The organism is Limibacillus sp. MBR-115, from assembly GCF_040549425.1.
Classification (GTDB): Bacteria; Pseudomonadota; Alphaproteobacteria; order Kiloniellales; family CECT-8803; genus Limibacillus; species Limibacillus halophilus.
Genome location: NZ_JBEPTJ010000006.1, coordinates 111,101 through 213,992 on the forward strand (window position 1 = coordinate 111,101; position 102,892 = coordinate 213,992).

Annotated in this window: 89 protein-coding genes, 1 tRNA gene and 2 pseudogenes (1 of these 92 only partly in view); 46 read left to right on the forward strand and 46 right to left on the reverse strand. The window is 58.2% G+C overall.

From position 1 onward, the window contains the following. The 4 genes in view from ABIE63_RS13265 to ABIE63_RS13280 are tightly spaced (at most 28 nt apart) and all read left to right on the forward strand, a layout consistent with a single transcriptional unit that may run on beyond the window. Positions 1–374, forward strand: the 3' portion of a protein-coding gene (locus tag ABIE63_RS13265) for a DUF3987 domain-containing protein (protein WP_354504981.1). It extends 1,138 nt beyond the left edge of the window; only the last 374 of its 1,512 coding nucleotides appear in the window; the start codon falls outside the window, past its left edge; the stop codon is at positions 372–374. Beyond that, a complete protein-coding gene (locus ABIE63_RS13270; RefSeq protein WP_354504982.1) occupies positions 374–859 on the forward strand; it encodes a hypothetical protein in 486 nt (161 codons plus the stop codon). The genes ABIE63_RS13265 and ABIE63_RS13270 overlap by 1 nt, the downstream gene beginning before the upstream one ends. Positions 860–887: 28 nt before the next feature. Then, positions 888–1,331, forward strand: a complete 444-nt coding sequence (locus ABIE63_RS13275) for a hypothetical protein (RefSeq protein ID WP_354504983.1) — start codon at positions 888–890, stop codon at positions 1,329–1,331. Continuing rightward, positions 1,318–1,716, forward strand: a complete 399-nt coding sequence (locus ABIE63_RS13280; RefSeq protein ID WP_354504984.1) for a hypothetical protein — start codon at positions 1,318–1,320, stop codon at positions 1,714–1,716. Before ABIE63_RS13275 ends, ABIE63_RS13280 begins: the two co-directional genes overlap by 14 nt. 110 nt (positions 1,717–1,826) lie before the next feature. Here the strand turns inward: ABIE63_RS13280 and ABIE63_RS13285 are convergent, their stop codons facing one another. From ABIE63_RS13285 to ABIE63_RS13300, 4 genes are all read right to left on the reverse strand, one after another. Further along, entirely contained in the window at positions 1,827–2,525 is a 699-nt protein-coding gene (locus ABIE63_RS13285; protein ID WP_354504985.1) for a hypothetical protein, read from the reverse strand. A 47-nt stretch (positions 2,526–2,572) separates the two neighbouring features. Continuing rightward, entirely contained in the window at positions 2,573–3,028 is a 456-nt protein-coding gene (locus ABIE63_RS13290) for a hypothetical protein (protein ID WP_354504986.1), read from the reverse strand. A gap of 78 nt (positions 3,029–3,106) precedes the next feature. Continuing rightward, positions 3,107–3,391: a hypothetical protein gene (locus ABIE63_RS13295; RefSeq protein ID WP_354504987.1), complete on the reverse strand. Its 285-nt coding sequence runs from the start codon at positions 3,389–3,391 to the stop codon at positions 3,107–3,109. A 119-nt stretch (positions 3,392–3,510) separates the two neighbouring features. Then, positions 3,511–3,699: a hypothetical protein gene (locus ABIE63_RS13300; RefSeq protein ID WP_354504988.1), complete on the reverse strand. Its 189-nt coding sequence runs from the start codon at positions 3,697–3,699 to the stop codon at positions 3,511–3,513. A 98-nt stretch (positions 3,700–3,797) separates the two neighbouring features. On the opposite strand from ABIE63_RS13300, the gene ABIE63_RS13305 reads away from it, so the two are divergent. Further along, complete coding sequence (locus ABIE63_RS13305; RefSeq protein WP_354504989.1) at positions 3,798–4,025, forward strand: helix-turn-helix transcriptional regulator; 228 nt, start codon at positions 3,798–3,800, stop codon at positions 4,023–4,025. 5 nt (positions 4,026–4,030) lie between these two features. Continuing rightward, on the forward strand, positions 4,031–4,396 hold the full coding sequence (locus tag ABIE63_RS13310) for a hypothetical protein (protein WP_354504990.1): 366 nt from the start codon (positions 4,031–4,033) through the stop codon (positions 4,394–4,396). Between the two features lie 35 nt (positions 4,397–4,431). On the opposite strand, the gene ABIE63_RS13315 is transcribed toward ABIE63_RS13310, so the two are convergent. Continuing rightward, positions 4,432–6,393, reverse strand: coding sequence for an EAL domain-containing protein (locus ABIE63_RS13315; protein ID WP_354504991.1), 1,962 nt, complete (start codon positions 6,391–6,393; stop codon positions 4,432–4,434). A gap of 290 nt (positions 6,394–6,683) precedes the next feature. On the opposite strand from ABIE63_RS13315, the gene ABIE63_RS13320 reads away from it, so the two are divergent. Together ABIE63_RS13320 and ABIE63_RS13325 are read left to right on the forward strand one after the other, a co-directional pair. Further along, positions 6,684–7,970 (forward strand): hypothetical protein, encoded by a 1,287-nt coding sequence (locus ABIE63_RS13320; protein ID WP_354504992.1) that lies wholly within the window; start codon positions 6,684–6,686, stop codon positions 7,968–7,970. After that, the gene (locus ABIE63_RS13325; RefSeq protein ID WP_354504993.1) at positions 7,970–9,907 is read left to right on the forward strand and encodes a hypothetical protein; all 1,938 of its coding nucleotides are present in this window, start codon (positions 7,970–7,972) and stop codon (positions 9,905–9,907) included. The genes ABIE63_RS13320 and ABIE63_RS13325 overlap by 1 nt, the downstream gene beginning before the upstream one ends. A gap of 660 nt (positions 9,908–10,567) precedes the next feature. On the opposite strand, the gene ABIE63_RS13330 is transcribed toward ABIE63_RS13325, so the two are convergent. The 3 genes from ABIE63_RS13330 to ABIE63_RS13340 all read right to left on the reverse strand — a co-directional run bounded on the left by ABIE63_RS13330 (position 10,568) and on the right by ABIE63_RS13340 (position 12,486). After that, complete coding sequence (locus ABIE63_RS13330) at positions 10,568–10,879, reverse strand: hypothetical protein (protein ID WP_354504994.1); 312 nt, start codon at positions 10,877–10,879, stop codon at positions 10,568–10,570. A gap of 111 nt (positions 10,880–10,990) precedes the next feature. Further along, entirely contained in the window at positions 10,991–11,197 is a 207-nt protein-coding gene (locus ABIE63_RS13335) for a hypothetical protein (RefSeq protein ID WP_354504995.1), read from the reverse strand. A gap of 302 nt (positions 11,198–11,499) precedes the next feature. After that, positions 11,500–12,486, reverse strand: coding sequence for an ornithine cyclodeaminase family protein (locus ABIE63_RS13340; protein WP_354504996.1), 987 nt, complete (start codon positions 12,484–12,486; stop codon positions 11,500–11,502). A 515-nt stretch (positions 12,487–13,001) separates the two neighbouring features. Between ABIE63_RS13340 and ABIE63_RS13345 the strand changes: the two genes are divergently transcribed. The 3 genes from ABIE63_RS13345 to ABIE63_RS13355 are packed head-to-tail and all read left to right on the forward strand — an operon-like array spanning position 13,002 to position 16,211. Next, entirely contained in the window at positions 13,002–13,925 is a 924-nt protein-coding gene (locus ABIE63_RS13345; RefSeq protein WP_354504997.1) for a diguanylate cyclase, read from the forward strand. Next, complete coding sequence (locus tag ABIE63_RS13350) at positions 13,922–15,784, forward strand: ATP-binding protein (protein ID WP_354504998.1); 1,863 nt, start codon at positions 13,922–13,924, stop codon at positions 15,782–15,784. The genes ABIE63_RS13345 and ABIE63_RS13350 overlap by 4 nt, the downstream gene beginning before the upstream one ends. Then, a complete protein-coding gene (locus ABIE63_RS13355) occupies positions 15,777–16,211 on the forward strand; it encodes a response regulator (protein WP_354504999.1) in 435 nt (144 codons plus the stop codon). The genes ABIE63_RS13350 and ABIE63_RS13355 overlap by 8 nt, the downstream gene beginning before the upstream one ends. A 7-nt stretch (positions 16,212–16,218) precedes the next feature. Here the strand turns inward: ABIE63_RS13355 and ABIE63_RS13360 are convergent, their stop codons facing one another. Together ABIE63_RS13360 and ABIE63_RS13365 are read right to left on the reverse strand one after the other, a co-directional pair. Further along, entirely contained in the window at positions 16,219–17,784 is a 1,566-nt protein-coding gene (locus ABIE63_RS13360; protein WP_354505000.1) for a phospholipid carrier-dependent glycosyltransferase, read from the reverse strand. After that, on the reverse strand, positions 17,781–18,872 hold the full coding sequence (locus tag ABIE63_RS13365) for a lysylphosphatidylglycerol synthase transmembrane domain-containing protein (RefSeq protein WP_354505001.1): 1,092 nt from the start codon (positions 18,870–18,872) through the stop codon (positions 17,781–17,783). The genes ABIE63_RS13360 and ABIE63_RS13365 overlap by 4 nt, the downstream gene beginning before the upstream one ends. Positions 18,873–19,054: 182 nt before the next feature. On the opposite strand from ABIE63_RS13365, the gene ABIE63_RS13370 reads away from it, so the two are divergent. Beyond that, positions 19,055–20,665 carry a bifunctional glycosyltransferase/class I SAM-dependent methyltransferase gene (locus ABIE63_RS13370; RefSeq protein ID WP_354505002.1) on the forward strand — a complete coding sequence of 537 codons (1,611 nt, stop codon included), beginning with the start codon at positions 19,055–19,057 and terminating at the stop codon, positions 20,663–20,665. An 18-nt stretch (positions 20,666–20,683) separates the two neighbouring features. On the opposite strand, the gene ABIE63_RS13375 is transcribed toward ABIE63_RS13370, so the two are convergent. The 3 genes and pseudogenes from ABIE63_RS13375 to ABIE63_RS13385 form a co-directional block, all read right to left on the reverse strand. Continuing rightward, complete coding sequence (locus ABIE63_RS13375) at positions 20,684–21,520, reverse strand: PKD domain-containing protein (RefSeq protein WP_354505060.1); 837 nt, start codon at positions 21,518–21,520, stop codon at positions 20,684–20,686. Between the two features lie 66 nt (positions 21,521–21,586). Continuing rightward, positions 21,587–22,126 (reverse strand): annotated as a pseudogene (locus ABIE63_RS13380) (cadherin-like domain-containing protein); the annotation flags it as partial. A gap of 12 nt (positions 22,127–22,138) precedes the next feature. Then, positions 22,139–24,463 (reverse strand): Ig-like domain-containing protein, encoded by a 2,325-nt coding sequence (locus ABIE63_RS13385; protein WP_354505003.1) that lies wholly within the window; start codon positions 24,461–24,463, stop codon positions 22,139–22,141. Between the two features lie 206 nt (positions 24,464–24,669). Here ABIE63_RS13385 and ABIE63_RS13390 point away from each other — a divergent pair, with 206 nt between their 5' ends. From ABIE63_RS13390 to ABIE63_RS13405, 4 genes are all read left to right on the forward strand, one after another. Then, on the forward strand, positions 24,670–25,428 hold the full coding sequence (locus ABIE63_RS13390; protein ID WP_354505004.1) for a potassium channel family protein: 759 nt from the start codon (positions 24,670–24,672) through the stop codon (positions 25,426–25,428). Between the two features lie 340 nt (positions 25,429–25,768). Next, positions 25,769–25,894: a hypothetical protein gene (locus tag ABIE63_RS13395; protein WP_281369966.1), complete on the forward strand. Its 126-nt coding sequence runs from the start codon at positions 25,769–25,771 to the stop codon at positions 25,892–25,894. 238 nt (positions 25,895–26,132) lie between these two features. Beyond that, complete coding sequence (locus tag ABIE63_RS13400) at positions 26,133–26,546, forward strand: universal stress protein (protein WP_354505005.1); 414 nt, start codon at positions 26,133–26,135, stop codon at positions 26,544–26,546. A 57-nt stretch (positions 26,547–26,603) separates the two neighbouring features. After that, on the forward strand, positions 26,604–28,217 hold the full coding sequence (locus tag ABIE63_RS13405) for a BCCT family transporter (RefSeq protein WP_183417694.1): 1,614 nt from the start codon (positions 26,604–26,606) through the stop codon (positions 28,215–28,217). Between the two features lie 99 nt (positions 28,218–28,316). Here ABIE63_RS13405 and ABIE63_RS13410 read toward each other — a convergent pair whose 3' ends face one another. After that, entirely contained in the window at positions 28,317–29,216 is a 900-nt protein-coding gene (locus ABIE63_RS13410; protein WP_354505006.1) for a branched-chain amino acid aminotransferase, read from the reverse strand. Between the two features lie 186 nt (positions 29,217–29,402). Between ABIE63_RS13410 and ABIE63_RS13415 the strand changes: the two genes are divergently transcribed. The 3 genes from ABIE63_RS13415 to ABIE63_RS13425 all read left to right on the forward strand — a co-directional run bounded on the left by ABIE63_RS13415 (position 29,403) and on the right by ABIE63_RS13425 (position 32,164). Further along, entirely contained in the window at positions 29,403–29,879 is a 477-nt protein-coding gene (locus ABIE63_RS13415) for a MarR family transcriptional regulator (protein WP_354505007.1), read from the forward strand. 77 nt (positions 29,880–29,956) lie between these two features. Next, positions 29,957–30,646: a response regulator gene (locus tag ABIE63_RS13420; protein ID WP_354505061.1), complete on the forward strand. Its 690-nt coding sequence runs from the start codon at positions 29,957–29,959 to the stop codon at positions 30,644–30,646. A 75-nt stretch (positions 30,647–30,721) separates the two neighbouring features. Beyond that, the gene (locus ABIE63_RS13425; RefSeq protein WP_354505008.1) at positions 30,722–32,164 is read left to right on the forward strand and encodes an ATP-binding protein; all 1,443 of its coding nucleotides are present in this window, start codon (positions 30,722–30,724) and stop codon (positions 32,162–32,164) included. Between the two features lie 16 nt (positions 32,165–32,180). Here the strand turns inward: ABIE63_RS13425 and ABIE63_RS13430 are convergent, their stop codons facing one another. The 5 genes from ABIE63_RS13430 to ABIE63_RS13450 form a co-directional block, all read right to left on the reverse strand. Further along, complete coding sequence (locus ABIE63_RS13430) at positions 32,181–33,530, reverse strand: hypothetical protein (RefSeq protein ID WP_354505009.1); 1,350 nt, start codon at positions 33,528–33,530, stop codon at positions 32,181–32,183. Positions 33,531–33,558: 28 nt separating this feature from the next. After that, positions 33,559–34,188: a DUF3105 domain-containing protein gene (locus ABIE63_RS13435; RefSeq protein ID WP_354505010.1), complete on the reverse strand. Its 630-nt coding sequence runs from the start codon at positions 34,186–34,188 to the stop codon at positions 33,559–33,561. Between the two features lie 114 nt (positions 34,189–34,302). Continuing rightward, on the reverse strand, positions 34,303–36,474 hold the full coding sequence (uvrB, locus tag ABIE63_RS13440) for an excinuclease ABC subunit UvrB (protein ID WP_354505062.1): 2,172 nt from the start codon (positions 36,472–36,474) through the stop codon (positions 34,303–34,305). Positions 36,475–36,521: 47 nt separating this feature from the next. Next, on the reverse strand, positions 36,522–37,118 hold the full coding sequence (locus ABIE63_RS13445) for a class GN sortase (RefSeq protein WP_354505011.1): 597 nt from the start codon (positions 37,116–37,118) through the stop codon (positions 36,522–36,524). Beyond that, complete coding sequence (locus ABIE63_RS13450) at positions 37,108–39,408, reverse strand: marine proteobacterial sortase target protein (protein ID WP_354505012.1); 2,301 nt, start codon at positions 39,406–39,408, stop codon at positions 37,108–37,110. The genes ABIE63_RS13445 and ABIE63_RS13450 overlap by 11 nt, the downstream gene beginning before the upstream one ends. 264 nt (positions 39,409–39,672) lie before the next feature. On the opposite strand from ABIE63_RS13450, the gene ABIE63_RS13455 reads away from it, so the two are divergent. From ABIE63_RS13455 to ABIE63_RS13490, 8 genes and pseudogenes are all read left to right on the forward strand, one after another. Then, positions 39,673–40,878 (forward strand): aspartate transaminase, encoded by a 1,206-nt coding sequence (locus ABIE63_RS13455; RefSeq protein WP_354505013.1) that lies wholly within the window; start codon positions 39,673–39,675, stop codon positions 40,876–40,878. Between the two features lie 18 nt (positions 40,879–40,896). Then, the gene (locus ABIE63_RS13460) at positions 40,897–41,826 is read left to right on the forward strand and encodes a 2-dehydropantoate 2-reductase (protein WP_354505014.1); all 930 of its coding nucleotides are present in this window, start codon (positions 40,897–40,899) and stop codon (positions 41,824–41,826) included. 69 nt (positions 41,827–41,895) lie between these two features. Beyond that, positions 41,896–43,287, forward strand: a complete 1,392-nt coding sequence (locus ABIE63_RS13465; protein WP_183417685.1) for an AarF/ABC1/UbiB kinase family protein — start codon at positions 41,896–41,898, stop codon at positions 43,285–43,287. A 66-nt stretch (positions 43,288–43,353) separates the two neighbouring features. Then, a complete protein-coding gene (locus tag ABIE63_RS13470) occupies positions 43,354–44,082 on the forward strand; it encodes a TerC family protein (RefSeq protein WP_354505015.1) in 729 nt (242 codons plus the stop codon). After that, entirely contained in the window at positions 44,082–45,095 is a 1,014-nt protein-coding gene (locus ABIE63_RS13475) for a zinc transporter ZntB (RefSeq protein ID WP_354505016.1), read from the forward strand. The genes ABIE63_RS13470 and ABIE63_RS13475 overlap by 1 nt, the downstream gene beginning before the upstream one ends. A gap of 119 nt (positions 45,096–45,214) precedes the next feature. After that, positions 45,215–46,354 (forward strand): annotated as a pseudogene (locus tag ABIE63_RS13480) (Re/Si-specific NAD(P)(+) transhydrogenase subunit alpha); the annotation flags it as partial. A gap of 165 nt (positions 46,355–46,519) precedes the next feature. After that, on the forward strand, positions 46,520–46,939 hold the full coding sequence (locus ABIE63_RS13485; protein WP_183417681.1) for an NAD(P) transhydrogenase subunit alpha: 420 nt from the start codon (positions 46,520–46,522) through the stop codon (positions 46,937–46,939). Positions 46,940–46,950: 11 nt separating this feature from the next. Beyond that, complete coding sequence (locus ABIE63_RS13490; RefSeq protein ID WP_354505017.1) at positions 46,951–48,351, forward strand: NAD(P)(+) transhydrogenase (Re/Si-specific) subunit beta; 1,401 nt, start codon at positions 46,951–46,953, stop codon at positions 48,349–48,351. Positions 48,352–48,470: 119 nt separating this feature from the next. Here ABIE63_RS13490 and rpsU read toward each other — a convergent pair whose 3' ends face one another. Then, entirely contained in the window at positions 48,471–48,674 is a 204-nt protein-coding gene (gene rpsU / locus ABIE63_RS13495; protein WP_183417753.1) for a 30S ribosomal protein S21, read from the reverse strand. A gap of 257 nt (positions 48,675–48,931) precedes the next feature. Between rpsU and ABIE63_RS13500 the strand changes: the two genes are divergently transcribed. Continuing rightward, the gene (locus ABIE63_RS13500) at positions 48,932–49,630 is read left to right on the forward strand and encodes a COQ9 family protein (RefSeq protein WP_354505018.1); all 699 of its coding nucleotides are present in this window, start codon (positions 48,932–48,934) and stop codon (positions 49,628–49,630) included. A gap of 34 nt (positions 49,631–49,664) precedes the next feature. Here the strand turns inward: ABIE63_RS13500 and ABIE63_RS13505 are convergent, their stop codons facing one another. The 3 genes from ABIE63_RS13505 to ABIE63_RS13515 all read right to left on the reverse strand — a co-directional run bounded on the left by ABIE63_RS13505 (position 49,665) and on the right by ABIE63_RS13515 (position 51,595). Continuing rightward, on the reverse strand, positions 49,665–50,762 hold the full coding sequence (locus tag ABIE63_RS13505; protein WP_183417678.1) for a 5-(carboxyamino)imidazole ribonucleotide synthase: 1,098 nt from the start codon (positions 50,760–50,762) through the stop codon (positions 49,665–49,667). A gap of 31 nt (positions 50,763–50,793) precedes the next feature. Next, the gene (purE, locus tag ABIE63_RS13510) at positions 50,794–51,294 is read right to left on the reverse strand and encodes a 5-(carboxyamino)imidazole ribonucleotide mutase (protein ID WP_354505019.1); all 501 of its coding nucleotides are present in this window, start codon (positions 51,292–51,294) and stop codon (positions 50,794–50,796) included. Between the two features lie 91 nt (positions 51,295–51,385). Further along, positions 51,386–51,595 (reverse strand): YdcH family protein, encoded by a 210-nt coding sequence (locus tag ABIE63_RS13515; RefSeq protein ID WP_183417676.1) that lies wholly within the window; start codon positions 51,593–51,595, stop codon positions 51,386–51,388. Positions 51,596–51,668: 73 nt separating this feature from the next. Between ABIE63_RS13515 and ABIE63_RS13520 the strand changes: the two genes are divergently transcribed. Beyond that, complete coding sequence (locus tag ABIE63_RS13520; protein WP_354505020.1) at positions 51,669–52,145, forward strand: TIGR02444 family protein; 477 nt, start codon at positions 51,669–51,671, stop codon at positions 52,143–52,145. Between the two features lie 29 nt (positions 52,146–52,174). On the opposite strand, the gene ABIE63_RS13525 is transcribed toward ABIE63_RS13520, so the two are convergent. Then, positions 52,175–52,768, reverse strand: coding sequence for a UbiX family flavin prenyltransferase (locus tag ABIE63_RS13525; RefSeq protein ID WP_183417674.1), 594 nt, complete (start codon positions 52,766–52,768; stop codon positions 52,175–52,177). 107 nt (positions 52,769–52,875) lie between these two features. Between ABIE63_RS13525 and ABIE63_RS13530 the strand changes: the two genes are divergently transcribed. Then, positions 52,876–53,040 carry a DUF465 domain-containing protein gene (locus ABIE63_RS13530; protein ID WP_354505021.1) on the forward strand — a complete coding sequence of 55 codons (165 nt, stop codon included), beginning with the start codon at positions 52,876–52,878 and terminating at the stop codon, positions 53,038–53,040. 120 nt (positions 53,041–53,160) lie between these two features. Here ABIE63_RS13530 and ABIE63_RS13535 read toward each other — a convergent pair whose 3' ends face one another. Next, a complete protein-coding gene (locus ABIE63_RS13535; RefSeq protein WP_354505022.1) occupies positions 53,161–53,937 on the reverse strand; it encodes an SDR family NAD(P)-dependent oxidoreductase in 777 nt (258 codons plus the stop codon). 103 nt (positions 53,938–54,040) lie between these two features. Further along, positions 54,041–55,936 (reverse strand): propionyl-CoA synthetase, encoded by a 1,896-nt coding sequence (locus ABIE63_RS13540; protein WP_354505023.1) that lies wholly within the window; start codon positions 55,934–55,936, stop codon positions 54,041–54,043. 164 nt (positions 55,937–56,100) lie between these two features. Here ABIE63_RS13540 and ABIE63_RS13545 point away from each other — a divergent pair, with 164 nt between their 5' ends. After that, positions 56,101–57,726, forward strand: coding sequence for an acyl-CoA synthetase (locus ABIE63_RS13545; RefSeq protein ID WP_354505024.1), 1,626 nt, complete (start codon positions 56,101–56,103; stop codon positions 57,724–57,726). A 76-nt stretch (positions 57,727–57,802) separates the two neighbouring features. Next, a complete protein-coding gene (locus ABIE63_RS13550) occupies positions 57,803–59,749 on the forward strand; it encodes an acyltransferase family protein (RefSeq protein ID WP_354505025.1) in 1,947 nt (648 codons plus the stop codon). Positions 59,750–59,758: 9 nt separating this feature from the next. On the opposite strand, the gene trxB is transcribed toward ABIE63_RS13550, so the two are convergent. From trxB to ABIE63_RS13570, 4 genes are all read right to left on the reverse strand, one after another. Beyond that, a complete protein-coding gene (gene trxB / locus ABIE63_RS13555; protein WP_183417668.1) occupies positions 59,759–60,733 on the reverse strand; it encodes a thioredoxin-disulfide reductase in 975 nt (324 codons plus the stop codon). Between the two features lie 110 nt (positions 60,734–60,843). Then, the gene (locus tag ABIE63_RS13560; RefSeq protein WP_354505026.1) at positions 60,844–62,793 is read right to left on the reverse strand and encodes a hypothetical protein; all 1,950 of its coding nucleotides are present in this window, start codon (positions 62,791–62,793) and stop codon (positions 60,844–60,846) included. A gap of 73 nt (positions 62,794–62,866) precedes the next feature. Continuing rightward, complete coding sequence (locus ABIE63_RS13565; protein ID WP_354505027.1) at positions 62,867–63,493, reverse strand: 2OG-Fe(II) oxygenase; 627 nt, start codon at positions 63,491–63,493, stop codon at positions 62,867–62,869. Between the two features lie 161 nt (positions 63,494–63,654). Next, on the reverse strand, positions 63,655–64,656 hold the full coding sequence (locus tag ABIE63_RS13570) for a mitochondrial fission ELM1 family protein (protein ID WP_354505028.1): 1,002 nt from the start codon (positions 64,654–64,656) through the stop codon (positions 63,655–63,657). Between the two features lie 133 nt (positions 64,657–64,789). Here ABIE63_RS13570 and ABIE63_RS13575 point away from each other — a divergent pair, with 133 nt between their 5' ends. Next, on the forward strand, positions 64,790–65,275 hold the full coding sequence (locus tag ABIE63_RS13575; protein WP_183417664.1) for an Lrp/AsnC family transcriptional regulator: 486 nt from the start codon (positions 64,790–64,792) through the stop codon (positions 65,273–65,275). Positions 65,276–65,361: 86 nt separating this feature from the next. On the opposite strand, the gene greA is transcribed toward ABIE63_RS13575, so the two are convergent. Beyond that, positions 65,362–65,838, reverse strand: a complete 477-nt coding sequence (gene greA / locus ABIE63_RS13580; RefSeq protein ID WP_221205934.1) for a transcription elongation factor GreA — start codon at positions 65,836–65,838, stop codon at positions 65,362–65,364. Between the two features lie 110 nt (positions 65,839–65,948). Continuing rightward, entirely contained in the window at positions 65,949–69,209 is a 3,261-nt protein-coding gene (gene carB, locus ABIE63_RS13585) for a carbamoyl-phosphate synthase large subunit (protein WP_354505029.1), read from the reverse strand. A 303-nt stretch (positions 69,210–69,512) separates the two neighbouring features. On the opposite strand from carB, the gene ABIE63_RS13590 reads away from it, so the two are divergent. Genes ABIE63_RS13590 through ABIE63_RS13600 form a run of 3 tightly spaced genes read left to right on the forward strand, consistent with a single transcriptional unit; the run spans position 69,513 to position 71,217 of the window. Beyond that, on the forward strand, positions 69,513–70,004 hold the full coding sequence (locus ABIE63_RS13590) for a hypothetical protein (protein ID WP_354505030.1): 492 nt from the start codon (positions 69,513–69,515) through the stop codon (positions 70,002–70,004). Between the two features lie 5 nt (positions 70,005–70,009). Further along, positions 70,010–70,564, forward strand: coding sequence for a hypothetical protein (locus ABIE63_RS13595; protein ID WP_354505031.1), 555 nt, complete (start codon positions 70,010–70,012; stop codon positions 70,562–70,564). Beyond that, positions 70,561–71,217 carry an SCO family protein gene (locus ABIE63_RS13600; protein ID WP_354505032.1) on the forward strand — a complete coding sequence of 219 codons (657 nt, stop codon included), beginning with the start codon at positions 70,561–70,563 and terminating at the stop codon, positions 71,215–71,217. The genes ABIE63_RS13595 and ABIE63_RS13600 overlap by 4 nt, the downstream gene beginning before the upstream one ends. Positions 71,218–71,224: 7 nt before the next feature. Here ABIE63_RS13600 and carA read toward each other — a convergent pair whose 3' ends face one another. Then, positions 71,225–72,406, reverse strand: a complete 1,182-nt coding sequence (carA, locus tag ABIE63_RS13605; RefSeq protein WP_354505063.1) for a glutamine-hydrolyzing carbamoyl-phosphate synthase small subunit — start codon at positions 72,404–72,406, stop codon at positions 71,225–71,227. Between the two features lie 337 nt (positions 72,407–72,743). Between carA and ABIE63_RS13610 the strand changes: the two genes are divergently transcribed. The 5 genes from ABIE63_RS13610 (at position 72,744) to ABIE63_RS13630 (ending at position 78,499) form a co-directional block, all read left to right on the forward strand. Next, the gene (locus ABIE63_RS13610) at positions 72,744–73,199 is read left to right on the forward strand and encodes a GatB/YqeY domain-containing protein (protein ID WP_354505033.1); all 456 of its coding nucleotides are present in this window, start codon (positions 72,744–72,746) and stop codon (positions 73,197–73,199) included. Positions 73,200–73,434: 235 nt separating this feature from the next. Next, positions 73,435–75,309, forward strand: a complete 1,875-nt coding sequence (dnaG, locus tag ABIE63_RS13615) for a DNA primase (RefSeq protein ID WP_354505034.1) — start codon at positions 73,435–73,437, stop codon at positions 75,307–75,309. A gap of 82 nt (positions 75,310–75,391) precedes the next feature. Further along, entirely contained in the window at positions 75,392–77,458 is a 2,067-nt protein-coding gene (gene rpoD / locus ABIE63_RS13620) for an RNA polymerase sigma factor RpoD (protein ID WP_354505035.1), read from the forward strand. 29 nt (positions 77,459–77,487) lie between these two features. Next, positions 77,488–78,375, forward strand: a complete 888-nt coding sequence (locus ABIE63_RS13625) for an MBL fold metallo-hydrolase (protein ID WP_354505036.1) — start codon at positions 77,488–77,490, stop codon at positions 78,373–78,375. A 48-nt stretch (positions 78,376–78,423) separates the two neighbouring features. Beyond that, positions 78,424–78,499: transfer RNA gene (locus tag ABIE63_RS13630), tRNA-Ile, on the forward strand. Between the two features lie 171 nt (positions 78,500–78,670). On the opposite strand, the gene ABIE63_RS13635 is transcribed toward ABIE63_RS13630, so the two are convergent. The 7 genes from ABIE63_RS13635 to ABIE63_RS13665 form a co-directional block, all read right to left on the reverse strand. After that, positions 78,671–80,332, reverse strand: a complete 1,662-nt coding sequence (locus tag ABIE63_RS13635) for a recombinase family protein (RefSeq protein ID WP_354505037.1) — start codon at positions 80,330–80,332, stop codon at positions 78,671–78,673. Further along, positions 80,333–80,770: a DUF2924 domain-containing protein gene (locus ABIE63_RS13640; RefSeq protein WP_354505038.1), complete on the reverse strand. Its 438-nt coding sequence runs from the start codon at positions 80,768–80,770 to the stop codon at positions 80,333–80,335. It abuts the gene before it with no gap. A gap of 355 nt (positions 80,771–81,125) precedes the next feature. Next, on the reverse strand, positions 81,126–82,826 hold the full coding sequence (locus tag ABIE63_RS13645) for a peptidoglycan-binding domain-containing protein (RefSeq protein WP_354505039.1): 1,701 nt from the start codon (positions 82,824–82,826) through the stop codon (positions 81,126–81,128). 770 nt (positions 82,827–83,596) lie between these two features. Then, positions 83,597–84,124, reverse strand: coding sequence for an RT0821/Lpp0805 family surface protein (locus tag ABIE63_RS13650; RefSeq protein ID WP_354505040.1), 528 nt, complete (start codon positions 84,122–84,124; stop codon positions 83,597–83,599). 143 nt (positions 84,125–84,267) lie between these two features. Beyond that, positions 84,268–84,699: a hypothetical protein gene (locus ABIE63_RS13655; RefSeq protein ID WP_354505041.1), complete on the reverse strand. Its 432-nt coding sequence runs from the start codon at positions 84,697–84,699 to the stop codon at positions 84,268–84,270. 15 nt (positions 84,700–84,714) lie between these two features. After that, positions 84,715–85,032, reverse strand: a complete 318-nt coding sequence (locus ABIE63_RS13660; protein ID WP_354505042.1) for a hypothetical protein — start codon at positions 85,030–85,032, stop codon at positions 84,715–84,717. A 110-nt stretch (positions 85,033–85,142) separates the two neighbouring features. Continuing rightward, positions 85,143–85,301, reverse strand: a complete 159-nt coding sequence (locus ABIE63_RS13665; RefSeq protein ID WP_354505043.1) for a DUF3309 domain-containing protein — start codon at positions 85,299–85,301, stop codon at positions 85,143–85,145. 394 nt (positions 85,302–85,695) lie between these two features. Between ABIE63_RS13665 and ABIE63_RS13670 the strand changes: the two genes are divergently transcribed. Further along, positions 85,696–86,871 carry an AI-2E family transporter gene (locus tag ABIE63_RS13670; protein ID WP_354505044.1) on the forward strand — a complete coding sequence of 392 codons (1,176 nt, stop codon included), beginning with the start codon at positions 85,696–85,698 and terminating at the stop codon, positions 86,869–86,871. Positions 86,872–86,943: 72 nt separating this feature from the next. Here the strand turns inward: ABIE63_RS13670 and ABIE63_RS13675 are convergent, their stop codons facing one another. Continuing rightward, positions 86,944–87,087 carry a hypothetical protein gene (locus ABIE63_RS13675; RefSeq protein ID WP_354505045.1) on the reverse strand — a complete coding sequence of 48 codons (144 nt, stop codon included), beginning with the start codon at positions 87,085–87,087 and terminating at the stop codon, positions 86,944–86,946. 313 nt (positions 87,088–87,400) lie between these two features. On the opposite strand from ABIE63_RS13675, the gene ABIE63_RS13680 reads away from it, so the two are divergent. Beyond that, positions 87,401–92,137: a chemotaxis protein CheB gene (locus ABIE63_RS13680; protein WP_354505046.1), complete on the forward strand. Its 4,737-nt coding sequence runs from the start codon at positions 87,401–87,403 to the stop codon at positions 92,135–92,137. Between the two features lie 171 nt (positions 92,138–92,308). Here ABIE63_RS13680 and ABIE63_RS13685 read toward each other — a convergent pair whose 3' ends face one another. Then, on the reverse strand, positions 92,309–92,467 hold the full coding sequence (locus tag ABIE63_RS13685; RefSeq protein ID WP_354505047.1) for a hypothetical protein: 159 nt from the start codon (positions 92,465–92,467) through the stop codon (positions 92,309–92,311). A 449-nt stretch (positions 92,468–92,916) separates the two neighbouring features. On the opposite strand from ABIE63_RS13685, the gene ABIE63_RS13690 reads away from it, so the two are divergent. Continuing rightward, complete coding sequence (locus ABIE63_RS13690) at positions 92,917–93,162, forward strand: YMGG-like glycine zipper-containing protein (protein ID WP_354505048.1); 246 nt, start codon at positions 92,917–92,919, stop codon at positions 93,160–93,162. A gap of 714 nt (positions 93,163–93,876) precedes the next feature. On the opposite strand, the gene ABIE63_RS13695 is transcribed toward ABIE63_RS13690, so the two are convergent. From ABIE63_RS13695 to ABIE63_RS13705, 3 genes are all read right to left on the reverse strand, one after another. Further along, positions 93,877–94,260 carry a hypothetical protein gene (locus tag ABIE63_RS13695; protein WP_354505049.1) on the reverse strand — a complete coding sequence of 128 codons (384 nt, stop codon included), beginning with the start codon at positions 94,258–94,260 and terminating at the stop codon, positions 93,877–93,879. A gap of 788 nt (positions 94,261–95,048) precedes the next feature. Then, entirely contained in the window at positions 95,049–96,434 is a 1,386-nt protein-coding gene (locus ABIE63_RS13700) for an FAD-binding oxidoreductase (protein ID WP_354505050.1), read from the reverse strand. Positions 96,435–96,651: 217 nt separating this feature from the next. Beyond that, on the reverse strand, positions 96,652–97,542 hold the full coding sequence (locus ABIE63_RS13705) for an endonuclease/exonuclease/phosphatase family protein (protein WP_354505051.1): 891 nt from the start codon (positions 97,540–97,542) through the stop codon (positions 96,652–96,654). A gap of 145 nt (positions 97,543–97,687) precedes the next feature. Here ABIE63_RS13705 and ABIE63_RS13710 point away from each other — a divergent pair, with 145 nt between their 5' ends. Then, positions 97,688–99,046: a glutamine synthetase family protein gene (locus ABIE63_RS13710; RefSeq protein ID WP_354505052.1), complete on the forward strand. Its 1,359-nt coding sequence runs from the start codon at positions 97,688–97,690 to the stop codon at positions 99,044–99,046. Between the two features lie 13 nt (positions 99,047–99,059). Here ABIE63_RS13710 and ABIE63_RS13715 read toward each other — a convergent pair whose 3' ends face one another. After that, positions 99,060–101,126 carry a molybdopterin oxidoreductase family protein gene (locus tag ABIE63_RS13715; protein WP_354505053.1) on the reverse strand — a complete coding sequence of 689 codons (2,067 nt, stop codon included), beginning with the start codon at positions 101,124–101,126 and terminating at the stop codon, positions 99,060–99,062. A 189-nt stretch (positions 101,127–101,315) separates the two neighbouring features. Here ABIE63_RS13715 and ABIE63_RS13720 point away from each other — a divergent pair, with 189 nt between their 5' ends. Next, the gene (locus ABIE63_RS13720; RefSeq protein WP_354505054.1) at positions 101,316–102,734 is read left to right on the forward strand and encodes a tetratricopeptide repeat protein; all 1,419 of its coding nucleotides are present in this window, start codon (positions 101,316–101,318) and stop codon (positions 102,732–102,734) included. Positions 102,735–102,892: the final 158 nt, after the last annotated feature.

The following is a 102,892-nucleotide window of genomic DNA, read 5'->3' on the forward strand; positions in this document are numbered from 1 at the left end:
GGGCTGCCGACCATCCGGCAGAACCGGAGCCGGGAGAGATATCGGAAAAGACCGCAACGCGGGTTGCCCTACTCATTGACGAGTATCTGAAACCGATGGCGCTGCGGGTCTATTCCGAGGGGGGCTTTGCAGAAGACGAAAGCGACGCGCGAAACCTGGGCCGTTGGCTCCGCCGCACGCGGCAGACCGTTATCAATGTTCGCGACATTCGGCGGAATCCCCCCGTACAGGGTTTGAGCGGGAAAGGACGGTTAGAACGGGCTATCGAGATTCTATGCGACGCGGGGGTTTTGCGTCTCGTGACCTCGGAAGGCGTTGGCAGGCCGCGCGGTGATTACGAAGTCAACCCGGCCATTGTCGAGGGGGAGCGGTAATGTCGAAGTGGCGTCAACGTCTGGAGCGGATTGAGGCGGGAGATTCGCAAACCAAGGATCAGAGTGGTGGGGGTTTTGGCAATTTTGACAGTTTTGGCAAAGCCGTAAGACCCAAAGCGTTAAAGCCTGCAAACCCCACTATCCGTATAGGGCCGGATTACTCGGACCCGCTAGATGTTGTGGATTGGTTTAATGAGCGTGCCGCGATAATCGAGGAAGGCTGCGCCGTCTCCCGTCAGGAAGCCGAACGGCGTGCGTACGAGTGCCTGATAGTGGACTGGCTGAACCGCGCCACATCGAAGCAGGAAGACTCAACCCGGTGTGTCCGATGCAAGAGTGCTGTCAGCGATCAGGACGCCGTGCCCGTGCTTGACGGCAAGGGCGGTCACTACGTCATTCACGATGCCTGCTGGCCTGCCTGGATGCGGGAGCGCCGTGCCGCTGCTGAGAAGGCGCTGGCAGCCTACGGACTGTCCAGCGGGTAAAACATTTTAAAACATCTCCGAGGGAACCATGCTCAGTAATCCAAAACACGAAACCTTTGCTCGCCTGCTGGTGCAAGGCGTGAGTGCGTCCGAGGCATACGAGAAAGCGGGTTATAAACCCAATCGCCAGAACGCGCATAAACTCGCCAAGGAGTATGACATTTTACGACGCGTGGATGAGTTGCAGTCGCTGTCTCAGCAACGCCATGACGTGACCGTTGATGGCATTCAGGCGCGGCTTGAGGATTCATACAGGCTAGCTGAGAAGCAGGAGAAGCCCGCAGACATGCGGCAGGCCGCCATGGATATGGCGAAGCTACACGGCCTCGTGATCGACCGGGCCGAAACGCGGGAGCGCAAGGATTACACCATCGCGTGGGAACCCATTACAGAGGAAGAATGGGATGAGCAGTACGGCGATATGGGGGCGCAGATAGCGAGAGGGCCGGAGGACGTTAATGGCCAGGGATAGCAGGGCTCAGCAGGCGGCCTCGATCCGTTTCAACGGCGGACTGCTCTATCATGCCCTAGTGGCTATCCTTGGGCCGCACCATGACACGACGCGGGCGGCTCACGCTGCATTCCGAGACGGGAGCAAAGTGGCCCGAGAAGCGCTGCTTGATAGTATGCAAAACGATCTCACACTTGCCCAGGCTGCGGCGGTGATAATAGCCCGCTTCAACTTCGAGGCCACACCACATATCCACGCGGGCGTCTATTTTGATTCAGGCTTCCCTGCCGGAGAGCGGGTTAGGCGAATCATGGGTGAAACGGCGGCACGTGAATATTTAGCGGCCAAGCTCTCCCAGTCCCTTGACGCGTGGCTTTCGGATGGCGACGGGGCGACGCGGCATTAGGTGAATGCGATAAGGGCCATTGCCACGAGCAGCCTTCCAAAGAAAAGGCCCGCCCCCGGCGAAGGAGTGGGCCATAAGTAGCAGTGGTGTCTTATTATGCCTAGCGGCTCTTATGCCCTCGCTAGGCGCTTGATATCGCGTGCGAGCCAAGCCGCCTCCTTCTCGTCAAGCTCCCCGCCGAAAAGCGACTCCGCCGCGCCGATCTTCTCGGCAATGTCCGCGATGTTCATTGATGGCGTGTCGGTTAGGGCGTCGAGGGCGGCGCAGGCCTGCCGGTACTCCGGGTCTGGCGTGTCGGGGACGCTCCATAGGGCGCGCATGGCGTCCCAAAACAGGTCAGCCGCTTCCTTGATCTTTGGCGAAAGGGTGCCCTCAACACGAGGGTGCTTTGCAGGAAGCGAGGCATAGACCCCCTGCACGCGGTCCAGCAACTGCCGGGTATCATTACGCAACAGGGTAACACCTTCCTCATGGTTATGGCCTTCATTATGGAAGTCGATAAGCCAATCTTTGAGTCTGATATCGGCCAGCGTTTGGGAGGTTTCTGCCAGCAAGTTCCAGTAAACATCGAACCAACGCCGCATTGCGGAATTGTAGATCGCAAACTCCGGATCGTCGTCACGCGGGCAACCCGGCCCCATCCACTTCTGAACAGAGGCGTGGTGCGCCATGTACGTTTCTAATCGAGCCGCTACGACGGGCGAAAGCTCGGCTTGCTGAGCGGCCTTGGGAGAGCGTGCTGTTGCGGTGGCAGCAGCCAGGGCTGCGGCTCCGGTGATAGCGGCGCGTCGGGTGACTTTGGTTCCCATGGTATTTCTCCTTGGTAGAAAGCGGTAGACGGTGGATTGCCGGGCCGCTAAGCCCCTTCTGCGGTCCGCGCTAAATCACGCAGCAAACCGCTGATAGCGGCGCTCATATCTGCGTTAAGCGGCACGGCACTGAGCCGCCCCGAAAACAATTTATCCGCCGTCTCCAGTTTGAGGCGGATATCGGCCTTCGACTGAGACGGCTCTAGAAAAAATCGCCGGATGGCACGACTGCCTGCTTCTCTGAGATTGCGGAACTCAGCGGGCACGTCTGTAACGGCTCCGATGGTGGAGCGGTTCTCATGTACCCAGGCGTCTCCCTTAGCTTCATATTCCGCCCATTCGCGAAGGTAGGCCAGCAATCGGGGGGACGTGGCGTCATGGTCTGGGAGTTCCGGTAAGACAGATTTAACTTCGGGTGCGGCTTGTGCGCCCGCTGGTAAGCCGATAGCTGCGATTCCTACTGCCCCGGCTAAAGCTTGGCGGCGTGTAACATTGTGATGCATAATAGATTTCCTTTGCCTACTTGCCTTGGTAAAGGGGTAGGGGCCGGGTCGGCATTGCAAGTGAGGCCCGGTCCCGATTCACTCGGGTTGTTGATATTTCTCTATCCAGAGACGATTGGTCGCGCGAATCTCGGATTGCGCTCTCTGCGCTTTGCCGATGGCGTCTAGCCCTGTATCTCGATAGATCAGCAGCAAGCGTGTAGAGAGTTCCTGCAAGTCTTGTGAAATGCGCGAGTACTGGTCAGGGTTGTGACAAGGAATCTCAAGACGAGCGAACTTCCTGATTCCCAGCCTTAGCATCCTGTCAATTTGTGCCCGATAACTCCCGCTTTCAGGCGCGGGCTGCGGCTGTAATTCGGTCATGACCATTTGATTATCCTTTCATACTGGGGTTGCGATACGCCCTCTCTAAACGGGCAACACCAGCTTCGCACCTTTCGCCGCTCGGGCAGCGATAAAAGCTAAGTCCGACAACGGGGAGGTTAGCGCCCTATCCAGGCTCCACCATGGGCGGCCTTGCCGGAGCGGAGATACTTGGCGCGGCCTTCTGGGGTGGCGACTTCCTGCCTCACCTCGGCTTGTTGCTTCCGCACCTCGTCGCGCATGGCTTCGTTGATCGCAGCCCAATCAATGGAGGCTTGTTTTTCCGGGTTTCTATTGAGTGTCCACATGGCCCTAAGTCCTTGCTTTTTGTATGATGTTAGATTAAATATATGAAGTATGGAGATGAAGTCAATATAAAAATATGAGGTTAGTCTAAAATATGGACATGACAGCAGAACAATGCCGGGCAGCGCGGGCATTGCTAGCGTGGTCTCAGGACGCACTTGCTGAGGCTTCTGGCGTGGCGAAGGCAACACTGGCAGATTTCGAGAGGGGCGCGCGGAGTCCCTACTCTCGGACGCTGGGAGACATTCAGCGTGCCCTAGAGGCCGCTGGCGTGGTCTTCATCCCCGAGAACGGCGGGGGGCCGGGAGTGAGGTTGAGGAAGGATTGATAGGCATGCGATTGGCCGTTGGCCTAGTAGCCGCGATTATGTTTGCTACCTTTGGTCGGACAGCAAGTGCGGAGACATGGTTGTGCGTAATCAGCAGCAAATTCTCTTGCACAGCAGAAGGCGGCTGCCAGCAAAACCAGATAGGCATGTGGAATGAGATAGACTTGTCGGGCGAGACATTTGCCCGATGCGACCGGAACGGCTGCGACCGCTATCCGATGGAGGTTAGCCGCTCTGGCATGTACTACGTCTTCGATATTCCGGGGCGCGGCATGCTTGCCAAGATGTTACTGGATGGGAGTGAATATGTTGAAGTTGTCACGCTGGGCACAATGTCCCTGGTGAGCTTTGGAACTTGCAAACAGCAATGAGCTATTGCTTCCTGTTCTTATAGATTCACTTGACCTTAAATAGATCCCCAATTTCGGCCAATCAAAGGCTCGATAGCATCGTGTTTTACCGGCTTGCTAAACAGATACCCTTGGGCCGCTTCGGCCTTACTAGCGTTGAGCAGTGCTAGTTGTTCTCGAGTTTCAACGCCCTCGGCAGTAACCGGTAAATTGAGGCCTTGAGCCAAGCTTAGAATTGATTCAACGATGACTGTTGTTCGATCTTGAGAACCATAAAGTGCAATAAATGACTTATCGATTTTTAGCCTCGATAAGGGCAAGCGCTCGAGAGCGCCAAGCGACGAATATCCAGTACCAAAATCATCAATTGCAACCGAGACGCCTAAGTCCCGCAGGGCAGATAATCTTTTCTGCGCGGCTTCTGGGTCACGTGATAGGGCGGTTTCAGTGATCTCCAATTCGAGGTGGCTCGGAAGCAGCCCGGTGTCCGCTAAGGTTTGCCGTACGACACTCACAAAATCGGGATCATCAAACTGCCGTGGCGATACATTCACAGCAACATACAAGGTTTGATCGCCCATATTCTGCCACTTTTTCGCTTCTTTACAGGCCTGCTGCAATACGTTCCTCCCAATCTCGCCTATATAGCCAAGTTCTTCAGCTAATCCGATAAATTGGTCTGGAGGAACGAGTCCTTCGTCTGGCCGTTGCCACCGCACAAGAGCCTCAAACCCAGCGGTAACTCCATCTCGCAGGCTAACAATAGGTTGGAAATGTACCTCTAACTCTCCGCGTCTTGTGGCTTCCCGCAACTCCTGGCTCCGGCGCACGCGCAACCGAAAGCTTTCATCAATCTCAGTTGCAAAGAACCTCGTATTCCCCCATCCATCGCTGCGCGCATTTGTTAAGGCCACGGCCGTCGCCCGGATTAACTGTTCAGAGGACTCGCCATCGGTAGGGTAAACCGCCACGCCAATGGACGCCGATAACTGCAGAGATCGATCGCCGAGTTTGAATTTTTTGGCAAAGGAATTGCTCAGGTTTCGTGCTGCCCTCTGAGCTTCGTTTGCCCGTTTGATGTGCGGAATGCCAACGGCAAACTCATCTGCACCCAACCGCCCAACGATTGCAGATGACCCAACTACATGCTCGATACGGTCTGCAATCATTTGCAGGACCTTATCACCCACTTCTGGACCGAACTCATCGTTCACTTCTTTGAAGCGGTCAATATCCACACGCATAATAACCACAAGCGTCTTGCCGTCTGCTTGCGCTAGAAGATCGTCAAGCTGGGTGTGAAATGACGATCGATTAGCAAGACCAGTTAGCGAATCATATCGGATTAGATGAGCGAGTTGTCTCTCTGCTTCCATTTGTGCGCTGATGTTGAGCGCTACGCCTATCATTCTAATTGGTTGGCCGTGTTTATTGTGAATAACCCGCGCCCGTGAATGGAGCCACCTGTAATCGCCGTCTTGATGCTGGATTCGATATCGAGCGTCGTGAAGAGTTGTGCTTTGCCCAGAGATTGCTTCGTCGATGCTTTCGTTGACTGCATCCCTATCATCTGGATGAATGCGGGCATGCCACACCGCCAGAGAATCTGGGAAACTGTCTGTGCAACCAATGGAAGCTTTCATTTGAGGCGAGATAAAGAGGGTGTCTTGAACTAAATCACGATCCCAGATGCCGCCCCCAGCGCTGCTTAGCGCGAGTTCGAGTTGGTTGCGGCTTCGTTCGAGTGCCTCGTTCGCGGTTATTAATTTCCTGTAGGCAATATGCATTGCTAAAGCAAGCAAACAGGCGGTCACAATAACAAAAGCCCACCCTTTATAGGTTTGGAGTTCGTTCTGTGCTTCGGGCGTTATGGGCAATGACGCCACCACCCAATCGCTCGCAACGATCCATAGGCCAGCAATTACTAAATACATCGCTGGAATAAACAGCGTCGCGTAGCGCTTTTGACGCGTTCCGTAAAGCGTCAGTGACGAGGCCATTCTGTTTTCGTCTTCCATACGATCAATCCGCCCGATACGGGAAAACAGATAGCGTAACGTCAAATCAATAAGAGACTTTTAACGTATTTGCAACAAATGCGGTAAATACTTTCTACATTGTATATTTTAAGAAAGCTCCGCAGCTTCTTAGTGGGTGTCAGCTCTTGAAAAAATCAACGATTTGTGGTATTATAGTACCTCTCTGAAATGGTGATGATCCGCCTCGTTTCAGGGGTGCAGGACAAGCGCGGATCGTGACGAGAACGAGCGCGAAAATGCGCCGTCCTTACCCTAGAGGGGGCCATGCCATGCCAGCCTTAAGCCCATCCGGGCAATCGCAAATCAATCCATTCCAACTTCCCCGAGGGGAGCAGATCGAGACGCCCATAGAGTTGGTTGCCCGCCTAGGCGCGGGGGCCTTGAACCAGATGGGGCAGGACCGCAAGAAGGAGCAACAGGTCAACTCCATCCTGAACGTGCTATTCCCGCAAGGGCAGGCGGCTGCTCAGGCAGGGGCCGGGGGGGCTAATCCGGCTGACGTTGGCGTTGTACCGGGAGCGGCCACGCCGGGGTCTAATCCTTCCGCGCCACAGGGAATTGGCCAACAGATTTTCGGCAGCCGGGAACAGGCACAAGCCATCCTTGGCGACAACCCGGACTTGGCGCAAAGCATTTTGCAGGCCGTTATCGGCAAGCGTTTAGAGGGGCCTGACCAAGCCAAACTGCAACCCGTTCCCGGCGTACCGGGGGCTTTCTTCGATCCGAACAACCCGAGCAACGTCATCTTTAATGATGACCTGTTCAACAGGGCGCAGGACTTGAAGCGGGCAGGGGCGAGCAACACCAATGTGAGTGTTGGCGGGACAAAGGTAGAAACTGAGTTTGATAAGGAGCTTGGCAAGCAACTTGCTAAGACCCGCGAAGGAATCCTTACAGACGCCCGTCAGGCCAAGACGGAGAAGTTAGGCTTGCAAGCGGTCCGCTCGCTTCTTGGCCGTGCCGAGGTTGGGCCGCTATCCGCCACCAAAGCGCAAGCGCAAATCATTGCCAATCGTTTCGGCCTTGATGTGGGGGATATTGACGAGGCTAACGCAACGGCAGCTTTGCAGTCGGTTCTTGCCCGGTCGGCGCTCGATGACCTTGCGCGGTTCCCGGGACAGATTTCAGAAGGTGAGCGGCGCTTTGTGTTGGAACTAAACCCCAACGTCGCCATGACGCGCCCGCAGATTGAAACGCTCCTGTCGATCAAAGAGAAGATGGTAGCCGAACGATTCCGCGCCTTGGACTTCATGCGGCAATGGCAGCAGTCCATTGGGTTAAAGAGCAAGAACGAGGCGGGGCTTTATTTCGATACGGCCTTTGCCATGGAGTTTGGACAGGAGCCCTCGGAAGCCCTGAAAGACGATGTGCCGGGCATTGATGGCTTAGTGCCTGATAGCGTTGCCACAGAGGGCGTTCCTGTTGCCCTGCCAACGCAACAGGGGGCCAACGGTTCTGAGATTGACGTATCCAAGCTTTCCGAAGGGCAACTCTACCGCCATCCGCAGTATGGCGTTCTGCGCTGGGACGGCGAAGGCTGGGAGACCGTAGAATAATGGCCCGGCTTACGATGGAACAGGTTCAAACCGGCTTGCATGGTGCGGCGGGAGAGAACCAGAAGCGGCTCAGCACAGAAGACCTGAATGCCGGTCTGAATCCCACTGGTGAAGGGGGTAGCGAGCAAGGCTTCTCGCTAGAGGGCGCTCTCAAGGTTCTGGATGACTTCGTGCGCGGTGCGGCGGATATTGCATCACTTGGCTTCGCGGATGAGATTGCGGCGGGGGGCAACACGCTCCTACAGGGGCAATCTCCCGTTACTGGCCTATCCCTGGAAGCGTCGCCAGCCTTCGAACAGAACCTTGCCAGGGAACGCGCCAAGGATGACAACGCGGACCCGGTAGCGAGAACGGCGGGACAGGTTGCGGGCGGCGTGGGGGCTGCCTTTGCTACCCCAGTGCCTAAACTCCTTGCGGGGGGTGCCAGCGTCTTGGGGAATATGTTCAAGGGCGCGGCCTTGGGGTCTGGCAGCGGCGCAGCTATCGGCTTTGGCTCCGCAGAGGGGGGATTAGAGAACCGCCTGCAAGGTGCGGGTGAGGGCGCACTGCTAGGCGCTGGTTTTGGGGCGGCGGCTCCGGCTGCTGTTGGCCTGGGTGAAAAGGCCTTGAAGGCGATACGCAATGCGGCAACCCGCACGAGCGACCGGGCGAAGCAACGCGCTCTAGCGAAACTGGCACAGGCCTTGCGGCGTGATGAGGTTACGCCACAGCAGGCCATGTCCCGCCTTCGCACGCTTGGGGATGAGGCAATCATGGCGGACCTTGGAGGGGAGAACACGCTGGGCCTTGCTCGTGCTGCCGGTGGTGTGCCTGGAAGGGCAAAGAACCAAGCCAACCGCGTTCTTACAACCCGCGCCAATCAGCAGGGCGAGCGGATCGAGGTCGCCGTTGGGGAGCTTGTTGGCGGGCGGCCTTTTGATGATGTTATGTCGGATTTACTGACAACCCGCGCCAAGGCTGCCAGGGGCTTCTATGGTGAAGCCTTGGAGAGCGGCAAGGTCATCAGCAACCGCAACCTTGAAAGCCTCTTGGGATTAAAGCAGGTGAAGTCCGCCATAGCCCGCGCCCGGTCGATCGATCCGCGCTTGCAAGGTCTTCCCGATAACCACATTCAGGTATTGGACGCGGCATACAAGCGCCTCTCCGGTCTTTCCTCAAAGGCCAAGCGGTCGGGTGATGGCGACCTGTCCCAACGGCTGCGGGAGCTTCGCACGTCGCTGATGGACGCCATTGCAGACCCAAAGACGGGCCTGCCGGTCTATCGCAAGGCAGTGAGTACCTTTGCGGATGACAGCACCATGATTGACGCGCTGGAAAGCGGGCGTGGTTTCTTTAAGCAGGACGCCACCATAACCAAACGGGCGCTGGAGACCATGACAGAGGGCGAACGGGAAATGTACGTCACAGGGGCGGCGCAGGCCATCCTGGATAGGGTGCAGGCGGCTCCCAACGGGCGCGATGTTGTGACTAAGATATTTGGCTCCCCGAAGCTGCGGGCGCAACTACGTTCACTCTTTCCAACGGATCAGGCCTTCCGAAAGTTCCAATCCGCCATGGTCCGGGAGGCACGCTTTACGGATACCAACCGCGCTGCAAGTCCTCGGGCCGGATCGCGTACAACGCCCATGGCTGCGGAGATTGCTGACGCTGGTATTGGTGAAGAAGCCGTGCGCTTGGGTCGTGATGCTGCGGTGAATGGCACGCGGGGGCTCGTGACCAGTCTTCTGGACAGGGCGGCGGGTGGGCTTGCCCGCAAGCTTGGCCCGGCTCCCAACCCGGCGCTAGGAGATGTGATGTTTAACCAGGGCGTGCGGAACAACGAGGCGTTGTTGCTGGAACTAATGCGGCGGCAGCAACAGGCGGGCCGAACAGGGCGAATCGGCCAGGCGGCAGGACTCGGCGGGGGTGCGGCTGGGGGAAGTGTGACAAGGCGATAGACGAGGCGGCATGGCCTTTGACTCGGGCGCGGCTGGGCAATCCCCGGTCGCGCCCTTTTTATTAGTCTTTGCATGATGTACAATTCTGGAGAGTTAGATACGTGCAATTCTAGTTAAAATCCGAGAGAAGTAGTAAGTTAATAAGTTGTCAGGGTTGTAGCCATCAGAGGGTGACAATGGGCCATAGCTACTGGAAAGCCTCTCTGCCGAAAATAAAAACAATGGTGTCGGTAGGGCTGATTTTAGGCTTGGTCTCAGCTTGCTCGATTCAACGCGCTGAAACCGCTAGCAAAGCAAAGCAGGAATTAATCGGCATGTCGAAGGCTGATATTCTCTCATGCATGGGCCCCTCTCAAGCAAGTCAACAAGAAGGTAGTCTAGAGGTCTGGTCTTACGCTTCGGGAGGCGGTGTCGACACAGTAGGGAGCGGTTATGCTGCAGGCTCTGCAACAGCTACCTCAAGCGGTGGAAGTGTTTTTAGTCAAGGGTCCGGGTATGGCTTTGGGTCTTCGACGTCTAGGGTTAGGTACTGCATTGTAAATATTGCCTTTGACGGCGGGTTTGTTAAATCAGTCAACTATGTTGGGCGCACAGGAGGGCTTCTTACACAAGGTGAACAGTGCGTCTATGCTGTGCAAAATTGCCTGAGCAATTAGGTTGTTACATAACGCCGCCCGCCATTAATCCGCTAAGAGCGCCAGCAAGTGTAATTGCCAGTCCTAAAACGGCGATCTCATGTGTACGATTAATCACTGTCCATCCGCTATCTGTTAGGCGGTAAATTGTGTCATGTCCTTCAATGCGGAGCGGTTTTGGCAATGAACCGTCTGGATTTAAACTAGCTCTTGGAACAGCTTCGTGGAGGGGTTCAACCCAGCCTCTCATCTGGCAGGTGCGTAGGTTAGCAATGGTTTCTTCATCTTGGCTTATTGCCCTTTCGATAACATAAACATTGCCGGTGAGAATGAGCACGCAACGCTGTCGGGCAAGCGCTCTTAGGGTTCTCCGTATTTGCGCCTCTCTGCGGAGGTTTGTTAACATTTCACTTCCTGGGTTGTGGCTGAACCATGATACTAGTGCGCGCTATCTTCGTTCAGGAAAGATCGGCAATTCATCCCTGTAGAGCCATATCGTCAGGAACGCGAGCGCCAAGCCGCATAGCGTGCCAAGCGCAAAGTCCGTTCCTAGCCATTTGACGAGAAAGCCCCAACCCACCATCAGGCCAAAGGTGACGATGTGCGCGACAATGACGGCGATTCGCTCAAGCATGCAGTGATGGTAGGCAATCACTAACGGTTTGTCATCTAGAGCGTGCAGATGAGCTTGTGTAATTCTGGTGTAATCGTGCCAAGATGTTCCGGGTGTTTTCGGGAACCCTTGTCTCAATTTAGAACGCTAGGAATAGTGTTTTATCAATGAGTTAATGTCCTATTGGGAAATAGCAGGAATAGGGCGGGCATAGACTGAAAATCACGGTGTCGGTGGTTCGAATCCGCCCCTGGGCACCATTTCCCTCCGAGCATCTAAAATCTCAGTTATGCGGCGGGTTGGTGCCACCGACAAAACCGCGTGAACCTCGTGATCCCTTGCGGTCAAGGAGCCGCGAACGCAAAGGGCGTCCCGATTCCGGCAGCGACGGCTTTCTCGTAAATGCGTACTGCACTGGCTACGTCCTGGATTGCCGTCCCGGTTGAGTCGAACAGGAAGATTTCCTTAGAGCCCGTTCGCCCCGGTATCCGACCGGTAGCAATATCCCCAAGGTCGCCATGAACTGCAGCGGCCGTCATCACGCCCGCCGCGATCGCATGGTGCAGATCGCCCATTTCCAGGCATTGATCCAGGTTGTCTACGACGACCTTAGCGCGTGCCATGAGCGATGGCGCAATCTCGCTTTTATCGGGGTTGTCGGCACCTACCGCGGCAATGAACGCACCAGGCGAGACGTCGGCCTCAGTTAAAAACGGCATCTGCGCGGTGGTGCAGGTCACGATCACATCGGCCCCGCGCGTGGCACGGCTTAGGTCTGGGAGCGGTTCAAACGGGATGCCGAGAACTTTGCTCATGTCCGCCGAAAAAACTTCGGCCTTCCGATAATCGGCGTCCCAAGCAGCGCCGCGATGGAATCCGCAAACCGCAGTCAACGCAATTGCCTGTGCGCGGGATTGCGCGCCACAGCCGCAAATGGCGAGTACCGACGCGTCAGCTCTAGCGAGATACTTTGCGGCAAGTGCACTCGCGGCTGCCGTTCGTTGCAATGTGATCTCAATCGAATCGATTATCGCCAGCAGCATACCGTTCCTGGCATCGCAGAGCAGAACCACGCCTTGGATCGTGGGCAATTGAAGCCGCGAATTGCCGGGAAAATTGCCGTTGAGTTTCAACGCCACAACCTGCCGCTCATTCAAGAGTGCGGCGCCTTTCGCATGAAAACCGCCGTCTAAACCGGGTATGTGCATCGGCGGCGGGGACAGCGCCTTGCCGTGTTTGCTCAACCGAAAGGCAGTTTCGACTGCGCTGAGATAATCGGCAGGCCCCATCAGCCCGGCCACATCCACACGGGTAAGGAGCAGCGCGCTCATGGCCTGCACCTAAGGTGTAACCACTGAAGGAATGGCCTTGAAAATGCGCAAACCGTAGCGCGCCAAAACCGGCGTATCTTATCGGCTTCGAATAGGCTCGATCTGTGGTGTAAATCTGGTCTCGTCATGCGCGCGCTCCTTCCCACACGGGTTCGGAGCGGAACTTGGACGACAACCGTCTAACCGGGCGTCCGCATTGCCCGAGAGGCCGATGGTAAGCATTGCGGCATTTTGCCGTCAAGCCGGTTGCGCGCGCGTCTTGAGCGCTGCTGCCGATTTTCTTCCCGATAGGGCGATCTTCCCTTCAGAGTCAGCCCAGTGGTTTACAGCGTTGGCAGCGGGCGCTTTCCTGGGGTTCCCAGTGCACGCGTTGCCTCTGACGCTCATTCATTAACCGCCTCTTAACGAACTTCTGTCACATTTTGTTAAATTTTGAGGAAATGGACAAAGACCGTTATCGCGCTTGCACTTTGGGAAGTGCGCCGGTTCGGCAAGCCATCAGAGGAATGGAACTTATGATCAGTGCGACATCCATATCCGCCGACGATTCCAAGCCGCTCCGCATTGCGTTGGTGGATGATGATATCGAAGACAAGGTGCTTGTTGAGTCGACGCTGCGTTCAATTGCCGACTTCGAGTATGAGTTGATCTGGATTTCCGATACCGAGCGCGCCGACCTTCTGTTGCTGCGTGCGGCGCCGGATGTTTGTTTGCTCGACTATTGGCTGGGCGGCAGCACCGGCCTGGATGTTATGGAGCGCTTGAAAATCAAGGAGCTCGATTTCCCGGTCTTGCTACTGACGGGGACCCATGACCGCGCGGTCGACCTGGAAGCCATGAACCGGGGTGTCTTCGACTATCTGGTGAAGGGTGAAATCACCCCGGCTTTGCTAGAGCGTTCCATTCGTTACGCCTTGCATAGGCATCAGCTTGAACAGCAGGTCCGCGATCTTTCTCTGCGGGATCCCTTGACCGGGCTATCCAATCGCCGGTTCTTTGAAGAAGCCCTTATCTACGCGGCGAAGCGCTCGGCCAGGCGCGATCGCAGCTTCCATGTGATCGTCATAGACGTCGATCAGTTCAAGCAGATCAACGACAAGCATGGTCATGCGGCTGGCGATCAGGTTTTGATCGAGGTTGGCGAGCGCCTGCGGCGTCAGGTTCGCGCCACCGACGTGGTTGCGCGTATTGGCGGTGATGAGTTTGCCGTCATTCTGGAGGAGGGCGAGCAGCATCTGCACCTTACCGAAGCGTTGGATCGGATGCGGAACGAGATGCAGTTTTCGCTGACGCTTTCCGACGGCGGCCAGCCCCTTGCGATAAACGTCAGCATCGGTCTCGCAAGCAGCCTTCAGGCTGAGGAAAGCCCCAGCGGGGTCGTTGCCCGTGCGGACCGTGCCATGTATGAAGCCAAGCGCTTGCGAAAGATCGCTTCGTGACCAGCCTGGCCCAGGCGGCGGATCAAAGTGGCGCCAAGCGCGTCGAGGTCGGGCGTCGAACACAGAAGCTTTGGTCATTGCGCGGTTTTGCGGCCGCCCTGTCGTTAACCCTGGTCCTGCCGGGTGCCTTGATCGCATATCTGGCGATCGACAGTTATCGAAACCGTGAAATACAGCGCGCCTTCGACCAGGTTGACCGAATTCAAACTCTGATCGCCGAGGCGCATCAGCAATGGGCCACATCGGGACGCGATACGCTGGCATTGATACGCAACCGGGTGGCGGGCACGGATGTTGAGACCTGCTCATCGATCCTCAGCGATTCCGCATCGGTCATCTTGGGATTCGGCACCATCATCCGTGCCGACCGGGACGGAATATTCGAGTGCGGATCGGACGGACCCGTAAAGCCAATCGATATTTCCGACCGTGATTATTTCAAGGAAGCAGTAAGCACGGGCAAGTTTGCGGTTGGGCGGTACATTTTCGGTCGCATCAGCCAGAAACCATTTCTTCCTATGGCCCTGCCGATCTTCGATGCGCAGAACCGGATATCCGGTCTGCTGATTACCGGAAAAGAGCCGACCTGGATCGAACAGCGTCTGTCCGATCGTAACCTGCCGGAGGGCACGAGGGTCTCCATCGTCGACAGAAGCGGGAAGGTGTTCGTCCGTGCGGGATCGATAACCAACGCCGAAGCGGATATGTCGGATGATCAGGTGATCGTCAAAATGGTTGAAACGCTCGACCCCGTTCATATGCACCAACGTCCCGATGGCACCCAGTGGATCATGGCCCGCGCCGCTATCAGTAGCGTGGCGCCGGATGTCTTCATTGTCGTTGAAGTCCCGGCGTCATCGCTTCTGTCATCGATCCGCGGCGATTTTCTGCGCTGGACCGGACTGATCCTGGTCATAGCGATGCTTACAGCGGTGACGGTCTTTTATCTCATCGATCATTTGCTATCGCAGCCGCTGCGCGATCTTGGCCGGAGCTTGACCGGTGTGGCCAAAGGCAAGTTGGCGGCGCCGGTTGCTCTTAAATCGTCATTTCTCGAGATCGACGTTTTGTCCCGTCAAGTCAGCCTGATGATTAAATCGTTGCTGAAGCGAAACAAACAGAACGCTGAGATGACGGATGTCCTGGTGCGCTCGAACAGCGAACTCGAGCAATTCGCTCAGATCGCTTCCCACGATCTGCAAGAGCCGTTGCGGAAAATCTCGGCCTTCGGTTCCTTGATCGAAAAACGCTATGCTTCGGCGCTGGACGAAGAGGGCAAGCAGTACCTTTCCTTTATGATCGGCGGTGCGATCCGATCCCAGGCGCTGATACAAGAACTGCTCGCTTATTCTCGTATCGGCCGTGAATTGGCGCCTTTCAATGCCATTGACCTGAACGAAGTGCTAAAGGCGGCTCTCGCCAATGTTGAATTGGCTGCGAACGAAGCGCGCGCCAAGATTGAGGTCTGCGAATTGCCTACAATTATCGGCAATGCGAACCTGTTGGGGCGCCTGTTTCAGAATCTCCTGATGAACAGCTTAAAGTACCGTTCTAAAACCCGTGATCTGGAAATTAGGATAACCCAGGAAACTCGGGACGGAGAGGTAACCATAGCGGTGTCGGACAACGGAATAGGATTTGCCCAGGATCAGGCAGATAACGCGTTTCTGCCGTTCAGGCGGCTCGTCGGCAAGTCTCAAGCGGACGGCACCGGCATGGGACTGGCGATCTGCCGTAAAATCGTCGAGCGCCATAACGGGCGCATATCGGCCACATCCCCGCTTGAACAGGGTGCGACCTTTCAAATCGTCCTGCCTTTGTCGCAGCCCTATGGAGTTGGGGAGGAGGCAAATGCTTGAGCCAGGCAACCTCTTGACCATAATCATGGTTGATGACGATGCCGAGGATGCGATGCTTACCAAGGCCGCGATCGAGGCGTCGGGGCAGAAAGTCGACTTTCATCACATAGGGTCCGGGATTGATCTGTTCGAGAAGCTGACGGCTCGATTGGAGGAATCGGCGGTCTGCGGTGCGCTGATCCTGCTTGATCTCAATATGCCGGTCATGGACGGTCGGGAAGTGCTGCAAAAATTGCGGGGTCATGAACGCTTCAGTAAGGTGCCGGTCATTGTCGTCAGCACATCTTCGGCAAAGAGCGACATCGATAGCTGTTACGCAGCGGGTGCCAACGCCTTCGTCACCAAGCCGGTCTCCTTTGACCGGATGGTGGAAGCCATGGAATCGATAGGCCGTTTTTGGGGCGATACCGCGTGTATCCCGGAGTGACACTAAGCTAACGCAAAAACAGCCGTAATCCCGGTCCCGGACTGTTCACTTCCTTATATCCTTGCTCTTGCGCCCAGCCGATCATCGGCCGGGACAGATCTTCTATCTCGTGGCCGATTAGGACGGCGGCAGGCGGGTTCGAACCGAGAACGGTGTCGAGCAGTCCTGGTGCAATCCCCTTTACCTGTAAGATGAGAGCGGGATCATCCTGGTCGGCGGTGCGATAGAGAAAAATGCTGGAGGCGAACGCCGGCATCAAGGGTAAGCCGGCCTCGATAACGTAGAGCGGGTTCAAGGTAGCGATCGGTCCGATAGCCTTCCGGTCCGCCAGTTCCCGGCGGATCGCCAAGGCCGCGTTGCGAACCATCGATGGAACCCACTGTTCGCTGTTACGTACCGTTGCTACTTCCTGCGCCAAGGTCCGTACCTGCGGCGAAAGCGTCAGGCCGATGGCCAGGCACACGGCACCGGCAAGGGCGATGATGCGAAAATGTGTCAGCCGGTCCTGATAGCGATCCACCAACCAATTCACAAACACCGCACCCGATAACAAAAGGTAAGGACCAACGGGCATGAAGTAGTGCACGAGATGAGGAACCGGCTGCGCCGACAGAACGAACCCGGCGGCCAAGAGGGCCAGGACCAAGTAACCATCACGCGCGTCCAAAGCTCTGTGCAGGTCGTGCCAAAGTCGGCCTGCGAGCGCGGTCGCCAGACCCAAAAGGGTGACAGCGAATGCCGCCAGCATAGTTGGATCCTGGAAAAGAACCGACAGGACAATATGCAGGATCATCCCGGGTTCCAAAGTTTCCGGCCGCCCGAGAAAGCGGTACCAGCGGGTCGGCGCGTCGGATAGGTGAAACAGGAACACGTCGTAGAGAAAATTGTCGGGCGCCTGGACTGCGTAGTAGAGAATCGGCAGGGCTCCCAACATCCCACCGAGCACCAATGGCAAGACGCGCGTCCTGATGTGCTCATTCCATGGCCGTCCGCGGCGCCGGGAGATCACATAGACCGTGACCACGAGAGGGATGAAGGCCGCGGAAAGCTTCGTTCCCACTGCCAGCGCCAGGGCGATCCCGGACAACAGCAGCAATCGCCCGGCCCAGCGATCGCTGGCTAGACCGTATAGGCATAACGCAACGCCCGACAGCCCGAAGAATATCGGCATGATATCGTTTCGCGCGCTTCCGAAAGACGCCATCAGAAAGGGCGACAGTGCAAACAAGGCAGCCAAAGCCAGAGCTATTGTTTGGCGCTCGGTCAACCGCAGGCCGATGAGGTACATCAGCAACGTGCAGCCAGACGCCATGGCCCAACTCGTCAGTCTGGCGAAGAGGAACAGCTGCTCAGGGGCGAGCCAGTTTCCGATCGACCCGACCAGAAGCGGATAGATCGGCGGCTGAAAGTAGAGATAGTCCCGGTAGAGCAAATGGTCGCGCATCAGATAAGCGGCGGCGACGAACTGATCTTCATCCAGAACCGTCTTCTGCATCAGACTATGCGGCAGGATGACGAGCGATAGTATCGCTACGGCGAACAAAGCGAAGATGTTGACACGCGGGCCGGTCATTCCCGATCCATCATCGTGGCGGGGCCGGCGGCGTCATGCGACCCGATCTGCTTTTGGAGACGGGGGAGAAGGAACAGCAACGAAGCCGGTACTAGGATCAGGCTATTGACCGCCCCGACCGCAATGCTGGTCGCCAGAGCATCGGGCCCGGCAACGCCAATCAGGCCAAAGCCGCTGACGGCGGCCAACTCGCGTACCCCCCAACCGCCAACAGAGAAAGGAAGCAGTTGGGCGAGCGATATCGCAAAGCCCATGGCGAGCGAGGCGCCGAGGGAAAGTTGTGGCGTCAGTGTTGCCAGAGGCACAACGAACATGAGCGCGAGAGCCAGGTGTCCAAGGAGGGAGAGGCCGACCACGGACATGATCTGACGGGGGTTTCTCATCAAGCGCTTGAGCGAGCTGCGAATTCCCGGCAACTCTCTGGCGACCCAATCACCGATCCAGGGCAGCGAGACGGGAGAGCGGTCGGCGAAGAGAAGCGCCGCCATGACCGCCACCGCCAGGCATCCCAATCCCGCGATGGCGACCAAAACGCTTCCCGGCGAGGCTTGCGTGCCGGTGGACCACAAGGCCCAGACAAGACCCAAAAACCCGAGGCCGGCCAGTGTTAAGACTCCTACGAACCTGTCCAGCAGCGTTGCGAAGGAGGCTGCGCTGAGCCCCATTCCGAGGCCGCGCAGGCGGAGAATCCTATAGGGGTCTCCGGCTATCGATCCAGGTAGGAAGCCGTTGAGCAGCGCGCCTTCGTAGGTCAAGCGCAAAGACGTGGCGAAGCCGGGGTCTGTCGCCATGACCACCAGAAGCAAGCGCCAGCGTTGCGTAACCGCAAAGATGCGAACCGCGGCCAACAGAATGAGCAGGGCGACGATGGTGGAATCGAAACGGCCGAGAGAGTCGAGCAGGGACTTGGATTGAATCTGGATGAAGGCCAGATAGAACAACAGTGCCGACAGAAACAGGCTTAGTAACGTTTTCCAGATTCGCTTTGCCCCACGCCGTGCAGCTCCCCCGAAGGACGGCGACTGCAAATCGCTTTCCTGGTCCGTTGCGGCCCGTGCGGTCTTTTCTGCTTCTTGCAATGCCCTCATCTCACCGCTCGTTGAACCAGCTTCCGTCGACTTGTAGCGTCGATTGCATGAAAATTGTTTTAAGGTTTAACAGTTTGTAATTCATTTTTGTATTATTATACCGATCAATGACTTGTCGTGCGGGATTAAGTTCCTTCTTGACCTAACGATAGTTGAAATTTTCGGCGACGGACGAGAGTGAAATGACGGAGCGCACTTCTGAAAAGCGGGCCAAAACGCGGGCGTCCTCGACGCGCGTCACCAGTCATGGAGAATCCGGGGCGGGCGGCAACGTGGTGGCGGCGGGAAATCCGTATGCTTCCAAGCAGGGAGGCGATGCGCAGCGTCCCCGTCTATTGATCCTGATTGTCGCCTACAATGCTGAGGCCTCCATCACCTCGGTTCTTGATCGAATTCCCGAGATTCCCGATGTGGAAGCCGAAGTCCTTGTCTTGGACGATGCGAGCCAGGACGAGACCTTCTCCACTGCCGACCGCTATCAAGCCTGCCGTTACCCGGTGGTGGTGATGACCAACGGCAAGAACCAGGGCTACGGCGGCAACCAGAAGATCGGATACCACTATGCGATTGAACGGGGCATGGACTTCGTGGCTTTGGTCCATGGCGACGGCCAATATGCGCCCGAGCTTTTGCCGCAACTTCTGACACCCTTGAAGGACAAGGAGTGCGATGCGGTCTTTGGCAGCCGCATGATGGTAAAAAAGGATGCGTTGAAGGGTGGCATGCCGCTCTACAAATTTATCGGCAATCAGATTCTCAGCCGGGCGCAGAATAGCATTCTCGGCAGCGGCCTGACGGAGTTCCACTCGGGCTATCGTCTCTATTCGACGGCAGTTCTGCGGAAGATTCCCTTCGATTTGAACGCCGATGATTTTTCCTTCGACACGGAGATCATCATTCAGCTGCTTGAGAGCGGGGCCACCATTCGCGAACTGCCGATCCCGACGCATTATGGAGATGAAGTGTGCCACGTCAACGGGACGCTATACGCCCTTCAGGTGATCAAGGCGTCGATCATGGCGCGCATCCAGCGGGCGGGGCTTTTCTACAACCCGCGCTTCGATGTTCAGCGGGATCGCTCCGATCTTTACAAGCCGAAGCTCAATTTCGACAGTCCCCACACAAAGGCGGTGAATGCCGTAGCGCCGGGTGCGCGGGTGCTGGACCTTGGCTGTGGCCGGGGGCATATCTCGCAGGCTCTCCGCGACAAGGGGTGCCATGTAGTCGGCGTCGATTTTCAGGTTGACCCAACCCGCTGCGACGAAGCAATCGAGCACGACCTCAATCAGGGACTACCGGCACTTGATGGCCGTAGCTTCGATTACGTTGTGATGCTGGATGTGATCGAGCACATGAACCGCCCCGAAGCTTTGGTGGATGACCTGAAAGCATTTTTGGGTCAGCACCCCGAGACAAGACTCATCGTCAGTACCGGCAATATCGCCTTTGCACCGGTACGCCTAAGCTTGCTGCTGGGGTCGTTCAACTACGGTAGCCGCGGCATCCTGGATATGACCCACACCCGGTTGTTCACAGAGAAAACGCTCAAGCGGTTGTTCCAGGATCGTGGGTTCGACATCGATTGGACCGACGGACTACCGGCGCCCTTCCCCCTAGCCGTCGGCGATACCGCGCTGGCGCGCTTCCTGCTCAAGTTCAATCGGCTGCTGATCAAGATTTGGCGCAGCGCTTTTGCTTATCAGATCATGATCCAATGCAAGCCGCGACCGAGCCTCGCCTGGTTGTTGGAGCGGGCGCGCAGTACGTCGGCGGATCGCCGCAATGCTGCCTAGCGCGGTACTTCCCGACCTCTAGCAACCATCCTTCGGGAAACTGATCGACACGGTGGCCGAATCGGTGACGGCGCCATCGGCAGTGCTAATGGTATAGCCGAAGCTGTCCCCACCTTTCAGGCGTGTTGCCGTGTAGGTGATCGTTGTTGCATCCCAGGTAGTGAATCCCTTGCTTGAGCTATGAGTGGCGTCGGCCACCTTGCGATCGGCAGGCCCGGTGCTGTTGGCGTACCAGTCAATCGTTGCAGGGTTGTTCCCGGAATCGACGCAAACGGTGAAACTGTTGGCGACCAGTGGCTCACCGGCAGGATCTTGCAGAGTTACATTCTGGTTATCCTGGCCGCTGTCTCCGTCATCGTCGGTGACCGTCAGTACGACGGCGTAAGTGCCGTAGTCCGCGTAACTGTGGTTGGGCGCGACTCCGCTACCCAGCGGGCTACCGTCGCCAAAGTCCCACTGATACCCGGCAATGCTGCCGTCGCCATCGCTTGAACCGGCCGCATCGAAGCTGCAATCCAGATCGGTGCAATCGAAGGTAAAGCTCGCAACGGGCGGCTGATTGGGCGGTGTGCCCGGATCACTGGTCGTACCGTCCTTATTGATCTGAATGGCCGTGCCACCACTATCGTTGTCCGGGTCGTGGTTTGCGCCGGATTGATAGGTCCAGTCCGCAAAATCAACGCCGGTGACGGTCAGGATCGTGCTTCCTTCTTTCTTTGGTATGGGCGGAGAAACCACGTTCAGGCAGGGTGACTGGCAGCTACCGTTGCCGCTCGCGCCGCCAGACCAGGTAAAGAAGACGGTCGCACCGATCACCGGTTGCTCGTCGCCGTCATGCACCCGAACCACTGCCACGGCGTTCCAGTTCTTGCCCGAGTTACTGATACTTCCGTCGATATCGCTGATGTGTGTCGTCGGCGAGGTCGGTGCGGGATCGACGGTGATCAACACTTGCGCCGGGGCCGCGCCGCCGTTGCCGTCCAGAGCACGGTAACTGAAGCCGTCGTCCCCATTGAACCCGGGATCGGGGGTGTAGTCGAAACTGCCGTCCGGGTTCAAGGTCAACAGACCGTTGTCCGGCCCGGTTGCGGCAATCAGTTCAGCGGTCAAACCATCACCGTCCGGATCGCTATCGTTATCCAACACACCTGGGGCGGCGACATTCAAGACACCGTCTTGGGGTACGTTGTAGGCGTCGTTCACAGCAACCGGGGCGTCGTTGGTTGGTGTGACCGTTATCGTCACCGTCGCCGTTGGGGATTGCAGCAGTCCATCGTCGGCTTGATAGGTGAAGCTGTCATCACCGCTGAAGTTCACGCCCGGCGTATAGGTAAAGCTGCCATCAGGGTTGAGCGCGAGGCTACCGAAGGTCGTCCCGGCTACCAGTTGGGCTTGGAGCGGGTCGCCCTCGGGGTCGCTATCGTTGTCCAGGACGCCAGGAGCGGCGACGTTGAGCGGGGTTTCCTCCGGCGTTTAGTATGAATCATCCAGACTGGCTGGCGGATCGTTCACCGCGGCGATGTCGAGCGTCACGGTCGTCAGGATGGAGTCCCGACCCTCGGTGTCGCGCGCTCTATAGGTGAAGCTATCAATACCGTTCCAGTCCGGGTTCGGGTCATAGGTGAAACTTCCGTCCGCGTTGAGCAACAAACTACCCGCCGACGGGCCGCTGCCCAGAACCGCCGTGATGGCGGATCCCTCCGGGTCGCTGTCATTGCCCAGTACGCCGGGCGCCGCGACCGCGATCTGCTGGTCTTCGAGTCCATTGTAGGAATCATCGGTCGTGGTCGGAGGCGCATTGATCGTACCGCCCGATGCGGCTTGGACGGCCTCCCAAGCGTCGATGAGACCGTAGCCGGACGAGGGGCACCAATCGTGCGTGGCCGGATCGCTGTCGCACATATCACGCGCGGTGCTACGCAAGAGGCTGTACACATCGTCGGGCAGCAGACTTGCGTTTGCCTCCAGCATTAACGCCGCCACCGCTGCCGCGTGCGGTGCGGAGGCGGAAGTGCCGAAGAAGTTGGGGTAACCGTTCTGGTCGACGTCACTGTCCACGAAGCCGTCGCCATCGCTATCTCCGACGAACCCGGGGAAGAAGGTCGTGTCGGTTCCATCAACCGCGGTGATTCCGGGTTTGAGGCGATACCACTCCGCCTCCGGCTTGCTGGAGCCGTCGTAGTTGAACAGAACCGGCGTCACGCCCCAGGAGGAAAAGCTTTCCAGCAGCGCGGGGTCGACACCGTTGTAGGGCGAATTGAGGTGATAGGCCGCCCCAACCGCCTCGGCGCCTTCGGCATTCATGTGGCCCACGATGGTCGGTGCACCGGGGAAATGTTCGTTCGGCGTATTTCCCCTGTAGACGATCATCTTGAATTCAAGCGGGTTGCCGTTCACGTCGGTTAGCGTAGCCCCAGCCGGAAGGTTCGTAGGGCCGCGCGCAACGATCCAGATTTCAAAGGTTTCATCAAACCAGAAATCGATGTTGGGGAAGGATAGAACCTCGACCGGGTCGCCGGTCCCTGTGGGGCCGGTGTTGTTGTCCACCGCCGTGGCGGCCCCCACCGGCGAACCGAGTATTGCGTGGCTTCCCACCAAGTAGGCATCCAGGTCGATACTGGCCTCGGCGCAACCGACAGTGCCCTCCGGGCAGGCGCTTCGGTAGGGGTCCTTCCACTGTATCGCGATGGTTACCACCGTGCCGAGCGGCACCTCTATCGCCATTCCATAGTCGCTGGGTCCAGTGGGGGCGCCGGTATCGCAATTGACGGCGAAGTTATGTAGAGAGCCATCTCCGGCACTGCCATTGAAAGGCTCTCCCGACGCAATGAAGCGGCAGTCATATGCCTCCAGGGCGCTGTTGGCGGCTGAGGAAAAGTAGGGGATGCCCTGTGCTTTGGCCGCGTCGGCCGCTTGCGCGATGACACCGTCCTGGAACCAGGGCTCATCGAAGTAAATGATATCATCGACAATGACGTCGGGGGCCGGGTTGAGTGCCGCAAGGGCTTCGATGCCGGCGGCGAATCCGGCTTGGCCGTTCCAGGCGGTATGGAAGGCGATGGCTGCGCCCGGCGCCACGTCATGCACGAGTTGGGCCATGCCGCGCCCCTCGTCGATACAATTCGCGCCGCAGAAACTGTTACCGTCCAGCAGGATATTGATGTCGGCGGCGTCCGGAAGGTCCCCGGTTGCGATGTCTTGCGCCATCGAGCGCGGCGCATCCGAGTCTGCGTCGAAACTGTCGGAAAGAATGCCGACCACGGTACCGGTGCCGAGGATGCCGACGGCATGCACTTCGTCGGCGCGGAGTGCGGGGATCGCCTGCCCGACCACTTCGCCGTAATTGACTTGCAATGCCAGTGGTTCGCGGGCGGCTTGCAACGACCCCAGCGACCCTAGGGCCGCGGCACGGGCGATCTGGCCTATTGGCAGATAGCCGGAAACCATGCGCCCGTATCTGGCATGGTCCTTGAGGCCTAGGCCGCGCAAATCCGATTCCAGGGCTGCGCCTGTGCCGGCGGCGACGGCATTCACCAAAACGTGGCCGTTGGAGACTAGAAGGCTACGGTCACTGGCAATGAACGGCGGGGCGGGTGCTGTGGCTTGGTTAGCCTGAAATTCGCCCAGGAGCCTGCGGAGAGCGGACCCCGTTCGGGCTAAATCCGGGCCCGTCGCCATCGCCGGCCGATTGCCGTTGGGGCCACTGTAGGGGACGATTTCCGCAGCCTGCGCGATAGACGCGCTTGCAAGCACGATAATAGCGAGGACTGCCGTCCGAAGCACGGACAGGTTATTCATAGCCAACTCCCTTCCCCTAGGAAGGTTAGCAGATTGCAATAAACATGTCATTTATTACAAAAAACTATAAATTATTGCAATTTTGCGTCTGCTTTGTTTTGTGTGGCTGGCCTTGACTGGACCGGTGGGTTGAGCCGGGCAAGACAAATCCCCGGTGACAGGCACCCCGAAAAGATGCATCGATAACGCTTCTAGAGGAGGGCAGTTTGCGCGCGCGCTTGAGAGAGCTCTATTACGGCACCAGCGAAACCTCGCAGCGGTTTCGGTTTGCGTTGATCGCCTTCGATATAGTCACCATCGGGTTTTTCATCGTGACCACGGTTCTGCCGACCGAGGCTTCTCTCTTCGGCTTGGACTACCTGATCGCAGTGTTGGTAGCCCTGGATCTTGCAGCACGAGTCGCCACGGCCCATCGCCCGGCCAGCGCGCTTGTACAACCGGGCAACATCGTGGATCTGGTGGTGGTAATTTCACTGCTTGCGCCGTTGCTCTTCGAAAACCTGGCATTTCTTCGGGTGCTGCGAATGCTGCGCCTCCTGCGATCCTATCACTTGTTGAAGGAACTGCGTGAGCATTCGCGCTGGTTTCGCCTGCACGAGGAGGTTTTGCGCTCCTCGGTCAATTTGTTCGTGTTCGTTTTTTTCGTCGCCTCCGTGGTCTACGTGCTGGAAGGGCGCCGAAATCCCGATGTCACCAATTTCCTGGATGCACTTTATTTCACGGTTACAACGCTAACCACGACCGGTTATGGCGACATCATCATGACCGACACCCTGGGCCGCCTTTTGACGATCGTAATCATGATCTTCGGCGTGGCATTATTCTTACGTCTGGCGCAGACGATTTTCAGGCCCGCAAAGGTGCAGCACGTTTGCTCGTCATGCGGCTTAGAACGCCATGAACCGGATGCCGTGCATTGTAAGCACTGTGGCGAGACAATCCATATTCGAACAGAGGGTGCATGAAGGCCAGATCGGCGGTCGCTTATATTGCGGTGCAGCATCCTGCATAAATGACATAGCTCAGGCGCAAGAACTGCATTTGTGCAGTCGCGGATAAGCGACTATCTCCTGAGTCAGGTTAAGGATTAATCAGACCACTAGAGGTCGTATTGCATATGGAGGTCGCCATGTCGGTGAAAGGTTTCTTTTTTGCGTTGCTTCGGGTCGCCGACAGCATTGATTTCGGTCTGGTACTCAATCCCTACGCGCCGATGGCGCGCAACGACCGTCGGGCTCGTTGAAACGTTAGGATGAATGGTCCCTTTGGGCCAGAAAAGCGGTCTTTATGGCCAAGGAGAGAAAAATGTCGATCTTGAAGCTTTTTGGGTTCTTCCGGCATAGCACAGTCGAAAAGCCGTTTTCGAAGGTTGCCTTGGCTGAGAAAATTTCCGTTAACCCGTTGATGTTGCGCGGACTCGGCCTGAGCTGAGCCTCCGACAGAGCCAAATGCCGCCCACCAGGGCGGTGTATGGAAAAAGCCCGCCGTCTGGCGGGCTTTTTGCATTTTGAGCCGCTATCAGAAGAACAATCTTTGCTCAAACTAAATATTCATGGTTCGGGTCGAAACTTTATGGAAGTATGCTTCATAGAAATTATGGCAGCATCGATAATAACGTTCTAAGAACATGTGCTGAGCGGGGGGGTAAAGCAATTCAAAGGAGTAATACATGTATGAGAGGATCCTTATTCCTGTTGACCTAGCACATCGTGCCCGTCTCGAAAAAGCGCTTAAGATTGGTGCTGATCTTTCAAAGCATTATAACGCGCCAGTGGTCTATGTCGGTGTTACATCCAGCCAGCCGAACCAAGTGGCGCACAACCCCAAAGAATATGCGGAAAAGCTGACGGCATTCGGCAAAGAGGAAGCCGCCAAACATGGTATTGTGGCGTCGACTCACCCTTACAGCAGCCACGATCCGGCCGTTGATCTGGTCGAAACGCTTCTGCGCGCAGCCGAGGAATCAGGCGCCGACCTCATCGTCATGGCTTCGCACGTGCCTGGCCTATCCGATCACATTTTTGCTTCGCACGCCGGACAGCTTGCATCGCATGCCTCTGTGTCGGTGTTCGTGGTCCGTTAACGACGTTTTCTGGATAACCCAAGGTCGGGTCTCCCAGCGAATTAAAGAGAGGGAACAATGACAAATGATCTAGGCGCAGGCCCCGATGGGGCAGCGGATGTAATTGAAACCGAATATGAGATAGGCCAGGACAATATCACCGCCAGCGTTGGGCCCTTCGGGTTGGATATCCACAATCCGGTTTTTGCTATCTCAGGGCTGACAATCGTTGCCTTCGTGTTTATCACGCTGGCCTTCCAGAACAGTGTCGGGCCGATTTTCAATGATATTAGGGTTTGGCTGACTTCTTCCTTGGATTGGTTTTTTATCGGCGCGGCTAATATCTTCGTGCTGCTTTGCCTTTTCCTGATCATATCGCCGTTGGGGAAAGTTCGGCTGGGTGGCATGGATGCGACACCGGATTATTCCTACGCGAGCTGGTTTGCGATGCTTTTTGCGGCCGGCATGGGCATCGGGTTGATGTTCTATGGCGTTTCGGAGCCGATCTCGCATTTCACGTCTTCTCTTGCCGCAGATGCGGGCACGCCCGATAGCTGGGCGCCCTTGGCTGGAGCAGCGGGCAACGCCGAAGAAGCTCGGCGGCTTGGCATGGCTGCCACCATCTTTCACTGGGGTCTGCATCCCTGGGCAATTTATGCAATTGTGGCCTTGGCCTTGGCGCTTTTCAGCTTCAACAAGGGGCTGCCGCTGACCATGCGGTCGATTTTCTATCCCATTTTCGGAGAGCGCGTTTGGGGGTGGCCTGGGCACATCATCGATGTGCTGGCTGTCTTTGCGACGCTGTTTGGGCTGGCCACATCGCTGGGCTTTGGGGCGGAGCAAGCGAGTGGTGGCTTGGACTATCTGTTTGGCATAGAGGCTACAGATTTCTCGAAAGTCATTCTGATCACAGCGATCACCGCCGTTGCCCTGGCTTCCGTCGTGGCCGGTATGGACGCGGGCGTCAAGCGGTTATCGGAAATCAACATGGTGCTCGCATTCCTGCTGTTGGTTTTCGTCATCTTTGTCGGCCCAACGCTCGCGATCGTCAGTGGGTTCTTCAAGAATCTTGCAGCTTATGTCGAATACCTGCCGGCGCTATCCAATCCGGTGGGACGCGAGGATGGCAACTTCAGCCAGGGCTGGACGTCCTTCTATTGGGCTTGGTGGATTTCCTGGTCGCCCTTCGTCGGCATGTTCATCGCCAGGGTCAGCCGTGGCCGCACCGTGCGGGAGTTCATCATCTGCGTGTTGCTGATCCCCTCGGTGGTCAGCGTGCTTTGGATGACGGCGTTTGGCGGTACGGCTATCAGCCAGATCGTCAACGACAGCTACACGGCGGTTGCGGAGGCATCACTCGAACTGAAGCTCTTTGTCATGCTTGAGCCGCTGCCATTGGCGGGAATCACCTCGTTCATTGGAATCGTCTTGGTTATCGTATTTTTCGTCACCTCGTCGGATTCCGGCTCCCTTGTGATCGACACCATCACGGCGGGCGGTAAAGTCGACGCGCCCCTGCCGCAACGTGTGTTCTGGTGCGTGTTCGAGGGCTTAGTTGCAATCGCTCTCCTGCTCGGAGGCGGTCTTGGATCGCTTCAGGCCATGGCGGTTTCGACCGGGTTGCCTTTCACTCTGGTCCTCTTGGGCGGTTGCTATGCCATCGTCAGAGGGTTGATGAGCGAGCCGCGATAACCCTTATCGGCGGGAAAAGAAAACGGCTCCCCAGGACACGGGGGAGCCGTTTTTGTGTCCGAAGGCCGAACCACCGGTGGGGCCCGGCGCTTCCTTAAATTATGCGGCGCTGGCGGCGGCCGTCGCCGGACGTCGCACGAGTTCATCGTACGCCGTCAACAACTGCTTCGTGATCTCTCCGGGTGTGAAGCGATAGTCGTCGATTTCGGCAACCGGAGTGACTTCGACGGCCGTACCGGTGAGGAACACTTCCTGGGTCTTGGCCAATTCCTCCGGCATAATCGGGCGCTCAACGACCTCGTAGCCTTTCTCCCGTGCAAGCTGGATGACCGTGCGGCGTGTGATTCCGTCCAGGAAGCAATCAGGGGTGGGTGTATGTATGACACCGTCCTGCACCAGGAAGACGTTAGCGCCGGTGGCCTCCGCGATACGACCGCGGTAGTCCAGCATCAGAGCATCGTTGTAGCCTTTGCCCTCAGCCTGATGCTTCGACAGCGTGCAGATCATGTAAAGACCCGCGGCCTTCGATTTCGTGGGTGCGGTGTCCGGTGCCGGTCGACGCCACGGGGAGACCGTCATGCGAATTCCCTTGAGGCGGGCTTCCGGTGAGAAGTAAGCGGGCCATTCCCAAGCTGCGATTGCGACGTTGATCGAGTTGTTCTGGGCGGATACACCCATCATCTCACTGCCGCGCCAGGCAACCGGGCGGACATAGCCATCCGTGATATTGTTGGCCTGAACTACTTCGCGGGCCGCTTCGTCGAGTTCTGCTACGCTGTAGGGAAGTTTGAAGCCCAGGATTTCCGCGGAAGTTTGCAGCCGTTGATGGTGCTCGGTCATCTTAAAGATGTTACCGCCGTAGACGCGCTCCCCTTCAAAGACGCAGGAGGCATAATGAAGGCCGTGCGTGAGAACATGCACCTTCGCGTCTCTCCAGGGCACCAGTTGCCCGTTCTGCCAAATTTTTCCGTCGCGGTCGTCAAATGGGAGCATTGCCATGGCTCGTTGCCTCATTCCTTGATAGAAAGGCCCGGCATGATCACTTGCCGTGCCCGTGGGTTCCTTTTATAAGCACATCGATCCTCGGTGACGAAAGCTACTATCCTGTCCAAAACAGGGGCGGGAGAGTTACTTTCTTACCCAAAGAGTTGATGACAGGTAACATCTTGAAGAAAATATGTCAACATGGCTGACGTAAAAACAGGACCCAATCCACTCTTTCTTCGCGAGGAGGAACTTCGGCGAGCGATTGAGCTGTTGTTTTTCGCTTATCGCGATTTTACCGGTGAACCGGATCGTATTCTGGCCAAGTACGGTTTTGGCCGCGCTCATCATCGCGTCATCTACTTCGTGGGCCGCAACGACGGTATCAGCGTGAGCGATTTGCTGCGCATTCTGAAGATCACAAAGCAGTCGCTGTCGCGCGTTCTGGGTCAATTGGTCGCGGAAGGCTTTATTGTGCAGGAGCAGGATGACTCCGACCGCCGCCGCCGTCTCCTCACACTGACCGATAAGGGGCGGATGCTAGAGCGCAGTTTGACGGAGCGCCAAGCGGCGCGGATCGCCCGAGCTTATCGCACAGCCGGTCCGGATGCGGTAGCAGGGTTCAGCAAGGTGCTGGAAGAAATCATCGATGAGCAGAATCGCCGGTTCCTGGATTGACGCCTCGATGGCCGCCTCGATAAGTCGGCGTGCCGGGGGTTGCTGCCGTGAGTTTCAGGATGCGGTATGATGCTGCGATGATGGACGACACACCACATATCCTGATTGTTGATGACGACACACGGTTGCGGAGTCTCTTGCGCAAGTTTTTGAGCGAGCAAGGTTTCCGTGTCACGACGGCTGCCGATGGGGCGGAGGCGCGTGAAAGGCTGCGCGGTCTGTCGTTTGATATACTGATACTCGACATCATGATGCCCGGCGAAAGCGGACTCGAGCTGGCTTCAGATTTGCGGCGCCAGAACGATGTTCCCATTTTACTGCTAACGGCGCGCGATGATGTCGCAGACAGGATCGAAGGCCTGGAGGCCGGGGCCGATGACTATCTTTCAAAGCCCTTCGAGCCGCGAGAGCTAGTTCTTCGACTGAAAGCGATTCTGCGCCGTCGCCCGCAGGAGATCGAGGTTGAAGATGAGGTCTGTTTCGGGGAATTCACCTTCGATCTCAATCGCGGGGAGCTCCGTCGAGGCGATGCCTTCGTGCACTTGACGTCGAGTGAGGCTCAGCTTCTGAGAGCTTTGGCCCGTCGGCCAGGACAGGTGGTCAGCCGCGAGGTTCTGGGTGAAGACACCGCCGCCGGGTCCGGTGCGCGCACGGTCGATGTACAGATCACCCGCCTGCGTCGCAAGATTGAAGACGACCCGCGGTTCCCTCGGCATCTACAGACGTCTCGAGGAATCGGATATGTACTGATGGTGGACCGGGTCTAGCCCCGCCGTTAGGCTACGAGTTTGCAGGTCGACACAGCCGCCCAATTATTGGCGCGGCGATAAGGGCGAAGCGCGATGACGGTTGGTAACCCTACGGAAAACACCGGCGCCGAACGTCCTGCCAAGGCTATGGGCCGAGGCGAGGGCCTCAGCGACTCACGCGGTTTCGATTGGCGCGATCCCTGGCGGTTGGGCAAAAGGATAAAGCATATTTTGCCCCGTTCGCTGCTCGGTCGCGCATTGCTGATCATGGTGATGCCGCTGATTCTCGTGCAGATTATCACCGCTTGGGTCTTCTACGATCGCCACTTCGACTACATCACCGATAACCTCGCACGCGCGCTCGCCAGCGAAATCGCGGTCGTGACCGAGCATCTGCTGCGTGAGGAAGACCCAGCCAAGCGTCAGGAAATCTTCAACCTGCATGGCAACCTCTTATGGATGAAGCTCTCCTTCAAGCAGCACGAGACGCTGCCACCCGACCACGCCACGCGGAAAGGCTACATGGTCAGAAAGCTGCGCCGGGCGTTGAACCGCCGCGTTTCCTTCAATGTCTCCATCGACAGCGAACAAGCCGGCCAGAATGTGGTGGTCTTTGTGCAGATGCTCGACGGCGTGCTTCGGGCGGAGATACACCGCGAACGTCTGTTCAATTCGACATCCGATCTCTTCGTAATCTGGATGGTCGGCAGCTCGATCTTGTTTTTTGGCGTCGCCACGATGTTCATGCGTAATCAGGTGCGGCCGATCCGGCGCTTGGCGCGCGCCGCCGAACGCTTTGGCAAGGGACGTGATACGCCGTCCTTCACTCCGGAAGGTGCCACCGAAGTACGCCAGGCCGCTGCGGCCTTCATCCAGATGCGCGACCGTATCCGGCGACAGATGCGACAGCGCACGGAAATGTTGGCCGGTGTCAGCCACGATCTGCGCACGCCGCTAACACGCATGAAGCTGAGCCTCGCCTTGATCGGTGATGGTCCCGAGTTAAAGGAATTGCGGTCTGATCTCGTGGAGATGGAACGCATGATCGAGGGTTATCTGGCCTTTGCGCGAGGCGAGGGAAGCGAGGCCATGCGCCCGACGTCGCTTGGCGATCTGCTAAGCGAGGTCGTTGAGCAGACCCAGCGTGAACTGGCGAATCAACAGGGTAAAACCCTGGACGTCCATATCGAGGAGCAGGTTTCACTGCCGTTGCGGCGCAACTCCATGCGCCGCTGCCTTCAAAATCTGGTCAGTAATGCTCTGCGCTATGGCGACAACGTTTCGATTCGCCTGGGGCGCGAAGGGCCGCACGTCGTTCTTGTCATTGATGATGACGGCCCTGGCATTCCCGAGGAGATGCGCGAGGACGTCTTCAAGCCTTTCTTCAGGCTTGATACCTCGCGTAATCCGGAAACCGGCGGCACGGGCCTGGGCCTTACAATCGCCCGCGACGCCGTGCGAAGCCATGGCGGCGATGTGCGGTTGGAGGCGTCGCCCCTTGGTGGTCTCCGGGTGCGTCTGCGGGTCCCGGTGTAGGATCTAGGACGGGCGACTAGTTACTTTGGAGTTGGGGCATGCAGTCCATGTAGGGAACGGCCCGGACGCCTCTCTCCTGATCCGGAAGCAATCGCATTTTCCAACTGTGGATGCCCACCTGCGGATTCCCCGGCCAAATTTGCAAACAATAGTTGGAGTTTTCGCGCCATTGGCGAACCTCATCCGGCCAGACTGCGCCCTGGAGTTTTTGCGTTTGATAGGAGTATGCGACGGTAGCCAGCAACAGAACCGTCAGCGGGTAACGCACTTGCGCCAACCAGGTATGGGGCCCGCGGTAAGGCAATAGGAGAAGCGGGGCGAGAAGCAGATTACCCATTACAAAGTAACGACCGCCGTTCTTGTGATGGAAGATCTGCTCCAGTGATGGCGCTTCGACTTGCAAGGACCCCGCGAAGCTCAAGGCGGAGCCCAGTAATAAGGCCGCATAAAGCCACAAGCCGGTCTTGTGAGGGCTATGCCAGGCCAAATGCAGAAGAAATGAAGCCAAGGCAAGGCCAGCCAGAATATGGGGGATGATCGTACTGAGTCCTCCCTGCTCGACGGCGTCGGCGACATGTCGCGCGCCATCCAACATAAAGGGATAGAGCAGGAGTTTGAGGAGGAACCCTGCGAGGCGAGGCCCCAGTAGTTCCACCCCCCCTGTGCTACGCAGCCCTTCGAGTAAGGCCGTCACCATGAACCAACTTTGCAATGCCGCGCAAAGCGTTAGAAGCAGCGCCAGAAACCACCAGTTCCTTTCTCGGCTTATAAAGGCACGCATTAGAAAAAGAGGCGTCAGGAAGACCGAAACAGGGCCCGTCAGCCCGGAAAGCAATACGAGCAAGGCGGCGATCATGAGAAAGCGGCGGCTGGAGAGATCACAAATCAGCAACAGGGCCGTGGCCATCGCAAAAAAGAACTGCGCGTTGATGCTGTTCAACCAGACGCCCGTGTTGACGTAGGGCAGCGTGAGAAAGATCGCGCATAGGGCCCTGCATCCGGATGAAAGTTCAAAACTAAGCGGAGCGTAGAGAATCAGGAGTGGTCCGGTCATCATGACCAGCAAGGTTGCGTATCCTGTCGCGAGAGGGGCGTAGTCGAGCGGTACCAGCGTCGCCAGCCCTACCGCCAACCAGACGAACAGCGAATAGTAGCCGTTGAAGGGCAGCAATGCCTGGGCCCAGAATCCTTCGTTCCAAACGAGAGAGAAATAAACAACACCTTCCTCGGCCCAGAAGCGGCCAAGGATGAGTATCTCGGGATCGCGTAGGAAGATGACGAGGAATGTTGCAAAGACGGCGGCCAGCTTAATCTGCTGACTTGCAACGTAAGCCCCTTTTCCTGTCAGATCGTCGGGTCCTGCCATTTGCATGGCCCTGTGATCGTCAAATTCTTCAACGCACGGCCTGTTCGGGTCCCCGCCCTCTAAAACGATCGATGAAGGCAGCAACGATCTCCGGCTCGAAGCGTTCCAACTGAATCCGGTGTCGCCACGCAGAGAGCACCATCCCTTCGCCCAATCCCGGGTCGGCGGTCACGACAATTCCATCCCATTGCCCTGTGTAGAGCCCTGCCCATTCTTCGATGGTTTTACGTACATCGGCGGCAGGCTGGTCAATATAGATGACAATATTGCCGTGCTCGAGCGCATGTACGAGATTGATACTCGGTTGCGGGCTGTCGTGGACGCCGGTGCGGGTCCAGATGGAACTGTGGGGCCCGCTTGTCGGATAGCGGTCGCCGTATTGAAAAATCTCACCGAGGCCCAGATGGCGTCGCCCGTTATCCCGATGGCGCTCCAATCGTTCTTCCAGCAAAGGCTCACCTTCAGCGGCCAGGGCGAGAAGCGTTTCCTCCAGTTTCTGGTCCGTTGACCATGACCAGATAAAGTATCCCACGCCTGCAAGCATTAACGCCACGATGGCAAGAGGTTCCCACCGGCTGGCTTTTTTCTTGGGGCCTCCCCAGTTCAGACCGCGTCCGTTGGAGCTCCGTGTTCTTCCTTGCTTTTTCTTGTTGGCCATTTTGTCCCCCACATTTTTTTGGCTCTACTTGCCTGTAGTTCTACAGGGCATGGCCGAAAAATCACCTCACAAGACCTTGAGCGGCCCCGTCGGAGATGCAGTGAGAGAGGAAAGTTAGCGAGCCTGGCGGTTGCGACGGCCTCTAGGCTTGCCGCTTTTCGCGTCGCCGGATCTACGAGCCTTGGAAAGGGCATCTGCGCGCGCGATGCGGTCGACCAATCCGGTTGGACTGCCTGGCGGCAGTTCAAGCTCCTGGTTCTCCAGGCGCTTGATCTCATCGCGCAGTTTCGCGGCCTCCTCAAACTCAAGATTGGCGGCTGCGTCGCGCATGCGCTTCTCTAGATCGGCGATGTGAGCCTTCAGATTGTGGCCGACCAGATGCTGGGTGCCTTCGTCGCCGGTATCGACGGTCACATGATCCCGCTCATAGACGGACCGCAGTATATCGGAAATCTGCTTCTTGATGGTTTCCGGCGTGATGCCGTGTTCCTGGTTGAAGGCCATCTGCTTTTCGCGACGCCGCTGCGTTTCGCCAAGAGCGGCCTTCATGCTGTCGGTTTCGTGGTCGGCATAGAGAATCACCCGGCCCTCGACGTTGCGCGCAGCGCGGCCGATGGTCTGGATCAGGGAGGTGGTCGAGCGCAAGAACCCCTCCTTGTCCGCGTCCAGGATGCAAACCAAGGCGCATTCGGGAATGTCGAGCCCTTCCCGCAGGAGGTTGATGCCGACGAGAACGTCGAAGACGCCTAGTCGCAGGTCACGAATAATCTCGATGCGCTCCAACGTTTCGACATCGGAATGAATGTAGCGAACCTTCAACCCGGCCTCGTGCATGTATTCCGTCAGGTCCTCGGCCATGCGTTTGGTGAGGGTCGTCACCAGCACCCTGAAGCCCTTTTCAACGGTGTCTCGGCACTCGGCGATCACATCGTCGACCTGGGTTTCGGTCGGTCTGATGATACAAACCGGATCGATCAGACCGGTGGGTCGGATGACCTGTTCCGAGAAAGCGCCGCCGGTCTGCTGTAGCTCCCACTTACCCGGCGTAGCCGACACGTAAACGGTCGCCGGGCGCATGGCCTCCCACTCCTCGAACTTGAGCGGGCGGTTGTCGATGCACGAGGGTAGCCGGAATCCGTACTCCGCGAGGGTTGATTTTCGGGCGAAGTCACCCCGGAACATGCCATTGAGCTGGCCGATGGTGACGTGACTTTCGTCCACGAACAGAAGCGCGTTGTCTGGCAGGTACTCGAATAGCGTCGGAGGTGGTTCGCCCGGCGCGCGCCCGGTCAAGAATCGCGAGTAGTTCTCGATCCCGGCACAAGCGCCAGTGGCTTCGATCATCTCCAGATCGAAGGTCGTGCGCTGCTCCAGACGTTCGGCCTCCAGAAGGCGGCCAGCGGAACGCAGTTCCTCGAGGCGCGCCTTCAATTCGATGCGAATGAGCTTAGCGGCCTGTTGCAGCGTCGGGCGCGGCGTCACGTAGTGACTGTTGGCGTAGACGCGCACCTTTTCCAGCGGCTCGATCTTCTCGCCGGTCAGAGGGTCGATCTCGTGAATCGCCTCGATCTCGTCGCCGAAGAAAGACAGGCGCCAGGCCCGGTCCTCATAGTGGGCGGGGAAGATCTCCAGCGTGTCGCCACGCACCCTGAAGGCGCCACGTTGGAATGCCACGTCGTTGCGTTTATATTGCTGCTCGACCAGGGCCTTCATGATCGCCTTGGGCTCAATCTGCTGGCCGACCTTCAAATCGACGATCATTTTTGAATAGGTTTCCGGCGAGCCGATACCATAGATGCAGGATACCGAGGCAACGATCACGACATCCTCGCGCTCGAACAGGGCGCGGGTGGCGGAGTGCCGCATGCGGTCGATCTGTTCGTTGATGGAAGATTCCTTTTCCACGTAGGTGTCGCTGCGCGGCACATAGGCTTCCGGCTGGTAATAGTCGTAGTAGGAAACAAAGTACTCGACCGCATTATCCGGAAAAAAGCTTTTCATCTCAGCGTAAAGCTGGGCGGCGAGCGTTTTGTTGGGCGCCAGGATCAAAGAGGGCCGCTGGGTGTTGGCGATGATCTTGGCCATGGTGAAGGTCTTGCCCGAACCGGTAACCCCCAGCAGCACCTGATCCCGCTCGCCTTGAACCAGTCCTTGGGTCAACTCCTCGATGGCGCGCGGCTGATCGCCCGCAGGTTCATACTCGGAAACCACGCGCAGAGGCCGCGAATCCTGTTTTTCAAAGGTTGCGGGGACGAGATCGAGAGGGACGGGACTGCTTTCCTGCATGGCCGACAATGTAGTGCGCCCGGCCCGGGAAGGAAAGGCGGCGGGGCCTAGTTCGCGGCAACTTGTCTGGCACGCACGAGGTAGCGCAAAGGCGTGTTCGGATCAAAACCGTCGAAGGGGTAGCAGGTGACCAGTGTCAGGGCCGGTCGGTCGGGGTCGAAGCGGAACAGTTCGCGCCGTGTGTCGATCAGCCTGCCGGCTTCCATCTCATAGATATGCCAACCCCCATCGGGGCCTTGCAGGCGAAGTTTGTCGCCGGGCTTTAGGTCCTTCAGGAATGCGAAATGGCTGTCCCGGTGCGCGGCGAGGACGCTGTGCCCCGTGCTGCCGGGCAGGGCGCTTCCTGTCAGGTGGCCGGGGCCGAAAGCCAGGCTGTCGCCACCCGTGCCGGCCAGCACATAGCGGCTGATCCCGAGACTTGGTATGTCGAGCCTGGCGACCGGATAGGTATCCGACCAGGGCCAGGGCGGTACCGGTGATTGGCTTTCCAGACTCTCCTCCCAGGCTTCCGCGATCAGGAGCGGTGCCAGCCAGGCTTTGGCCTGGAGAAGGGCCGCGCCGCCGAGCTGCCAGCCCGCGAGGACCAGCAGCAAGGCGGCGGGCAGCAGCAGCCGGGCCCGCTGTCGGGGAAGGTTAGCCGACATCGGGCACCAAGCGCCGCCGGGGGCGAGGCATCCTTAGCGCCAGGAGCAAGAGGGTGAGGCCCACCCCTAGCAAAAGGATACCTGCGAGGAACTTTTGGAACGCTGGCGAGGCCGTTTGCGGCAAGCCCAGCGTTTTGCCTGCTGTTTGGCTGGCCTGAGGCAGAACCACTTCGACAAGCTGTAGGCGTTCTGCTTCCTGGGACGGCAGGAAGGACTTCCGCAACAAGCCCTCGTCGGGTGCCTCCATTGGGCTGCTGTCCGGGCCGAAGACCTTGTCGGCCTCCCAACCTTTTGGCAGGGGGCGCTCGACGTCACCGCTTACGAGGCCCTCGTCCTTGGGACGGGCGATCTCTGAGTCATCGACAGCGACCAGGCTTGTGTAGCGAGTCACCAGCTCGTGGGCCAGGGCCACCTCGGTGGCCGCGCTCCGCAGGGCTTCCTGGTCGCCGCTGAAGCCGGGTTGGTACGCCTGATCCTCGATCTCCTCGATCTTGTCGTGCGCCCAAAGGGCGGCAAGACCGCGACCAGGGTTGACGACCTCCATCGGGAGGACGGCGCTCCAGGCTTCGCCGCCTAGGCCACCGCTCAGAAGGAGACTGCCACGCAGGTCCGCAAGACGGGCGCCCGGCAGCTTGACCGTGAAGCGCAGCGGCTCACCGGCATAGAGGTCGGGCAGTACCTTTGGATATACCTCGGCGTCTTTTCGCAAGTGGCTGGGTAAGGCAAGGGAGAGGTTCGTCATGGCCGGGTTTGAAAGTTGACTGAGAAGCCCCGCGACCTTCGCCTCGACCTCTTCGACCTTACCGATCCAAGTGAAGCTCCCGCGGCCAACCTCGGCGGCCTTGCGCATGAAGAAGCCATTTGGAGCGGATCCGATGCCGACGGTGAACAGCCGGTTTCCACCAAGACGGCGCGCAATGACCTGGAACAGCTCGTACTCGTTGCCAACGGCGCCATCGGTCACGAAGACGACTTGCCGCAGGCGACCCGTGGCCGGACGTTCCGCGAGCGCAGCTTCCAAGGCAGGGCGCATTTCGGTGCCGCCGTCAGCCGTCAGGCTATCAACCGCCTTGCGCGCGTAAGTTAAGTTGCTGGGCGTCGCCGGCTGGGCGCTGGCGTAGAGTTGAGAGAAGTCGTGAGAAAAGCGTAGAACGTTGAAGCGATCCTGCGGCGTCAGTCGGTCCAGGCTTGCCTTCAGGGCGGCCTTGGCTTGGCGAATTGATGGCCCGGACATAGATCCGGAGGTGTCTACCACCAAAATCAGATCGCGCGGTAAATCCGGCTTTTGCCTATCGGGCAAACCCGGGGGCAACAGGTCCACCATCAGATAGGAATCGCCGTCGCGCTGCTCACCGAAAAGCGAGGCGTTGGGCAGGGCTGAGGGCACCGGCCGCCAGGTGAGAACGAAATCACTGTTTGGCGCGACGCTTTTCTCGGACAGCGTGATCACACGTTTGCCAAGGCCCATATCGTCGATGCGCACCGGGTGGTTGAGGCTTTGGATCTGGTCCAGCGGCAATCCTGCGTTGAGTCTTACCACCAAACTGAGGCGATTGCCGGGTGTATCGCTGTTTCGCGAAACGGGTCCGAACAGGTCGCCTTGCCTCTGCGGCAGGCCGCTCCCGACCAGATTAGCAGTCGGTTGGCTGGCCGGTGTGTAGCGAGGTGCGACGACCATCGGGAAGTGATAGCTGTACTGCCCTTCGCGAAAGTCGGCGCGATCCTGGTATCCGATCTCGACGGCGATCTCCTCGCCGGGCGCGATGTTTGCGACGGCGGTGGCGAAAACGTTTGGGCGCTCGCTTTCCAGCAGGCTCGCCTTGCGGCCCTGGCTGGCGGCCTCGTTATAGACCTTACGCGCTTCCGCTTTAGGGAGAATTTCGCCTTCGATCCTGCGCTCGCCGACCAGCAGTGTCAGGCGATCGACCGCCGAGCCTTCGGGCAGCGGAAAGACGTAAACGCCTTCCAGCCAGCGCTTGCTCGGGTTGCGAAAGCGCTGGCGCAAGGTGACGCGCGCCACGGGGCCTTCCAGGTCGATAACCACATCGCTTTTGAGCAGCGGCGCCGCATAGGCCTTACCGCTTTCGCCACCCTGGAAGAACAGCCCGGCGGGCGGCGCTTCACTTGCATGGGCGCGCAGCGTGTTGGGGCCGGTCAGGATCATGAGGGCCGTCATGATGGCCATCCAAAGCAACACCAAAATAAGCGTCGTGCTCATCTGCTTGAGGAACGCTTGCTGGCGTTGCGGGATAACCTGCCGGTAGGTGAGATTACTGTTTGGCTCAAACATCGCTTTAGTCCCCTGTTCTCATCGCTTCTAGAACGCTTCGATGAAACAGCAGCCAAGGGGCGTGCTTTGGACCGAAAAGCGGCGATCTGGCGGGACTTAGTGGCAAAAGCGAGGCATGGAGGCTCCGCATAAAGATCGGGCGAATCGGCGAAAAATGGTCGTCATGCGGCTTGCCTTGCAAACCTGCGTTCGATAGCTTCGGCGGTGTTGCGGCTGCCTGGCGCCGCTTAATCTCACTTTACGATACCTTGAGGAAATCTCCTGATGCCGTTCCTTGCTTCACGCCTGTCCCGTATCAAGCCCTCGCCGACAATAGCCGTCTCCAACAAGGCGCGCGAGTTGAAGGCTGCCGGCAAGGATGTCATCGGTCTGGGCGCCGGCGAACCGGACTTCGATACGCCGGAGAATATTCGCCAGGCTGCGATTGCCGCGATTAACGGGGGCGACACCCGTTATACCGCGGTTGATGGAACGCCGGCCTTGAAGGACGCTATCTCGGCCAAGTTCAAGCGCGAGAACGGCCTGGAATACAGCCCCGAGGAGATCACGGTCGGGACTGGTGGCAAGCAGGTGCTCTACAACGCGCTGATGGCCACACTCGATGAAGGCGACGAGGTGCTGATCCCAGCGCCCTACTGGGTATCTTATCCAGACATGGCGCTGTTGGCGGGCGGTGAGCCGGTCGCTATCCCCTGTACCGAAAAGCAGGGTTTCAAGCTGCAACCGGATGACCTGGAAAAGGCCATTACCAAAAAGTCAAAATGGCTGATTCTGAACTCGCCGTCCAACCCCACGGGTGCCGCCTACAATTTCGACGAGATGAAGGCCCTGACGGATGTACTCAAGCGCCATCCGCAGGTTTGGGTTATGACCGACGACATGTACGAGCACTTGGTATATGACAACTTCGTCTTCTGTACGCCGGCTCAGGTGGAACCGGAGTTGCGGGATCGTACGCTAACGGTGAACGGTGTTTCCAAGGCCTACTGCATGACGGGGTGGCGTATCGGTTACGCCGGCGGTCCGAAGGACCTGATCACGGCGATGCGCAAGATTCAGTCACAATCGACCTCCAATCCCTCGTCGGTCAGTCAAGCGGCGGCGGTAGAGGCCCTGAATGGTCCGCAGGATTTCATCCCGGCCCATAACAAGGTGTTCAAGGAACGGCGCGACATGGTGGTCAAGATGCTGAACGACTGCCCGGGGTTGCGCTGCCCCATGCCGGAAGGCGCATTTTACGTCTATCCCTCCTGCGCCGGTTTGATTGGCAAGAAGACCCCACAGGGCAAAACCATCGAGTCCGATGGTGACTTTGTTACCTACCTTTTGGAGTCCGAAGGCGTTGCCGTAGTGCAGGGCGAGGCCTTTGGCCTATCGCCTTTCTTCCGGATTTCCTATGCGACTTCCACCGAGGCCTTGCACGATGCCTGTCTGCGAATAAAGCGTGCCTGCGAGGCTTTGGCCAAGTAAGTCGGCGGAGGTGGTGTCATGCGCGTTTTGGTGGTAGGCGCGGGCGGCGTCGGGGGCTATTTCGGCGGTCGTCTTGCAGAAGCCGGGCATTCGGTTGTGTTTGTGGCCCGCGGGCGTCATGCGGACGCCATGGCGACAGCCGGGCTCAAAATTCGTTCCAACGCCGGCGATTTGCATCTGAAACCGGTGGTCCTCCTGGATCGCCTGGACGAACCGGGGCGCTTCGATCTGGCGCTGATTTGCGTCAAGCTAAAGGACACGACCGAGGCGGCGGCACTGGTGAAGCCGCTGTTGGCGCCCGAGGGGCTCTGCATTTCGCTCCAGAACGGCGTCGAGGCGGAAATGATGCTGGCCGATGTTCTGGGGCGCGATGCCGTCCTTGCAGGAATCGCCTATATTTCCGCCCATATCGTTGCGCCCGGCGTCATCGAGCATGTCGGTCAACGCGCCAAGCTGACCTTTGGTGAATTGGAGGAAGGCGTAAGCGATCGGGCGCGTGCGGTTCTGTCACTGTTCCAGACAGCCAAGTTTGACAGCGAATTGTCGGGCGAGATGGAGCTTCAGCTGTGGCTGAAGTTTATCATGCTGACGGCTTTTTCGGGGGCATGTTGTTACCGGCGCGAGGCCATCGGCGTTTTGCGCGGCGATCCTGAAGGCAAGGCGCTGTTCCAGGCGTTGATGGAGGAAGCGGTAGCGGTAGGCCGGGCGCGAGGCGTCAAACTGACCGAGGAAGTCGTTGCGCGGCGATTGGATAACGTGGAGCAGCTTCCGCCGGAGATGAAGCCTTCCATGCTGGTGGATCTTGAGCGCGGCAACGCGCTGGAGCTTCCCTGGCTATCCGGCGCTGTGGTCCGCTTGGGACAACAGGCGGGCGTGCCAACACCCGTCAGCAGCAAGGTCGTTGATGCGTTGGAGCCGCTTGCCGGGGGGCGTTTGGGGGCGGCATAGCTGGAAAGGCTGTTGGCCCGCCCTACATCTTGCTGCAGTAATTTCATTGCAGCGGAACAAGAAGGCATCATGGCCAAGCCAGAAACTCCCGACGATAAGACGAAAAGCTTTCAAGGCGAGGATTCCCGTGTGGGACGCCGGGTGCAGCGTTATGCCCAGGTCGGGACATCGGTCGGCGGGTTGGCGGCGCAGTTCCTCGGATCGCGCATGCTTGGCCGAAAACTCAATCGGGCTCAGCATTCCGAAGAGTTGAAAACGGCACTTGGCGGTCTGAAGGGTCCGCTCATGAAGGCGGCGCAGATTCTGGCGACCATTCCCGATGCCTTGCCGCGCGAGTACGCGGAGCAGCTTCAGCAGCTTCAGTCCAACGCGCCGTCGATGGGTTGGCATTTCGTGCGCCGTCGGATGCGCACCGAACTGGGACCGGCTTGGGAGTCGCGTTTTGCCAGCTTTGGGCGTGAGGCCGCCGCGGCGGCCTCGTTGGGTCAGGTACATAGAGCAGAAGACGAGGCGGGTCGGCAGCTGGCCTGCAAGCTGCAGTATCCCGACATGAGCTCCGCAGTGGAAGCGGACCTGAAGCAGTTGAAAATGGTGCTGTCGCTCTATCGGCGCTATGACCGGGCCATCGACACCAGCGATGTCTTTCATGAGCTATCCGACCGCCTGCGAGAGGAGCTGGACTACGAGCGCGAGGCGCGCCACATGAAGCTTTACGAGCGGATGCTGGCGGAGGAGCCGGGGGTTCGTGTGCCGGAGGTGGAAGACCCGCTTACCACGCGTCGGCTCCTGACCATGACCTGGCTCGATGGCGACGGACTGCTGCGCTTCATCGACCGCCACCGGGACGATCAAGCCATGCGCGACCGGGTGGCAATCAACATGTTCCGGGCCTGGTACGTGCCATTTTATCGGTATGGTGTCATTCACGGCGATCCGCATCTTGGCAATTATTCGATCACCGAGGCGGGCCTTATCAACCTATTGGACTTCGGCTGCATCCGTATCTTCCCGCCGGCCTTCGTTAAGGGCGTCATCGACCTTTATCACGCCCTGGAGAACGATGACGAGGATCTGGCGGTCGAGGCATACCGGAGTTGGGGATTCAACACGATCAATCGCGAACTGCTTGAGGTGCTGAATATCTGGGCGGGGTTCCTATACGCGCCGCTTCTGGAAGACAAAGCCCAACCGATTATGGCGGGGCAGAGCGGTATTTACGGCGCCGAGGTGGCAGGCCGGGTTCACAAGGAGCTGCGCCGCTTGGGCGGCGTGAAGCCGCCGCGTGAATTCGTCCTGATGGATCGCGCGGCAATCGGCCTTGGCTCGGTCTTCATGCACCTAAAGGCGAATGTGAACTGGCATCGCACTTTCCGGGGGCTGATCGATGATTTCGATGCCGCAGCGCTCGGCCGTCGGCAAGAGAAAGCATTGAAGGCAATCGGACTTTCCGAAGAGACCTGAATCCAGCGATAATCGGACTGTCCGGTCGAGTCCTGCCACCCACGCTGTTTTCGGAGTGATTGCACCATGGAACTGTTGCTCGATCCGCAAATCTGGATCGCCTTCATCACGCTGGCGACTTTGGAAATCGTGCTGGGCATCGACAACCTGATCTTCCTGTCGATCATCAGCCAGCGCTTACCGGCGAATCAACAGCCCCTGGCCCGCCGTTTCGGGCTTGTCGCCGCCCTTGTTACACGCCTTCTTCTCTTGTTGACGCTGGCCTGGATCATAGGCCTGACGGCGCCGCTGTTCATGGCGTTTGGCGAGCCTTGGTCCTGGCGCGACATCTTTCTGGCTGCTGGCGGCCTTTTCCTGATCTACAAGGCAACCTCAGAAATTCATCATGAGGTGGAGGGCGGTCCCCGGATCGTGCCAACCGGCAAGGCGGTGGCGCAGGGCTTTGCCCTGGTGGTTCTGCAAATCGGTATCCTCGATATCGTATTCTCTCTTGATTCGGTTCTGACCGCCGTTGGAATGGTCGACGAGGTGCCGGTAATGGTGGCGGCGATCGTCGCCGCCATGGTCGTCATGCTGTTCGCCGCCGAACCGGTCAGCGCCTTCGTGGAGCGTCATCCGACGGTCAAGATGCTGGCCTTGTCCTTTTTGCTGATGATTGGCATGGCGCTGATTGCCGATGGTCTGCATTTTCATATTCCGAAGGGCTATCTGTACTTCGGCGTTGCCTTCTCTATCCTGGTTGAAAGCCTTAACCTGTTGCGCAGCAAACGCCATGGAGTTCGGGAGGACCGCTAATGACCGGCAAGCCTTCAGATGTGAACCAGCCCGCAACAGCAGGGGCAGTTTCCAAGGGCGTTATTTTTGCAGGGTATCTGGGCGGTGGCACCATCAAGGACTGCGGCTTGGCGGACCTTGGCACGGCAGAGGACAAGCCGCCTTACTGGGCCCATCTGGATCGCAGTGAGAGCGATGCGCAGAACTGGTTGGTCAGGGAAAGCGGCTTACCCTCAGCCGCATTGCACGCCATCCTGGCCGAAGAGACTCGTCCGCGCCTTGAGTCCTTCGATGGAGGCGGACTGCTTCTCATTTTGCGCGGTGTCAACCTCAACCCGGGGGCCGATCCCGAAGACATGATCACCCTGCGCATCTGGGCTGAGGAAAAGCGGGTCATCAGCCTGCGCCGCTTTCGCATCATGGCCGTTCAGGATGTTCGCGATCAGTTGGAGAAGGGGCAGGGACCCTCGACCATCGGCGGCGCCGTCACTCAGGTTATCGGTGGCTTGCTGCAACGCATGGAGCCAACGATACAAAGCCTGCAGGAAGCCATCGACGATGTGGAGGTGGAGACCCTCGAGGAAGAGACCCCCGATATCCGGCAAAAACTTTATGGGCTGCGAACTCAGATCGTGCGCTTGCGACGCTACGTCGCCCCCCAGCGTGACGCCTTGAAGCAGCTTCTCGAAGGCCCGCCATCCTGGTTCTCCAAGGATGACCGAAATCGGTTGCGCCATGCGCTTGATCAGGTCACGCGCTATGTCGAGGCGTTGGAGGCCGCACGGGACCGTACCGCCGTGGTGCAGGACGAGATGGCTAACCGCATCGGCGAAATGGCCAACCGCCGTATCTATCTGCTTTCGATCGTCGCTGGGATTTTCCTGCCCTTGGGGCTTTTGACCGGGCTGTTGGGAATCAACGTCGCTGGCATGCCGGGGGCGGAAACGCCCTGGGCCTTTTGGGCTGTATGCGGGCTGTTGGGTGTGCTGGTGGTCTTCGAGATTTGGTTGTTCAAGAGGTTGAATTGGGTGTGATTCAGCCTGAATGACGATCAAATCACGTTTAAATAACGGCGAGCCCTTCACAAATGCCGCCGCAGTCGCCATTCTCTTGCATCGACTAACATAAGCTCACAAAGGGGAAGTCTACGACGATGAAAGTCGCGATCCCGAAGGAACGGCGCGCTGACGAGCGCCGTGTCGCCGCCTCGCCGGAGACGGTAAAGAAGATGATCGGCCTTGGGTTGGAGGTCACGGTTGAAGCAGGCGCTGGACTGGCTGCCTCCATAACCGATTCCGCCTACAGCGAAGCAGGGGCCACCATTGCAAAAACCGCTAAGGAAGCTCTCACCGCTGCACAGATTGTGTTGAAGGTCAGTCGGCCTCTGGATAAGTCGGAGGGCGAGGACGAGTTCGCACTACTGCCGAAGGGAGCCGTTCTTATCAGCGGCTTCGACCCCTTCCGGGCGGGCGCAGGCCTGAACCGCGCTGCCGAGGCTGGTGTGACGGCATTTGCCATGGAGTTGATGCCCCGCATCACCCGCGCGCAATCGATGGACATTTTGTCCTCTCAGGCCAACCTTGCCGGGTACAAAGCGGTTCTCGACGGGACCGAGGTCTTCACCCGCGCATTTCCGATGATGATGACGGCTGCGGGCAAGATATCCCCGGCCAACGTCTTCGTAATGGGTGCCGGTGTCGCGGGATTGCAGGCCATCGCGACCGCCCGTCGTTTGGGTGCGGTAGTCTCTGCAACCGACGTTCGGCCTGCGGCAAAGGAACAGGTTGAAAGCCTTGGGGCGAAGTTCATCGCTGTTGAGGATGAAGAGTTCAAGCAGGCCGAGACTGCTGGCGGTTACGCCAAGGAAATGAGCGACGCGTACAAAAAGAAGCAGGCGGCTTTGGTTGCCGAAACGCTCAAGAAGCAAGACATGGTGATCACCACGGCTCTCATTCCCGGACGTCCGGCGCCAAAGTTGGTGACCGAGGAAATGGTCAAGTCGATGAAGACAGGCTCGGTGATCGTCGATCTGGCCGGCGACAACGGCGGCAATTGTGAGCTGTCGGAGCCTGGCACCGTGGTACAAAAACATGGCGTGACGATCTTGGCGCATCGCAACGTGCCGTCTCGTCTTGCGCGTGACGCCTCGGAGCTTTTCGCCCGTAACCTGTTCAATTTCCTGCAATTGATGATCGACAAGGAAAGCAAGTCCTTGAAGCTCGATTGGGAGGATGAACTGATCAAGGCGACCTGCATTACGCATGGCGGCAAGATCGTCCATGAAGGATTGAAGGAAATTGCGGGCAAAACCGGTCGCCCGGCGTCCAAAAAGCCTGCTGCGCGCAAGGCGAAGCCGTCAAGCGGCGCCAAAGCGGCTGCCAGCGGAAGCGCCAAGAAAGCGCCGGCGGTCAAGAAGCCCGCCCAATCGGACAAGCAAAAGAGTTAAGGAGAAGCAGTGATGGATCCGCAAAGTTTCCAGTCAAAGGCCGGGGAACTGGCCGACAAAGCCGCACAGCTCTCCAGTGATGCTTCCAGCCTGGCGATGGAAAGCAGCCGTCTGGCTCTCGAGGGCACCGGGGGCGCCGCGAGTGGCCCTTCCATGCTGGTACTTGGGCTAACGGTCCTGGTGCTGGCGGTCTTTGTCGGCTACCACGTGGTCTGGCGCGTGACGCCGGCGCTGCACTCGCCACTCATGGGCGTAACCAACGCGATCTCCTCTGTGATCATTGTCGGCGCTCTTATCGCTGCCGGTCCTGCAGAATTCAACTTCAGTCAGGTCATGGGTTTCCTCGCCGTTACTTTGGCTTCCGTCAATATCTTTGGCGGCTTCATCGTGACCCAGCGAATGCTCTCCATGTTCAAGAAGAAGCAGCGGTAAGGAAACAAATCATGGGTCACGATCTTTCGGCACTTCTCTATCTCGTTGCTTCGGTCTGCTTCATTCTGGCGTTACGCGGTCTGTCGCACCCGGAAACGGCACGTCAGGGCAACATGTTCGGCATCGCCGGTATGGCGATTGCCGTCATAACCACTCTGTCGCTGCCTGCGGTGCAGTCCTACTGGATTATTCTGGCGGGCATCCTGATCGGCGGGTCCATCGGTACGGTGATCGCGCTCAAGATCAAGATGACGGCCTTGCCCCAGCTTGTGGCTGCCTTTCATAGTTTGGTCGGTCTGGCGGCGGTCTTTGTGGCGGCGGCGGCGTTTTACTCGCCGGAAGCTTACGGTATCGGCAGCGCAGGCGAGATTCATACCAACAGTCTGGTTGAAATGGCTGTCGGCACCGCTATCGGCGCCATTACCTTCACCGGCTCGATCATCGCGTTTGGCAAGCTGCAAGGTTTGATTTCCGGCAAGCCGGTTGTCTTCCCCATGCAGCACTGGCTGAACCTTGGTCTCGGCATCCTTGCGATCCTGGTGGTTTCCTGGTTCGTCGCAGACCAGTCGGCGACGGCCTTCTGGCTTTTGGTTCTGCTGTCCTTGGCGCTCGGTATTCTTATCATCATCCCGATCGGCGGCGCCGACATGCCGGTGGTGATTTCGATGCTGAACAGCTATTCAGGCTGGGCGGCTTGCGGCATTGGCTTCACGCTGGAGAACATGCTGCTGATCGTGGCGGGTGCCCTGGTCGGCTCTTCTGGTGCCATCCTCAGCTATATCATGTGCAAAGGCATGAACCGCTCCTTCTTCTCGGTCATCCTGGGTGGCTTCGGCGGTGAGACGGCGGCCGGGGGTTCGGGTGGCGATGATGGTGGTGACAAGACCTACCGTGCGGGCGCGGCGGCGGACGCGGCCTTCCTGATGAAGAACTCCGACCGGGTGATCATCGTGCCGGGTTACGGTATGGCGGTCGCGCAAGCCCAGCACGTGCTTCGCGAGATGGCCGATCTACTGAAGGCCGAGGGCGTCGAGGTCAAGTACGCCATTCACCCGGTTGCGGGCCGTATGCCGGGCCACATGAACGTTCTTTTGGCCGAGGCAAACGTGCCTTATGACGAAGTCTTCGAGATGGACGAGATCAATCGCGAGTTCGGTGAGACCGACGTGGCTTTTGTCATCGGCGCCAACGACGTCACGAACCCGGCGGCGAAAACCGACAAGACTTCGCCGATCTTCGGTATGCCGGTGCTCGACGTCGAGAAGGCGCAGAACGTCCTCTTCGTGAAGCGTTCCATGAGTTCGGGCTATGCAGGCGTCGACAATCCGCTGTTCTACATGGATCAGACCATGATGCTGCTGGATGACGCCAAAAAGATGTGTGAGCAGATCGTCAAGGCGCTGGAGGCGTAGGCGCGAACTCGCCTTCCGGCAAGTCCCTTATGTGGGCTTGGTTTTAGCAAACGAAAAAACCCGCCGTGCTAATCGCCGCGGCGGGTTTTTCTTTGACGTCCGTAAAGACGTGAACTGGCTTAGAAGCCTTCGCGTTCCATGCGCTTGCGCATAAGCTTGCGATGCCGCCGAACGGCTTCGGCACGCTCGCGCTTGCGTTTCTCCGAGGGTTTCTCGTAGTTACGTCGAAGCTTCATCTCGCGGAACACACCCTCGCGCTGCAGCTTTTTCTTAAGCGCGCGCAGGGCCTGATCAACGTTGTTGTCGCGAACAGTTACGTGCACGGTTTCGTCACACTCCTTCCAGGCCAGTAGGTTGATCCAAAATCTTTTTCCGCTCACTTGGCAACCCGCCGAGCCCCTCGAAAGCGGCTCGTTGTGTCTTGCTGCACAAGAAAGCGAAACAGGCGCCTTTCGGCGCCGGTGCAGTTTGGTATCACAAGCTGCAGGCTTTGTGAAGGGGAAAGCGGCAGAAAACCGTGCTTGTGGATTCTGGATTCAGATCGCTGGAAACCGCCGCGCCTTCACGCCATATTGCTAACATGAGCACAAAGAAACGCAAAGCCGATACCGGTATCGATCTGCGCCAACAGTTGCTGGCAGCATTGCTACCCATCGTCCCTTTCGAGGGTTGGAGCGAGCGCGCGCTGTTACAGGCGGCGGCGGCCATCGGTGTTTCCGTGCCGCAAGCCTTGAATGCTTTTCCAGGCGGCGCGGCGGAGATGATCGCCTTTCATAGCGCCGAGGCTGATGCCCGCATGCTCGAAGCATTGGAGCGCGAGGATATGGCAGCTCTTAAAGTGCGCGAACGGATTGCTCTGGCGGTCCGTACGCGCCTAACCCAGAACGAACCAAATCTGGAGGCCGTGCGCCGGGGGCTGAGTTATCTCGCCATGCCGCAGCATGCCGCGCTGGCAACCCGGTTGCTTTATCGGACCGTAGACGCGATGTGGTTGGCGGCTGGCGATCGCTCCACCGACTACAACTTCTACAGCAAGCGTTTGCTGCTGGCGGGTGTTTATAGTTCGACCCTGTTGGTCTGGCTCGACGACGGCACCCAGGACAAGGCGCGCACCTGGGCATTTCTGGAGCGGCGAATCGATAATGTTCTCATGATCGGTGGTAAATTCGGTCGTGGCATGAAAGCGCTCCTGGATTTACCCGAGCGGATGTTTGACCGGCGGTCAGGTGGCCTTGTGTCGCGCGCGCGGGCCGCCGGTTTCAAGTCGCCGCGCCGATAACCGGAGCGCCTTACCGTTACCCTGATACTCTTGTTTACTCTTTGGGGAGCAAACGATTGACGTGCCCCATCTTGCGTCCGGGTCTGGCTTCGGCCTTGCCGTAGAGATGCAGGCGCGCCGTGGGATCACCCAATATTTTCTCCCAGGTATTGGCCTCGTCTCCTAGTAGGTTGCGCATCACTGCATTTGAGTGCCTTTCGGTAGAGCCCAACGGCAGCCCCGCAACGGCGCGCACAAATTGCTCGAATTGGGAGGTGAGACAGGCGTCCATCGTCCAGTGTCCCGAGTTATGAGGACGTGGCGCCATCTCGTTAACCAGCACCTCGCCTTTGCCGGTCACAAACATCTCTACCGCCAGCAGCCCGACGTAATCGAATGCATCGGCCAGGCGTCGAGCAATGACTTCGGCACGCTCGGCAACATCCTGTGCGATCCGGGCGGGCGCAATGGTTTGGTCAAGAATATGATTACGATGTTGATTCTCGACCGGGACATAGGTGGCGGTCGCGCCGTCGAGTCCCCTGGCGACGATAACCGAGATTTCCAAGTCGAAATCAACGAACCCTTCCAGGATACCGGAGACACCGGTCGCGCCGCCGGTCATGCGCGCCCAGGCCTGCTGTGCATCCCGCTCATTCTGGATGGTCACCTGACCTTTGCCGTCGTAACCGAATTCCGCGGTTTTCAGCACCGCCGGCATGCCGATCTCGCGCAGGGAGCGCGCCAGGCTCTCCTGACTGGTCACCTCGGCATAGCGCGTCGTCGGAATCCCTTTGGAGGCGCAGAAATCTTTCTCCCGCAATCTGTTCTGGCAGGTATGCAGCGCTTGCGGATTCGGGCGGACAGGCTTGATGCGCGAGAGAATTTCACCGGTTTTCGAGGGCACATTCTCGAATTCGAAAGTGACAACATCGACAGCCTCTGCGAAGCGTGTCAAGGCGGCTTCATCGTCATAGGCTGCGATCGTCGAGAGCGAGGTGACCTGTGTCGCAGGTGCGTCGGCGTCGGGGCAGAAAATATGGCTGCGATAGCCCAGATTAGCGGCGGCCAGGGCCGTCATGCGGCCAAGCTGGCCGCCGCCTAGTATGCCGATTACCGAACCTGGAGGTAGGGCCTGCCGCTTCTTCGCCATCTGCTGGAATCTTCCTCTCTCGTCGTAGGTATCAGGCTGTGTCGTCGCTGGGCTGTTCGGCGACAGCGGCTGTCTGCCGGGCTCGCCAAGCATCCAGAGCTTCGCTGACGGCCTTGTCTTCCAACGCGATAACCGCCGCGGCTAGGAGGGCCGCATTGATGGCACCGGCTTTTCCGATCGCCACCGTACCGACTGGAATGCCACCAGGCATCTGGACAATGGACAAAAGGGAATCCAGGCCCTTCAAGCTTTTGCTCTCGATAGGCACACCAAAAACCGGCAAGGGAGTCATCGCCGCCGTCATACCGGGCAGATGCGCCGCACCCCCGGCGCCGGCGATCACGACCTTCAAACCTCGTTCGCGTGCGGAAGTCGCGTAGCTTACCAGGCGATCAGGTGTCCGGTGGGCGGATACGATACGGGTTTCGTGGGCGATACCCAGCGCCGTCAAGGTCTCGCAGGCATGGGTCATGATCGCCCAGTCCGATTGGCTGCCCATGATAACGCCCACCAGGGCTTGCTGATCGCTCATCGTTCGTTCCCCCAAAGGTAACGGAGTGAGCGCGGATTATTGGGAGTCGCGCCAATCCTGGCAAGTCGTTGCAGAAGCATTCGGGGTTCCATCAGGCAATGATGTTCGGATAAAGGCGAGATTGCAGCCGGGAAATCTGGTCCTTGAGTTGCAGCTTTCTCTTTTTCAGCCTCCGAATCTGAATCTGATCTACCACCGAGTTATCGGAGAGGCGCTCAATGACGTCATCGAGGTCACGATGCTCGGTTTCCAGTTCCAGGAGCCGTTGTCTGATGATCTCCTGCTCTTGTGATTCTACCATGCCTTGACCCGTTGACTGATTGGGTTGCCATTATAGACGAGGCCAGCAGCGGATTGGAGTCCAACCGGCACTGATGCGACAAACGAACAACCCATTTTGGAGCTTCTCCCTTGAGACTTACGCCAAACCCGGCGTTGCAGAGGCTTGTTTGGCATTGCAGGACAAATATGGCCTGGACGTGAACTTGCTGCTTTTCTGCTGTTGGGCGGCGCGCAATGGTCGCCGCTTGTCGCAGGAAGACCTGGAACGATTGGACGGGCTTTCATCACCTTGGCGGCGGCATGTGGTTGTGCCCTTGCGCGAACTGCGGCGCTGGCTGAAGACCCGGGAAGTCGATGAACAGGTAACCCGCTTCCGGGCCGCGATCAAGCGGCAGGAGCTTGAAGCAGAACGATTGCAGCAAGATCAACTCCACGCAGTGCTGCCACTTGATGTATCGGTCGTGGATTGCAGTTGGCTCACGTTAGCCGAGGCCAATTTGCGGCAGTACCTGGAATTCTCGGCTTGTCCTACGGTGAACCTTGATCCGCTGCTTCAATCGCTTGGGTAATATCGGCTCGCGTCGACTCGTCGGCGCCATCAGGACTTGCCGGGCCGCCGCTTGCCCTGCCCCTGCCAGCGCGCAACGGTGCCTGAATCGAGGTCGAAGAGGTCAAGAACGCGTCCCAGCGTTTGATCAACCATCTCTTCAAGATTACCCGGTCGCGCATAGAAAGCGGGAACCGGCGGCGCAATGATGGCGCCCATCTCGGTAGCCGCCAGCATGTTCTTCAGGTGGCCGGCGTGAAGAGGTGTTTCCCGTACCATCAAGACGAGACGGCGGCGTTCTTTCAGCACGACGTCGGCGGCGCGGGTCAACAATGTCGTGGTTACGCCGCTGGCAATCTCGGCCAGAGATTTGACGGAGCAGGGCGCGACCACCATCCCCAAGGTCTTATAGGAGCCGCTGGAAATGGCCGCACCCATGTCCTCCGCACCATGTACGGCATCGGCTAGGGCACGGACGGCGGCAACTTTCCGGTCCGTTTCGTACGCCAGCGTCACTTCGGCCGAGCGGCTCATCACGAGATGAGTCTCCACCGGCAGGGGCTTCAGGATTTCCAGCAAGCGTATGCCGTAGATCACGCCGCTGGCGCCTGAAATGCCTACGATGAGGCGCTGTTGTTCGGCCATATGCAATTTCCTTTGCCGCACTGCACGGCGAGTGCCTTCACAAACTTGAACCAAAGGCGCTACGATACCAAGTGCATAAAGTAGCAATTAGCAAAGGAGGCTCAAGCATGGTTAATCCAGAGCACGTGCAGGCTCTTCGCGAAAAGCACTCCACCCTGGAACGTCGAATTGATACCGAGAACCAACGCCCGCATCCTGACGATGTCAGAATCGCGGAGCTTAAGAAGAAAAAGCTTCAGTTAAAAGACGAGATCAGCCGTTTGGAACACTAGGTTCCGACGGCTTTTTTGATCCCTGGCGTCTAAAAGCGGGTTGATCAAGCACTTCCCGTCGCCGTGTAGCCTTCGGTTTGTCGGCAATAAGCGGCGGCGGGTTGTGTTCAGGTTTTGACGTCAGGCCTTGACCGGTACGGTGTAATTCAAGGCCATCCGTCCGCCGTCCGGATAGATCGTCTGGCCGGTTATATAGCTCGAATCCTTGCTGGCCAGGAAAAGCGCCACGCTAGCGATTTCTTCAGGCTCACCGACGCGGCCCATTGGCGTACGCGAGAGAATGCCGCGTATTTTTTCCGGATCGTTTGCGACCTGCTCGAACACCTCGGTACGGATGGAACCCGGGCCAATCGCGTTGACGCGTATATCGTGCTCGGTCAAGGACAGGGCCATCACCTTGGTCAACTGCATCACGCCGCCCTTGGAGACCACGTAAGGGGTGATGGCTGGGATGGCCATGACGGCGTTCACGGACGACATATTGATGATCGTGCCACCGCCGCCTTGCTTGACCATCTGACGGGCTGCGGCCTGTCCGGTGAGAAAGACCCCTTTCAGGTTGACGCGCAAGACGCGGTCGAAGTCGGCTTCGTCCAGGTCGAGAAAGCTCGCCGCATGGACGATCCCGGCATTCGCGATGGCACAGTCGATGCGCCCGTAGCCTGCCACTGCAGCGGCAATGAGGCTGTCCACCTCTGCTTTGCTGCCGACATCGCAGGACACGAACAGCGCTTCACCGCCAGAAGCTTGAATCTCCTCGACTGCTTCCTCGCCGCGGGCGACGTTGACATCGGCCAGAACGACCTTGGCGCCTTCCTCGGCAAATCGTTTGGCGCAGGCCTTACCGATGCCGGCCGCGCCGCCGGTGATGACCGCAACCTGATCTTTCAGACGCATATTCTTCTCCCTCCAGTATACTCGTCGCTACTGGTTCTATCGGTGCCGGGAGAGGGCTGCAAGAGGGCAGACCGGCAAAGCGGCGACCTTTGATCAAAGTTATCTATCTGCGAGCGTAGCCCAGGCCCGAAAGCGCCGCGGCTATTTCATCGAGAATGGCCGGATCGTCGATGGTTGCCGGTGGCTTGAAGCTCTCGCCATCGGCGATCTGCCGCATGGTGCGCCGCAGGATCTTTCCGCTACGGGTCTTGGGCAGTCGTTTGATCACGGCGACCAGCTTAAAAGCCGCTACCGGGCCAATCTTTTCCCGCACCAGCTTCACCAGCTCCGCCTGAATTTCAGAATCCACGCGCTGGCAGCCGGCATTCAAAACGACGAACCCAAGCGGCACCTGTCCTTTCAAGCTGTCAGCCACGCCGATAACAGCGCACTCCGCGACGTCCGGATGGCTCGCCAGGACTTCCTCCATGCCGCCTGTGGACAGGCGATGTCCGGCGACGTTGATGATGTCGTCAGTCCGGGCCATAACGAAGATATAGCCGTCCTCGTCGATGTACCCCGCATCACCGGTTTTATAGAAACCGGGATATTCAGCGAGGTAGGCTTCGTGGAAGCGGTCCTGCGCTTGCCATAACGTCGGCAGGCTGGCAGGCGGAAGCGGCAGCTTGCAGACGATGGCGCCAATGGTGCCGGGCGCCACCTCGTGTCCGTCTCCGTCAAGAACCCGAACATCCCATCCAGGGGCCGCCACAGTGGGCGAGCCGGGTTTGACCGGTAACGGCTCGACGCCCATCGGATTGGCGGCAATCGACCAACCGGTTTCCGTTTGCCACCAGTGATCGATCACCGGCACCTTGAGTTTCTCCTGCGCCCAAACAAGCGTGTCCGGGTCACAGCGCTCTCCCGCGAGGAACAGGGCGCGGTAATGACTGAGATCATAGTTGGCCAGCAGTTTGCCTTCAGGGTCCTGTTGCCGAATGGCGCGAAAAGCCGTTGGTGCGGTAAAAAGCGTTGTAACCTTGTGTTCGGCGATGACGCGCCAGAAGGCGCCGGCGTCGGGCGTGCCGACCGGCTTGCCCTCGTACATGACCGTGGTATTGCCGTTCAAGAGCGGAGCGTAGACGATGTAGGAATGTCCGACGACCCATCCGACATCCGACGCCGCCCAATAAACCTCGCCTGGCTCCACGTCATAGATATTTTTCATCGACCAGTGCAGGGCGACAGCATGACCGCCGTTGTCGCGCACGATTCCTTTGGGCTGGCCGGTGGTGCCGGAAGTATAGAGGATGTAGAGCGGGTCGGTGGCTGCAACGCTGACGCAAGGGTGCGGCGAAACGTCCTCCGTCGCCGCCTGCCAGTCGAGATCGCGTCCGGCGGTAAGCGGCGCGGGCGATTGGGGGCGTTGCAGGATTACGCAGAACGAAGGCTTATGATCAGCCAGATCGATGGCACCATCCAACAGCGGCTTGTAGGGAATCACCCGGCCCGGCTCAATGCCGCAGGATGCTGTCACGATGGCCTTGGGTTTGGCGTCATTGATGCGTGTGGCCAACTCGTTGGAAGCAAATCCGCCGAACACCACGGAATGAATGGCACCAAGACGCGCGCAGGCGAGCATGGCAATGGCCGCCTCGGGCACCATCGGCATATAGATGATGACGCGATCGCCTTTGGCCACGCCGTTCTTAGCCAGCAAACCGGCAAACCGCGCCACGGCATCGCGCAGTTCGCGGTAAGTGAAGCGCTGCTGGCTTTCGGTCAGGGGCGAGTCGTGAATGAGAGCCAATTGATCGGCTCGACCATTTTCAACGTGACGATCAAGAGCGTTGTAGCAAGTGTTCAGCATGCCACCGGCAAACCAGCGACTATAAGGCGCGTTGCTATCGTCGAGCACCTTGTCCCATTTTCGATCCCAATGCAGAGCTTCCGCGGCCTCGGCCCAAAACCCTTCCTTATCGTCGATGGAACGCTTGTAGAGTGCGTCGTACTTCGCCATCAATCGTTTCCTCCCCGCTTAAGGTTTCTTATCCTTTTGCCAAAGGACTCTAGGACGCACCAGCCTTCGGCGAAAGGGTTCAGCAATCGCCGACCTGCCGCAGTTTTATATTGCATCTGCAAGGACGGCTTTTAAAAGTTAGGGTTGATTGCAGGAGAATGTCTATGACCGCAGCTTACGAATCCGGCCTTGGCAGCAATGCTGCAAACTATGTCCCGCTTTCGCCAATAAGCTTTTTATTCAGGACTGCCGAGGTTTTTCCGGACCGCTTGGCTGTCGCGCATGGTCGCCGCCGCTACACTTGGACGCAGACAAAGGAGCGCTGCTGTAGGCTTGCTTCTGCTTTAACCAAGCGGGGAATTGGCAAGGGCGATACCGTGGCAGCCTTTTTGCCTAATATTCCGGAAATGTTCGAAGCGCATCAGGGCGTCCCCATGACCGGCGCCGTGCTCAACGCTATCAACTATCGTCTCGACGCGGCTTCCGTCGCCTTCATCTTGAAGCATGGCGAAGCCAAAGTCTTGATTACAGACAGTGAATACGCGCCCTTGATGCGTGATGCGCTGGCGCAGGTATCGCAGCCAATTCTGGTGATCGACGTAGAGGACAGCGAGGGGCCTGGCGGTGAGCGGTTGGGCAGTCTGGATTACGAGAGTTTCTTGTCGGAAGGCGAATCGCACTTCGATTGGCGGCCGCCGGTCGACGAGTGGGATGCCATCTCGCTCAATTACACTTCCGGTACGACCGGCGATCCGAAGGGCGTCGTCTATCACCACCGCGGCGCCTATCTCAATGCGGTAGGTAATGCGCTCACTTGGTCCTTGCCGCAGTTTCCCGTCTATCTCTGGACCTTGCCGATGTTTCATTGCAATGGCTGGTGTTTCCCCTGGACCATCACGGCCAAGGCCGGGACCCACGTTTGCTTGCGGCGGGTTGAAGCAGGCTTGATTTATAAAGCCTTGGCGGAGGAACGCGTAACCCATCTGTGCGGCGCGCCGATCGTCATGCAGATGTTGGTGAACGTTGGACCCGACGAGAGCCGTGAATTCGATCAGAAGGTCAAATTCATGACCGCCGCCGCACCGCCGCCGGCGAGCGTTCTCGCGCGCATGGCCCAGATCGGCGTGGAGGTTACGCATGTCTATGGTCTGACGGAAGTTTACGGCCCGGCGGTCGTATGCGAGTGGGACCCACGCTGGGACGACCTTCCGCTAGACCAGCAGGCCGCGCTGAAATCACGCCAGGGGGTTACCTATCCCGTCCAGGAGGCCTTGATGGTGGCGGATCCGCAAACTCTTGAGCCGGTGCCGCGCGACGGTGAGACCATTGGCGAGGTTTTCTTGCGCGGCAATATCACGATGAAGGGATATCTGAAGAACGCCGAAGCGACGGAAGAAGCGTTCGCCGGCGGGTGGTTCCACAGCGGTGATCTCGGCGTCATGCATCCGGATGGCTATATCGAACTGAAAGATCGTTCGAAGGACATCATCATTTCGGGTGGCGAGAACATCTCCTCGATCGAGGTCGAAAACGTGCTCTATCGCCACGTTGCGGTGGCAGCGGTTGCGGTGGTGGCGAAACCCGATGAGAAATGGGGCGAGACGCCCTGCGCCTTCGTGGAATTGGTCCCGGGCGCCGAGGTCGATGCCGAGGAACTGATCGCGTTTTGCCGCGAACGCATGGCGCGCTTCAAGGCACCGCGCAATGTGGTCTTTGGCCCTTTGCCCAAGACCTCAACGGGTAAAATCCAGAAGTTCGAACTGCGGTTGCGTTTGCGGTCCGAATCATAATCTGGGAAAAGAGGACCGACCTGTGCGGTGATACAGGGAAGATAAAAGCCCATAAAAAAGGGGCTCTGGGGGGTGAATGCGCTCTGAGCGTGTATTCAGGCCGGATATTGAGGGGCTCCGCGGCCTTTCCGTACTTTTGATCGTGTTTTACCACCTGGAGGTTTCACTGCTTCCAGGCGGCTTCATCGGCGTCGATGTTTTCTTTGTCATCAGCGGTTTTCTGATCACCCGGCTGATTATTGACGACATTTCCGCCGGAACATTCACCTTCCGCGCCTTCTACCTTCGCCGCTTAAGGCGGCTTGGACCGGCTCTGCTCTTTACGCTTGCGGTGAGCTTGTTTTTGGCTGCTCTAAGTCTGTCCGGCGGTCGGCTTCTCGATCATATTCTGGCAACGCTTTGGGCCCTTTTGGGCCTGTCGAACATTTTTTTCTGGATCCAAACGGATTACTTGCAAGAGCCGGGCGGGCTCGCCCTTTTGCATACCTGGTCCCTGGGTGTCGAGGAGCAGTTCTATCTAATCTGGCCAGCGGTTCTGGTGTTGCTTTCCGGAAGCGGTGCTTTTGCTGGGCGCTGGTTTCTCCCCGCCACGTCGTCGTTTTTGATTGCCGTAGCGGCGGGGAGCTTGGCCCTAAGCGAATACTGGCTTGACCGAGACGCCTCGGCGGTCTTCTTTCTTACACCCTTTCGCGCTGCCGAGTTTGCTGCGGGCGCTTTGCTGGTTTTCTTCTCGCGCCAACTCGTTCGGATCCCGATGGTGATCAGGAACGCCATGGTGGTTTGCGGGTTGGGGAGCATTCTGTTTGCGGCACTGCGCTACAGCGTGGAAATGCGTTTCCCGGGGCTATCATCCCTGATTCCGGTGGTGGGGGCGGTTCTAATCATTGCCGCTGGCGATCCAAGTGTACTCAGGATGCCACTCGGCAATCGGCCATTGCGTTGGATTGGCCGAATTTCCTACTCGCTTTATCTCATCCATTTTCCGGTCATCGTGTTCTTCGGTCTATGGTCCTTGCTGCCAAATCCTTTCCTGGACGGCCTTGCGATGTTCTTGCTGTCGGTGCTGTCGGCGTGGGGCATTTACCATTGGATCGAGCAGCCCTTCAGAGCCCGGAATATCGAGGCAACAAACACCGGCTCTAAGCGATTCTTGGCTGGACTGGGCGGCATTGCGTGCGTGATTGCCGTGGCGTGCGCAATCCTATGGCAAAGCGGTGGGCTCTATGACCGCCTTGCTGAGCAATCACGGGCCTTGGAGGCCCACCGCGTGGACATTTCGCGCCTTCGCCGCAGGAACATCAGATTTCCCGAATGCCACATGGATTTCAGGGTCGACGACTGGAAGAAGTACTACAGCGTGGCATTCGAATCCTGCAATCCTGTGTCGCCGGGCCGGAGCTACACAATGGTTGTCGGCGACAGTACGGCTGCGGATTTCTGGCGGGCGCTGCGGGAGGCTTATCAGGTCGAGGTTCTGCAGTTTACCGGAAACGGTTGTGTCCGTAATGAGAAAGCGCATTGCGCCTTCCTGTACCGCGCGGCGGAGACGTTCATCCTTGCCCACAAGGACCAAATCGATACGGTTTTCGTCACGGGTGCATACCGGGATGCCACCCATCATTTCCACCTCGATTGGGCGCTTCGTTTGCAGAAAAAGGGCGTCCCGGTGGTGCTGGTCGGCGCCCCTCCCTATCTGCCCTTTCGGGTGATGCCGACAGCTATTCAGCTCGGCTCGGTTGAAGCTCTGGTCAGAAAAACGGGTGGCAAGGTATCCGACATGTCCGCAGCGGAAAACGGACGCCTGGCCGCCAAGGCCAGGAAATCGGGGCTTCCCTACCTATCGCGCAGCACCCTGTTCTGTCCGTTGGAAACCTGCGAACTCGCCAATGCACAGGCCGAAGCCTACTTTCTGGATCACCGTCACATGACCCCGGCCGGGATTTCCCAACTCGGCAAAATACTACGACGGCGTTTCACCTCGTTGGACGACGTGATCGCATACGCCTTTGCAACGCTGAAGTAGCGCCTGTTGCTATTCGGCTGCTGCGGCCACCTCGTTCTCGGCCAGGAAACGCTCGGCCTCGAGCGCCGCCATGCAGCCCATACCGGCCGCCGTCACGGCCTGACGGTAAATCTTGTCCTTGACGTCGCCGGCGGCATAGACGCCCGGCAAGCTGGTCGCCGTTGAATCCGGGGCGGTCACGATGTAACCCTCGTGGTCGAGATCGAGCTTGCCCTTGAACAGAACCGTCGCCGGATCGTGCCCGATGGCGATGAACAGGCCGTCGGCGGGAATCTGGCGGGTACTGCCATCGACGGTGCTCTTCAACGAGACGCCGGTAACGCCCAAGGGATCTTCGTCGCCGATCACGTCTTCGACGACATGGTTCCAAATAACCTCGATCTTGGGATGCTTGAAAAGCCGGTCTTGCGTCACCTTCTCGGCGCGCAGTTCGTCGCGCCGGTGGATCAGCGTCACCTTGGTTGCAAAGTTGGTCAAAAAGAGCGCTTCCTCGACGGCAGTATTGCCGCCGCCGACCACCGCAACTTCCTTGCCGCGGTAGAAGAAGCCATCGCAAGTCGCACAGGCCGACACGCCGAAGCCACGGAACTTTTCTTCGCTCTCCAGGCCGAGCCAGCGCGCTGTGGCGCCGGTGGCGATGATCAGAACGTCGCAGCTATAGTTTCTGCCGGAATCGCCTTTCAGAAGATAAGGACGCTTGCTGAAATCGACCTCCAGGATGGTATCGGTCACGAAATCGGTGCCGACATGAACAGCCTGCGCCTGCATCTGCTCCATCAACCAGGGACCTTGAATTGTCTCGGCGAACCCCGGGTAGTTCTCGACATCTGTCGTGATGGAGAGCTGGCCGCCGGGCTGCAGTCCCGAGATCAGGCGCGGCTGGAGGTTTGCGCGCGCGGCATAGATTGCCGCGGTGTATCCGGCCGGGCCGGAGCCCAGGATCAAGACCTTGCTGTGGTCGCTGCTGCTCGTCGAATCGCTCATGCTGTCCTCTATGAAACTTAGCGGTCAAAGATAGGAAGCCGATGCGCCTCCTGCAACCCCGGGGAACGCGCTTTGCCGGCCTAGTGCGCGCTGGCGTCGTTGCCGCCGCCCTAGAAGCCAAACATGTGGTCCAGGCTAAAAGCGTCGCTGCCGCGCTCGACGCCGTGATACCCAAAAAGGCGGCAGCTGGAGTCGCGGATGATCACATAGGCGTTTGGCCCCGCAGATTCCAAGGTCTCGGAACCGTACAACGTGGCGGGGTCCCAAAGTCGAGAGCCGCTACAGGCAATCTCTAGGTTCTCGCTTGCAACCGGTCTGCCGGTGCCATCGTGCAGCGTCAAGGTGGTTTGGCTGTGTGGGTGCCAGGGGGTCGAAGCGGGGTAGATCAAGTGGCAAAAGGTCCGCCAGGGCAGGGGAGCCACGGGCAGATACAGCCGCGTCGACAGGCCCGGCGGATGTCCCGCGTAGGATTGCGGCTCGCCTTTGAACGTTATCACGCTGTTGAAGATATGCGCCCCAAAGGAGGTGTCCGCCGCATGGCCCGATTGGCGGTCGTGATAGCGGAACAGGGCATGCAGCCACCCGTCTGCTTCGCCGCCGTCGCTAAAGTCGTAGAAGAGTTCCATATGACCCCAGCCGCCGGACTCCGAATACTCTTCCCCGGCTAATCCATCTGGCAGGAGCGCATCCATGTCGAGCTCCAACGCATGGTCACGCGGTAGTAGGCCCAGAGGCTGACGGAGCAGTTCCTTTCCCTGGGGGTCGTAGAGGGCAACGGCCAACGGCAGGCTTGTTTGCGCACTGGACATAGGTGTCGCAAGCGCCAAGCTGCGATAACGTTTGGTCGGCAGGATCGGCGCCGGTAGCAAATACCCCTTGCCAAGCGCAGGCATGGCCTTGCGAATGGCTGGGTCGAGGGTCAAATCCGATCTTTCGACGTTCGGATGTGCGATCCGGCGCCGGAAGGGCGCTTTGGGCCCGTCTGCCTCGACCCGCCACAAAACCTCGTAGCGGGGGCGAACCATGTGCTTGCCCGCGTGAATCTCTATCTGTGCCGGCCATCGGACCTCAGGCAGCAGCCGTTTGGTATCGAGCGGCAGCGTGGCGAAGGCGGGAACCTGTTCGTCCAGCGTAACGATACGCTCGTCACCCATCCGGCTGAGTCCGATGGCCCCGGCGGGGATGGGGCAGGGATGGCTATTCTGAACCCAGAGCAACACCTCCTCGCCCGCCGCCGGTGCGGGCAGGCCAGCGTATCGATCGGCCGGCCAAGCATTGGCATCGTGGGTTGCCGACAGGACGTTATCCAAATCGCCATAGGTTTCCAGCGCATACTTGACCACATCGTGTCCGGCCGAGCCGATCACGTGCAAAAACAACTGCCCGGTGAAGCCTGCCAGCCCGAAGCGTTCACGCACCGTCTCGCTTTCGATTGCGATGGCTGCATAGGAGTCGGCCGGCTCCTCGTTCCACTGAGCCAGGACGCGCCCCTGCTGGTCGAAAAGGCAGCACCATATCTGCGGCGCCTCGGCGCCGTAACCGGACCAATAATTCGTCGTCGTCAGGCGTGTGTGTAGCCCGCCATCATCCCGGAAAAAGGCGAAGTTGGTGGCAAAATTAAGTGGAGCCAGATAGCTGTTCCGGTCCGTCAGGAAGCCGTCCGGCAACCGTAGACCGTCATCCAGACTAACCAGTTCGGCGGTCTCGGGAAGCAGATGGCGGATGTGTTCCTTGAGCCTGTCCGCATCGTAGGCGATCAGCAAAACACAGTCGGCGTCGCATCGCGGCAACTCCGTCACCGGTCGCGTGGTTTGACCGCACAAGGTCTTGCCGACGTCGCCAAGGTCTTGCACGAAAAGCCCGGAGATCTCCAAGCCGGAAATGTCATGGATCTGATGGAACGTGGATAGCAGATCAAGAGGGTCGTAGAGCGCGACTTTGCGATTGCTCAAGCGCTCCAGGAAAGCTTCGGCATCACGTGCTACGAGAGGGTGGCTGATCGCCTTATAGAAAGTGTTGCCCCCCTTTCGGCTACTGAAAGTCTCCAGATTCAGCGCCATATCATTCCCCTGCTCACGTTCCGAAACTCTATCCCGGGCCGGTATGGCATCAGGTGTACCCGCAGTTGGTGCTTCATGTTGGCCGAACCTTGGAGAACAAAGTCTTTATCCACGCAGAAAACCCATGGCGCCACTGCTCGCGTCTGACGACCGCTGCGTCGGTCACCCAGTTGATTTGCAGGACCTGTCGAACGCCCTCGTAAGGCTTATGCCCGTGCCATGACCTGTCCGTGCAGCGAAAGACCAATAGGGTGCCAGCTTGCGGCTCTACTTCGACGGCATAGTCTTCGATGTCCGCCGGTCCCTTCAAAAGGCGCAAGCGGCCATTGTCATCGGACCAGTCGTCGTTCAGGTAGAGAAGGGCGGTTAGCAGCTTATCGTCGGAATCCCGATGGATGCGGCCGTCTTTGGCTCGGCTCCGGGCGCGCAGTGTCATCAAGGTCGGATGCTTGGACAAATCGAGCCCGAACTTACGGCCGAGGGCGATGGCAACCTGAGACCCTTGCAGCTGTTCCGCCAGGCGCGTAAGCGCCGGTCCGCACGGCAGGCTGGAGAGCGGAAAGCTGCCGCCCTTGGCAACCGCGGGAAAATCCTGAAGCACCGCCTGGACGTCAGCGGGCGCGAGGAAGCCAGACACGATGCAGTGGTCGAACGGCTGGGCGACCAACGGCGCACCTTCCAGAGCGTCGAGGTTCAGCATTGGAGTTTCTTGTTGTCGCGAGAGAGGCATTTCGCCGCCTTGTTTGTCATTACGCCCATTCCCCCTTGCCGCATAGATCCAAATCGGGCGCCGCCTGCTTCTGGAGGATCATTATCCACTTGCCCATGATCCCGCAACCGCCACCCTTCACTGGGCAACCTTCAGGAGCCGGCGCGACGGCCTAAATGATCCGCGATCCGGGTTGCCAGAATCCCGGCAACACGCTGCGCTTCTTGCAAGGGTTCATAGTGCCAGTTCTCGAGCCGTCCAGAAAAGACGCGCGTAATTCCCCTGTCCCGGAGGTTCTTGTGAAACCGCGTAAACTTGCGCGATCCGCCAGGTAAATCGAGCACCATCAGGGGCTTTCCGGTGGCCGCCGCCTCGCAGAGCATGTTCACGCTGTCAGCTGTGACCAACAGGTAATCCGCCAGCGCCAGGTAGCTCAGGTAGGGATTCTCGCCGTCACCGGCATCGCCCCATACCGGACAACCCAGTTGTTCGCCCGCATGGCGAAGCCGCGCCTTGATGACATCCGGCGTACGATTGGACGCGGAAATCATGAGGCTGCCGTGCAGCGCTTTGCTTGCGTCGATTGCGGCGGTGAGGTGCTCCTCGATAACGGCAGTGGGCATAGTGTAGACGCCGTTGGGACCGCCGATCAGGACGGCAACGCGGGGGTGTGGGAGGTTTTGCAGGTAGGGCGCTGCCTGCGCTGCGGCCTGTGTCAACGCTGTCGGCGTCACGCGACCGAGGGCCCCCGTGGTCGTGATAACTCCGTCTCTTGCTCCCTGGCCGTCGTGATCCGGCAGGATTACAGCATCGAAACGATCCGTTGGCAGTGTTGGGTTTTGAATCTGCACGGTGTAGCAGCCGCCGCCCGACGTTTTGCGAATGGCCGCCGCCAGGGCAGCAGTTTTGCGGCCGGTGGCGATCAGTACCTCGGGCCAGGGCGGCTCAAGACTATCCCCCGTTGGGCTGAGGCTCGCGAAAGGCAGTGGCTGTAGGATCGGCGGCAACCAGCGCCAGGGCACGCGGAGGTCGATGCGTTTGATCGTCGGTACCATACCGAGCCGCTCAGCCAAGCCAAGGCATTGAGTTTCCATTCCGGGACGACCGTCGCTCAGCACCCAGCAGCGCGTGCGCTCAGTGAATTCCTTGATCATGCCCGAAAGAAACCCCGGTAATTATTGCGGCGCAATGCCAAAAATCTCCTGGCCGGTCAAAGTTGGCCCTTGAAGTTCACAGCGATCGTGAAATATTATTGCGCAGGAAAGAATTTACTTGGAGTCTTAATACATGCGGCGAGTGAAGCTCGACGGCATCGATCTGCGCATCCTGAAGGACCTTCAAGCTGATGGACGCATGACCAATGTCGACCTTGCAAAGCGCGCGGGCATCTCCGCGCCGCCTTGCTTGCGTCGGGTGCGTGCGCTTGAGGAAGGCGGGTTTATCAAGGGCTATCACGCGGATCTGGATTCGGAGGCTCTTGGCTACGAGGTGGTGTTTTTTGCCCTTGTCGGCCTCAATGGACAGAGCGAGGCGGTGCTGTCCGCCTTCCAGGCACAAATTGCCAATTGGCCCGAGGTGCGTGAGTGTCATATGGCGCGCGGAGCGGATGATTTCGTTTTGAAGCTCGTGGCTCGTAATACGGCGCACGAGAACGAACTAACTGAAAAACTGACGTCCGCGCCAAATGTGGCCACGGTGCGGACCATCCAAGTCATCAAGACTTCCAAGGACAAGCCGGGTGTGCCAGTGCCCTCAACGCCGGACGAGGATTGATCGAGGGATTTTAAGTATCTGCACGCCGAAATCAAAAAGGGCCGCTCATGCGGCCCTTTTCCATTGTTGCGGGCTAAAGGGCTTGTTCAGACCCAGGTGACGCCCAGAATTTCATACTGTTTGGCGCCGCGCGGGGTATCGACCTCGACCGAATCCCCGACGGACTTGCCGATGATCGCGCGCGCGATCGGCGATGTGATGCCGATGCGCCCTTGCTTTACGTCCGCTTCGTCCTCGCCCACGAGCTGATAGGTCATCTCCTCGTCTGTGTCTTCGTCGACCAGAGTGACGGTCGCGCCGAATTTAACGGTGTCCCCGGACAGCTTCGAGACGTCGATAACCTCGGCGCGCGAAACCTTGTCTTCCAACTCGGCAACGCGGCCCTCGATGAAGCTTTGGCGTTCCCGCGCCGCATGATACTCGGCGTTCTCGGAAAGATCGCCATGCTCGCGCGCGGCGGCGATTGCCTTGATTACAGCGGGACGCTCGACCGAACGCAGGTGCCTCAGCTCTTCCTGGAGCTGTTCATAGCCACTGGCGGTCATGGGCAGTTTGGCGGTCATTAATTGCTATCCCCAGAGTCTGCCTTCGCGGGTCATCGGGACCCCCCCGATTACCCGAACGAGAGTAAAAGAAAAACACCCCGCCGAACGACAGCTCAGCGGAGCGAAACTTAGAACGATCCGCTAAAATAAGCCTGCAGCGGCGCAACTTCAAGCTGTCCGGTTTTCAAAGCGCGGATTGCCTTGGTCGCTGCGAGGCTTCCGGCGACGGTCGTGTAGTACGGTATACCGGCGTTTAAGGCCGTTTGGCGGATCTCAAAGGAATCCTGGATGGCCTTGGCGCCTTCGGTTGTATTGAAGACCAGCGCGATGCTGCCGTTCTTCATGGAATCAACCACATGGGGCCGGCCTTCGCGGACCTTGTTGATGAGGGAAACCTCAAGCCCCTGGGCCCGCATATAATCGGCGGTTCCCACCGTGCAGACTACCTCGAAGCCCATATCAACCAACTCTCGCGCAACGACCGCCATTTTTGCCTTGTCGGCATCCTTGACCGACAGGAAGACCGATCCTTCGGTCGGCAGCTTTACGCCCGCACCCAATTGCGACTTGGCGAAGGCATGGGCGAAATCCTTGTCGATGCCCATGACTTCACCGGTCGACTTCATCTCAGGACCCAGGATCACATCGACACCCGGGAAGCGGGCGAAGGGGAATACGGCTTCCTTCACGGCGACATGCTGCGAGCGGGCGCGGTCAAGCTGGAAGGACGATAGCTTTGCCCCTGCCATGATGCGGGCGGCAATCTTCGCGACAGGAAGACCGGTGGCCTTGGCGACGAAGGGGACCGTGCGGCTGGCGCGCGGATTAACCTCCAGGATGTAGATATCCTCACCGACAATAGCGAACTGCACATTCATCAACCCGACGACACCCAGTGCCAGAGCCAGTTGCTTCGATTGGCGCTCGATCTCTTCGATGATTGCGGCAGACAGGCTGTGCGGAGGCAGGCTGCAGGCGGAATCGCCAGAGTGAATTCCGGCTTCTTCAATATGTTCCATAATTCCGGCGACGTGAACCTGAGCGCCATCGCAAAGGACGTCTACGTCGACTTCGGTAGCGTCACGCAGGTAGTTGTCGACAAGCACCGGGTTGCGTCCGGATACCTTCACGGCGGTGTCGATGTAGCGTTCCAACTCGGCTTCGCTGTACACGATCTCCATAGCGCGACCCCCCAGGACGTAGGAGGGACGCAGCAAAACCGGATAGCCGATACTTTCGGCGGCGCGCTTTGCCTCGTCTTTCGAGCGGGCAATGCCGTTGGCGGGTTGCTTGAGGTTGAGCTTGTTCAGCAGAGCCTGAAAGCGCTCCCGGTCTTCAGCCAGATCAATGGCGTCCGGAGGCGTCCCTAGGATCGGCACATCGGCACGCTGCAGTGCTTCTGCAAGCTTCAGTGGCGTTTGGCCGCCGAATTGAACGATAACGCCCAGCAACTGGCCCTTGCTCTGCTCTTTGCGGGCGATCTCGATCACGTCTTCAGCGGTCAGCGGCTCGAAGTACAGCCGGTCGGAAGTATCGTAGTCGGTCGACACGGTTTCGGGATTGCAGTTGACCATGATGGTCTCAATCCCGGCCTCCTTAAGTGCGTAGGCGGCGTGAACACAGCAGTAGTCGAATTCGATGCCCTGCCCGATCCGATTGGGCCCGCCACCCAGGATCATAACCTTCTGCCGATCGCTGGGGTCGGCTTCGCACTCGCTTTGGCCGCTGGCGTCGCCTTCGTAGCAGGCATACATGTAGGGCGTGGGTGAGGGGAATTCGCCCGCGCAGGTATCAATCCGCTTATAGACAGGTAGAGCGCCCGCCGCGCGGCGAATCTTCGATACCGCGTCTTCATCGTGGCCGGTCAACTCGCCAAGGCGCGCGTCGGAGAAGCCCATCTTCTTGACCTTGAGCCAAGCCAACCGACCCTCCGGAAGGCCCTGTTTGCGAAGCCGTTCCTCGGCGCTGACGAGCCCGGCAATCTGCTCCAGGAACCAGGGGTCGTACTTCGTGGCGTTCTGGATTTCCGCCACCGTCATGCCGTGACGCAACGCCTGGGCAATGGTCAAGATCCGATCCGGCTTGGGTTTTGCCAACTCGGTCCGGATCGCATCCTTGTCGACGACGCCTTTGGCGTCCAGCGCCCCCGGAATCTCGACTTCGTTCAATCCGTTGAGGCCGGTTTCCATCGACCGCAAAGCCTTTTGCAGGGATTCCTGGAAACTACGGCCGATCGACATCGCCTCGCCAACCGACTTCATGGCCGTGGTCAGATAGGGCTGGGCGCCCTTAAATTTCTCGAAAGTAAAGCGCGGCATTTTGGTGACGACATAGTCGATGGTCGGTTCGAACGACGCAGGCGTCACCTTGGTGATGTCGTTATCAAGTTCGTCAAGGCGGTAGCCGACAGCCAGCTTGGCGGCAACCTTGGCAATGGGAAAACCGGTTGCCTTCGAGGCCAAGGCAGAGGAGCGCGACACCCGCGGGTTCATCTCGATCACCACCAGTTCGCCGCTGTCGGGGTTGACCGCGAACTGCACGTTCGACCCGCCGGTATCGACGCCGATCTCGCGCAAACAGGCGATCGAGGCGTCGCGCATGATCTGATATTCCTTGTCGGTCAGGGTCAGGGCCGGTGCCACTGTGACGCTGTCTCCGGTGTGGATGCCCATCGGGTCTACGTTCTCGATGGAGCAGATGATGATGCAGTTGTCGGCGCCGTCGCGCACGACTTCCATTTCATATTCCTTCCAGCCCAGAACAGACTGTTCGATCAACACCTGATGAACCGGCGAGGCGCGGAGGCCGCCGGTCACGATCTCCTGGAACTCCTCGGCGTTGTAGGCGATGCCGCCGCCGGTGCCGCCCAATGTAAAGGATGGCCGGATAATGGCGGGCAAACCGACGATTTCCAGCGCCGCAATCGCTTCGTTGTAGGTTTTGACCAATCGCGAGGTCGGCGACTTCAGGCCGATCTTGTCCATGGCCTCGCGGAACAATTGGCGGTCCTCGGCTTTCTCGATGACGTCGGCCCTGGCGCCGATGAGCTCCACACCCAAGCGCTCAAGCACGCCCTCGTTGGCGAGCGTCAAACCGGTGTTGAGCGCGGTCTGTCCGCCCATGGTCGGCAAAAGCGCATCCGGGCGCTCCTTTTCCAAGATCTTGGTAACGACCTCAGGTGTGATTGGTTCGATGTAAGTCGCATCGGCCAGCCCGGGATCGGTCATGATTGTCGCCGGATTGGAGTTCACGAGAATGACCCGGTAGCCCTCTTCGCGCAGCGCTTTGCAGGCCTGGACGCCTGAGTAATCGAACTCACAAGCCTGCCCGATAACGATGGGGCCGGCGCCGATGATCATGATCGATTTGATGTCTGTCCGTTTGGGCATGCACGCGCTCTAAATAGGCGCATTCTGGCCATTCGCGGCCGAACGCGCAGGGAAAAACCAAAGGGCCTATTGCTAAAGCCGGACTTCTGCCACGCCATCGCCGCCATGAAAAGGATATTCTGGCCTGCCGGGGGCGATTCTGTCCTTTGCCGTCCCGATTGCCTCACGAAACTGTCAAGCAAGGTGTTTCGGATTCTATTCTCGATTAAGCAATGATGGACGGTGAGGGACGTGCAAAGGCGACTCAAAAAAGGCCGCGGTCAAGGTCGCGCCGACACGCCCGGAACAGGAAAGGTCCGGAAAATGTCTGTTTCCCGTCAAATCCTCCAATCCGCCATGGCGCTGGGACTGTTCATGAGCGCCAGCTTTGGGACAATCATCACAATGTCTGCCGGGCAAGCTAAAGCCGCCAAGCCTGAGGCGGTCACACTCACCGGTGAATTGATCGATTCCTTCTGTTACTTGTCGGGCGTGATGGGCGGACCGGAAGCTGTTGTCGGCACCGCGCATCACAAGTGCGCTCTCTGGTGCGCCGCCGGCGGCATCCCTGTTGGGCTGCTATCGGAAGACGGCACGGTTTATATGATCTTGCAGGTGGAAGGGGATTCCTCCGCAGCGCCGCCGCCGTCGCTCTTTCCTAAGATGAGCCATAAGGTCACCGTCGATGGCGAGGTCTACCGACGGGACGGAATCAATTATCTCATCATCCGCAATCTATCCAGCGACGCGGGCATCGTGAACATGACCCATGAGGATTTCGGCGTTGTGCCTCCCTTTGCCCTGCCGGCGGAGTAGTGACCATGAAAACGTTGATAGCAGCTTTGACGATAACGGCGGTCTACGGATTTTCCGGCCCATCGATGGCAGCCAACGAGTGGGGGCTGACGAACGAAGAGGTCGTGCGCTTCGACGGCACGGTCGTGGACGTGCTGGCGACCTTGACGGGTGAGCCCTCATCGGATTGTGGCGGGGGGCACCGTCAAATCGGAATTCTCAAGGTGGATGGCGCGTTGGTGCTGACCGGCAAGAATAGCCTCAACTTTACCGGCACCACTCATGAACTCGCCGAATTCTGTGGCCAGGAGGTTACGGTCGACGGCCTGATGACCGGCCACTCAGGGACGACGTTCATGGTGGTTCAGTTCGTGCGCCCCAAGGGCGGCGAATGGCGTTCTACCAAGCGCAGCATCGGACAGTGGAGCAAGGCGGGGTGGGCCGAGGCCAACGGGTATAAGGCCGATGGGCCGGAGAGCAACCGGTGGTTCGATAACGATAAACGCATACTGGAGGCCCTTGGTAAGGACGGCTTCCTGGGTGTTGGCAAGGAAGCCGACGAGGCTTTCCTGAAAGAATGATGCGGGCGGCTTTCCTGGGCTGGCTAGTGGCTCTGGGACTGGGTTTGTCCAGCGAACCGCTGTTGGCGCATGAAAAGCACAAGCACAATCCGTTGACGCCTTCCGTAACACCGGGAGACACCCAACCCGTGGCAATCGGCGGGGATGATCTGCCTTTTACCGTCGGCGGACCCTTTTCGCTCATCGATCAGAACGGCAGGACGGTGACGGAAGCGGATTTCCTTGGGCGGCCTTTCCTGGTCTTCTTTGGGTACAGCAACTGCGAGGATTTCTGTCCGGTCGGGCTGCAGGTCATGCTGGAGGCGTTGGATCACCTGGGCGCGCGCGGGGCGGCCCTTCAACCTGTGATGATCACCGTCGATCCCGACCATGATACGCCGGAAGTCCTTGCGGCCTTTGCTGCGGAGCTGGACCCGCGTTTGACGGCCTTGACCGGCACGGCGGAATCCTTGGCGTCTGTCTGGAAAGCCTACCACGTGAACACAAAGAAGTTGCCGCCCAGTATCCTGACTGGACAACCCGTTTTTGCACACGACGCCTATCTCTACCTAATGGGATCGAGGGGTGAGTTTCTGACCCTTCTCCCGCCGATACTTTCCGCATCGCGCATGGCGGAAATCATCGCGGCTTATCTAGGGGCGCCTCAGGGTTAGGCGGGAGCTAGGCCTTCGCTTTCTCGATGTTGGCGATAAAGCGCTTGAAGAGATAGTGGCTGTCATGCGGTCCGGGGCTGGCTTCCGGGTGATACTGCACCGAGAAGATCGGCTTGCCGATAACGCGCAGTCCCTCGTTTGACCCGTCGAACAAGCTGACGTGGCTTGGCTCCACGCCTTCGGGCAAGCTCTCGTCAAGAACGACGAACCCGTGGTTCTGGCTGGTGATCTCGACGCGGCCCGTCTCCAGGTCTTTGACCGGATGATTGGCGCCGCGATGCCCCAGATGCATTTTCTCCGTCTTTGCGCCCAAGGCCAAAGCCAAAATCTGGTGGCCCAGGCAGATACCGAAGATCGGCAGCCCTTTCTCCACCAAACCTCGGACGACGGGGACGGCATAAGCACCGGTTGCCGCCGGGTCGCCGGGGCCGTTCGACAGGAAAATCCCATCGGGTTGATGTACCAGGATATCCTCCAGGGTTGCCTCGGCGGGCACCACGGTCACCGCGCAATCCAAACCCGCCAGATTGCGCAAAATGTTGCGCTTGGCGCCGTAGTCGACGGCCACGACCTTGTGTCGCGGCGCTTCCGCTTTGCCATAGCCTGATTCCAGCGTCCAGGGCGTCTCGTCCCAATGGTAGGTCTGGCGGCAGGTCACGTCCTTGGCCAAATCCATACCTTCCAACCCGGCAAAGGCCTTGGCCTTGGCGCGGAGGGCTTCAATATCGAACCGGCCTTCCAGACTATGGGCGATACAGCCGTGCGGCGCGCCGGAATCGCGGATGTGGCGGGTCATGGCGCGCGTATCCAGACCGGCGATGCCGGTTAGGCCGTTGCTCTTGAGCCAGGTGTCGAGATGCTGAACGGAGCGCCAGTTGGACGGGTCGGTGATATCGGCGCGCAGAATTAAACCGCGTGCAGAGGGTGTCGTTGTTTCGAGATCTTCCAGATTGGCCCCGACGTTGCCGATGTGCGGAAAGGTGAAGGTGATGATCTGCCCGGCGTAGGAAGGATCAGTCAGGATTTCCTGGTAACCTGTCATCGAGGTGTTGAAGCAGACCTCGCCTACAGTTTCACCCTGGGCGCCTATTCCTTGCCCCCAGAATACGTTGCCGTCGGCCAGAACCAGAACTGCTGTACAGCCTTCTGGCACCTTTCCCGAGGTGGACGATTTGGGTGGGGTTTCTATGGTCACGGGCATTGCTTCCTCGTCTCACCTGGGATTGGTTTCCAGCCATTACGCGCACAAAAGCGCCGGATGTCCCAAGGGTCCATCTTGCGATTTTCCCGCGACGCCCGGCTCGCGACTGCGCATCCTGGCCAGTCACGCAATCAAAACTTGCTGCTAAGCCGCTTTGATAGAAGATGGGAGCCGCTAGGTCAAGGTAAGTTCCGGGAAAAAAATACAGCAAAATCAATAAGTTAAAAATTCATTCAAGAATTTGCCTTCTTTCGACCTTTGCGTTAGTCTCCGCCGCCTTCGAAGACCGGTTGTTTTTGAGCAAAAAGAACTCAGGAGTTCGCCCATGTTGCGAAGCGATTTGAGCGAGGCGCTTAAGCAGGCGCTTAAACAAAAAGAGCAAACGGCCACCTCGACGCTGCGTCTTATCCTCGCGGCGCTCAAGGACCGGGACATCGCCGCGCGAAGCAAGGGGCAGATGGAAGGCATCGAAGAGGCCGAGATTTTGGAAATGCTGCAGAAGATGATCAAGCAGCGTGAAGAGTCCATCACAGCATTCGACAAGGGCGGCCGTCCGGATCTGGTGGAAAAGGAACGCGCCGAGATAGAGGTCATTCGTCGTTTCCTGCCCCAAGGACTTTCCGAGGCCGAATCGCAAACCGTGATCGACGAAACGATCGCCGAACTGGAAGCGGCAAGCATCAAGGACATGGGGCGCGTCATGGCGTTGCTGAAGGAACGCTATCCCGGGCGCATGGATTTTTCGCTGGCCAGCCGATTGGTAAAGGAACGGCTTGCCTGAGGCCTTGGCAATTGAAGCCTGCGCACAGGATAATCGCGCCGGACGCGTTCCATCCACAGGTTAACCACAGAATCATCCCGAACTTTCTGATAACGAAACCGAAGACGCCGTCCGCGGCGGGTGGGTTCTGCCGTGCTTTTTGTTACAATGCGTTCCCCTTGGACAGTCCTTTAGGGCATCAGCCCTGGACGCACCTCCCCTCCGTGGGGGGCTCTCTTGGACTCGGAATGAACTGATGGCTTTTCCTGTTGCCTTCCTCGATGAGTTGCGCCAGCGCCTGCCGCTGTCCGACGTCGTCGGCCGCCGCGTGCGCCTGGTCAAGCGCGGCCGGGAGCACAGCGGTCTTTGCCCATTCCACAATGAAAAATCACCATCCTTCACGGTTAGTGACGACAAGGGGTTCTACCACTGCTTTGGCTGCGGTGCGCATGGTGACGTCATCAAGTTTGCGCAGGATACCGAGGGGCTTTCGTTCCCCGAAGCCATTGAAAGGCTAGCGGCGGAGGCAGGTCTTGAAGTGCCTCGAGAATCGCCGGAAGAACGGCAACGCGCCGAACGGGTCGCAAGCCTGCATGACGTTGTGGAAACGGCCTGTCTGTGGTTTGAGGAGCAGTTGGGAAGCGCCGCCGGAAAATCGGCGCGCGATTACCTGGACGGCAGAGGACTCGTCGGTCCGGTATTGAGGCGCTTCCGCATTGGCTATGCGCCGAACCAGCGCGGATCGCTGCGTAAGGCGCTAAACGCCAAAGGCATTCATGACGACAAGTTGGTTGCAGCCGGACTGCTAAAGCGTGCCGATGATGACAGTCTGCGCGACTATTTCTTTGACCGTGTGATGATTCCCATCTCCGACCGCCGTGGTCGCATCATAGCCTTTGGTGGACGTGCACTGGGGGATTCGCCTGCAAAGTATCTCAACTCTCCCGACGGTGACCTGTTTCATAAGGGCCGGATTCTTTATAACCTCGCGGGCGCCCGGCAGGCCTTGAGCGCGCGCAGCGGTGTAGAAGCGGCGCGTCTGGTCGTGGTCGAGGGTTACATGGATGTCATCGCCCTGGCCGAGAACGGATTTCCGGCCGCTGTGGCGCCGCTGGGAACGGCCGTGACGGAAGATCAAATACGCGCACTCTGGCGTCTGGCCGACACACCGTTACTTTGTTTGGATGGGGATGCCGCTGGACTGCGGGCAGCCAGTCGGGCCGCCGAACGCGCCCTACCGTTGCTGCGGCCCGGGCGTTCTTTGCGTTTTGCATTTCTTCCCTCCGGCGAAGACCCGGACAGTTTGGTGCGGACCCAAGGTCCCGCTGCCTTGGCAAGCATTCTGGATAAGGCCATCCCCCTGGACGAACTCTTGTGGCGCCAGGCATTGGACGGACGAGCCCTGACCACACCTGAAGAACGCGCCGCTCTTCGCGAAGCCTTGCGGCATCTTTCGTCCAGTATTTCGGATAACGATGTGCGTGAAGCCTATGCGCAGGAGTTTCGCAAACGGTTGGAACACTTGTTCAATCCGCAAACGCAATCGACGGCGCGGGATCGTCGCCAGGGCGGTTTCGGCCGGAGCTACGGCCACGGGCTTGGCCCGGGCGACAAGCGCAGGAGAGGGCGGCAAGCGGCGTCGATGCTTGGATCGGGCGCGCAGGCAGCGACCTTGTTGCGCCAGCCACCCGAGTTACTCCGGCGGCGCAGCGAGGAGCTGCTGCTCGCCACCTTGATCAACCACCCGTCCTTGATCGAAGACCGCGCCGAACAGTTGGCCGAGGCGCCGCTGGGCAGTCCTGATCTGATCCGTCTGCGCGCAGCCCTTTTGGACAGCCAAGCAAGCCACCCGGGACTTGACAGAGAGGCGCTTCAATGCCACCTCTGCGAAGCGGGTTATTCCGGTCTTTTGGAACGATTATTGAGCCGAGACGTTTATGTGCATGGCAGTTTTGCCCGGCCGGAGGCCGCCTTGGATCAGGCTGGAAGCGGTTGGCAGGACGTATTTGCTCATGTTCAGAGCGAACGTTTGCAGCGCGAACGCGATGAAGCCGAGAGGCGGTGGGCGGAAGAACCAACGGAAGAGAATCTTGCGCAGTTGAGCGCCTCGCGGTCGGGTGATGGCGTATAGAGGTAATCGGGCGGCAGGCAACAGCGGAGCGCTCATGGCTCTCGTACAAACGTACGAATTGGGAAAGTCGGGTTAATTCAGCATGGCAAAGCAGGTAAACGAAAAAGACGCAACCGAGAACCGTGAGGAAGGTGCTGACGGCCCACTGGGCGATGTCACTGCCGCCGCGGTCAAGAAAATGGTGGCGCGCGCGAAGGAACGCGGCTTCATTACCTACGACGAGCTCAATCAGGTTCTGCCTCCGGACCAGGTTTCTTCCGAGCAGATCGAGGACGTTATGTCCCTGTTATCTGAAATGGGCGTGACCGTTATCGAGAGCGAAGACAACGAAGACAGCGAATCCTCCGACAACGAGGAGGAAGCGAGCAGCAGCCGCGCCGGTGGGAACGTAGACGACGAGGATATCGGCCGGACCGACGATCCTGTGCGCATGTACCTGCGCGAGATGGGCTCGGTTGAGCTCTTGTCCCGCGAAGGCGAAATCGCGATTGCCAAGCGTATCGAAGCCGGTCGCGAGAAGATGATCGGCGGAATCTGCGAAAGCCCTCTGACGATCGAAGCCCTGCTGTACTGGCGCGAAGCTCTCCAGAACGGCGACATCCTGCTGCGTGATATCATCGACCTGGATGCCACCTATGGCGCCGGCCCGGATGCGCCGGATGCGAATGCAAACGACAATGACTCGGACGATGCCGAGGATGCGGATGACTCGTCCCTGAGCGCCGAGGAGACTGACGGCGAGGACGAAAGCGCCTCGTCCGGCAACGGCAAGCTCAATGGCGTGCGATCCAAGAGCGACGACGACGATTCCGATTCCGACGATAAGGAAGAGGGCGCCGAAACAAGCGAAGGTGACGACGAAGAAGAGGAAGAGGAAACCAATCTCTCTCTTGCCGCCATGGAAGCGGCACTGCTGCCGCAGGTTGTCGAGAATTTCGATCAGATTTCCGCGACCTACAAGAAGATCTCCAAGGTTCAGGAAAAACGGCTGGACCTCTTGTCCCAGGGCGAGAAGGTGCCGCCGGCAACCGAAAAGCGGTACGAGAAGCTCAAGGACGAGCTGGTTGAGTTAATGGACCAGGTCCATCTAAACAACGCACGTATCGACCAGTTGCTCGAGCAGCTATATGGCATCAACAAGCGTCTGATGAATCTCGAAGGCGAGCTGTTGCGCCATGCCGAGAAGTCAAAGGTCGATCGTGCAGACTTCCTCAAGCACTACTATGGCAAGGAACTCGATCCTAACTGGCTAGAGGAAGTCGCCACCCTGAAAGGGAAGGGCTGGAAGGACTTCGCCACCAACAACCCTGACAAAATCACGTCCATTCGCCATGAGATCGCTATCGTCGCCGCCGAAAGCGGTCTGCCGATTTCCGAGTTCCGCCGGATCGTCAACACGGTGCGAACCGGGGAAAAGGAGGCCAGCAAGGCCAAGACCGAGATGGTCGAGGCCAACCTGCGCCTCGTTATCTCTATCGCCAAGAAATACACGAACCGAGGGCTGCAGTTCCTGGACCTTATTCAGGAAGGCAACATCGGCCTCATGAAGGCGGTCGATAAATTCGAGTATCGCCGTGGCTACAAGTTCTCCACCTATGCGACTTGGTGGATCAGGCAGGCGATAACCCGCTCCATCGCCGATCAGGCACGCACGATCCGTATCCCGGTTCATATGATCGAGACGATCAACAAGCTGGTCCGTACAAGCCGTCAGATGTTGCACGAAATTGGCCGCGAGCCGACGCCCGAGGAATTGGCCGAGCGCCTTGTCATGCCGTTGGAGAAGGTGCGCAAGGTGATGAAGATCGCCAAGGAGCCGATCTCCCTGGAAACGCCGATCGGCGACGAGGAAGATTCACACTTGGGCGATTTCATCGAAGACAAGAACGCTGTCATTCCCTTGGATGCCGCGATCCAATCCAATCTGCGCAACACCACGACCAGGGTGCTTGCGACGCTCACCCCGCGTGAAGAGCGGGTCTTGCGCATGCGCTTTGGTATCGGCATGAACACCGACCACACCCTGGAGGAAGTCGGCCAGCAGTTCTCGGTGACCCGCGAACGTATCCGACAGATCGAGGCCAAGGCCTTGCGCAAGCTGAAGCACCCCAGCCGCAGCCGGAAACTGCGTAGCTTCCTCGACACCTGATCGGTTGGCGTAGGGCGGAAACGGACCCGATGGAACTGACCCTGCTTGGTACTGGCTGTCCTTCCGCCCACCTGGAGCGCTATGGCCCTGCCGCCTTGGTTCGCCATGCGGGGCAGACGATCCTGGTTGACTGTGGATCGGGCGTCACTCAGCGTCTCATCGCCGCCGGCAGCTCGGGCCGGGATGTCGATGCTCTCTTTCTGACTCATCTTCACAGCGACCATATCGTCGATCTTTACCAACTCATCATTTCCTCCTGGCACCAGGGGCGGGAGTGGCCGCAACGTATCTTTGGCCCGCCGGGGACCAAGCGCTACGTCGATGGTCTGATGAAGCTGTGGGAGCCGGAACGAACCTTGCGCATCGCTCACGAGGAAAGAGACTCCACCGAAGGCTTGGAGGTGGAGGTTATTGAACTTTCACCCGGTGACGTTCACCAGTTCGGTCGACTTTCGGTCGAGGTCGTCGAGGTCGACCACAAGCCTGTGCGGCACGCCTTCGGCTTCATCTTCGCCGGCGGCGGACGCCGGTTGGCAATATCGGGCGATACCAGGCGCTGTCAGACACTTATTGATGCGGCACGGGGTGTCGACCTCCTGCTGCACGAGGTATTTATTCATTACGAGTTGCCGGTCATCCCAGGTCTGCGGACGGAGCGGACCGTATCGAACGTTGCCTCCTACCACACGCTTTCCAGCGACGTCGGCAAGATCGCCGGTGAGGCTGGTGTCGGGTGTCTGGTCTTGACCCATTTCGTGCCGCCGTCTTGCGACCGGGATGCTGTTCTCGATCAGGTGAAAGCGGATTTTTCAGGGCCTGTCATTGTGGGCGAAGACCTTATGAGCTTTGACTTACAGGCCGGTGTCCTGTCCTACGGGCAGGCGCGTATGAGCTTTCCGCTGATCACGCGCACTTGACGCTGCCGTCTGCCTGCGCCAAGAAGGCGCAGTTCAATCCCTGGGGAAGGGCCCGTAGTTCAGTGGTCAGAACGCGCCGCTCATAACGGTGTTGTCGCAGGTTCGAATCCTGCCGGGCCCACCACCTTCCCTCCCTGCGAACGCCGTTGTCGTTTGAGTCGCCCGTGAAGCCCAGGAAACTGCGGGATCTGCGCGGATTGCTGTTGGCGCAGAGACGGGATCTCCAGCCGCAAGATCGGTGAAATGGTTAAAATTCTCCGAAGGGCATTTGGCCGTCAACAGCGGGGGAGTTGGTTTAGGCGAGAAGCCTTTCCTGCTCACTCCAATCGAGCGGCAGGTCAATTCGGCGCGTCAAATGCTCGATAGTCAGATCGGGAGCTTGCGAGCCGTCCAGAATCTGTCGGACGAGGTGGGGAGAGAGAAAGGCGAGACGTAGCAGACGGGACGCATGCGATACGTCAATACCCTCGCTCTTTGCAAGCTGCCTTAGTGATGGGGTTTGGCCCGATATGAGGTTGTCCCACCATTGATGAGCCTTGGCCACGGCGTCCAGGAGTTGCCTATCGGCGCTCGCGGAGAGCTGTCGATCAGCGCGTGTGTTGATCCTGTATGTGAGTGTTTGCCCGCGCTTTCTGAGATCGCAGGGCAAATCCACACTGAAAGGATGCTGTGTGCCGGTTTTGAATCCTGTGAATTCTGAAAGCACCAACGGGTTGATCCTAAGGAGGATGGCTAGTTCCGATAGAGTGACGCGTGCCACCAACCTTGGGACCAGCGACAGGCGCCGATGGTGATCCACGAGGGCAGTCTGAAGTTGATCCAAACCGTGGCCAAGTCGCTTCAGGTCGTGCGGGCTGAGGGAGTCTAAACCGAGCGCTCCGGCGACGTCGACGGGGCTGGACAGCCAGGCGATTAACCCTCGTGTTACAGCACGCTCGACCTCAGGAGCAGAGTAGCGCGCGATGCCGTGATTTGGGCTAGTTTTTCCATATTTCTGCTCAATATAGTAGCGATAGCGACGGCTCCCTTTCGTGGCGTGGCTCGCGACGAGCTTTGCTCCGCTTTCGCTGAAAAGGATCCCGGCAAGTAGGCTTGGATGTTTTGCCAGCAGTCGGCTCTTCCCCTGGGTGTTCATCTGCAACTTGGACTGTACAGCATTCCAAAGACCATCATCGACGATCGGGTCATGTTGGCCTTCATGGACGTCACCTTTGTGCGCAATTTTACCTCGATAGAGAGGGTTGGAGAGAAGCCGGTAAAGTTGACCGCGACTGAAAGGCCTGCCGCCTGTCCGCTGTCCATCAGGGTTCTGACGCTGTTTAGTGACGATGCCCGTCCGTTCCAGGGATTGCTTTAGCCGCCACACCGTCCCCTGTTTCAAGTAAGCCTCAAAGATCTGGCGAACGGTGTCAGCTTCAGCCGCGTTGACGACAAGCTTTCTATCCTTGGCGTCATATCCAAGCGGCGGAAGTCCTCCCATCCAGATCCCCTTGGCTTTTGATGCGGCAATCTTATCCCTGATCCTCTCCCCGATCACCTCTCGTTCGAATTGGGCAAAAGATAAGAGAACGTTCAGGGTTAAGCGGCCCATCGACGTCGTGGTGTTGAACTGCTGCGTAACCGAAACGAACGACACCTCGCGCAGTTCGAAGGTTTCGACCAGCTTTGCAAAGTCGGTTAGAGATCTGGTGAGGCGATCGACCTTGTAAACCACAATGACGTCGATCTTTCCTGTTTCGATATCTGCAAGGAGGCGCCTTAGTGCTGGCCGCTCCAGCGTAGCGCCAGACAGCCCGCCATCGTCATAACGATCAGCGAGAGCGGTCCAACCTTCTTGGGTTTGACTTTGAATATAGGCTTCGGCAGCCTCGCGCTGGGCGTCGAGAGAGTTGAAGTCCTGCTCCAATCCGGCCTCGGTTGATTTACGGGTGTAAATGGCGCAGCGGGACCGGGTCATCTATTGGCCTTTCAAGCCGAAGAACCTCGGCCCAGACCAGCGGGTGCCGGTGATCGCGCGGGCGACCTCCGACAGGCTTTCATGTTTCTGCCCCTCCCATAGAAAGCCATCCTCGAGAACAAGGACATCATGGGTGCGCCCCTTCCACAGGCGTAAGAGGCGGGTCCCAGCTTTGATCCGTGCCCGTGGTGCACTCTGTCGTTTGTTGGCTAGAGCCCTCAGTTCGGCCCGCTCTTTGCGCGAGAGCCCGTTTGTTGCTGCAACCTGCTGCGCGTACGCAAGGCCTCTGGCCAATAAGTCTTTGCTAAGGGTGCTCGGAGGGGAGGGAAGGTCGGCACACTGGTTCCAGAGTTCTCTGAGGCCCTGAACGTCTAAATCTTCGACGGCGGACAAACTTAGCTCATCTTTTGGGGTGTGCATCCGCTCCTCCTCAAACATCACAGCAGCACCAGCGATGCACGCTCCCTTTACAGCAGAAGTCCAGTCATTCTTGCTCTGTCGCCCGGTTGTTGGCTCGCATATCCGTCACATGGTGTGCGGTTAGAATCAAAACTCCAAAAGCTGCGCTGTATAGACGCGGCCTATCGGTCGCGATGTGCTCGCAGGGCTAAGGCGAAGCCGCCCACTTGCGGATTGTCCGCAGCCCCAGATTGAACTTCACATAAAACCAGGGTGATGCCGGATGATAGCAGGTGGAAGATGATAGCAAGTGTGAGGTATCTGGTTCATCGGCGAAGATTACCGCGCCCTCATCTCATCCGGCATCAGTTCTTGTGACAGAGTTTATAGTCCATTACTGCTGGGGCGAATCAGCCGAGCTCAGATCTCTGTTGCGATCCTCGACCAAGATCTGTCGAACCCCAAAATCGCCACCAAGATTGGTGAAGGTGAATCCGTCGAAATCATTGCGATAGGTGTTGCTCTTCGTACGGAGCAGAGAGACACCGTCTATACCAGCTTCCATCCGGCCATCGAGGTTGCGCCGCCAGTCGATTTGGTGGACTTTGCCGTCGTTAAGATTCGGGACGTCGGACGCTTCCGCAACGAGTTGCGTTTTTCCGCGAGTCACGCTCAAGAGTCGGAATGCGGGGTAGCCATTGTCTATTGAGTAGGCCAGAAGGTAGCCGTTGCTCACACCATTCTGATAGGGGCCAAAGACGAACCGTCCGTCGTTCGAATTGACGTCGACGCGCATGCGCATGCGGAAGGCATTGTGGATCGGAACCTCAGTCCCGATCTTGGCCTGTGTTGGGCCATTATCTACCTGGCTGCCACGCCCCTCACGTTGGAATGCTTGCTCAAGGACCGAAAACAGCAAATCCTTGCTGGCGTCGCCGGTGCGTTGCGGGATCGTGTTCGGCTGTGCCAAGTTGGTTTTGACATAGGATCGTAGGACTCGCTGGTTATCGACTCTGAAGGTTCCCTGAAAAACGTTCCAAGTTGGATTTTTCGTGTAGTTTCCGTCGGTGAAGTTCTCGGAAAGGACCGGAACATATTCTCGCTTGTTCCCATTCACGGACTCTCCCTGGTCGCCCGTTCCTGAATCCGCCACCACGATGTCCAAGCGATTTAGCAACTGGCGGTCAACTCTGCCGCTCACTTCGTCGCCTGCGTCGACCTGGAATGTGCGTATGGCGTTGCGGGTTGAAGGACCCATCACGCCGTCAGCGGGACCGGCGCTGTAGCCACGTGCGTTCAAAGACTGCTGAACGTCGCGAACGTAACTACTGTAATCCTGTTGTGTCTGCTGGTCCTGGTAACGCAGATTCGCGAGCAGATCGTTGGTCGCTTTGCCCGTGACCTTCAGGTCTGAATCTTCCTGGTAGGCGCGAATCGCGGCGGCGGTTTCCTCATCCATCTCACCGTTAACGACTGAGATTTCATATCCACGCCTACGCAGCTCCGATTGAATGTCGATGATCATTTTTTTCGATGCCACTGTCGATTGAGGCACGGCTTGCTGGGCCTGGTAGCGCAGATTTGCGAGTAGATCATCGCTTGCCTGACCGGTAATCGTCAGGTTTGAGTTATTTTGATAAGCCCGAATTGCGGCGGCGGTTTCCTCATTCATCCGGCCGTTGATGGCCGAAATATCGTAGCCGCGCTCGCGCAAAGCTGACTGAATTTCGACGATCGTCTGCCCCGAAACCGACGTCGATTGAGGCACAGTTTGCTGCGTCATCGACGAGGCACTGATGTGCTCCATTAGACTCTGGCTGGGTTGGCCGGTGACCAGCAGCCCGTTTGCGCGCTGATAAGCCTCGATTGCGGACCGGCTGCGACTTCCCATTAGGCCATCGACCGGTCCTGCATTATAGCCGGCCTGATTGAGCGAATACTGGACGTTCTGGACGACTTGGCTGTAAGCCGCAGCGATCTGGACATAGCCGCTACCGGCTGTTTGTGCAAACGCCGGCGCGCCAGTCGCGGAGTAGGCTAAGAGTGATCCGGCTGTTAAGACGGCAACGAGTGCCGTATGTGATTTTCGTAACATCGTTATCTCCATATTTAAGATTTACGGGGAATCCCTGAGTCGCGGAGCATCTGCTTCGCCTTGAATACTTGCAGGGAATGGTCGTGATTCTGGTTAGCGCCCGGGCTGGTTTCTTGATCCGTAAACACGGGACTTCGATCGATCCGTGGACCAGTCACCCCGGCGATAGTACGGTCGTTGGTCGACGATACCGTCCGCTTGTCGCGTTCTGGCGATTCCTGGCGGTAGGGGCTTGCCGCGTTCTAGATTCTTTGCAATTCCAGGCGGTAATGTTTTCATCTTCCTGGTCCCCGACGTTTCGGGGTAAGTGCGGAAGCTGCGGAGAATCTGATCTGTGTTACCCAATTCATAATCGGACCTTTCGATCCTCCTTCGAGTATTGGTTTCGGCAACATCTTCTTGGTCTAGGTGAATGATTTCTTCCCTAACGGTCCCAACCACGTCTCGGTTCCGACTTCTGACGGTTGCAGTTTCCGCGTCACTTTCTGTCCGGCCACCGGCGTCATAATCGGGGCGGCGGGGCGAGCTTTGAACGCTCTGGGCCACCTGATTGCGAGTTGCGGCAAACGCGATATCGCCGCTATCAGTTGTCTGTGCGATTGCCGGCGCGTCGGTCGCGGAATAGGCTAGAAGCGACCCGGCTGTAATAACGACAGCAAGGGTCGTGAGAGTTATTTTGCGTAGCATCATTTTCTCCAAAATTATCAACCCGTGTCCTGGCCAGAAAGTGGCCGGGAGATGGGTCGGCACATTGCGGCGCTTGTTCTTGCCTAGACGATCTGCCAGTTGCCGTCCGAGCTACGGCATGCGGTGCCGTCAGCGGTCTCGTTCTGGCCGTTGACATTCACTGTCTGCCTGAAGTCGCGGCAGTAGCGGCCGGAGTTGTCGTAGTAGTCGTTCAGGGGCGTGACCGTGCCGTAGTTCCCGGAGTCCGGGTTCCTCCAGGTCGTGATCTGACCGTTTGGTGCGTCCTGCAAACTCTGATGGGTCTGTTCGGCCTGGGTCTTCTTGTCCTGGTCATCAAGGTAGTAGCCGACGCCGCCACCCAGAAGGCCGCCGAGTAGAGCGCCTGCGGCAATACCGGCCCCGCCGGCACCTGCCGCCGCGGCGATAACGCCGCCTCCCACCGCGCCGCCGACGGCGCCGATCTGCGTTTTCTGACCGACCTGGGAACTCTCGCATGCCGACAGGGCAGCGACGAGCACAAGGGCAGAGGCTGCACCAGCTGTTTTATTCCAGATTGTCGAAGTGATCATTTTATCCTCCTGTTGGTGGTTTGATTTGGTTGGCCTATTCATGGCCGACACCGGGTTTGCATCGACTGATTCCAATTGCCGAGGTCGATGTAATTCTTGTCACTCAGGGCAAGTTTCTCGGCTTCTCTACGAACGATCTCTCGGTCGTCCATGTTCTGATCTCAGCGGATTTTCATTTGTAGAAATTAATGGGAGTCCGCTTTTCGATTGGCGCGGCTGGTGGGCTTGGCTCCAGCACTCAGTCCTGCGACCAGCGCTGCCAGCAACATCGCCTCCTTGTGATCTTTAAAGATCTGCGCTGCTGCCAGCAGAGATCCGTCAACGTTAGATTCGGACCTGTGCTGACGGCGGCGAACATTGGTCCATACGATCGCTGAAAAGATACCGGATAGGATGGAAAGGATGCCGGCCAAGATGAGCGAAGTACCGGCAGCTCCCAAGTATGGAAGGGCTGCGAACCAGATCGCCGCGAGGCCAAAACCAACCGCAGCGGCAACAGCGGCGGCGGCAAAGGGAATGAAGAGGGCCGCCATCAATAATCGTCGGGCGCTGTCGCTGCTGCTGTAGGGCACGCCAGCTTGGGCGAGAGCAGCCAGTGATCCGAGCAATGCGTCCATGGGTGCAGCCATCTCTTAACGCGACAGTAATCGGCTCGCGCAGAACCCGACAGCGAACACGACCAGCAGACTGAGCACGGGGCGTGCTTCGATTTGTCGGCCTACGGCTTTTGATGATTGCTGCCCCTTAGCGGCTACCTTCTCGAAGAGTGCCTGCGCCTCGGTGCGGAGTTCTTCAACGGTTTTGCACACTGCTTCGTTGGAGCTGCCAACAGCAATGGCCTTCATCTTCTCGATCAAGGTGGTAAGGTCGCGCGTCAAGGCAGCGAAATCTTCTGTCGCTTGATCGAAATCCTGTGAAATGGCGCTCTCACTTTTGGCGGTTTTCTTCATGATCTTTGGCTCCGATGTTGAATGCGGCTAACAGAAATGCCTGAAGTTTCTCGACCGTCGGGCGCAGCCATCAAAAGCAGGGCTACTGCCGTCTGCGATCTGAGGCGTGGTTAGATGCGGCCCGTCACTACCAGCACGACGAGTATGATCAGGAATACGCCGAGCGCGCCGCTTGGCAGGTAGCCCCAGTTGGCGCTATGCGACCAGTTGGGCAGCACACCCAAAAACATGAGAATGAGGACGATGATCAGGATAGTGCCGAGTGACATGACAAAGCTCCGTGAATTGCCCTGGCCTTGCGCGCAGTTGTTCGAGACTGATTCGCGCGAACCATGACGGTTTGTTGCTATTGGCAGTCACGCTAGGGTGCAACTGGAGGTCGTCATAGACTCGGAAACTACTCAGAGCAGATCCGCCTAACGGGTTATTTGGCAGGTAGCCTGGTGCTAGCCAACCAGCGGCGGCCCGGCGAATAGGTACTTTCCGAGGCTTCTGTTGAGTCGCCGATACGCGCTAAGGACAGAGTGCCAAAATTCCAACACTGAGAATCGCGATAAAAACAAACGGCGGCCGAGCGCGTCCGGTAGGGACGTCAACGCTTATAGACTCGATCGCGAGTTAGGGTCGGCGAGCAATTTCTCGCCTTTCAACCGAGGATCTGATTTGACCAGAATACTTGAACCATCCCCCCCATTGGCTCCCCCGAACGGTGAGCAGGAAACCGTGCTGGTCAGGGAGAAAGTTGTCAGTGAGTTGACGGTGATCAACTTGATGCTTGCGTTGTTGACCGTGTTTGTAGCCGTCTTCATGCTTCGTTGGGCCAGCGCATTTTTCATACCGTTGTTGATTGGCGTGATGATCAGTTATGCGTTATCACCCCTCGTCACCTTCATGCAGAATTGGCGAATTCCACGCGCCATCGGGGCGGCCGTTATAATGATTGGGGTCCTAGGAGGAATTGGTACTCTCACCTATTCACTCAGAGACCAAGCCACTGCTGCAATTCAAAGCTTACCTGCAGCAGCACAAAAGTTTCGCCAAACCCTTCGCATAGAAAGGGGCTTGAACGAAAGTGCAATCGAAAAGGTGCAGAAAGCGACGACTGAGTTGGAGAAGGCGGCAAGCGATTCACCAACTCCGACACCACCGACACCAGCGGGCGTGACACGAGTACAGATTGAAAAGCCCAATATTAACATCCAGGACTATCTTTGGGCCGGAACGCCAGGTGCGCTCGCTTTTGCCGGTCAGGTGCTCATAGTTCTTTTTCTCGCTTACTTTTTGATCGTCTCTGGAGACAGCTTCCGGCGAAAGCTTGTTAGGTTCAGCGGGCCAACCTTTGGGAGGAAAAAAATTACCCTCCAGATGTTGGACAAAATTACTGACCAGATTCAACGTTACATGCTGGTACAGCTGTTCACCTGTTGTATCGTGGGTGTGGCCACCTGGCTCGCGTTTCTCTGGTTAGGGGTTGAGAATGCTGCGGTCTGGGGGGTGGTTGCTGCAATCCTGAATGCCATCCCTTATCTCGGGGCAGCAATCTTTACCATCGGCACCGCGATGGCTGCCTTTCTCCAGTTCGGTACAATTGGCATGGCGTTCCTTGTCTCCGGGATAGCGTTGCTCATCACCAATCTCGAAGGTCTCGTGCTGACGCCTTGGCTTACGGCCCGGTCAAGCCAAATGAACGCGGTGGCGATTTTCGCCGGCGTGCTTTTTTGGGGTTGGTTGTGGGGCGTTTGGGGACTGTTGCTCGGCGTCCCCATCCTGATGGCCATCAAATCAGTCTGCGACCACGTCAAGGATCTGAAATCTGTAGGTGAGCTTCTGGAAAAATAATGAAGAGGCCCAAGGCAACCCAGACTACACACATACGGCTGTACCCATTGGTAAGTATGACTCTCTAGACAATCACTTTGTTTCGATTGAAACGCCGCTCTCGCCGACATTGAGTTCAATGCTCGACGTTTGCGTATCCTGATAATACTGATAGCCAAGCAGACCGACGATGACGGCGATGCCGCCGACGACGGCGTACAGAAGATTGTGGTTCATAGTAGTTGGTTCCCTCATGTTTTCCGCGGCCCTGCCGCTTCGAGCGACCTTCGCTCATCACCAAATTTCCCGCGAGAATTGAAATCAACGGCAAGCGGGTTTAGGTGCAAGGCAACTCTATAGAAGCCAGCTGTACCGGGGCTAGCATCGGAATGTACCTATCTGGCAGGTTCTCAGAGCGTACCGAGCCTACCCCTGGCGGACGCACAGACTGAGCGTCTAGTCGTAGGCGCTAATCTAGCCTATAGTGTGCATGCTTTAGCCCGCTCTGGCCGCCGGCCGGGCCTTTTGGCTGAAGCAGAAACAGGCTTCAATGGCCAGCAGTAAAAGCCGACAGTCCGCTGTCAGGCAAGCCGTGAAGCCGCCGAAGGCCGCCGCCAAGCGCGCCGTGGCGTTACAGCGCGGAAAATTTCCAATTGTTGGCGTGGGAGCTTCGGCGGGCGGACTCGATGCCTTCCGTAAGTTTCTCGTTGCCTTGCCGGCCGATACCGGCATGGCATTTGTCCTGATCCAGCACCTTGATCCTATGCATGAAAGCATGATGGTTGAGTTGCTCGTCAGCCACACGCAGATGACAGTTGTGCAGTCGACGGATGGAATGCTGGTCAAGCCTAATCATGTTTACCTGATGCCGCCGCGCGCCTATCTGGCTGTCCGCGATGGCGCTCTTCACCTGTCTCCGCCGCGCTCGCGGCATGGCACTAGGCTACCTTTCGATTTTTTCCTCAATTCGCTGGCACTTGCTTGCGGAAAAGAAGCAATCTGCGCGGTGCTTTCTGGAACGGGTGCCGACGGCAGCGAGGGAATCAAGGCGATCAAGCTGCAGGGCGGGCTGGTCATTGCCCAAGATCCCGAAGAGGCGGCCTATGATGGCATGCCGCGTAGCGCCATCAAGACCGGTGTAGTAGACCTGATTCTTTCACTAGCCGAAATCCCAGTAGCTTTGAAGCTTCCGAGGCCACTCAGTCGCTCAGCGCAGCGGAAACTGCCTGTGCCTGCAGAATTCGCGCCAGAATTATTGGAGCAGGTTGTTGCGTTGCTGCGTGTCCATAGCCCACAGAACTTCAACCTGTACAAGACCGGCACACTGTTGCGCCGCTTGGCGCGTCGGATGGCGATGAACGGCATCACTGATAGTCGTCGCTATCTTGCATTGCTGCGCAAAGATAAGAATGAGCTCAAACTTCTTGCGAAGGATCTGCTTATTCATGTCACCAGCTTTTTCCGTGATCCAAAAGCATTCGCCTTACTGGAGACGCAGGTTATACCCGACCTGATCGGCGACGTGACGCCCAATCTCCCCCTGCGAATGTGGGTGCCGGGCTGCAGTACCGGCGAGGAACCCTATTCGATTGCCATGATTCTGCTAGAAGCGGCGGCGAATTCCAAGATGAGTAGAAAGGTGTTGGTCTTCGCGTCGGACGTGGACGAGGAGGCGGTAAGCTTTGCCCGAAATGGTCTCTATCCGGAGTCGATTGCAGCGGATATGAACCCAACCCGGCTGGCGCGTTTTTTTACCCGGGAAGCAGAGGGTTACCGTGTTACACCGGAACTGCGCGAAGCGGTGATGTTTACGATCCATGATCTGCTCGCTGATCCGCCGTTCTCGCGTCTTGATCTAATATCCTGCCGTAACCTGCTGATCTATCTGCGGCCCGATATACAGCAGCAAACACTGGCATTATTTCACTTCGGACTGCGCACTGGTGGCGTACTGTTTCTTGGCATTTCAGAGACGGCGGGTGGTCTGGTGCACCGCTTCGAGCCGATTATCGGCGATATGCCGTTTTTCCGGCGGGTCGGCACCAGCCAGCCAAAAGAAGTCCAGTTTCCGACCATAGTCGACCGAGAGCTGCGACCGCCCGGATTGCCGGTTTCGCGCTCCCTCGCGCGTTCCGCCGGATTCGGGGATATGACGCAGCAACGGCTGCTCGAAACCTACGCGCCAGCGTCTGTGCTGATCAATCACGGCCACGAGTGCCTGTTCCACTTCGGCGCAGTTGATCGCTACCTTCGGGTGGCAGCTGGCGATGCCAATCGAGATCTGTTGGCTAAGGCGCGCGACGGCCTGGGTTCCAAGCTCCGCGCGGCGATCACTCAGGTACGTCGTACTGGCGAGCGGATCGTCGCGAGTGGCGCAAAGATGAGACTAGGAGGCGACCGCATTGCCGTCGACATCGCTGTCGAGCCGGTGCTAAGCGGCGAAGAGTCGCTGCTGCTGGTCAGTTTCATTGACCGGCCAAAGCCGGACCGTCCGGTTAGCAAGAAACCGGCGGTGAATGCCGACGTGACGCTGATGCGCCAGCTCGAGGAGGAACTGGACGCCACGCGCCTGGAGTTGCAGACCGCGTTCCATGAACTGGATCTGGCGAACGAGGAATACCAGGCAATCAGCGAAGAAGCCTCGTCGGTCAATGAGGAGTATCAGGCGACCAACGAGGAGCTGGAAACCTCAAAAGAGGAACTGCAGTCGCTGAACCAAGAATTGATCACTCTCAACGCCGCCCTCCAGGAGACGGTGGCGCAGCAGCGTGCCATGGCGAGTGACATGCAAAACATACTCGATAGTAGTGATACAGCGACGTTGTTCCTGGACAAGAAGCTGCACATCCGGTTCTTCACCCCGGCGACAAGATCTGTGCTGCACGTAATCGCTTCTGACGTTGGCCGCCCACTCGCCGACCTTGCTCTGCAGGCCGAAGATGTCGACTTGCCTGACGAAGCAAAGCGCGTGCTGTCGACGGGGCTGCCTCTCAGTAGCGAGGTTCGCGGCAAGGGTGGCATCTGGTATGTCCGTCGCATCTTGCCCTACCGAACTCTCGACGGCCTGATCGGCGGCGTGGTCGTGACCTTCAATGACATCTCCTTGATGAAAGCGGCCTGGCAGGAGGTAGAGACTGCCAGAGCGTACTCCGACAGCATTATCGACACCGTTTCCCAACCGCTAATCGTGCTCGACGACGCGCTTTGCTTGGTGTCAGCCAATCGTTCGTTCTGCCGCGACTTCGATATCGATCCCGATTCTGATGTGGGTCGAACGTTTACCAGCCTGTTCGATCCCTCAACCGTGGCGAGTTTCGTCGAGAGAATAGAAAATGAACTTGGCACGATTGATGATCACGAAGTCAAACTCGATGGGTCGGGGACTGGCGGTCGGACACTTCTGCTGAGCGCTCGGCAATTGCGCGAAAGACCGACGGACAAGCGACGTATACTTGTTGCCATCAATGACGCCACAGAACGCAAACGCGCCGACGAAGCTATTGCCTTGGCCAAGTCGCAAGCCGAGCGAGCCAATCGCGGTAAGTCCCGTTTCCTCGCCGCCGCTAGCCACGACCTGCGTCAGCCTTTGCAGACATTGAGTCTCCTGCAAGGCATCCTGGTGAAGCGGATAAAGGATCCGAGTACCCTGCGCCTGATCGACAGGATCGACCAGACACTGAGAGTCATGTCGGGCATGATGGACACACTGCTCGACATCAACCAGCTTGAAGCTGGCATCGTGCGTCCGGAGGTGGCCGATTTCCCGATTGCCAGCCTGTTCGATCGTATCCAGGCTGATTTTGCCGATCATGCGAAGTCCAAGAAGCTCGGTTGGAGGATGGTGCCAAGCGGCCTATTTGTGCAGAGCGACCCGCGGCTGTTAGAGCAGATGTTGCGCAACCTCTTGTCGAATGCGGTGAAGTACACCAAGCAGGGCAAGATCCTGCTCGGTTGCCGGCGGCGCGGCGAAACACTCCGTATTGAGGTCTGGGACACCGGGATTGGTATTCCAGAAAACCAGCTGCAGATGGTTTTCGAAGAGTTTCATCAGCTCGACAATCCAGCGCGTGATCGGGAACTTGGTCTGGGACTCGGCCTGTCGATCGTGCAGCATCTGGCGAACCTGCTCGGTCATAACATCAGCGTGCACTCGGCGCTCGATTCGGGGTCGGTATTCTCCATCGACGTTCCGCTTGGGCAAATGACGCCGAATGCTTTGTCTGGGAACGCTCAAAAGGCGCCAACGCAAATCGAACCAAAGTTTGGGGAAATACTGATCATCGAAGATGATCCGGCGGTTCGCGAAATGCTGGAATTGCTATTTTCGGAGGAAGGCCATAGTACGGTCGCTGCCAGCGATGGTGATGAAGTGTTCGCGCTCGCTGCGCGCGGAACGCTCAGGCCGGACCTCGTCGTTGCCGACTATAATCTGCCAATGGGCCGGACGGGCTTACAGGTTTCCGCCGCGCTGCGCGCGACACTGCATGAGGCGATCCCGGTCGTCATCCTGACCGGCGATATCTCGTCCGATACGTTGAGCGAAATTGCCAGACAGGGCTGCAACTATGTGCACAAACCGGTTAAGGCAACCGACCTATTGCAGCTCATCCAAAACCTGCTGATGCGGTCCCAATCGAAGGTGGTCGTCGAGAAGAGGGTACGGGCAGCTAGTGTATCGATTGCTAAATCGCATTTGCCTACGGTTTTCGTGGTCGATGACGATACCGCAGTACGCGAAGCCATAGGTGAGTGGCTACGCGAACACGGCCACGTAATGCAGCTCTGTGCTAGCGGAGAGGCGTTCTTGGCTTCCTATCAACCCGACCAGACCGGCTGCCTTGTCGTTGACGCCCGACTGCCGGGAATGGATGGCCTTACGTTGGTCCGTCAGTTGAAGAAAGACGGCATACAACTTCCCGCAATCATGATTACTGGCTACGGCGACATTCCAATGGCTGTCGCAGCAATGAAAGCTGGTGCAGTCGATTTTCTAGAAAAACCGGTACGTCACAGTGAATTACTAACTAGCATTGATCGCGCCTTGGTGCGTGGCTCTTCCTCCAACGATTCCGCACCGAACGCCGAAGCTATCGCGCGAATCGCCGCGCTCACCATCCGTCAACGCCAAGTCATGGATCACATTGCCGCTGGCCACGCCAATAAGGAGATTGCGGCACGGCTCGGCATTAGCCAACGCACGGTTGAGAACCATCGGTCTGTCGTGATGGATAGAACCGGGTCAAAAACTCTCCCCGATTTGATCCGCTTGATCATGCGCGCTGGATGACAGCAGCTTTCCGACCGATTTAAATGTGCCTAAATCGGTTCAAGCTTCGCTTGGCTACCAGCGCAGGTATCTGGCTAGGCCGGTTGCCTGCAGTTCGACCAGGGCAATCTGGGGTCTTTGAACTCGCCAGGATTCAGCCAAGAGCAATAAAGAGCCTGTATAAGGCGGAGATCACGGTTTGATCTTCTCACCTGTATTTTCTATTGCCGACCCCGTTTTCTGTAGATTCTCGCCCGTGTCTTGCTTTGCGCCACGCCATGTGTCGCCGCAGGCGCTGAGCGCCATCGTGAATGACATGAAGAATATCGACAAGATGAGCTTACGAAACATGACCAACCTCTTTTTGTATGTGAAATGACGGTATTGGTATTTGCGACTGCTACCTTACCCACGGCTTTGCCAAGCCCAGTAGCCTCGGAATGTACTCAATCGGTGGGTGCGCGTTTTTTTCACGTGGGCGCCGAAAGACTGAAGGGCTAAACCCAGCAGCAGATCACGAACACCAGGAAATAGCCTTTATGACGGTAGCCTTAGGCGTAGCGATGCGGCTTGCCGTGTGCTGATACCAATCGATATTGCGGTAGCGGAGACTTCCTAGTCGCCGCGGCGAGAATGACCTTGACCAAAATTCAGAACTTTCGCGCCTCCGTCTCTGAGTAGATTCCGTCCCTATCTTGAGTTTCATGGACTCCATAAAGTCGAAAGTAAGAGGTAGAGAATCTCCCATCGATAGCAACGATGACTTTCCTCTCTCACCCTTTTCCATTGGAGTTCAAGTCATGAGAAGAACCACATTAGCTATTGCGTTGTCCGTACCGGTTTTACTATTGGGCGCGTGCGGCAACAGCACATCAGATCGCGCCCTTAGCGGCGGTGGTATCGGCGCTGGGGTAGGCTTGGTTGGTGGTGCCCTTGTTGGTGCCCCGATCGAGGGCGCGTTGATCGGCGCCGCAGTGGGTGCGGGAACAGGTGCGCTTACCGACAAGGACGACATCGATGTAGGAGATCCAGTGTGGAAGGACTAGGTTCAGTCAATCTCACGGAACTCCATTGAGAGTTTGTAAAAGTTAGAGATGAATTAGACGTTACGTCGCCTGGCAGAATATGCCTGACAAGCCTCATGATGGGCTTTCATTCAGGCGTTCTGCCAGGCCTTTTTTGAAATTGACCTCAGCCGAGAATGCTGCGCCGACCTCATCCTGTGCGCATGAAAAACGTTCTTTATTCAAACACCTCAAAATCAATTCAAAGCTCATCCGCCTTGCGCTTATGCCCAAGGCTTGCTTCCCGCTAGCTCTTCCGCACATGTCGTTCCTGCTTCATGAAGCGCGAGTTTGATGCTGGCGACGAGACCGTCGGCTAGTGGTGGAACCACTGGGGGTTATTGTAGGCAGTTGAGAATGGCAAGCGGAGAGAGCGAGCTATGAGGTCAAGGCTTTGGGTGATGGCCCGGAAGGTGCGAACGGCACCTCGACGATAGAGTCCGCGCGAATCAGCGCTGAGGAGGAGGCCACGCAGCGGTTCCGCAATGCGAGAGGTCTACAGAGGTTAAGTTCTTCGCGAATACATTCCATAGTCCATAATCATTTCATCCAGAAATGAAGCTTCTTAAGTCGAAATCTTTTTAAGCTAAGCCGTGCCGCGGCACTTGGTGAATGCCGCGGCACTTGCTGCCTAGCTCCCGGCTCGCGTGGGGTTAACGCAGCTCAGATTAGGTTGGCCTGACAGTAACCTGGGCCTTAAAAGATCTGGCTAAGCTGCGTGTCGTAGACGCCGAGCAGTTCGGTTATGTGCGGACCACTGCAGCCACCGCCGCTGTGCAGCCGGGCTACGTCGCGCTGGGCCTCGACGATAAGCGAAAGCTCGACGCCAGCAAGCATTGGCTCTCCAGCTCTCTCTCGAAGCAGCGCGCCCAACTCAGATCGGTCTTGATCGCTGGGATGCAGGCCTCGGCATCGCAAAGCGGCCTCATAGGCACCGCGTTGTTCGCTGTAGAGGGCCTGACCGCTCTTGGCCATCATGGCGCCGCTATCGGCTGACCCGCCGGAGTTGGGGGCCGACGCGCAGCCGGCCATCGTCAATCCAAATGCAAGGGAAGAGACTAATAGGAATTTTCTGGACATGGCAGGATACTCCTGGTTGCTGTAATTTGTCCGGTTTTCGGGCGCCGTGTTCGCTCGCAAGGTTAGCTGCGATTAGTCCACCGCCCTTAAGTTCCATAATTTTACCTGGGATTGAGATCAGCGAGCAGGATCGGAATGTACCTATTTATCCGCTTTTATCAGGCGGTGGCTTTAGAAGCACCCTTTGGGGGGGAGCACGAGATTAAGGGTGTGACTTACGCCGCCCCGACAGCAGAGAAGCTTGCACGGTGGTGGCACAGGTTCGACCTTGAACTTGGCATGCCAGATCCCAGCTTCTTCTCGCTCAGGAATGTCAACGAGAGCAGATTAGGATGGGCCTCTAAGCCAATAGTGTGCACTCCCGGGATGCTTACAATTTTTCCCTGATCTTGGAAAACGTTTCCCTGTTTTCTGAAAAATATTCCCTGTTCCGCCTAGTAGGGAATTTCAAGATAAAACAACACGAATACAATGAGTTAGAACGCTGAGAAACGTGTTAAAACCAGCCGAACGGCAAATTTTCCCTGTATTTTCCCTGTTATCAGGGAAATCCTGTAGAGAGCGGTTCGCAGCAGACTGTCTCCACCACCACCTTCCCTCCCTGCCTTATCTCGACACGGACGACAGTGATTGGGCGTGCGGAATTTCGGGAGATGCACGTTACGGCGCAGTGCGTCAACAGACCGGACAAATCGCGGCATGCGACCGTTTCCAGCATCGCAAATGAGGTTCCCACCGCTTCATTATCAGCGATAGAAGAAAGACCCGGGACTTTGTTTCCGCACTTCTTAGGGCGCGATGTTGGCGTTTGCTCTGAAGAAGTTGGTCGGATCATAGGTTCGTTTGATTTCCCTCAGCCTACCCAGATTCTCACCAAAAGCCGCGATCACCGTCGTGTCCTCATCGGCACCGATGTAATTCAGATATGTGCCGCCCGCCGCGAATGGCGCGAGTGCATCATGAGCCGCTTTAGCCCACGCAATCTGAGCCTTATCATCCGCAGGGCGAGTCCATAGAGGTAAAAGAGCGATCAAGTAGTTTTGGCCTCTTTGCGCGAAGGCGTTCTCTCCCATCGCCTTTGATTTTGTCGCGCCGGTGCAGTGCTCTATCAGGATACCTGAGCCGGGTACCGTCATGCCCTTGGACTGTTCCACAATCGTATCGATGGCATCGTCGGTCAGGTCGCTGAGGTAGGCAGACTTCCAGTAGTTCCGGCTTCCGGGGCCGTAGGCGGCGTCCAACATCGACTGCATCGCGGTGAACGGCATTTCATGAAGGTCAACGACTAGCGGTTCGTCGATCTCGGTTAGCGCCTTTATAGCTTGCCTTCCAACTTCCTTATCGTCTCCGATCCAACAAGGCACCAGTGCGGTTAATGGCGTTCCGTCGGGTCCCCAGAGAAGAGCGGCGTAAACTGTAAGCTCATCGGGCGCATCGCGGATAATATCTCTATAACCTCGCAGGACCTTGGGCGCCGCGGCGCGGGGATAGGCGATCATTCCACCAAGTACGGTGGAAAGCGGATAAGCCCTGTAGAGGAACGATGTAACGATCCCAAAGTTTCCGCTGCCGCCGCAAATACCCCAGTAAAGATCTGGGTTCTGTCCTGCGCTTGCGGTCTTGATTGAGCCATCGGCGGTGACGACTTCCGCCTCGATGACGTTGTCGCAAGTTGGGCCGTACTTTCTGGCAAGCCATCCAAACCCGCCCCCGGTCGTAAGGCCGCCAATTCCCGTCATGGAAACGACGCCAAGTGGTACAGCCAGGCCGTGAACATGCGTCTCTCTATCTACATCCCCGAGTAGCGCGCCTCCCTGGGCCCGGACAGTTCTGCTGGTCGGGTCCACATAGATCGCACGCATTCTGGACAGGTCGATCACCAGACCGTCGTCACAGACGGCGCGGCCGCCAACATTATGGCCGCCGCCTCGCACTGATACTAGAATGTCATGCTTGCTTGCGAACTTGATGGCCGCCGAAACATCTGCTGTTCCATGGCAACGTAAAATGGCGCCGGGGTGTTTATCGATCAAAGCGTTCCAAATTCGACGGGCAGTTTCATACTGCTCGCTACCGGGAACAATCAGATCTCCACGAACAAGGGACTTTAACTCGTCGATGGCCTCCGTTGGCACGGCGTCACCATCACGAGTCTTCAATCGTGTGGTAGACATATCACCCTCCCTAAGGGAGTTCCTCCCAGTGAGATTATACACACTTTTGCCGATTGACGGCTAACCGCCGAGATTTCAAGCCGGTACTAGTTAACAGCCGGGTCGTTTCTGTTCCGGAGCTTTCCCCTTCTCAGGGAATTTTTGGCGGCATCGGCCCCACAACAATCAACGTTGGCTCCGCCACTGTTTCCTGCATACAACTGAATTTGGATCGCAGTCATGTCAGGTCGATCTCCGTCCAGACTGGCTTGTGGTCAGAAGCGGCTTCTGCCTCATCGATCCACATGTTTCTGACATTGCCCATGAGCTCGGCGCTGACGAAACAGTAGTCAAGCCGTCTTTTCCGCAGCCGTCCTTCGGCATCCTTGCCTTCGTGGCTGGTGAACGTCGAGGGATTTTGTCCCGTTGCCACCGCTGAATCGACGAAACCGCCCACGTAGGACGCGCCAGGATGATAGGGGTTGTTGCCCGTCACTCGCTCATACTCCGGGCTTCCCGGCTCGCTGTTGAAGTCGCCCATCCAGATTGCCGCCGTCGGGCAATCGGGCTCCGGTTCGCCATTGGTCCAGTTGCGGTGCGTTTCGTCATCGCTACCGCTCCAAGGCCCGCCTTCAAGGCTTACGCGCCGGTGCCGGGCCAGAAGAAACTCAAGCTGCTCCAAGCGTTCCTCGGAGCCGACATGAGCCAGATGAAGGGAGAGGATGCGCAATGGGCCGCCTGGCGTTTGAACCAAGCCCTCCAAAGCCGGGTTCTGGGTGTTCAGGGGGTGAAGCATCTTGCGCATCGGCAGCAGATGCAGCCGCGACCAAGCGATCGGATAACGTGACAGCAGCATCGTTCCGAACTGCCGTCTGCGGTTGACGATTTGACCGTCCTTGCCGCGCTTACTGGCGTCCATGTCGAAGGCCGGGCCGTAAACCCAATAAAAATCCGGGAGTAGGCTGGAAAGAATCGCAGGTTGATCGTCCTCGTTCGTTCGTTCCCAAAACCGCTCGACCTCCTGAAGGGCGATAATGTCCGCGCCAGCGACAACCTTTGCGGCGCGTGCAAGCTCATAGCGCCCGTCCTCGCCAAATCCGTACTGAATGTTGTAACTGACGAGTTTCATGAAATGAGCCCCGGCCGATGGCTTCCGCCTGTTGTCGGATGCTAGACGAGAATGCCGGCTGGGTTCTACCGGTATTCCCAGTATTGTTGCCTGTCCGGTTGCTCCCTGGCTAAGCTGCCGACGCAGCAACGGGGAAGGAAGCGCCATGTATGCGACCGTCGAAGAGCTTAAGGAGTTTCTCACACGCCATCCTGAGGTCACGCACCTGGACGCCTTCGTGATTGATCTGTGCGGACAGGCCATCGGCAAGCGCTTGCCGCGTGCGCAAATGGAGCGCCTTTACCGTTCGGGTACACCAATCTGCGCCGCCATGCAGTTGGTTGACGTGCTGGGTAACACCGCCGATCCCATGGGCCATGGTTTTTCCGACGGCGACCCGGATGGAATCGCCCGACCGTTACCCGGTGGAATTCAGATTGTGCCCTGGACCGGCGGCAGTTACGCGCAGGTCCTGTGTGAGTTGACTCGCGCCAGCGATGGAGAACCCTTCTGGTACGATCCGCGCCGGGTTTTGCAGGGCGTCGCGGAGCGCTATTCGGAGTTAGGATTGACGCCGGTCTTGGCCTTGGAACTGGAGTTTTATCTGATTGATCTGGACCGGGGCGAGAATGGCGCGCCTTTACCTGCTCATTCGCCCTTGACCGGTGCGCCCGAAGCGCAGGGCAAAGTCTTATCATTGGCCAAACTGGACGAGTTTCAGCCGATCCTGGAGGCTATCGAACAGTCCTGCCTGACTCAGAATCTGCCCGTTACCACGATGATTAGCGAGTATGGCGCCGGGCAGTTCGAAATTAATCTGGAACACCAGAGCGACCCGTTGTTGGCCGCCGATCACGCCGCCCTGCTGCGGCGCGCGGTGCAGGGGACTGTCCGCGAGCTCGGTTATGATGCAACCTTCCTGTCAAAGCCCTTCCCAGGTCAGTCGGGCAGCGGTCTGCACTTGCATGTCAGCCTGTTGGACGAGGCGGGACACAACGTCTTTGATCCGGAGCAATCCGATGGCGAAACGCGGCTCGGTCAGGCTGTAGCCGGTCTGCAGGCGACGATGCACGAGGCCATGGCTATTTTCGCGCCCAACATCAATGTCTACCGCCGGTTCAAGCCAGATGAGTTCACGCCCGTGACCAGGGATTGGGGCGAGAACAACCGCTCAGTCGCCTTTCGCCTGCCGGCGTCCGACGGCGCAAGCCGCCGTCTGGAGCACCGGATTGCCGGGGCGGAGGCCAATCCCTATCTCGTCACCGCCGCCGTGCTGGCCGGCATCCACCATGGCCTGGTGGCCAAGCTTGATCCGGGTGAGAAACACAGCGGCAATGCCGGTTCCGAGGTCGACGCGAGCTTACCGCTCAGGTTCTGGGATGCTCTGGCGGCACTCGCGCAGGCCACGGTCTTGCCAGGGTACCTGGGCGCGGATTACCTGAAAATTTATCACGAGGTTAAGAGCGCGGAGTTGGAAGCCTTTTTCGAGGAGCCGTCTCCGCGCGAGTTTGCCTGGTATCTATAATTCCGCTCTCAAGTCAGGCGCGAGCAATGTCCACGAAGGTCTCGTTGAAACAGGCACCTCTTTCGATATCGGTCCTGATGTCGTTGGGAATCAGGGCGTTGATCGTCTGACCCGAAGCCCCTGCCGCCATCCAGGTTCCTTTTGGACTATAGAGTACGCCCGGGCGTACGGCGTCCGTCACCCGCGCGATCAGCAAGGTTTCTCCGCGCGTATTCCACAGCCGGACCAGATCACCGTCCGAAATCCCTTTTGCTGCGGCATCCGCGGGATTGATCTCGATACGCTCGCGCCCTCGCGAGGCGTCGCAACCACCGAAGGTGGCGTTGGTGCGCTTCGAGGAAGACGGTGAAATCAGGTTGAAAGGCAGATCGCGCGGCACCGCTTCGAAGCGAGGAATGCCGTAACCGTAGCGCCGCTCCAGGTCCTCCGAAAAAAGCTCGATCTTACCGGATTTCGTCGCAGGTTGAACGGTCTTGCAAAGGATCAGTTCTTCACCCTCCGGGGTCGTCATCTCCAGCGCCCGATCAAGGGGAATCTGGCTCGGCCGGAACCCGCCCAGACGAGGGTCTGTCGCGTCGAAGGCTGCATCCATTAACGCGTCGTCGCTGTCCTGGAACAGAGGATCGTCAAAGCCAAAACGAGCGGCCAGTCGCCGGAAAATCTCCGTGTTCGGCAGCGATTGGCCAACCGGCGGAATGACGGCTTCGGCCCGCTGCAGATAGTTTTGGCCGTAAGCGCCGTAGACGTCGGCATACTCGAAATGGCTGGCCGCAGGCAAAATCACGTCTGCAAAGGCCATGCTATCCGTCATCACGATATCGGCGCCGACGATGAAGAGGTCGTCACGCATCAGGGCTCGCTTCAAGCGGTTCTGGTCCGGGTGCGTGCAGACCGGGTTGTGGTTGTAAATGAAAAGAGCGCTGACCGGTGGATCGAGGTCGCGGTCCAATAGCTTGTTGGTCACATCGACGATGTTGAAGGTTCGCGTGCCCGGGGGCACCAAATCCGGTCGCTGCAGTCGATCAGTCGTCTTTGGCGAGGCGAGTCCGGGCTTGGCGATGACGCCCGCGCCACGGCGACCGTGATTACCGGTCAGCGCTTGCAGAGCCATGGCGGCGCGCAAGGACGAGCCACCGCTGTGTCCACGCTCTATGCCGTTGCCAAGCGACACCGCGACCCGCTGCGCGGTGGCATAGCGCTCGGCAAAGCTGTGGAATTGCTCTTTTGAAAGTCCACAGAGCTCGGCGACGCTATCGGCGTCGTACTTTCGCGCCTCGGTCATGTAGGGTTCGAAGCCGCTTACCCAGCGGCTGATGAAATCCTGGTCCAGTGCGCCACGGCGTTCCAGTTCTGCTGCCAGGGCCTGAGCCAGCACCACATCGCTGCCGGGTGTTATTTGCAGGAACAGGTCTGCCTGCTCGGCGATGCGGGTGCGCTTTGGGTCGATGATCACCAGCTTGGCGCCCTGAGCCCGCGCCTCCTTGATGACCTTCGCCATATGCAGGTTCGATACTGTGATGTTGTTGCCCCAAACCACGATGAGGTCGGCCTCGCGCGCTTGCTCCGGGGGCATGCCGGGACAAGGGCCATAAAGGCTGAGATAGGCCGTGCCACGCACCGCGCCACACAGAGGCCCTCGGTCGAGGAGGGTCGCCCCGAGTTTGTGGAAGAACCGCCGGTCCATGGAGCCGCCAGCCAACTCACCGTGCGGTCCGGCATAGTTGAAGGGCAGGACGGACTGCGGCCCGTGCTGCGCTATGGCTTTTGATAATCCGGTATGAACGAGGTCGAGTGCCTCGTCCCAAGACACGGGCTCAAAGCGTCCGCTACCGCGTGGCCCGACCCGTTTGAGAGGCTGCGTCAGCCGCCCCTTACCATGGACGAACTCGGGATAGGAGCGGGTGACTTTGTTGCAGATGACGCCGTCGGTATAGGGGTTAGCGTTTGATCCACGCACCGCGGTCACCCGGTTTTCGGCAATTGTCACCGAAAGGCTGCAGGTGTCGGGACAATCCAGTGGGCAGACGCTGGGTTTCAGGATGCTGGGGCTCAGGGTGCTGGGCGCTTCGTTTGTGGCCATTTCGGTCGGTCCGCATCATCAGGTTTTCTGTGAGGTCCAGAATTCACTCAAAGGGGCGGCGAGGGGAAGGGCCAATTCTTCAGTTTCTCCAGGCACCACTGTAGCCTTATCGGTAGCGCAGGGTAACTTGCTATAGGATCGCTTGGCTGGCAGCCTATGGGAAGGATTCGACAGGGGAGGGAGAAGACCATGAATGCCGCTGGGACTGGACGAACCGTGTCGGCTGCAGGCAAGGATTGCCGTGGCGTGCCACTGTCCTGCGGCAGTCCGTCGGCAATCGAAGGTCTGGAGCGCGCGCTGGAGTGTGCGCTGTCTTTCCGTGGGGATGCTATCGCGGAAATTGATGCCGTGCTGGCCGACCATCCGGACTTCATCATGGGGCACCTTTTCAAGGCAAGTTGGCTGACCCAGGCCATGGAGACCCGTGTCTATGACGAGATGTTGGCGGCCATCAGCGCGGCTGAGCGGCTTTCCGACGGCGCGAACGATCGCGAGTTGGGTTACCTTGCTGCCTTGAAGGCTTGGGCGCGCGGCGATTTCTACGGGGCCACGCAGTGTTGGGAGGAAGTTTTGACACACTTCCCGCGCGATCTGCTGGCCCTGCAGCTTGTGCACTTGACGCATGTACTGTTGGGGGATGTAACCGGCCAGCGTGACAGCGTCGCCCGGGTCTTCAACCTCTGGGACGAAAGCATGCCTGGCTACGAGTTCGTGCTGGGATTCTATTCCTTCGGGCTGGAGGAGAATCGCGACTTCTTCGAAGCCGAGGAAATGGGCCGCCGGGCGCTCGCCATGAGGCCGGACCATCCCTATGCGGTGCATGCCGTCGCCCACGTCATGGAAATGCGCGGACGTCAGCCCGGCGGTATCCGCTTCATGAAGGATCACGTCGATCTTTGGGGTACGTCCAATTTCTCCAATCATCTCTGGTGGCACACGTCGCTCTATCACCTTGATCTCCAGGACCACCCTCGCGTTCTTGAGATATACGACAATCACCTGCAATCGGCGGCGCATGAGGGCGATCGCTACGAGGAACTCGATGCCTCTGCCCTGCTATGGCGCTTGAAGCTGCTCGGCGTCGAGACCGGGGACCGCTGGCGGGCCCTCGCAGATCGCTGGGAGCCCGCCGCCCAGGACACCCTTTATGCTTTCAACGACGTGCACGCCATGATGACCTTCGTATCAGATGGTCGCCGCGAGGCGCAGGCCGCCTTGCTGGGTGCGAACGAGCGCTACGTGGAAACCGCAAACGACGCCAACGTCGCCATGACCCGTGAGATTGGCATGCCCTTCTGCCTTGCTATGCAGGATTTCCAGGACGAGCGTTATGGTGATTGCGTCGACCACCTGTTGCCGGTGCGCTACAAAACCCATCGCCTCGGTGGCAGTTACGCACAGCGCGATGTGATCGGTTGGACGCTGTTGGAAGCTGCGCTCCGCGCCCGGCGGTTCGACCTCGCCTTGGCGCTGGCGAACGAGCGCAGCGCCATGAAACCGACCAGCCCTTTGAACTGGCGCTATGTCGCGCGGGCGTTCCAGGGGTTGGGCGACGACAGCAACGCAAAACGCGCCGAAGCGCGCGCCCATTCCCTGATGGCCGCCTGACACCTTTCCTGAGTCTCCCGACCGCAGAAGAGAGGCCGCGAGGACTTTTGCTTGCTTGTGGAAACAATAATAATTGACAATATAAAGATATTACGCTATTTATATAGTCAATCATACAAGAAGATTGGCGATAAACCACAAAGAGGGTGCCGATCTTC

Excerpts from the sequence above, each read along its gene's own strand:
- ABIE63_RS13545 (WP_354505024.1), top strand. The coding sequence starts at position 56,101 with ATGACCGCAGCTTACGAATCCGGCCTTGGCAGCAATGCTGCAAACTAT.
- ABIE63_RS13575 (WP_183417664.1), top strand. The coding sequence starts at position 64,790 with ATGCGGCGAGTGAAGCTCGACGGCATCGATCTGCGCATCCTGAAGGAC.
- ABIE63_RS13715 (WP_354505053.1), bottom strand. The coding sequence starts at position 101,126 with ATGGCCACAAACGAAGCGCCCAGCACCCTGAGCCCCAGCATCCTGAAA.
- ABIE63_RS13470 (WP_354505015.1), top strand. The coding sequence starts at position 43,354 with ATGGAACTGTTGCTCGATCCGCAAATCTGGATCGCCTTCATCACGCTG.
- ABIE63_RS13685 (WP_354505047.1), bottom strand. The coding sequence starts at position 92,467 with ATGTTTCGTAAGCTCATCTTGTCGATATTCTTCATGTCATTCACGATG.
- ABIE63_RS13305 (WP_354504989.1), top strand. The coding sequence starts at position 3,798 with ATGACAGCAGAACAATGCCGGGCAGCGCGGGCATTGCTAGCGTGGTCT.
- ABIE63_RS13410 (WP_354505006.1), bottom strand. The coding sequence starts at position 29,216 with ATGGCAATGCTCCCATTTGACGACCGCGACGGAAAAATTTGGCAGAAC.
- ABIE63_RS13275 (WP_354504983.1), top strand. The coding sequence starts at position 888 with ATGCTCAGTAATCCAAAACACGAAACCTTTGCTCGCCTGCTGGTGCAA.
- ABIE63_RS13550 (WP_354505025.1), top strand. The coding sequence starts at position 57,803 with ATGCGCTCTGAGCGTGTATTCAGGCCGGATATTGAGGGGCTCCGCGGC.
- ABIE63_RS13565 (WP_354505027.1), bottom strand. The coding sequence starts at position 63,493 with ATGCTGAACCTCGACGCTCTGGAAGGTGCGCCGTTGGTCGCCCAGCCG.
- ABIE63_RS13700 (WP_354505050.1), bottom strand. The coding sequence starts at position 96,434 with ATGTCTACCACACGATTGAAGACTCGTGATGGTGACGCCGTGCCAACG.
- ABIE63_RS13665 (WP_354505043.1), bottom strand. The coding sequence starts at position 85,301 with ATGTCACTCGGCACTATCCTGATCATCGTCCTCATTCTCATGTTTTTG.
- ABIE63_RS13345 (WP_354504997.1), top strand. The coding sequence starts at position 13,002 with ATGATCAGTGCGACATCCATATCCGCCGACGATTCCAAGCCGCTCCGC.
- ABIE63_RS13355 (WP_354504999.1), top strand. The coding sequence starts at position 15,777 with ATGCTTGAGCCAGGCAACCTCTTGACCATAATCATGGTTGATGACGAT.
- ABIE63_RS13525 (WP_183417674.1), bottom strand. The coding sequence starts at position 52,768 with ATGGCCGAACAACAGCGCCTCATCGTAGGCATTTCAGGCGCCAGCGGC.
- ABIE63_RS13690 (WP_354505048.1), top strand. The coding sequence starts at position 92,917 with ATGAGAAGAACCACATTAGCTATTGCGTTGTCCGTACCGGTTTTACTA.
- ABIE63_RS13625 (WP_354505036.1), top strand. The coding sequence starts at position 77,488 with ATGGAACTGACCCTGCTTGGTACTGGCTGTCCTTCCGCCCACCTGGAG.
- ABIE63_RS13610 (WP_354505033.1), top strand. The coding sequence starts at position 72,744 with ATGTTGCGAAGCGATTTGAGCGAGGCGCTTAAGCAGGCGCTTAAACAA.
- ABIE63_RS13560 (WP_354505026.1), bottom strand. The coding sequence starts at position 62,793 with ATGGCGCTGAATCTGGAGACTTTCAGTAGCCGAAAGGGGGGCAACACT.
- ABIE63_RS13720 (WP_354505054.1), top strand. The coding sequence starts at position 101,316 with ATGAATGCCGCTGGGACTGGACGAACCGTGTCGGCTGCAGGCAAGGAT.
- ABIE63_RS13310 (WP_354504990.1), top strand. The coding sequence starts at position 4,031 with ATGCGATTGGCCGTTGGCCTAGTAGCCGCGATTATGTTTGCTACCTTT.
- ABIE63_RS13505 (WP_183417678.1), bottom strand. The coding sequence starts at position 50,762 with ATGGCGAAGAAGCGGCAGGCCCTACCTCCAGGTTCGGTAATCGGCATA.
- ABIE63_RS13640 (WP_354505038.1), bottom strand. The coding sequence starts at position 80,770 with ATGTTTGAGGAGGAGCGGATGCACACCCCAAAAGATGAGCTAAGTTTG.
- ABIE63_RS13435 (WP_354505010.1), bottom strand. The coding sequence starts at position 34,188 with ATGGCCAACAAGAAAAAGCAAGGAAGAACACGGAGCTCCAACGGACGC.
- ABIE63_RS13450 (WP_354505012.1), bottom strand. The coding sequence starts at position 39,408 with ATGTTTGAGCCAAACAGTAATCTCACCTACCGGCAGGTTATCCCGCAA.
- ABIE63_RS13655 (WP_354505041.1), bottom strand. The coding sequence starts at position 84,699 with ATGGACGCATTGCTCGGATCACTGGCTGCTCTCGCCCAAGCTGGCGTG.
- greA (WP_221205934.1), bottom strand. The coding sequence starts at position 65,838 with ATGACCGCCAAACTGCCCATGACCGCCAGTGGCTATGAACAGCTCCAG.
- ABIE63_RS13650 (WP_354505040.1), bottom strand. The coding sequence starts at position 84,124 with ATGAATAGGCCAACCAAATCAAACCACCAACAGGAGGATAAAATGATC.
- ABIE63_RS13695 (WP_354505049.1), bottom strand. The coding sequence starts at position 94,260 with ATGTCCAGAAAATTCCTATTAGTCTCTTCCCTTGCATTTGGATTGACG.
- ABIE63_RS13540 (WP_354505023.1), bottom strand. The coding sequence starts at position 55,936 with ATGGCGAAGTACGACGCACTCTACAAGCGTTCCATCGACGATAAGGAA.
- ABIE63_RS13600 (WP_354505032.1), top strand. The coding sequence starts at position 70,561 with ATGATGCGGGCGGCTTTCCTGGGCTGGCTAGTGGCTCTGGGACTGGGT.
- ABIE63_RS13365 (WP_354505001.1), bottom strand. The coding sequence starts at position 18,872 with ATGAGGGCATTGCAAGAAGCAGAAAAGACCGCACGGGCCGCAACGGAC.
- ABIE63_RS13535 (WP_354505022.1), bottom strand. The coding sequence starts at position 53,937 with ATGCGTCTGAAAGATCAGGTTGCGGTCATCACCGGCGGCGCGGCCGGC.
- ABIE63_RS13270 (WP_354504982.1), top strand. The coding sequence starts at position 374 with ATGTCGAAGTGGCGTCAACGTCTGGAGCGGATTGAGGCGGGAGATTCG.
- ABIE63_RS13395 (WP_281369966.1), top strand. The coding sequence starts at position 25,769 with ATGTCGATCTTGAAGCTTTTTGGGTTCTTCCGGCATAGCACAGTCGAA.
- ABIE63_RS13570 (WP_354505028.1), bottom strand. The coding sequence starts at position 64,656 with ATGATCAAGGAATTCACTGAGCGCACGCGCTGCTGGGTGCTGAGCGAC.
- ABIE63_RS13675 (WP_354505045.1), bottom strand. The coding sequence starts at position 87,087 with ATGAACCACAATCTTCTGTACGCCGTCGTCGGCGGCATCGCCGTCATC.
- ABIE63_RS13465 (WP_183417685.1), top strand. The coding sequence starts at position 41,896 with ATGGCCAAGCCAGAAACTCCCGACGATAAGACGAAAAGCTTTCAAGGC.
- ABIE63_RS13590 (WP_354505030.1), top strand. The coding sequence starts at position 69,513 with ATGTCTGTTTCCCGTCAAATCCTCCAATCCGCCATGGCGCTGGGACTG.
- ABIE63_RS13660 (WP_354505042.1), bottom strand. The coding sequence starts at position 85,032 with ATGAAGAAAACCGCCAAAAGTGAGAGCGCCATTTCACAGGATTTCGAT.
- ABIE63_RS13340 (WP_354504996.1), bottom strand. The coding sequence starts at position 12,486 with ATGAGCGCGCTGCTCCTTACCCGTGTGGATGTGGCCGGGCTGATGGGG.
- ABIE63_RS13520 (WP_354505020.1), top strand. The coding sequence starts at position 51,669 with ATGCGACAAACGAACAACCCATTTTGGAGCTTCTCCCTTGAGACTTAC.
- ABIE63_RS13415 (WP_354505007.1), top strand. The coding sequence starts at position 29,403 with ATGGCTGACGTAAAAACAGGACCCAATCCACTCTTTCTTCGCGAGGAG.
- ABIE63_RS13320 (WP_354504992.1), top strand. The coding sequence starts at position 6,684 with ATGCCAGCCTTAAGCCCATCCGGGCAATCGCAAATCAATCCATTCCAA.
- ABIE63_RS13290 (WP_354504986.1), bottom strand. The coding sequence starts at position 3,028 with ATGCATCACAATGTTACACGCCGCCAAGCTTTAGCCGGGGCAGTAGGA.
- ABIE63_RS13325 (WP_354504993.1), top strand. The coding sequence starts at position 7,970 with ATGGCCCGGCTTACGATGGAACAGGTTCAAACCGGCTTGCATGGTGCG.
- ABIE63_RS13645 (WP_354505039.1), bottom strand. The coding sequence starts at position 82,826 with ATGTTACGAAAATCACATACGGCACTCGTTGCCGTCTTAACAGCCGGA.
- ABIE63_RS13475 (WP_354505016.1), top strand. The coding sequence starts at position 44,082 with ATGACCGGCAAGCCTTCAGATGTGAACCAGCCCGCAACAGCAGGGGCA.
- ABIE63_RS13485 (WP_183417681.1), top strand. The coding sequence starts at position 46,520 with ATGGATCCGCAAAGTTTCCAGTCAAAGGCCGGGGAACTGGCCGACAAA.
- dnaG (WP_354505034.1), top strand. The coding sequence starts at position 73,435 with ATGGCTTTTCCTGTTGCCTTCCTCGATGAGTTGCGCCAGCGCCTGCCG.
- purE (WP_354505019.1), bottom strand. The coding sequence starts at position 51,294 with ATGAGCGATCAGCAAGCCCTGGTGGGCGTTATCATGGGCAGCCAATCG.
- ABIE63_RS13420 (WP_354505061.1), top strand. The coding sequence starts at position 29,957 with ATGATGGACGACACACCACATATCCTGATTGTTGATGACGACACACGG.
- ABIE63_RS13385 (WP_354505003.1), bottom strand. The coding sequence starts at position 24,463 with ATGAATAACCTGTCCGTGCTTCGGACGGCAGTCCTCGCTATTATCGTG.
- ABIE63_RS13515 (WP_183417676.1), bottom strand. The coding sequence starts at position 51,595 with ATGGTAGAATCACAAGAGCAGGAGATCATCAGACAACGGCTCCTGGAA.
- ABIE63_RS13425 (WP_354505008.1), top strand. The coding sequence starts at position 30,722 with ATGACGGTTGGTAACCCTACGGAAAACACCGGCGCCGAACGTCCTGCC.
- ABIE63_RS13285 (WP_354504985.1), bottom strand. The coding sequence starts at position 2,525 with ATGGGAACCAAAGTCACCCGACGCGCCGCTATCACCGGAGCCGCAGCC.
- ABIE63_RS13460 (WP_354505014.1), top strand. The coding sequence starts at position 40,897 with ATGCGCGTTTTGGTGGTAGGCGCGGGCGGCGTCGGGGGCTATTTCGGC.
- ABIE63_RS13445 (WP_354505011.1), bottom strand. The coding sequence starts at position 37,118 with ATGTCGGCTAACCTTCCCCGACAGCGGGCCCGGCTGCTGCTGCCCGCC.
- ABIE63_RS13400 (WP_354505005.1), top strand. The coding sequence starts at position 26,133 with ATGTATGAGAGGATCCTTATTCCTGTTGACCTAGCACATCGTGCCCGT.
- ABIE63_RS13500 (WP_354505018.1), top strand. The coding sequence starts at position 48,932 with ATGAGCACAAAGAAACGCAAAGCCGATACCGGTATCGATCTGCGCCAA.
- ABIE63_RS13280 (WP_354504984.1), top strand. The coding sequence starts at position 1,318 with ATGGCCAGGGATAGCAGGGCTCAGCAGGCGGCCTCGATCCGTTTCAAC.
- ABIE63_RS13295 (WP_354504987.1), bottom strand. The coding sequence starts at position 3,391 with ATGACCGAATTACAGCCGCAGCCCGCGCCTGAAAGCGGGAGTTATCGG.
- ABIE63_RS13705 (WP_354505051.1), bottom strand. The coding sequence starts at position 97,542 with ATGAAACTCGTCAGTTACAACATTCAGTACGGATTTGGCGAGGACGGG.
- ABIE63_RS13360 (WP_354505000.1), bottom strand. The coding sequence starts at position 17,784 with ATGACCGGCCCGCGTGTCAACATCTTCGCTTTGTTCGCCGTAGCGATA.
- ABIE63_RS13680 (WP_354505046.1), top strand. The coding sequence starts at position 87,401 with ATGGCCAGCAGTAAAAGCCGACAGTCCGCTGTCAGGCAAGCCGTGAAG.
- rpoD (WP_354505035.1), top strand. The coding sequence starts at position 75,392 with ATGGCAAAGCAGGTAAACGAAAAAGACGCAACCGAGAACCGTGAGGAA.
- ABIE63_RS13315 (WP_354504991.1), bottom strand. The coding sequence starts at position 6,393 with ATGGAAGACGAAAACAGAATGGCCTCGTCACTGACGCTTTACGGAACG.
- ABIE63_RS13635 (WP_354505037.1), bottom strand. The coding sequence starts at position 80,332 with ATGACCCGGTCCCGCTGCGCCATTTACACCCGTAAATCAACCGAGGCC.
- ABIE63_RS13430 (WP_354505009.1), bottom strand. The coding sequence starts at position 33,530 with ATGGCAGGACCCGACGATCTGACAGGAAAAGGGGCTTACGTTGCAAGT.
- ABIE63_RS13530 (WP_354505021.1), top strand. The coding sequence starts at position 52,876 with ATGGTTAATCCAGAGCACGTGCAGGCTCTTCGCGAAAAGCACTCCACC.
- trxB (WP_183417668.1), bottom strand. The coding sequence starts at position 60,733 with ATGAGCGATTCGACGAGCAGCAGCGACCACAGCAAGGTCTTGATCCTG.
- carB (WP_354505029.1), bottom strand. The coding sequence starts at position 69,209 with ATGCCCAAACGGACAGACATCAAATCGATCATGATCATCGGCGCCGGC.
- ABIE63_RS13595 (WP_354505031.1), top strand. The coding sequence starts at position 70,010 with ATGAAAACGTTGATAGCAGCTTTGACGATAACGGCGGTCTACGGATTT.
- ABIE63_RS13405 (WP_183417694.1), top strand. The coding sequence starts at position 26,604 with ATGACAAATGATCTAGGCGCAGGCCCCGATGGGGCAGCGGATGTAATT.
- uvrB (WP_354505062.1), bottom strand. The coding sequence starts at position 36,474 with ATGCAGGAAAGCAGTCCCGTCCCTCTCGATCTCGTCCCCGCAACCTTT.
- ABIE63_RS13490 (WP_354505017.1), top strand. The coding sequence starts at position 46,951 with ATGGGTCACGATCTTTCGGCACTTCTCTATCTCGTTGCTTCGGTCTGC.
- ABIE63_RS13300 (WP_354504988.1), bottom strand. The coding sequence starts at position 3,699 with ATGTGGACACTCAATAGAAACCCGGAAAAACAAGCCTCCATTGATTGG.
- ABIE63_RS13710 (WP_354505052.1), top strand. The coding sequence starts at position 97,688 with ATGTATGCGACCGTCGAAGAGCTTAAGGAGTTTCTCACACGCCATCCT.
- ABIE63_RS13370 (WP_354505002.1), top strand. The coding sequence starts at position 19,055 with ATGACGGAGCGCACTTCTGAAAAGCGGGCCAAAACGCGGGCGTCCTCG.
- ABIE63_RS13455 (WP_354505013.1), top strand. The coding sequence starts at position 39,673 with ATGCCGTTCCTTGCTTCACGCCTGTCCCGTATCAAGCCCTCGCCGACA.